The following is a 115,343-nucleotide window of genomic DNA, read 5'->3' on the forward strand; positions in this document are numbered from 1 at the left end:
GCAGTTGTTCAACGTGGTCGAGGAGTGCGCCATCGCCGCGGGCCTGCCGGTGCCGCGCGTGTACCTCATCAACGACACGGCGCTGAACGCATTCGCGACGGGCCGGGACCCGCAGCACGCCTCGGTGGCGATCACGACCGGGCTGCGGAACGTGCTCAACCGCGACGAACTCCAGGGGGTCATCGCGCACGAGGTGGCCCATATCCGGCACTACGACGTCCGTTTCGCCATGCTGATGGCGACGATGGTGGGGCTGATCGTCTTCGCGAGCGATGCGTTCCGGCGGATCCTCTGGTACGCCCCTCGCGGGGGGCGGGGCGGGTCCCGCGGCGGCGGCAAGGAGGGGGGCGGGGCGGCGGTGGCGATCCTGTTCATCGCGGCGATCCTGCTGTCGATCCTTGCCCCGATCTTCGCGTTCCTGATCCAGATGGCGTACTCGCGCCAGAGGGAGTTTCTGGCCGATGCCGGGGCGGTGGAGATCACCCGGAATCCGGAGGGGCTGGCTTCGGCGCTGCTCAAGCTTGCCGACGACCCGGAGCCGCTGGTGGACACCGCGAACCGGGGGACCGCTCACCTGTTCATCGTGAATCCGCTGAAGCGGATGCACGATGCCCACCAGTCCCTGGATTCGATGTTCCTGTCCCACCCGCCGATCCAGAAGCGGGTGGCGCGCCTCATGGCGCTCACCCGGTGATGCCGATGCCCCGTGTACTGCGTTGTCCGCTGAGTGCATGGTCCCGCCCCCCGTTCCACCCCATTTCCCTGTGCCGCCGTGGTCCGCACCGTCACACCGATCATGGCATGCTTCGGATGATCCGTCCAGGGTCGTGTGTGCAGTGACGCGATTTGGCGCACAGATCCGATCAGCCGCTACCATCGACCCATGTCCAAGTCGCTTCAACGGTGGATCCTGCCGCTCCTTGCCCTCCTTGTGCTGGGTCCGTTGGCGGGCTGGATGACGGTGTCGCTGCGGTCCTCCAACGGGGGCGAGGGCACGTCGATCCTGGTCTGCAGTTCGTGGGTCCGCGGCCTGGGGGCATGCCTGGGGGCGTTCGCGCTCGCCGCGGTCGCCGGGTGCCTCTCGGGGCGGATGCTGACGAGGAGTTGGGGGTTCTTCTGCGCGGGGCTGGTGTTGGCGTGGGCGGCGTGGGGGACGGGGACGATCGCGGAGGTCCTGCGAACAACGAACTCGTCGGGCACGTTCCTGATTCTCTCGGTGGAGGGCCTGATCGTCGGCGGTCTGGGTGTCGTGCTGGCGGCGCTGATCGCACGGGCGTCTCCCCGGGAGCATCCTGTCGCCGAGTCCTGGACGGACGATGACCACTCGGCGGTTCCGACGCTCGCCCTTGCCGTGGTGCTATCGCTGGTGGCGGGCGGAGTGGGGGCGTGGCTGATTGCTCAGAACTCGTTGAAGGGGCAGACAGTCGCCGCAGCGGTTGCGGCGGCGATCCTTGCGGCGGGGTTCGGCCGGCTGAGCGCTCAGCGGGCGCCGGCGCTGCTGTTCTTCGTCGTCATGGCCTGCCTGGCCGTGCTGGGGCCGGCGATGGCCATGGTGCTCAACTTCTCGCCCGGGGCGTCGGGGGCGTCGCGGCTGCAGGTGTTCCCGGCGAGTGCCGACGTAATCGCGGGGGTTCGGGCGGGCCTGCTGTTGCCGCTGGCCAGGCCGCTGCCGCTGGACTGGATTGCCGGGGCGTTCATCGGTATTCCGCTCGGGCTGAACTGGGCGGGATCGATGCTCGACCGCCATGCCCACGCTCCGGCCGCGGGGTGAGTTCGAGGCCTGGCTGCCAGCGGGTTCGCGACTTGGACGTTCCGGCTTGGCAGGTCAGGGTGTTTCCCGGGCCTCTTGGCAGCATCTGACACCGCGTGGGACCCGCATACGATCCCAAGCCCAACGTTGGAGGGTCGGGTGGCGGGGCAACGGAGGGGAGGGGGCGGAGAACGACATTGCCGATCCCTTCTGAGGCCAACTCGTCGCCATCGCCGGCCCAGGCCGCCGGCATGCCGGATGTTCAGGGAACCAGTGATACGCGGCGGGTCCCGATTGACAAGGTGGGCGTCAAGAACGTGACGTATCCGATGACGCTGGTCGTGCCCGCATCCTGCACGGGAGACGGGTCGAGCGGCGGTGAGAGCGGGGAGCAGTCGACGGTCGCGACGATCAATATGTATGTGTCGCTGCCGCACTACCAGAAGGGCACGCACATGAGCCGGTTCCTGGAGGTGCTCAATGAGTACTCCGGGCCGATCACGCCGGGGCAGATCCCGGAGATCACCGAGGCGATCCGGCGGCGGTTGGGCGCGGCCGATGCGCACTTCGAGGCGTGGTTCACGTACTTCATCCGCAAGTTTGCCCCGGTGACGAAGATGCCTGGGATGATGGACTACCGGGTCGGCTTCGAGTGCCGCGCGGGGCCCAAGAGCGATTTCATGATGACGGTGCGGGCCCCGGCGACCAGCCTGTGCCCGTGCTCGAAGGAGATCTCGCAGTTCGGGGCGCACAACCAGCGGTGCGAGATCGAGGCCAAGGTGCGGCTGAAGGCGGACGGGTCGTGCGGGACGCTGTGGATCGAGGAGCTGGTGCGGATCATGGAGCGATCGGCGTCCATGGAGTTGTTCGCGGTGCTCAAGCGGCCGGACGAGAAGTTCGTGACCGAGGCCGCGTACGAGAACCCGAAGTTCGTCGAGGACATCATCCGGGACTTGGCCCTGGAACTGGATCGGGAGGACCGGATTACCTGGTACTCGATCACGAGCGAGAACTTCGAGTCGATCCACAACCACAACGCCTACGCCGAGATCACGCGGGACAAGCTGGCCTGACGCGGTCGAGGCGGCGCGAGAAACGACCCGGCCGTATCGCGCGGCCGGGTCGGTCGTGGCAGAGTTGAAGGGTGGGCGACGGGCTCAGCAGCCGTTATTCAGGGCGGAGAACCACGCCTGGACGTAGGCGGCGATGTCGACCGGTTCGACGACGCCGTTGTGATCGAAGTCGCCGGCCAGGCCGCCGACGGAGATCGAGACGAACCAGGAGTTGATGAACGCCGCGATGTCTGCGGGCTCGATCACGCCGTTGCAGTCGGCGTCGGCGGGGCAGGTCGGGTCGTCGGTCCAGCGAGCGATGAAGGCCGAGACGGTGGTGCCGGCGTGCTGGAATGTGCCGCCGGCGATCACGTCGCCGTTTCCGAGAGTCGTAACGGTGTTGACGGTGTTGTCCAGCCCCGGGCCCATCTCGCTCCACACCACGCCGTCCCACCTTGCTGCGCGGATTGCGCTGACACCGCCGGCGGTGGTGAAGGCTCCGGCCGCGACGAGATCGCCATTGGGGAGAACGGTGAGGGAGTTCACGGTGTTGTTCATCCCGGTCGGCTCGAGGGCGATCCACGCGGATCCGGTCCAGCGGGCCATGCGGTTGGCGATCACGCCGTCCGCGGTGGTGAACGCCCCGCCGGCGATGAGCGTGCCGTTGGGGAGCAGGGCGAGGGCGTTGACGGCGTTGTTCATCCCGGCGCCCATGGCGGACCAGGTCGTGCCGTTCCAGCGGGCGACGCGGTTCGCGGCGGAGCCGCCGGCGGTGGTGAACGCGCCGCAGACGACGATATCGCCGTTGGGCATGACCACGATGTCATTCACAGTGCTGTTGAGGCCGGTGCCAAAGGCGGACCACGCGATGCCGTTCCAGCGAGCGAGACGAGCGGCCGCATTGCCGCCGGCGGTGGTGAACGCTCCGCCGGCGAGGAGGTCGCCGTTGGCGAGTGAACGAAGGGTCGTGACGGTGCTGTTCATGCCCGTTCCCAGGAGCGACCAAGAAGTGCCGTTCCAGCGGGCGATGCGGTTGGCGCCGACCACGCCGCCGGCGGTCAGGAAGGCTCCGCCGGCGACGATATCGCCGTTGGGCATCGCGACTGCGGCATTGACCGCGCCGTCCACGCCGGTTGAGAGCGTCGACCATGCCGAGCCGTCGTAACGGGCGATGTTGTTCGCGGTGAGACCGCCGGCGGTGGAGAAGGTTCCGCCAAGAACGAACCCCGCGCCGCTTCCACCCCCGACGCCGGGCGCCGGGGCCGCGATGTTGACAGCCGCGTCGATTCCGCTGCCCACCTGTGCCCAGGCGCTTCCGGTCCATCGCGCGATCCGGTTCGCGGTGACGAGTCCGGCGGCGGTGAATCGGCCGCCGGCGGCGAGATCGCCGTTGGCGCGGGTCGCCAGGGCGAAGATGTCCCAGTTCATGCCGGTGCTCATGGCGGACCATGAGGCGCCGGTCCAGCGGGCGGCGTAGGCGGCCGAGTTGCCGCCAGCGGTGGTGAAGGAGCCGCCGGCCACGATGTTGCCGTTGGGGAGGGTGGCGAGGGCGTAGACGGTGTTGTTCATGCCGGTCCCGATCGCGGCCCAGGTCGAGCCGTTCCACCTGGCGGTCCGGTTGGCGCTGATCCCGCCGGCGGTGGTGAAGGAGCCGCCGGCGACCAGGTCGCCATTGGGCAGCGTGATGGTGGACGTCACGGTGCTGTTCATGCCGCTGCCGAAGGGGGACCATGCGGCGCCGTCCCAGCGGGCGATCCGCAGGGCGGCGACACCGCCGGCCGTGGTGAACTCACCGCCGGCGACCAGATCGCCGTTGTCGAGCGTGCCGAGGGACCAGACCCAGTTGTTGAGGCCAGCTCCGAGGGCGGTCCAGGCGCTGCCGGACCAGCGGGCGATGTTGACCACCGGGACGCCGCCAGCCACGCCGAACCCGCCCGCGGCGATGAGGTCGCCGTTGGGCATCACCTTCAGGGCGAGGATTGTGCCGCTCACGCCGGTCCCCAGGGGGGCCCAGGTCGAGCCGTTCCAGCGGGCGATCCGGATCGCGGCGACGCCGCCGATTTCGGTGAACGTCCCGGCCGCGACGAGGTCGTTGTTGGGGAGGACGGCGAGGGCCCGGATTTCGTTGTTCGCGCCGGTTCCAAAGGGTACCCAGGCGGTTCCGTTCCACATCGCGATGTGGGAGGCGGCGGCGCTCCCGGCGATGGTGAAGTTGCCGGCGGCGACCAGCCGCGGAGCGATCGGGCCGGCGCCGTCGGGATCCCATTCGGTGACGGCGTAGACGGTGCCGTTGATGCCCTGCAGGCCGTTGCCCGTGAGCCAGCGGTAGTCGCACTGGGCCCGGGCGGCGAGCGTCGGCAGCAGCACTGAGAGCAGGGCTACGGCGAGGTGAGCGGGGTTCAACGAACGACGGGGCCAGCAGAGGCGGCCTGTGGGGGCGTGACGGGTCATGGGAGTCTCCTCGTGGGCGTTGCTGCGATGGCGCGGCGGCCGCGCTCCGGGCAACACGCAGTGCGCCGGACGCCGCGCGGCAGGGGCCCGCGCAGTGGATGCGCGAGAGCGGGGAAATTCCGCAGTTAATCCGGCGCGAAGCAGGCAGCGAGCAGGCCCGGCCGCGAGAGGGTCGCGACCGGGCCTGGCCGGGTGTTCTTGGTTCTGGGAGGAGAGGCCGGCTTAGCAGCCGTTGGTGACGCCGATGAACCACGCCTGGATGAACGTGGCGATGTCCACCGGGTCGACGACACCGTTGTTGTCGAAGTCGCCGGCCAGTCCTCCGCCGGTGACGGAGGCGAACCAGGCGTTGATGAACGCGCCGATGTCGGCGGGCTCGACGACGCCGTTGCCGTCGAAGTCTGCGGGGCAGGAGCCGACCTCGATCTTGATGACCGCGTCCGCTTCGCCGGTATCCGAGTTGAGGATCACCCTGGCCATGATGTACCGACCGTTGCGGGACATACTGAAGGCTTCGGAGATCCACCGGACATTCTTGATGACCCCGCCCTGGACGACAGTGACGCCGTCCTCGAGGACGAGCTGGTCATTCCAGAACAGGCCGCCGACCCGGGGGCCCGATGTGCTCCAGCGGCCATACCAGACAACGTTTCCGTCATCGTCGATAAGGACCGGGGCGCCGGTGCCGAACTCGACGATGGTCCGGCCCGCGACGGTCGAGCCCTCCTGCATAAAGACCTGCCCGTTCTTGATGATCACGTCATCGGAGTTGGTGTCCCCGTCAAGCCTGGCCCGGAACACCATCCCGCCGGTGTTGTTGAGCGCGCGGGCGCCGGTGAAGGAGAGGTAGTTGCGGCCGGCGATCGGCGAGGGCTGGCCGGCGAGCGCGACCGGGGTCGAGTTCTTGTAGATTCCCGCGATCCCGCCGGCGGTGAACGTGGGCCGGTAGAAGAAGTCGCCGGCGTTGTTGAAGTCGTACTCGTTGGCTGTCGTGGTGAAGTCGGCGACGGTGACGCCGCCGGGCTGGCCGGGGAGGACGTCGCCCTCCTTTGCAACGAGCGTCTGCGTGAACGTGTCCGCTACGGGGTTGTAGTCGAGCCTGATGACCACCCGATCGACGCTCGACGTGATCGCGGGATCGTCGACGGTCCCGATGAACAGGATCTGGTTGTTGTCGTTCAGGCGGGAGCCAAAGAAGCCAATGTAGACGATGCCCGGCGTGAGCCCCGGGGCGTCCGCGACGGAGAGGTTCTTCTGGAGCAGCACCCGGTCGGTATTCCAGAACAGCCCCGAGTCGTTCGCGGCGGGGACGGCGTCGAGGTTGAAGAACCACGCCGAGTCGCCGTTGTTGTTGATGCTCGTGTTGAAGATCCCGAGGCGGGAGAACACCGCACCGGGGGGAGCCGTCAGCGGCTGACCGCCTTGGAGGAGGACGGCGCCGTTGCGCACCGTCACCACATTCGGGGTGATGATCGCGTTTCGAAGGTCAAACGTCGAAAGGTAGGTCCCGGCGTTGTTGACCGCCGTGGGGCTGGCGAAAGAGACGTTCCCAAGCCCGCCGATCGAATCGTCCTCGGCGAACAGGGTGGTCAGGCCGAAGGTCTGAGCGCGAACTCCGGCCGCCAGGAAGGCAGCGGCGGCGACGCCCGACACCACTTGAATCCATCGAATGCTCAGCATGGGTTGCACTCCTGGCGGCCCGAGATCGCCGACCCGCGGTTGGATACCTGGGAACCCCCTCAGTCCCGACGGTCCGGCTTGGCTTCGGCCAGATCAGGTCGCCGATGTCGATGGGCCGGGCTCGCTGTGTGTAGCCTACCGATGATCCCGGGGCTGGCAAGCGTGCTGGTGTCTTTTGCCCGGGCGGGCGGGCCGGTCCGATGCTATAGATGACGTTCGGCGGTGGGCTTGGGGGAACCCTTGGGACGGGCAGCCTGGGGTATTGGGTGAAGCGGGCGGGGGGGTGCCGGGTCGGAGACCCGACAGTTGTCGCCTGTGCTTGGACGCCGCCGATGCTCGCTCGACTGATACCCAGCATGTTCCTACGCAGGCTCCTCCTGCTGGGGGTGATGCTGGTGGCCGCGGTCGTCGTTCCGGGTGTCCAACTGGCGCGATGGACGATCGGTGAGAGCGAGGAGTTGCGCCGGCGGGCCGAGCGCCGGATGATCGACGAGCGGCTGGTTCCCACGCGACGGGGGTCGATCCTGGACCGGCGCGGGCGGGTGCTCGCGATGGATCGGCCGAGTTACGACATCGCCGTGGACTACCAGGTCATCACAGGCCGGTGGGCGCTTACCCAGGCGGCCCGCAAGGCCCGACGCGAGAACCGGGGCAACTGGTCGAGTCTCAGCACCGAGCAGCGGCAGGCGCTGGTGGACGAGTACCTCCCCGAGTTCGAGCAGCGTCTGGAGGCGATGTGGGCCCAGTTCGCGTTCGTCGCCGGGATTTCGAGGGAGCACCTCGAGCGACGCCGCAACGAGGTGCGGCTGCAGGTACAGACGCTGGCCTCCAAGGTCTGGAGCAAGCAGGACGAGGAGCAGGAACTCAGGCTCGCCAAGGGGAGCGAGACCGAGGGCGACGGCGAGGGGGGCGGCGAGGTGGCGGGCGCAGCCCGGACGCCGCGGATCCGCGCCCCCATCCGCGAGCAGGTCATCCCGCACGTGCTTCTGCACGATGTCGACGACCAGACGGCGTTCGCGTTCCAGCGTCTGGTGGCGTCCGAGGCTGCGCAGGGCGCCCGGAGCCTGACCGGCCTGGGTTCGCTGCCGGGACTCAAGGTGATCGATGCGTCCAGCCGCGAGTACCCGCTCGAGACGATCGAGGTGCTGGTGGACCGCTCGACGTTTCCGATGCCGCTGCGAGACGCCCAGCCGGCTTCGGTGAGCGTGGGGGGGGTGGCGACGCACGTCATCGGATGGATGCGAAGCGGCGTGCAGGAACGGGACATCGAGGCGCGCAAGAGAATCCTTGCCGGCTCGGACGGCGGCGCTGAGGCGCGCGAGGACCTTGGGGCATACCAGCCCGGGGACTCGGTCGGCGCCTTCGGGATCGAGGCGGGGCTCGAGTACGAACTGCGGGGCATCCGGGGGCTGATCCGTGAGCACCTGGATACTGGGGAGCGGACCACGGTCGCTCCGGTGCCGGGGCACGATGTCCGGCTCACCATCGACGCGATGCTGCAGGCGAGGATCCAGGCCCTCTTTGATCCGTCACTGGGTCTGGCGGTGGTGCAGTCGTGGCAGAGCAACCCACCGCCGATCAACCTCGGCGAGCGGCTGGACGGTGCAGCGGTCGTGATCGACGTGGACAGCGGCGACATCCTCGCCATGGCCACCACGCCCACCTTCACCCGGGAGCAGTACAAGCGCCAGATCGGCGAGATGCTGAAGGACACCCGGCACCAGCCCCTGCTCAACCGTGCGATCCAGAAGGCGTACATGCCGGGATCGATCGTCAAGCCGCTGGTGTTGTGCGCCGCGGCGACCAACGGGAACTACCGAACCGACCAGCGGATCGCCTGCACCGGGCACCTGCTTCCCAACGACCCCAATATCTTCCGCTGCTGGATCTACAAGCAGTACAAGACCACCCACTCCGAGAAACTGGGCCATGATCTTGACGGCGCCGACGCGATCATGGGCTCGTGCAACATCTTCTTCTTTGAACTGGGCCGGCGGATGGGTCCCGCGGCTGTCGTCGACTGGTTCGGCAAGTTCGGGGTCGGCGCCGATGCCGTTCACCCGGACCTTGGCCTGTACAGCCAGCGAGCCGACGGCAGTCTTGCTCCGCTCCAGTTCCCCGGTCTGTCGGCGAGGATCGGCCAAACCGCCCCGACGATCAGCGAGGCGATCCTGATGGGCATCGGGCAAGGGCCGATCGCCTGGACGCCCCTGCACGCGGCCGAGGCGTACGCCACGCTCGCCCGCGCCGGGCTTCGTGTGCCGGCCCGCCTGTTGGCCGATGCGCCGGGTTCGCCGCCGATCGATCTGCACCTGGATCCGCGCGCGGTTGCCCAGGCGCTCGAAGGGCTTCGGCGCGCGACCTCGGAGGCCGACGGCACCGCCAACCACCTCACAATCTCCATCGGTGGTACGCAGTCGTCCGAGCCGATCTTCAACGCCCCTGGCGTGCTGGTCCGCGCCAAGTCGGGCACCGCCACCGCACGCATCGAGATGGCCGACATCGATGGAGACGGCCTGAACGAGACCAAGGTCTACATCGATCATGCCTGGTGCGTGGCGCTCGTCGGTGATGCAAGGGACGGCCGGCCGCAGTACGCGATCGCCGTCGTCGCCGACGAAGCAGGCAGCGGCGGCAAGGCGGCGGGCCCGATCGCAAACCAGGTCGTTCACGCGCTCATCGCCGAGGGATACCTGAACGCCCCGCTGGAAGCGGACGCCGCGGAGCACCCCTAGCCGGAGCCGCACCGGACCGCTCCGAGGCGGTCCAACGTCGAGATGGACCGCTACACGCTTCGAACGCTGATCGGCTGGGACCTGACGCTCGGGCACTTCGCCTGGCTGACCGTCGGCGCCTCGGTGGCGCTCTCGCTGATCGGCGTGTACGCCATCGACGTCGGCACCCGCCTGCCCGATTCGGGCGAGGCCATGTCCGGCCTGGTGGTCCGGCAACTGGTCTTCCTCGCGGTCGGGCTGCTCGCTGCAGGGCTGGTTGCGTTCCCGCACTACCGGCTGATCCGCATGGTGGCCTGGCCGGTGATGTGGGTCACCCTCGGCCTGCTGCTGTTCCTGCTGATCCCGGTGGTTCCCTCCTGGCTGGTGACGCCTCGGAACGGCGCGCGTGCGTGGATCAATCTCGGGCCGGTCGACTTCCAGCCGTCTGAGGTGTGCAAGATCGCGTTTGTCCTGGTCGTGTCGGACTACCTTCGCTACCGCAGTTCCCACCGCACACTGACGGGGCTGCTGCCGATCGCCCTGATCACGTTCGTCCCCGTCGGCCTGATCATGCTCCAGCCGGACTTCGGCACCGCGGCGATCTTCATCCCGACGCTGTTCGCCATCCTGCTCGCCGCGGGCGCCAAGATCAAGCACTTGGTCGCGGTGGTCCTGATTGGTGCGGCGGCGGTTCCCGCCGCGTACCCGCTGCTCAAGCCCTACCAGAAGCAGCGGATCCTGGGGCTGGTGATGGTCATGAAGGGGGACCGCGAGGCAGCGAACGACACGACGTACCAGAGTTTCACCGCGATTACCCTGACTGGCGCGGGCGGGGTCTCGGGCCTGGAAGACGAGCAGTCCCGCGCGATGGTCCGCTTCAACCGTCTACCCGAGCGGCACAACGACATGGTCTTTGCCGTCGTTGTCAACCGCTTCGGGCTCCTGGGCGGTGTCGCGGTCCTGGGGCTGTACCTGGTCTGGTTTGCCGGCGCGCTCGCCACGGCGGCGATCAGCCGCGACCCGTTCGGCCGGCTCGTGGTGGTCGGCTGCACCGCGGCGGTGGCGGCGCAGATGTTCATCAACGTCGGGATGAACATCGGGCTGGTGCCGATCGTCGGGCTCACACTGCCCTACGTGAGTTACGGCGGGTCGAGCATGCTGACGGTCTGGATCATGACCGGCCTGATCTTCAGCGTCGCTACGCGCCGGCCCGCTCGGATGAGCCGGCCGACGTTCGAGTGGGACCGCGTCGAGCGGGATTGACGGCTACGGCTTCGCGGCGGGCTCTTTGGTCTCGTACTCGCGGATCTGCCGGGCGACATCCTCGAGTAGGTCGTTTGGAATGGGCACCGAGAGGTTGTACTGCGCGATCTTCCACGCTCCGTCGATCTGTACGAGCACGCCCGAGCCTCGGCAGGCTCCGTACTTAGCGTTTTCGAGAGCCTCGTCGAACCAGGCCGTGGCGCCGTCCTTCGACAGGGAGAGGTGACGGTCGTGGGAGGTGTATGTCCAGCCCTGCCCCTTCGAAAAGTAGGGGTGGGCGAAGGCGCGGAATTGTTCGATGTTCCATCGCTCTGTCGCATCAGTTCCCAGGAAGACGGCATCGGGCGTGAAGAGCGCGAAGTACGCTTCCCCATCCGCCTTGGACGCCAGGTGATGCAGCGAGTCGAGCACGGCGTTGACTTCGGCCTTCGCGCCATCGGCCGGCACCCTGAGCGTGCCTGTCGTCCGCGCCTCTTCCATGAGGGAGGATGGGTCGGGTTTGGCCGACGTGCCCGGCTGGGCCGCGAGTGCTACGCAGCCGACAAGGACCAACGCGGTTCCCGGGGCCGCCTTCGAGCGAATGTCCATGGAAACTCTCCGGTAGACCCGCCGCCGCCCCGGGCCATCCTAAACTCGCGGCACGAATGACGCTTGAACCACCGCCCGGATTCATCGCCGCCGCCGAGGAGTTGGGGGTCGCCTTCGACCCCGGAGACGTCGATCGCCTCGGCCGCTTCCTCGCCTTGATGCTCGAGGTCAACAAGACCCACAACCTCACCGCGATCACCGATCCGGCAGAGGCGTGGACGCGGCACATTCTCGACGCGATCTCCGTCGTCCCGCTGATTGCCAGTGTTGAGCCCGCTGAAGCGGGTTCGCCCGTCCGGGTCTGTGACATCGGGGCCGGCGGCGGCGTTCCGGGAATCCCGCTGGCGATCCTGCTGCCCGAGGTCAGGTTCACGCTGGTCGAGGCGACGGGCAAGAAAGTCGAGTTCCTTCGGTCGGCGGTGGCAGAGCTCGGGCTCGAGAACGTCGCGGTGGTCGGCGAGCGGGCGGAAAGGGTCGGCCAGGACCACCGCGCCCACCGCGAGAAGTACGATGTCGCTCTGGCCCGGGCGGTCGGTCACCTGGCGATCGTCGTCGAGCTGTGCGCCCCGCTGGTCCGTCCCGGCGGTGTGGTCCTGGCAATCAAGGGGGCGAAGGCGGAGCAGGAGATCGAGCAGGCGGGCAAGGCGATGGGCCTGCTTGGGGTGCGGCTCTTCCAGACCGTGCCCACGCCGACCGGCCGGATCGTCGTGCTGGAAAAGACCACCCGGACGCCCCGTGATTATCCGCGGCGGGACGGAGAACCCAAGCGCAGGCCGCTCGGGATGCCGGCGCCGGAGCGCACCTGACTCCGCGGCGGTGTATCGTGGGGGTTCCATGCTCGTCTACGCGATGCTCGCGGTGTCCGCCCTCGTCATCGCGGTCATCGTGTACCGCTACGACCTGTACGACCGCGAGCCGTGGTGGCTGCTGGTTGTTGCCACGGCTCTGGGCGCCGCGGGCATGTGGGTCGCGGGCCGGGTGCAGGTGATGTTGATCAGCGCCGCGGGCAGCCTTGCCGCGGAGCACTTCGATACCGCCATGGCGCTGGTCGCCGCGACGACCGAGGAGGCAAACAAGATCCTCGGCGTGGCCGTTGTCGCCGTGTGCTTCAGGCGGTGGTTCAACGACCCGCTCGATGGGCTGGTGTACGGCTCGTTTGCCGGGCTGGGCGCGGCGATCCTGGAATCGGTCGGAGTCGTGTCGGAGGCCGCTCACGAGGGCGTGCTCCCCGCCCACGAGGTCGTCCGCCTTGCAGGGCACCTGGTGATGGGTGGAATCGCGGGGTTCGGCCTGGGGTTGTGGCCGTTCCGGCGTCGGGGATGGAACGGCCGGCACGGTCCGCTCCCGTGGGTGTGGGCGGCGGCGGGCTGTTTTCTCGCCGCGTGGACCCTGCATTTCCTGTGGGACCTGGTCGCCTTCGCCGCGGAACGCCGAGGCCGGATGACGCCGATGCTGACGGCCTGCGCCATGACGATGATGCTCGGAGGGCTGCTCCTGTTCCGCGGCCTTGTGGGGATCGGCGCGGCGAGGTCACGGGCCGTATTCGCGGTGAAGTGAGATCGGCCGCTTACACTTGGCCGTGCCCAGCCCGGTCACCGAAGTGCTGCGTCCCGGCGGTCCCATCGCGTCAGCACTGACCGACATGGGCCTCGCCTACGAGCCCCGCCCCCAGCAGTTGGCGATGGCCGAAGCGGTGGCCCGCGCGATGGCCGCCCGCCCGGGCGTGGACCCCCGGACCGGGGAAATGCTCGGCGATGGCCGCGGCCGTCACCTCATGGCCGAGGCGGGCACGGGTGTGGGCAAGTCCTTCGCCTATCTCGTTCCAGCGATGCTCCGGTGCATCCTGCATGGAGAGCGGGTGGTCGTCGCGACGAACACGATCGCGCTCCAGGAGCAACTCATCTCGCGGGACATCCCGCTGCTGGTGTCGAGCCTCGACCGCTGGCAGTTCGATGAGCAGGCCGCCCGCGCCGACCTCCACCCCGTGCTCGTGAAGGGCCGGGGGAACTACATGTCCATCCGCCGTCTGCAACTCGCCAGCAAGCGGGAACTCTCGATGTTCCCGGATGCCGCCTCGCGCCAGACGCTGAAGGTCATCGAGGACTGGGCCTACACGACCACGGACGGCTCCCTTGCGACCCTGCCGTCTCTGGACCGACCAGCCGTGTGGGATCGGGTGCAGAGCGACGCGGGAAACTGCATGGGCCGCAAGTGCCCGCACTATCGGAAGTGCTTCTACCAGCGCGCCCGCCGGGACATGGAGCGGGGCAACCTGCTGGTGTGCAACCACGCGCTGTTCTTCAGCGATCTGGCCCTGCGGGCGGCGACCGGCGGGGACGCGGGGTTCCTTCCCGACTACGACCACATCGTCTTCGACGAAGCCCACAGCCTTGAGGATGTCGCCTGCGATCACTTCGGCCTCTCGCTGACCGAGTCGCGGGTCACCCATCTGCTCAACCTGCTGTACCACCACCGCAGCGGCCGAGGCTACCTCGCCAACGCCCAGCTCGGCGCCGCCGGCACCGAGACCCTTGATGCCGCCCATCACGCGGTTCTGAACGCCCACGATGCGACCCGCGCGTTCTTTGATGGGCTCGCCTCGGTCCGCAGGCGGGAGACGACAGCGGGGGGGCGGCTCCACGCCGGCGCCGTGATCGAGGATCCCCTCAGCCCGGCGATGCGATCGCTGGCCACGCGCCTCAAGTCGCTCCGCGAGACGCTCGGTTCCGCCACGGACGATTCGCGCGAAGAGGACCGCTTCGAGCTTGGCTCCTACATCCTCCGGGCGACCGCGATCGCGGATGAGGCGCACGCGCTGGTCACGCAGAGCGTCCCGGGGTGTGTCTACTGGATCGAGGGGAGCGACGAGTCGATGGATGACTCATCGCCCCGCGGAGGGCGGGGGCGCGCCGGCAGTGGGGGGTCGCGTCCGGCCCGACTCCGGCTCGCCTGTTCCCCGATCGAAGTGGGGCCGATCCTGAAGAAGGAACTCTTCTCCCGCCCCTGCTCGATCGTGCTGACCAGTGCGACGCTCTCGACCCGCCGTCCCGCGGCCGATGAGCCCGCCGAGCGGGCCGAAACCGCGTTCGCCCACTTTTCTTCCAGCATCGGCTGCGACGACGCTCACACGCTGCACCTGGACAGCCCGTTCGATTTCGCCCGCCAGGTCCGGCTGTACATCGACCCCACCATGCCCGAGCCTTTCCGTGGCGGGCGTCGGGCCGCCCGGGCCGGGCATCGGTCGGACGATGGGCACGACAGCGACGCGTCCCAAGACCCGTATGTTGCCGCCCTCGTGGATCGTGTCCTTTCGCATGTCACAGCCACCGACGGCGGGGCCTTCGTGCTCTTCACCTCCTTCAGCATGCTCTACGCGTGCGCGGACCAGATCGAGCGCCCGATGCGGATTCAAGACCGTCCGCTCCTGGTTCAGGGGCGAGACGGTTCTCGCACCGCCCTCCTCGACGCGTTCAAGCAAGACCCCCGCAGCGTCCTCTTCGGCGCCGCTTCGTTCTGGCAGGGTGTCGACGTCCGGGGCCGCTCGCTCCGCAATGTGATCATCACCCGGCTCCCGTTCGATCCGCCGGAGCGGCCCCTTACCGAGGCCCGTCTTGATCGCATCAAGTCCCGCGGCGGCAACTCGTTCATGGAGGAGTCCCTTCCCCGGGCGATCATCCGCTTCAAACAGGGGTTCGGTCGCCTCATCCGTTCTCAGACTGATTCCGGGCGGGTTGTGGTGCTCGATCCACGGATTATGACCGCGAGGTACGGCAGACTGTTTCTCGAGGCCCTGCCCGAGGGGGTCGCGATTGAGACGGTCGGCGAACCCGGCGATCACTAGCCATACATTATACGAACGAATCTGACTCGGTCCTCGTTGCGACCTAAGGTTGGCCCACCTCGCCGGCTCAGGTTTCCGGGGGGCTACCCAAGGAAGGCGACACATGCTGGGAAAGGTCTTCAAGGCATACGACGTTCGCGGAACCTACCCCGATCCGCTCAACGAGCAGATGGCGTGGCAGATCGGCTACGGCTGCTCCAAGTTCCTGCTCCAGGACGCGATCGCGGCGGGCGACTCCAGCCCCATGATGCGCAACATCCTCGTCGGCCGCGACATGCGAAAGAGCTCTCCGAGCCTGACCAAGTCGCTGATCCAGGGCATCAACGACCACGGCGGGCACGTCATCGATGTTGGGATGGTCGACACCTCCTTTATCTACTTCGCCATCAATCACCTTGACTGCGCGGGCGGAGTCATGACCACCGCCAGCCACAACCCGCCCCAGTACAACGGCTTCAAGGTCTCCAAGCGCAAGGCCAAGCCCGTGGGCGAGACGACGGGGCTCGGTGATATCCGCAAGTACGCGGCGACGGTCGACAAACTCACCCTCGTCCCCGCAGGCGGTCGCTCCGAGGCCCGCGACCTGTGGGAACCCTACAGCCGGCACGTCCGCTCGTTCCTGAACCTGGGCTCCCGCAAGAAGATGCGGATCGTGGTCGATGCGAGCAACGGCATGGCCGGGACCATGGTGCCCCGGCTGTTCGGTCCCAAGGCCGTCGGCGGTGCGCCGGCCGGTCTCGAGATCATCGAACTGAACTTCGACAACTCCAAGGGCGAGTTCGCGCACGAGCCAAACCCGCTCGTCGCCGCGAACCTCAAGCAGCTTCAGGATGCGGTCCTTGCAGAGAAGGCGGACCTGGGCGTCTGCTTCGACGGCGATGCCGATCGGTGCGTGATCGTTGATGAGAAGGGCCGCATCGTCGGTTGCGACCACCTCACCGCCCTGCTGGCCCAGTACTTCCTCAAGGACAACCCCGGCTCCGCGATCGCCTACGACCTGCGATCGACCAAGGCCGTCCCGGAGGAGATCGCGAAGGCCGGCGGGAAGCCGATCCGCGGGCGGGTCGGGCACGTCTTCATGAAGAGCGCCCTCGCCGAGAGCCAGGGTGTCTTCGGCGGCGAACTCTCCGGCCACTTCTACTTCCGCGACAACTTCAATGCAGATTCCGGCGCCATCGCCATGGCCACCGTGCTGACCCTCCTCGCCCACTCCAGCAAGAAGATGAGCGAGCTGATCAAGCCCATCGCCCGCTACGTGCAGTCCGGCGAGATCAACTTCAACATCGAGGACAAGAACGCCGCGCTGGCCGAACTCAAGAAGGAGTACGCCGGCGTCGGGCAGATCGATGAACTCGACGGCGTCACGATCGATTGCTTCGACAAGCACGGCTGGTGGTGCAACGTCCGCAAGAGCAACACCGAGCCGCTGCTCCGCCTGAACCTCGAGGCCCGTGACAAGGCCACGCTTGAGAAGATGCTCGCCAAGCTCTCCCCGATGCTGGGCGTCAGGGTGGACCACTGATCGTCGTTCACGGCCGGGTTCGGGTATGCTCATCCACGGGCCTTCGCCGCCCGGGCTGACACATGAACCTCAACACCTTCTTCGAGCACTGGGGCATCACGGAGAACCCGTTCCGCGGCGAAGAGGCCCGGCACGACGCGGTCTTTCTCCGCCTGGGCAAGACCGGCCCTCGATCGGCCGGGGACGCCCCGCCGGCAAGCCAGCCCGCCCCGGTGTCCGCCGGCCCGACGCACCCCGATTTCGAGAAAATCGCGGGCGATTTCTCCAGCCCCTCCACCGGCATCGTCTTCGGTGAGAAAGGGAGCGGCAAGACCGCGATCCGGCTCCAGCTCGCCGCCAGGATCGCCGCGTACAACACGGCCAATCCCGACCGCCGCTGCCTCCTCCTGGCCTACGACGATCTCAACCCGATGCTGGACCGGTTCCACTCCCGGTTCGCCGATGACCGCAAGCGTCCGACCACCACCGAGATCTTCAAGCGGATCCGCCTCGTGGATCACGTCGATGCGATCCTCGGAATGGTGGTTCCGGGAGTCGTTGATGGCGTGCTCGGCGATGCGACCACCGGCGAACCCGAGCGGGGCGTGCCGGGGCTTACGCTCGGAGCGGATCCCCGGAAGGTCGCGCGGAAGCTGGATGTCGGTCTTCGCCGCGACCTGCTTGTGCTCCAGGCCGTTTACGACCGCGGCGGCGGAGGGGGCGGCGGCTCCGCCGAGGATCGATCCGGCAGGCTTCGGCGTGCGCTCCGGCTCCCGCTTCCGACCGGGTACCGCGTCTGGACGGCCCTGGCCTACCTCGGCTGGATTCCCCCCGTCGCCATCGCCTCGGCGCTCCTGTACGAGCGGCGATTCGAATGGCCCACCCAGTGGCAGCTGGTCGTCGCCGCGCTGCTGGCGCTCTGGCTCCTGGTGCTGCTCAAGCGAAGCGGCTTCGACCGCCTCGCGTTTCTCCGCCTGGGCCGCCGGCTCCGCCGGCAGAACCGCGTCTCGGGGCGATCCGACTCCTCGTACGCCAGGAGCCTCCGCCAGCTCGAATCGTCCTCTCTCGAGCCCGGCGTTCTCCCGACGAGCGACTCCGACGAGCAGCGCTACGAGATGTTCGACCGCATGCTCCGCGTCCTGCAGGAGTTCGGCTACGCCACGGTCGTGATCGTCATCGACCGCGTCGATGAGCCCACGCTGATCAGCGGGGAGCCCGAGCGGATGCAGGCGGTGGTGTGGCCGCTGCTGAACAACAAGTTTCTCACCCAGCCCGGGGTAGGCGTCAAGATGCTGCTCCCGATGGAACTGCGGCACGCCCTGTTCCGGGAGTCCGCCGCGTTCTTCCAGGAGGCCCGGCTTGACAAGCAGAACCTGATCGAGCGGCTCAACTGGTCCGGCGCGATGCTCTACGACCTCTGCTCCGCGAGGCTCACCGCCTGCCGGCAGGCGGGCGCCGATCCCGTCGCCCTGATCGAACTGTTTGGAGAGGACGTGACGCGCCAGGAACTCGTCGACGCCCTCGACCAGATGCACCAGCCGCGCGATGCGTTCAAGATGCTCTACCAGTGCCTCACCGAGCACTGCTCGATGGTGACCGAGGATGCCCCGCAGTGGCGAATCCCCCGTCTCGTGCTCCAGACCGTGCTCAAGGAGCAGAGCGAGCGTGTCCGCCAGCTCTACCGGGGCGTCCGCCCGGCCTAGCGCCGCCGCTTCCCCAGCCGGAATAAACCGAACTCCGACGCTCAGTTTCCATCCGCGCTCCCTTGCCGCCATCAAGGCGCGATAACCGCGCGCCGATGCCCTCCCCGGTCGTTCAAACCGGAGATCGATGCCATGAGGGCTCTGGCGAAATCCTGCATCGCGTTCGTGCTCGTCCTGGGGCTCCCAACCGGAGCCGGTGCGGTGGTCGTTTCACCGCCATCCACCGACAGCGGGACCGGAACCAAGCTCGGCGAGTCGTTCTACGTCGGATCGTGGAACGGCGCCTCCGCGGTCGCGGTCGGCGATCGCTGGGTCCTCACCGCCCGCCACGTCGGCGGATCCGTCGGCGACTCGCTGGTCATGAACGGTACCAAATACTCCGCCGACCGGGTCGTCTTCAATCGGTCCGAGGACCTGATGCTCATCCGGCTCACGGAACAACTTCCAGGCTGGCACACGCTGGTTGATCGCGGCGTCAGCGTTGGCGATCGTGTTCTCCTCGCCGGCGCCGGATACCGATCCTCGGACCAACTGCAGGACGGCGTCACCTGGAGCCAGACCACCGGCCCCGCCATCGGAGCCAACCGGATCGATCAGGTCGGCGACCGACTCTCCGTTACATTTGACCCGCCCGGCGCCGAACTGGCTGAACCGGATGAGGCGATCTTCGCGCTCGGAGATTCCGGCAGCGGTCTGTTCGTCAATGCCGGCGGCTCATGGCGCCTCGCCGGCCTCGCCGTCACGATCAGCAGCACGTTCGGCGTTTCTCGCTATGGGGACTATGCGAGCGCCGTGAACCTCGACGGCTGGCAGTGGTGGGTTGAATCGCTTGTGGCGCCGGGCGTTCCGGTCGCGTCCAGCGTTCCGCCCCCGCCCCAGGGCGCCTGGTTTCCACCGCGAGTCCCCGCGCCCGCCGCCGGATTCGCCCTGTTCGGCCTTGCCCTGCTCTCGCGCCGTCGCTCTGCGGCCTGAGCCGGACAGCGCCTACAGCCCGAGCGCCGCACGCCCCATCGGCATGTCGAAGCGATCGCGCGTGCGGCAGTAGGTGATCCCGCCCATGCGGCCGATCGCCGCGAGCACCGCCGGATCGGAGTGGAATCGATCGTTCAGCACGCCCTCGCGGACATGCACGTGCACCACCCGTCCGATCACGATGTTGCCGCCCCCCGGCACGCCCGGGGCGAGCCGCACGACCTGCATCGTCCTGCACTCGAAGCTGACCCGGGACTCAGCGACCCGCGCCGGCCGCACCTCGCGGCTGGGAACGCCCGTCAGGCCTGAGAGGTCAAACTCGCTCTCGCCGTGCGCCAGCGGCTCGGCGCACGCCGCCATCTGCCGCTCGAAGTCCTCAGAAACGATGTTCACGACGAACTCGCCTGTCCCCCCCTCGCTCTCGGGCAGGACGTTCCTGGTGGTGTCTTTCTCCGTGCCGTCGGCCTTGTTGGCCGGGCAGAACAGCAGCGACATCGGCTCGCTCGCGATCGCATTGAAGAACGAGAACGGCGCCAGGTTCGGCTTTCCCCCCGGGGACAGCGAAGAAACAAGGGCGATCGGTCGCGGCACAACGCACCCGATCAGCAGCTTGTAACGGTCCGCCTGGGCGAGGCTGGCAGGGTCGAGTTCCATGGCCGAGTGTACGGGGCGGGCCCGGCCGATCCCGGCCTTGGATAGGCTTCCGCGTGCTCTCCTCGACCGTCCGGCGGCCAACCACGATCGACGAACTGATCTCGTCGGAGTTGTGCGCGCGCCTCGACCGCCTCGACGTCTACTCGCGGAAACTCTTCGCCGGGAAGCTGCAGGGCGAGCGGCGGTCCAAGAAGCGAGGCCAGTCCATCGAGTTCGAGGACTACCGCAACTACGTCCCCGGCGATGACCTGCGCCGGATTGATTGGAACGTCTTCGCCCGCCTCGACCGGTTCTTCGTTCGCGTCTTCCAGGAGGAGGAAGACCTGGCGCTGCACATCGTGCTCGATGCGTCGCCGTCGATGGACGCCGGCTCGGGCTCGTCCGGCGTCGATGCCAGCAAGCTGCTCTTCGCCCAGCGTCTGGCCATGGCGCTGGGCTACATCGGCCTGGTCAACAACAACCGCGTCAGCGCCTGGGTCTTTGACAACCAATCGCTCCGCCGGATGCCCGCCGTACGCAGCCGCCGGAGCACCTCCCGTCTCGCCGCGTTCCTCCTGGCATCCCTCCAGCCGATCGGTGATGAGACCACCGACGCCGCTGCCCCGGCCGTCAGTAACGCGACCGGGGACTTCACCTCCGCCCTGCGGACAATCGCGATGTCCCGCACCGGTAAGGGGGTGCTCGTCCTGCTCTCGGACTTTCTGATCCCTGGCGGCTACCAGGACGGCCTTCGCTACCTCGCGGGCGGAAAGGGGTTCGATACCTTCTGCCTGCAGGTCCTCTCGCCCGGAGAGGTCGACCCGACTCGCCTGAACAGCTCCGGACTCGTCGGAGATCTTCGCCTCACCGACGCCGAAACCGGCCGCACCAGCGAGGTCACGGTCACGCCGGACCTTGTCCAGCGCTACAGGAACTCACTTGCCGCCTATGTCTCCGGCCTCAAGGCGTTCTGCACCGCCCGGGGAATGATGCACCTGCAGATCGAGTCCGACGCCGATCTTCCGACGCTTCTGCTCGACCACCTCCGCAAGCGGGGGCTTCTTCGCTAGCGTCGTCCGCCGCCTACCGCGATGGGGCCTTCGACTGAATCTCTTCAAGCAGGGCCTCGTCGATCCCGAGGTACTCCCGCATGTGCTGGTCGTAGGTCTCGGCGTCCTGCTCACGCGACAGGTCCAGCCGCAACTCGTTGATGACCTTCGTCCCCTGGCCGATCCACGTCTCCCACGTCTCCTTGGCGATGTTCTCGCCGATCCACGCACCCACCGGCCCCTTGAACGGCGGGCGGCTCATCTTCGTTCCCGGCCGCCCGGTGCGCCGGCAGACGAACGAGCCCGGCGGGATCGGGCCCGTCGGTCCACCCCCCAGCGGAAGACTCACCGGCTTGGCTGTCTTGCCGGCCACCTCGGGCACTTGCTTCCCCAGCGACTTGAGCACCTCTGCAAGGGCCGAGGCGGGCATCCGGTCACCCTTCTCCGTCGCGATCGTGTACCCCCGTATCGCCACCTCCGCCGCCCGGTCCTTATTCCCGGCCTTCACCAGGCTCTCCGCGGCGAGTTGATACGCCTTCGACATCCCCGGCACGATGTCGGCGCACCGCAGGTACGACGCCGCCGCATCCGCAAACCGGCCCGCCTGCGCGTACGCACCCGCGAGCGAGAAGTGAGCCATCTCATTCTCGGGGTCCGATTGGCACATATTCTCGAACTGAGCGATTCTCGCGTTGATGTCCATACCGGATGATAGGGAGCAGCCGCCGGATGCTCATCGAAGCAGCACACGACGCCGCTTCCTCTCCCGCCCCCGGCCCCGTATTCTCTCCGGCGTGCCACGCGACGATCACACCCTGGCGATCACTCTTGCGGGGATCCCCCTGCGCAACCCGGTCCTTCTCGCGGCTGGCACCGCCGGCACGCTCGACGAGTACGCCGGCGTCCTTCCGCTCGATCGCCTCGGCGGGATCGTCACCAAGTCCCTCACGCCCGAGCCCCGCGAGGGCAACAACACCTGGCGCATCATCGAGAGCCGCGCCGGGATGCTCAACGCCATAGGCCTGACCAACCCCGGCGTTGACCGCTTCGACGCCAACCTCGCCGCACGCGCGGCGACGTTGCCGACCACCATCTTCGCTTCCGCCGCCGGCTTCTCGATTCCGGACTATGAGCGGGTTGTTTCGACCCTTGACCCCTGGGCCGACCCCAGTAAGCCCGACGGCGGTGGGGGGGGAATCCCCGCCATCGAAGTCAACATCTCCTGCCCGAATGTCAAGACCGGCACCGAGTTCGGCCATTCGCCGGCGCTCACGCGAGATCTCCTGACCGCCGTTCGGCCTCTCGCCCAGCACGCCAGGCTGTTCGTCAAGCTCAGTCCCGTTACCCCTGACCTGGTAGCCGTCGCCCGCGCCGCGATCGACGCCGGCGCCGATGGCCTGACGATCAGCAACACCATTCCCGCGATGGCCATCGACGTCGAGACGCGCCGGCCCCGCCTCGCCAACGTCACCGGCGGACTCTCCGGCCCGGCGCTGCACCCCGTCTCCGTCCGCCTCGTGCACGAGGTCTACCGGAAACTGGCCCGCGACCGCGGCATACCGATCATCGGCGCCGGCGGGGTCATGACGTGGGCCGACGCCGCGGAGTTCATCCTCGCCGGGGCGACCGCCGTCCAGATGGGCACGGCCCTGTTCGCCGACCCGCGCTCGCCCCTCAAGGTGATAGACGGCCTCGCACGGTGGGCCCGCCGTCAACGCGTCTCCAGCATCTCGGAACTCGTCGGCGCCCTCGCCGAGTAAAGGAGTCCACATGAACCGCCCCATTCTCGCGGCATTCGCGGCTGCGATCCTCGCGGTCGCCGGCGGGTTCGGTCAGCCCTCCGCGCAGCCTCCCGACGCATCCCGTCCGGCCGTGGGCATGGAACCCCTCGACCTTGCCACGACGCTCGAGGCCATCCGCGAGAAGCACAAACTCCCCGCTCTCGGCGCCGCCATCGTGCGCGCCAATGGGACAATCGACGCGATCGGCGTCACCGGGGTCCGCGAGGCGGGCGCTCAAACGGCGGTCACGCGTACCGACCAGTGGCACATTGGTTCGTGCACCAAGTCGATGACCGCCACGCTCGCGGCCATGTACGTCCAGGAGGGCAAACTCGCCTGGACAACGACCATCGCCGACATCTTCCCAGACCTCGCCGCAGACATGGACCCCGCATGGCGCACGGTCACCCTGGAGCAACTGCTGACCAACCGCAGCGGCGCTCCAACGGGCCTTGATGCGGGCGGCCTCTGGGGGCAACTCTGGGCCTTCAACGGCACTCCGACGGACGCCCGCCGCGCACTGCTGATTGGCGTTACCTCCCGCCCGCCGGAGGCGACGCCGGGTTCGAAGTTCATCTACTCGAACGCCGGATTCTCCATTGCGGGCCTCATGATCGAGACCGTCGCCGGCAAGCCGTATGAGGAGGTCATTGCCGAGCGGCTCTTCACGCCCCTCGGCATGACGTCCGCGGGCTTTGGTGCGCCGGGATCGAAGGACTCCATCGACCAGCCCAGGGGCCACACCCAGGATGGCACGCCCGTGGTCCCGTACGCCCGCCAGGGCGCCGGCGAGGGGGGCGCCGACAATCCCCCGGCCATCGCTCCGGCAGGCCGCGTCCACCTGAGCCTCGATGACTGGGCCCGCTACATCGCCCTGCACCTCCGGGAAACACCCGCAGCCGATCAGGCGACCCCGCACCCTCTCTCCGCCGAGTCCCTGGCGATGCTCCACGCGCCGGCACGCGGCGGCGACAGCGGCCCAAATGGCTACGCCATGGGTTGGGCCACGATGACGCGCCCGTGGGCAAAGGGAAGCCAAGCGGGCGACACCGGCCGCGTGCTGACCCACAACGGCTCCAACTCCAGTTGGTTTGCGGTCTGCTGGCTGGCGCCCGAGAAGGGCATCGCCGCGGTTGCAGTCACCAACTCTGGTTCGCCCTCGGCCCGAGTGGCATGCGATGAAGCCGTCGCCGCGGCCTTCGCCCAGTCCCGCGAGCGCCCGCCGGCTACACCTCAGCCAGCCGCCGATTGATCCCCGCTCGGCGCGGGGTCCTCGGTGGCTCCGGCGTGGCCATCCTCGCGCATCGCCGCGAGCGCCTGCCGGAGCATCCCGCTGGGCCGCTTCCGCTTAGCCGGTGGAGCCTCCTCGGGCTCCGGCTCAGCCGCGATCGAACGGGCGTGCCCGTTCTCACTCAGGTGATCGATCGGGGCCTCGGTCGGCGCGGTCGCGCCGCGTGGCTTGACCTCGGTGATCGCGCCGTCCTTTCCAACCTGGTCCAGTTTCACCGACACCCGCTTCGAAACACCCCGCTCCTGCATCGTCACGCCGAACATCTGGTCTGCCGACTGCATCGTCCGCTTGTGGTGGGTGATCACGATGAAGTGGCTCTGATCCAGGAACAGCCGCAGCACGCCGCTGAACCGCTCCACGTTCGCGTCATCTAGCGCCGCATCCACCTCGTCCAGCACGCAGAAGCACGACGGCTTGCTCCGGAAAATGGACAGCAGCAGCGCCACGGCGGTCATCGTCTTCTCGCCGCCGGAGAGCTGATTGATGCTCCGCGGCTCCTTGCCCGGCGGCTTCGCGATGACCTCGACGCCCGACTCCAGCCAGTCGATCCGCCCGGTCTCCACCTTCTCGCCGTTGATCTCCTCGACCACCGGCATCAGTTTCACCTCGGCCTTGCCCCCGCCGAAGAGCTGCCGGAACATCCCGTCCGGCGAGGAGAAGTGCCCCTGGATCGCCTCGAAGGTGTCCTTGAACCGTTTCTCGCTCGCCACGTTCAGCGTCTGGATCAGTTCCGTCAGTTTCTCGCACGCCGAGTCGATGTCCGCCACCTGGCGGATCAGGTCCTCGTTGCGAGATTCCAGTTGCGTCTCTTCTTCGATCGCGTCCAGGTTCACGTTCCCCAGCCGCCGGATCTCGTCCTTGAGCGCATCGATCGTCGCTTGCCCCTCGGCCTGATCGATGCGGGCCACGCCCCCGTCGTCCATCATCCGCCGGTACTCGACGTATTCCCAGCCGAGGTCGAACGCCAGTTCCTCCGTCGCCCGTTGCTCGAGGTTCTCCCGCTTGATCTCGACCTCGCGCCGCGCCACCTCGAGGCTGTGCCAGTCCCGCTCGATCGCCGAAGCGTGCCCGCGTGCACTCAGCACGTGCTCGCCAAGCTCGCTCGCCCGCTGCGTCGCCTCCTCAAGCCGCTGCGACACCTCGGCCAGGGACCCGGTCGCCGCGGCCGCCGCGGCCCTCGCCTCCTCGATCGCCGTCCCGGCCCCGGCGATGTCCCGCTCCTGGTCCGTCAGCGTCGCCCGGCGCTGTTCGAGCGTCTGCACCACGTGCCGCCGCTCCCTCGCCGACTGGTCCGACGCCACCTCCAGCCTCGACCGCTCCCGGCGAGCCGACGACAACTGCTCGCCCATCCGCCCGGCCTCGACCCGCCGAGCCGTCAGCGCCTCCATCGCCGCATCGGCCTCGCCCTGGGCACCGCGCAGGTCCTCGTCCAGCGCCGCCGCCGCCTCGACCTGCTCCTGGTGCAGCCTGGCCAGCCGATCGGCCCGCTCCCGCAGATCGGTCTGCTCGCGGTCCACCGCCTCGCATCGCTGCGTGAGCTGCGCAACCTCTTCCGACAGCGACCCGCGTTCCCGCTCCAGCCGCGCCAGTTCCGAGGCCGTCCGCTCCAGCGCGGCTTCTTCGTTCACCAACTGCCGCTGCGCCGCCGCGAGCGACGCCCGGAGCGACCGCATGGCGTCCGCCGACTTCGCCGCCTCCTCGTCGATCGCCTTGAGCGAACCCCGCTCCACCTCCAGCGTGCCCGACAGGCCTGCCAGCGTGCCCCGCAACTCGCTGAGTTCGCTCCGACGCTGCAGCACGCCCGCACCCTCGCTCGCGGCCGACAGCGGCCCGGCGATCACGCTCCCATCTCGTTCGACTACCACCCCGTCCCGCGTCACCAGCCGTCGTCCGGCCAGCGGCCCCGCGCTCAGGAGCATCGCCGCTTCAAGGTCGGTGACCAGGTAGGTCTCTCCCAGCAGCCGATCCAGCAGCACCGAGTGCTCGCCCCGCTCGCGAACCACGGTCCGCAGCGGCACGATCCGCGACGCCGCCGCGGCCAGCAGCTCGGCCTCGCCCTCAGCATGCCCCGACCCCGCGGCCTCACCGGTCCTGCGAATCAGCGTCACCCGTCCCGGCAGCGACCGCAGTTCCTCCATGCTCGGCAGCGGCGCCCCCGCCGCGAGCACCAGCGCCTGCAGGTTCGTCCCGAGCGCCGCCTCGATCGCCGCCGCGTGCTCGGCGTCCGCGTCGATCAGGTCCGCGAGCACGCCCTCGACCCCCGCGAACTTCCCATCGGACTGCCGCGCCTCGAGCACAAACCGAACCGCCTCGCCGAGCCCGGCGTGGCTCTCGACCATCTCCTGGAGCGTGGCCCGCCGGCTGTCGAGCCGCACGAACTGCTGCTCCAGTTCGCTCAGCCGCTCCGCCAGGCCGCGTCGATCGGCGGAGAGACGCTGCGACTGTGATTCCGCTTCTTCCAGGTCCTGCTCGTTCTGCGTGATCGTTGCCCGCGTTGTCTCCACGTGACCCAGGGCCTCGGACCGCCACGTCTCGATCGTCTCCCGCTCGGTCTTGTTGGATGCGGCCTTCCCCGCCACGCGAGAAAGCTGCTCGCGCAAGCCGGCCGCGCGCCGGCGATCGCTCTCCAGCGCCGCCAGCAGCCCGGCCCGCTCCCGGTCGATGTTGCTCGCCGCGGCCCGCTTTTCGTGCTGCACCGACCGCAGGTCATTCACCCGCTGCTGCGCCGCCGACCGCGCCTGCGTCAACTCCCCCAGCGACGCCTCGGCCCGCGAGACCAGCTCGGCCAACTCCGCCAGTTCCGCGTCCTGCCTGGCCAGCAGCCCGGTGAGTTCCTCGATGCGGGCGTCGGTCTCTGTCAGCCGCTTCTCATCCGCGGCCAGCTGCGCCGCCGACTCGGCGATCGCCCGCTGCGTCAGTTCCCGCCTCTGCTCCGCCGCGCGTTCCGCGTGCTGCGCCGCCTGCACCGCGTTCTCGATCTTCCGCTGCTCGGAGCCCAGTTCCGACCGGTCCAGTTCTGCTTCCTGCTTCGATTGCTCCAGCCCCGCGAGCAGTTCGGAGGCCTCCTTCCGCGTCCCCTCCAGCGAGGCGAGCTGGCTCGTCAGCCCCTCCAGCCGCTGCCGGAGGTCGTCGTACTGATCCAGGGCCAGCGCCATCCGCCACGCCTTCAGGTCGCCGTCCAGTTTCTGGAACTGCCGGGCCTTCGCAGCTTGGCCCTTCACCATCTTCAGCCGCCGCTCGGTCGAGGCGAGCTGCTCGCGCAGCCCCACCAGGTTCGCCTCTGCCCGCTCCAGCTTGCGTTGCGCCTCGATCCGCCGCTGCTTGTACTTCGCGACCCCTGCGGCCTCCTCGAAGATGGTCCGCCGCTCGGTCGGCGATGCCAGCAGCATCGCATCCACCTTCCCCTGCTCGATGATCGAGTACGCATCCGCCCCGATCCCCGTGTCCATGAACAACTCGCGGATGTCCTTCAGCCGGCACCGCTTCGAGTTGATCAGGTACTGGCTCGTCCCGTCCCGGTACAGCCGCCGCTCGACTTCCACAGTGTCCGTGTCGATGGGCAGCCCGCGGCGCCGCCCGGCCCGCGCCGCCGCCTCACGATCCACCACGATCTCCGTGTCGCCGCCCGCATCCGCCGGTCCCGGCCTCGCTTCGCCCGCCGATTCCTCCACCCCGATCACCGCCACCTCGGTCGACACGTCCGCACCCTCGGCGCCCTCGCCGGCCCCGTTCACCACCTCGACCACCGGGTTGTCGAACGTCAGCGTCACACTCGCGAGCCCGAGCGGCTGCCGCCCCGCGGACCCGGCGAAGATCACGTCGATCATCTCCGTGCCGCGCAGGCTCTTGCTCGACCGCTCGCCGAGCACCCACTTGATGGCGTCAACGACATTGCTCTTGCCGCACCCGTTCGGCCCGACGATCGCCGTGATCGGCTCGTCGAACGTGAACTCGGTCGTGTCGGCAAAGCTCTTGAACCCGCTTAGCGTCAACTTGGCCAGCCGCATCCCTGGACAACCTCCGTGTCGCCCCCCACAGACTCCGCGGCCGTGCAGCGGGGCGTTCCCGCATCGCAGTCGCGCTTCGCTCAAGACGGGCGGATCCTCGCCCGCAGCAGGTCAACTCCCGTCACACCCGGCAGAACCTGCGCGAAACAGCGCAGTATCGACCCGCCGGCGCGATGGGCCGCAGAATGTAGCAGATCCGCTCCACCATGTCTCCCGGGAGCCCCCGGAAGCGTGACCGTCCTACTCCTTGGCCTTGCTCTTAGACGGTGTCAGCGGGACCACCAGCGAGGGCTTCGGCCCGGCCGCCTCTTCCCGCTTGGCCGCCTCGGTTGTCGCCGGATCGAAGATCTGCACCGGTGATTCCTTGACCTCCGCCCCGGTCGTCTCGGGACGGTCTTCTACGGTCGTGACCTTCGCGGCCTTCAGCACCGTGGCCAGCAACTTGTCCCGTTCGGTCGCAAAGCCCCCCGACATTCCCCCCTGGCGATTGATTTCGTACACCGCACCCACGACCTCCGAGTACGGCAGGCCCAGCCCCGGAGCCGGTGATTCCGGCGTCGTCCGGTGGCCAAGGAAATCGATCACGTCCACCACGTAGTCCGAAACAGTCTGGTTCGTGACATTCCCTCCGCGATAGTCCATGTACCGCAGTCGCACGGGCGAGGTCGGCGTCTCCGCGGCCATCATCAGTCGGTCCTGCCATGCCATCACCAGCAGCGGCTTTTCCAGCTTTGGTCCCATCGGCGTCGGCTTTCCCGGTGAGGTTGCTGTCGCTCCGCTGACGCCACCGCCGAACAGGACGATCCGGGGTTCCCCCTGCTGTGTCACATACACAAGCCCCTCTTTCGAGGGGACGATGTCCACTACGAACCGGTCGTCCACCGGGATCTGAACAATCCCCGGGTCCCCGCGGTCCCTGAGCGCCTCGTACGCCGCAACGCGCACATCGAGTTCCGGTTCATCGATCATCGCCCACAGCGCCGAGTTGATCCGCGGGTTGATCGGCAAGCGGGCCAGCAGGCCGATCGCCTCGATCCGGTCCGTCGGCGGTCCGCTCTCGGCCATCTGGATCAGCGAGGCCGCCGTCCGCGGGTCGCCCAGAGCCGCCCCGGCTCGCAGGGCCGCCATGCGCGGCGCCGCCTCGGGGTAGTCGTAGAGCGGCGGTAGAAACGCCGTGGCGGCCTTCCCGGTCGCCTGCAGGCACCACGAGAGGTCGTCCGACAGGAACGGCATGGCCTTCAGGTCCTCGACATACCGCCGGGCAAACTCCTGCGGGAACGTCTGGTCCAGTTGGAGGCAGCGCACCATCTCCACAAACTCCCCCGGCCGGTCCGCGTACGCACGGGGCACCCTCAGCGCGACGCTGTCGCCGTTGCGGCCGCGCGCGGTCGGCCCCTCGTCCAGCGGGCCCTCGGGGAACCGCGAGTTAATCGCCGATGCGATCGCACGGGCCGTCGCGTGCGATGGGTTGTCCAGCACGAGTTCCATCTGCAACGGCTCGGTCAGCGTGCCCCCGGCAAGCACCCGGCCCACGGTCCGGCTCACCGCATCAGCACCCGGCGTGCCCGGCTCCGCGAACGGGTTGATGAAGATCGGTCCCCGCGCTTCCGCGATCACGCGGGTCCGCACCGCGCCAACCGTGCTCGCCGGCCCGATGCGAAGTTCTGTCGTCCACAGTGTCCCCCCTTCAAGGCTCGACACGCTCGATGTTCCCGGGAGCGTCCGCACCCGCACGTCGAACGTGTAGTCCTTCGGCCACCCCGGCGAGATCGCCGCCTCGACAACCACCACCGCCACGTTCGGATCGCGCAGCACGTCTCGCGGCGACCTCCCCTGCAATGGTCCGTTGTCGAGCAGCCCGCCCTTGCCCAGGCCCCCCTTCGCCAGTTCCCGCTCCATCGTCGCCTGCACTTGCGGCGAGAGTTCGCCCCCTCCGGTGCCGTTGAGGCCGACCACAAAGCCAAGCCCCGCCACGAGTTGCGGATCGACGCCGCGGATCGTTGCCAAGGACCCGATGGTTCCACGCAGCGGCTCGGGTACCTCGCGGATCACCGTCGCCGCCTGCACCGGCTTCTGCTTCGGCTGGTTGTCGCACGATGCAGCCCCCGCCGCGCCGATCAGCGCCGCCAGCGACGCACCCACGTTGACCCAAGCCCGCACGCGGGCCCCAATCGCCTGCATCATCGTCGCGCTCCGTCCCCCGCCGCCCTTGCTCCCGCCCGCCTGCGCACTTCACCCCAATTCCACTGCATCCACGCTACCCGCCCGGCCCATCCGCATCAACACGCGGGGCCGGATCCGCACCGCATCAGCGCCATATCGCAGCAGAATTCGAGCCGTGAGCGGGTGGATTCGTGACCGGCCCTCTGAGGGTCGCCAGAGAAGCGGTTTTTCATGGTCGCTTAGCCGACAGGTTGTCCGCAGCGGCTCGCGGCGTCTGTGCCCGATCGGGTAACCTGCGGTGCTGCTGAGGCTTGGAAGCAATCCACAGCCTCCCTGGACCCCTCCTACGACTGTTTGTGCTCGCTGCTGTTGCACCCACAACCGATAGTGGGTATCCTCCACTGTCGACCCGGCTCCCCCGGACGGGTCGGTAGTCGGTGGGAACCGGGGTTGCACGACACCAATTACTTCGCCGCCACGGCAGCGGTGGAGGGTCCGCCATGCCCGTCCTCTGCGATTCGCAGATCCGTGAACTCATCAAGATCGAGCCCTTCGCTGAGAGCCAGAAGCGTCCCGGCAAGGTTTCGTACGGTGTTTCGTCGTACGGCTACGACATTCGTGTCGGTACCCGGTTCAAGATTTTCACCCCGACGCCCCGCTCTGGAGGCATCACGGTCGTCGATCCCAAGGCCTTCCACGACGACCTGTTTGTCGAGGTCGACTGCGCTCGACCCTTCAATGGAGGGAACAGCAGGGCCGACCCCGGTGAGAGAGAGGGAGCCGTGGGGGGGCATGCTCATCGTGATGCGGGCGATGCCCGTGATCACGTGATCATCCCCCCCAACTCCTTTGCCCTCTGCGAGACCGTCGAGACCGTCTCCGTGCCGCGCAACATCCTCGTCATCTGCGTCGGCAAGTCCACGTACGCCCGCTGCGGGCTGATCGTGAACGTCACGCCCCTCGAGCCCGAGTGGCGCGGCAAGATCACGCTCGAGATCTCCAACACCACGCCGCTGCCCGCCAAGGTCTACGCCGGCGAGGGGATCGCACAGTTGATTTTCCTGAAGGCCGACCAGGTGTGCGAGACGTCCTACGCGGACAAGGCTGGGAAGTACCAGGATCAGGTGGGTCTCACGCTGCCGATGGTCGACTGATCGATTCAAGCCGGGCAGTCGCGCCGATTGCCCCGTTGCAGGAGATCACGCATGGACACGCCCTCCAACCGGCCCAGTGGCTTCTCCGCTCTCCTGGACTTCTCCTTCACCCACTTCATCACCATCAGTTTCATCAAGGTCATCTACCTGATCGCGATCGTCGCCATCCTCATCGGCTGGCTCGCGATGATCGTGGCGGGGTTCGCCTCCGGCGGGTTCCTCGGCGGGATCGGCGCCATTATCGTCGGCGCGATCGTCGCGCTGTTCAACCTGATCATGGCCCGCGTGTGGCTGGAGTTGATCGTCGTCATCTTCCGCATCGGCGACAACACCAGCACGCTCGTGGAGATGTCCAGGGGCCGCCCGCCCGCCGCGCCGATGCCGTAGTCGATTTTGCCCGCACCGTCCTCTCACGCCGACCACCGTCCGACCCACTGCCGCAACTCTCTTGAAGCGACTGCACCGATGAAGATCACACGCAAGTTCACCACCGCCGGTTCCGATCCCTACGACTCCGTCAAGTGGGTCAACCGCTCCAGCAAGATCACCAACCCCGACGGGTCCACCGTCTTCCAGATGGACGATGCGCAGGTCCCCGAGACCTGGTCGCAGCTCGCCACCGACATCATGGTGAGCAAGTACTTCCGCAAGGCCGGCGTCCCGCAGGTCGACGACCAGGGCAACGCTGTTCTGGGCGACGACGGCAAGACCGTCACCGGCCCCGAGAAGTCCGCCCGCCAGGTCATCCACCGCCTCGCCGGCTGCTGGAAGCACTGGGGCGAGAAGCACGGCTACTTCGATACCCCGGCCGACGCCCAGGCGTTCTACGACGAGCTGGCGTACATGATGGTCCACCAGATGGCCGCGCCCAACAGCCCCCAGTGGTTCAACACCGGGCTGCACTGGGCCTACGGCCTCACCGGCCCCGCCCAGGGCCACTTTGTCCCTGATCCCAAGACCGGCAAGGTCGGCCTCGCCAAAGACGCCTACACCCACCCGCAGCCCCACGCCTGCTTCATCCAGAGTGTCACCGATGACCTGGTCAACGAGGGCGGCATCATGGATCTCTGGGTCCGCGAGGCCCGCCTCTTCAAGTACGGCTCGGGCACCGGCACCAACTTCTCCCAGCTCCGCGCCGAGAACGAGTCGCTCTCCGGCGGCGGCAAGTCCAGCGGCCTGATGTCCTGGCTCAAGATCGGCGACCGCGCCGCGGGCGCCATCAAGTCCGGCGGCACCACCCGGCGGGCCGCCAAGATGGTCTGCCTCGACATGGACCACCCGGACATCGAGCGGTTCATCAACTGGAAGGTCCGCGAGGAGATCAAGGTCGCCGCGCTGGTCGAGGGGATGAAGCACCTCCCCGAGGACCTCCGCGAGGACGCGGCCAAGCTCGGCCTCAAGCTCGACTACGACTTCAACGGCGAGGCCTACGCCACCGTCTCGGGCCAGAACTCCAACAACTCCGTCCGCATCCCCGACGAGTTCTTCGAGGCCGTCGATGCCGATGCCGACTGGAAGACCCGCTTCCGCACCAGCGGCAAGGAGGCCCGCACGTTCAAGGCCCAGAAACTCTGGGACGAGATCTGCTACGCCGCCTGGCGGTGCGCCGACCCCGGCGTCCAGTTCGATTCCACCATCAACGCCTGGCACACCTGCCCCAACGGCGGCCGCATCAACGCCAGCAACCCGTGCAGCGAGTACATGTTCCTCGACAACACGGCGTGCAACCTCGCGTCCATCAACGTGCTGAAGTTCTACGACTCCAAACAGCGCACCTTCGACGTCGCCGCTTACGAGCACGCGATCGATCTCTGGACGATCGTCCTCGAGATCAGCGTTCTCATGGCCTCCTACCCGTCTTCCGAGGTCGCCCGCCTTTCCTACCGCTACCGCACGCTCGGCCTGGGCTACGCCAACCTCGGCGCCATGCTCATGCAGGCCGGCATCGCCTACGACTCCGAGGAGGCCCGCGCCGTCTGCGCCTGCATGAGCGCGATCCTCACCGGGCGCTCCTACCGGCAGTCCGCCGAGATGGCCCGTCAGCTCGGTCCCTTCGCCGGCTTCCAGGAGGACCGCGAGCAGATGCTCCGCGTCATCCGCAACCACCGCCGCGCCGCCCACGGCAGCGCCCGCGACAGCGGCCAGTACGAGCGACTCACGATCACCCCCGTCGCCATCGACCACGAGGTCGTCCGCTCGGGCCGCATCAGCATCGCCAACAGCGCCGAACTGCTCAAGCGGGCCACCACCGCCTGGGACGAGGCCCAGGCCCTCGGCGAGCGCCACGGCTTCCGCAACGCCCAGGTCACCGTCATCGCCCCCACCGGCACCATCGGTCTGCTGATGGACTGCGACACCACCGGCATCGAGCCGGACTTCGCCCTCGTCAAGTTCAAGAAGCTCGCCGGCGGCGGCTACTTCAAGATCGCCAACGCCTCCGTCAAGCCCGCCCTCGAAGCCCTGGGGTACACCCCCCTCCAGATCCGCGACATCCTCATCTCGCTCTTGGGCACCCTCAGCGTCGATGTCCCCCTCCCTGAGACCGACGGCTCGGTCGCCAAGACCGGCGCCAAGGTCACCTTCGGCGACTTCCTCCGGGAGAAGGGCCTCATCGATGAGGACCTTGAGAAGATCTCCGACGCCCTCCCCTCGGTCTTCGATGTCACCTTCGCGTTCAACGCCTGGACCCTCGGCGATGATGCCATGGCCCGCCTGGGCATCGACCCCGCCGCGGCGAAGGCCAATCCCAAGTTCAACCTCCTGCGAGCCCTGGGTCTCACCCGCAAGCAGATCGCCACGCTCAACGACGTCATCTGCGGCACCCAGACCGTCGAGGGCGCCCCGCACCTGCGTCACGAGCACCTCCCCGTCTTCGATTGCGCCAACACCTGCGGCCGATACGGCGTCCGCTACATCCATCCCCACGGCCACATCCGCATGATGGCGGCCGCCCAGCCCTTCATCTCGGGCGCCATCTCCAAGACCATCAACCTCCCCAACGATGCGGACGTCGACGATATCGCAGCGGCCTACCGCCTCTCCTGGGAACTGGGCCTCAAGGCCAACGCCCTGTACCGCGACGGCTGCAAACTCAGCCAGCCCCTCTCCTCCAAGTCCGATGCGGACACCGAGGACTCCGACGACGCCCCTGCTGCGGGTGACATCGAAAAAAAGCCTGCGGCTACCGCCCGTCCGACCACGGCACCGGCTGCGGGTGCTCCTGGCTCGACTGAGCCCCCTCTGGCCCCCTCAGTCCCGGCCCTTGCCCACGCATCCGCCCCCGTGCACACCTCGATCCCCACGACGGAGGTCAAGGTGGTCAATCGGCCGATGCGCCGCCGGCTCCCCGACACCCGTGCCTCGATCACCCACAAGTTCAACATCGCCAGCCACGAGGGGTACCTCACCGTCGGCCTCTACGAGGACGGCATGCCCGGCGAACTGTTCATCACCATGGCCAAGGAAGGCTCGACCATCGGCGGCCTGATGGACTCGCTCGGGACCGCCGTCTCTGTGGCTCTGCAGTACGGAGTGCCGATCCAGAGTCTGGTGAACAAGTTCACGCACCAGCGGTTCGAGCCCGCGGGGATGACGGCGAACAGGGACATCCCCTTCGCCAAGAGCCTCGTTGACTACATCTTCCGCTGGATGGGCATGGAGTTCATTCCCGGCTACCGGGAGGCCAACGCCCCGAAGCGTCCATCCCCCACGCTCCCGTCGGAACCCGCGGAGGACCAGGCCGGTCCTCACGCGCCCGCCGACCATTCGATCACGGCCTCGACCGTCGTTGCCCCTGTTGAGGGCGCCAATGTCATGGAGGACAGCGAAACGTGGAACACCCGACTCCCATCCGAGGGCCCCGCCGACCGGGTCGCTCCCCATCCGCACGCCCACTCACCTTCGGAAGGCGGCCGCTCGACCGCCCCGACCTCGCGAAGCGCCCCGGCGATGACGCACGCGGTCCACGCCGAGATCGATCTCGGTCCGGACGACTCCCTGCACGTCTCGGCGACCAGCGTGTCGGGCGTCAACGCCCTGTCGATGGCCATGTCGAACAACATGGGCGACGCCCCCGCGTGTGACGGCTGCGGCGCCATCACCGTCCGCAACGGCACCTGCTACAAGTGCCTCAACTGCGGCAACTCGATGGGCTGCTCCTGATTCCTCCAAAGGCCCGAGCCGAGCCCGCCCTGACGCGGGCCCGGCCGCGGGAGTCGTCGACCCGAACGTCGATCAGCTAGCTCGAACTGCACCCGTTACAAGGAGACACAGCACAAGCGGTCGTGAGGGCCGGCGGCAAAGCACGGCGCGTGGATGGATTCCCGCCCCCGGGTGCGACGATGGATCGTCGCTCCGGTTACAGGCACGCAGACCGGGAGCCTCCAGGGCCACGGAAGAGTCTGCACAAGCCGAAGCCCCCGGCCCCCGACCGCCCTTTCTTTTCCCCGCCGCCCACCAGCAGGCGGGCCTCAACCTGTTCCTCCCTCCCTTCGCCCCCGGGTGCCCTCCCACCGTGCCCGGGGGTCTTTCTTTGGATTTGCATCGCACATCCGCGCGTTGCCGCGGGGGGGGGCGCCCGCGCCGGTCGCGCGTCGGCACGACTTCCGTAGCTCAGCACCCGTTGTTCAGCGAATCAAACCACATCGCGATCAGCCGCGAGATGTCCGTCACATCCACCACCCCGCTGTGGTCCACATCAGTCCGCAGCCCGCCCGTTGCAATGTCGTTCAGCCAGTCCGTCGTGAACACCGCGATGTCCGATGCGTCCACCCGGCCGTCGTTGGTCCAGTCCGCCGGGCACCGCGAGAGGTTGAGCGCGGCCCGGACCGCCCGCATCGCGTTGATCCGCCCGAACCCGAACGATGGATCCCACCCCGGGGTGCCCCGGTCGTCCGCTGTCGTCTCGATGATCTGCCGGATCCTCGCCCCGGACAGCGTCGGGTTCGCCGACTTGACCAGCGCCGCCAATCCCGCCACGTGCGGCACGGCGAAGCTCGTCCCCGAGGCGTAGCCGAACGTGTTGTACCCGCCGGCGACGCACTCAGGCGAAGCCGTCGAGTCCCAGGTTGACCAGATCCGGAACCCAGGCGCGGAAACGTCTACCTGCGACCCGGTCGTGGAGAACGTTGCCAGTTGGTCCGTGTTGTCCGTCGCGCCGACGCAGATCACCGACGGCCATCTCGCCGGGTACTGGACGGACGTCCCCGCCAGGTTGCCCGACGAAGCACACAGGACGACCCCGCGGTTGTACGCGTATTTCACGGCTTGCGAGAAGAAGGTAGTGCCCGTCGGCGTGCTGAAACTCATCGACGCGACGTGCACCCCCTGGTCCGCCGCCCAGATCAGCCCGGATGCCGCCCAGCTCTCATCCAGAAACGCGGCATTTCCGACCACCACCGGCATGAGCCGGCAGCCGAACGCCACCCCGAGGAAACTGTTGGTCTTCACCCTCGCCCCGGCCGCGATCCCCGCGCACACCGTTCCGTGAGGAAAACCCGTCGCGGTGTCGTCCGTCAAGTCCGGCTGTGATCCCGGCACAAAGTTCCGCCCCGGCACCAGCGACGGCGCCAGATTCGGGTGGCTCTGGCTGATACCCGTATCAAGGATCGCGACCGTCACGCCCGGCGACCCGGTCGCGAGCGCCCACGCGTCGACCACCTGGATATCGGCCCCGGTAACGCCCGGCGCCGAACAGATGACCTGCCCGATGTTCAGCATGCTCCACTGCTGGTTCGCGGGCAGCACGGCATCCCAGGACCCGATCCCATCTACCTCAGCAGTCTCAATGAACTCGGTATGGCCGGACAACTCCGCCGCCAAAGCGATCGTGTTCGTGCCGACCGGGACATGCAGCGTGTAGTACCGATCGAGTCCGAGTCCCTTTGCCAGAGCCTTGTCCGCCGGTGGGGGGCTCATGCTCAGATCGACACGTGACACCGCAAACTTCGTCAGCGTCGCCGCGACCGGTTCCGGCATCGCCCGGCCGGATGCCTCGGCGGACAACGTGGTCGATCCAAGCGGGAGTACAATCCCCGGTTTGACCTGCACAATGACGTGATCGCTGGCATACCCGCCCGCCCGATCCGGCCCGGTCAAGGGCAACGTCGGCCCCGTGGCGCCAGCCGCGGCGGACAGCGGCGCACAGACTGACAGCGCGACAAAGAACCTGCCCATGGGTCGTGGGCGCAGAACGTTCATTTGAGGGCCTCTCTCTCTCAATCCTGCGAGGCACACAACACGGCTTCGCGTGGGCGCCCGCCGTGCACCAGCACTATACGAGATGCCGCGGGCCCTCCACAAGACCCCAGATGCGGGTGCACTCAGATCGGCATGCGATACGGCATTTGATCGGATTGGCAGCGAGAAGTGTGATAATCACATGATCTCGGCGTCTTGCGACTTGACAGATCGACCGAGAACTGTCACACTCCTTGCGAGTGCAGGCTCCGGAAGGGGCCAGCGGAGTTGAGAGAGAGAGAGAACTTCCCGAGAACAAACGCGACTCTTCGTTCTGTTTGGAGCGAATGACGCGATCGTCAGTGGACCTTTTCCGGGCCCACGAAGCGAGTGTGAATCGGGATCACGCGTGGAGAGAGAACCATGTTCCAGCGTCCGTTCCGAGCGTTTGGTCTGATCGTTGCCGCCGGTCTGCTTGCGTCCGCCTCCACGGCTGTCGCGGACTTGAACGGCGATCTCTTCCGCATCACCGCACGCTCCGCCGCCAATCCGAGCGACTGGGCCTCGCTGATCATCAACTCGTCCGAGGGCTCGTGGAACGGCGACGTCTTCACCGTCAGCGTCACGAACCGCATGTTCCGCGATGCGGGCGGCGCGGTAGATACCCGGTTCGGCCGGTTGAACTCGCTCGACGCCGAGATCCACGAGGATCCGTCGGTCGCCGCGAACTTCAACGTGCAGGGCGGTGTCTTCAACACGATCTACTCCGTTGAGTCCGTCCTCCTGTCCTTCCCCGCCATCGCGTCCGCCCAGGGCTTCGCATCCGCCCAGATCGGTGTGACCGACCAGGACGGCGACGGTGCGACGATTGCCCCGACCAACGGCGGGCACCTCTACCGCGCGTACTACAACAGCCTCCCGGGCACCCACCCCTATGACGGCACGCTCTTCAGCGGCTCCCCGCTGCTCCCGGGGAGCGTCGTTGCCGGCCCCAACGGCTCCAACATTCTCTTCGGCGACTCCGGCTCGTTTATCGCAATCGGTGTTCCCGTGAGCGACATCTCCGCCTTGTTCGAGTTCAGCGTCAGCGCGTTCGACCTCGCCGCCGGCACCAGCACGTTCACCGTCGTTCCCGCCCCGGGTGCCGTTGGTCTGCTCGGCCTCGCCGGCCTCGCGATGGCCCGTCGCCGCCGCTGATTTGCCCGCATGTGTTGTGTCTGTGAGTTGGATCGTTGATCGCGAAGTACAAGCACGACTCGGCGCCAAGGCGCCGGAATGAGAGAGAGACCACTAATGGCCCATCAGACCCGCGGTGACGGATCACCCGGCCGAGCGCTGGCGCTCGGCACGGTGGCAATCGTGATGTGCACGGGCACGGCTCTCGCCCAGTTCAACCCTTCGGACCCGATCCTCACGATCACCGGCTCAACCGGTTCGCTGACCGGGTCCGCCACGATCAACATCGCCAACATGATGCCGATCGCCAACGGGTGGGTCTACACCCCAGCGGTGCCCGGCTACAACGATGTCCTCCTCAGCGACAACGGCAACCCCATCGGTCAGGTCTCCGAGTTGTCGATCTTCGTCATCGGCCAGTCCTCCAACCAGCCCCGCCTCGGCCTCAGCTTCGCCATCACCAACGGCCCGGCCGACGCCAGCTTCACGTTCAGCTCCACCCTACTCGGCTTCCCGGTGATCCCGTTCGCCGAAGGCGTCGCCAGCGCCACCATGGGCGTTACGGACAGCAACGGCGACGGCGTCGTCAACACCGGCAAGTTCGGCGGCGGCTTCCGCTTCGTGGCCCAGTACAACGGCACCTCGACGTTCGCGTCACTCCTCGCCGGACCGCTGGTCGCCGGGGCCAACGGCTCCAACGCCATCAGCGATGCCAGCGCCCTGCCCGTCATCGCCCCGCCGTACACACCGATTGCCGGCGCGGTGTCCTCCATCCACTCGGAGTTCAGCTTCGCGCTGACCGCCGGCGACCAGGCCAGCGCGACCAGCACGTGGACCGTCCGTGCCATCCCCGCTCCCGGCGCCTTCGCCCTGATCGGCGCTGGAGCCGTCGTCGGCCTCCGTCGCCGCCGCCGCTGATCCGGTGCACAGCACCCCTTGTGACTACCCGCCCCGGCCACCTCGGCCGGGGTTTTTTGTTACACCATCCGCTTGACCATCTGGCCGACTCCTCGCGACAGTTCCGCACTTCATCCATCGGAGCCCCGCATGCGATCCACCACCCGCCCGTTCATCCTCGCCTCCCTCGGCGCCCTGATCCTGCTCGCCCCCGTCTCCTGCGCCTCCAAAGCCTCGACCGAGAAGGTCGCCGCGGCACCGGCCGCGACAGCTTCGAAGACCGTGAACACAGTTTGCGTGATCGAGAACGAAGATGAGGTTCACCCGAGCGTTCCCGCCGTGACGTGGAGGGGTCAGCAGGTCGGCTTCTGCTGCCCTGGCTGCGTCAAGCAATGGAATGCCATGACCGACGCCCAGAAGGACGAGGCCGTCAAGACCGCCGTCGCTCTCTCGAAGTAACCCACGCGGCTCGTGCGCTACGCCGCGGCCCGCGCCATGACCTCCACCGCCCACCCCGGTGTCCGTGATCGATACTCGGCCACCGTGCGCCGGCGGGAGAGGTAGTACATTGCCAGCAGCCCCTGCGAGAGCGCGGTCAGCACGGCCACAGCCCCGTACACGATCAGCGATATCGCCGACGCGATCCCCGCGTACGGTCGCAGGAGTTCATCGGCCTGCGCATCGCCGGTCGCAAACATCGCCTCCGGCGCCCGCAGAATCGGCGCTGCGCTCGCCACGCAATAGAACGCGATCGCCCCGATGATCAGCGCCTGGTTCCATGCCAGGTGCGACGGTGCCCTGACATCGGCCCGCCGCATCATCGCCGCGCCCCGCAACTCCCGCCACGCAGCGACGCACAGGCCCAGCCCCAGCACCATCGCCGGCCACGAGAACACCCCGCCGATCACCGCCGTGACACCGAAGACCCCTGCCGTCCACCCATTCACCTTGGCGACCGCGCCCGCCCGGAACAGCTTCTTCGCCCTCGCCCGGGCCTCGTCCAGAACCATCGCCTGCTCCGCCGAGATCGATGGCGGCGTCGCGCGCCCTGGGGCAGATGATTCTGTTGCCATGTGGGGCATGACCTCCATATCGACCGATCGCCATCTGCCCCGGGGGCTTATTTCGAAGCCCCGGTGAAGCCGTCGTTGCACAAGGGTCGTCCCGGGGTCTTGGGGTCCGAAAACCATAGTGCCCCCGTCTTGGCGAAGTAGACTCCCCTGATGCCTCGCTCCGCAGCCCCGAACCGCCGTCCCCGGATCGTCGTCGCCGCACTGATCATCGCGGCCATTTCGGCAGCCGCGATCGCGGTCCTGCTGTCGACGGTGCTCCGGCACGCCCCCGTCCGCACCCGCCCCGCGCCGCCCGCCGAGCGAGCCGCCGGCATGAACCTAGAAGACTTCCAGTACGCCCCCCGGCAATGGCCCTTCACGGACGCCATGCGCCACGCCCAGCCGTGGGCGACGATCGATGTCGATGGCGGTCCCCCTCGCCGTTCCGGCCCCGATCGCGCGGCGATCACGAAGATCCCCTGCGACGCCGACGGCTATCCCCTCGCACTGCCCGCGACGGTCGAGGGCCTCGCCCCGCAGGTTGTCCGCACGACGATGTTTTATGACACCGCCGGCCACTATCCCGCCGGGCGCTACACCGTCCTCTACGAGGGGTCGGGCGATCTGGAGTTCTACGGCGATGCAAGCGTTGCCGCCGCCGAGCCCGGCCGCGTGCTGCTCGATGTCGCGCCCGCTGCCGAGGGGATCACCCTCGTGATCGCCCGGTCCCAGGCAGGCAACTACATCCGGAACATCCGCGTCCTCCTCCCCGGTTCCGAACCAGCCGCCGCGGGCCAGCAGTTCCATCCGCTGTTCCTCGAACGCCTGAAGCCCTTCAAGGTGCTCCGGTTCATGGAGTGGCAGCGCACCAATGGGTCGACAGTCAAGTCGTGGGGCGACCTGCTCCCCGACACCTATTACACCTGCAACCGTCCGTGCGGCGCCCCGCCCTCGATGATGATCGACCTGTGCAACGCCCTCGGCGCCTCGCCGTGGCTCTGCGTTCCACACCTTGCCGATGACGACTACGCGGCCCATCTCGCGGCTCTCGTTCGCGACCGCCTGGAGCCCGGCCGCGCCGTCTACCTCGAGTACTCCAACGAGACATGGAACACCGCGCTCTCTCAGGCGCAGCACCTCCAGCGGCAGGGCCGCGCCAGGGCGCTCGCCGGCGACGACCGCACCGCGGGGGCTCGCGCCATGGTCGATCGCGCTACCGCAGTCTTCGCCATCTTCAGACGGGTCCTCGGCGACACCCACCCCCTCGTCTGCGTCCTCGCCGGCCAGGCCGCCGACCCCTCGCTGACCCGCGAGATCCTCGCCTACGCCACCGACCGGTACGGTCCAGACGCCTTCGATGCCTTCGCGATCGGCCCCTACGTCGGCCTCGACCTCGAGCAGGCAAGTCAGCGTTCCGCCGTCGCCGTGATGTCGCCCGCCCAGATCTTCGCCGCGCTGGAGGAGGAATCCTCGCGGGTCATCGAGCGCACCCAGCAGCACCTCGACATCGCGAAGCGCTACGGCGTCCCGCTCCTTGCCTACGAGGGCGGCCAGCACCTCGCCGGTCAGTACGGCGCCGAGAACGACGATCGCATCACCTCGCTCTTCACCGCCGCCAACCGCGACGAACGCATGGGCGTGCTGCTCGGCGCGTACCACCGGTCGTGGTGGGCCGTCGGCGGCGGGCTTTTCTGCGCGTTCAACTTCACCTCTCCCTACAACAAGTGGGGCTCCTTCGGCTACCTGGAGTACCAGGACCAGCGCCCCGACGAAGCGCCCAAGTATCGAGCCCTCCTCGACGCGATCTCGCCGCGGTAACCACCGGGTAACTCGAGGAATCTCCGTGCGCCAAGCGGAATCTCAACGGTGCGCAAGTCGTTTGTCGCAAGGCAGATGAACCCGACGGAGACACCTGCAACCGCTTTCGCCGTCTGCCGCTCCGGCAAGAAACCGTGAAACCACGAACATGTGGTGTGCGAAGACGGTAGTGACATCTGCCGCGACCCACCGCGGCCACGAACCAGAAAGGGGTGTCCGATGGCACGTCCTCGCAAGAACCTCGATCCGAAGCGTCTGTGCGACGCAGCCGAGGCCGCCCTGCTCGCGGCCGTCCAAACCGCCGATCAGACCGGCTCCGGCTGGAAATACCCGCCCGATCTCATTGGCACCAACGCCGAGCCTCGCTGCCTTGCCGGCTTTACACGCGGCGAGATCGAACAGGCCAGCCGCTTCCTCATCCGTCTCGGCATGCTGGAGTACCCCCGCTCGCGCGGCGCGGCCTGATTCAACACCAAGTGAATCCGTTCGACCAACCAGCCTCGCCCCTCTTGCCGTACACCACCGGCCAGCGAGGGGCGAGGTTTTTTACGGTTCTCCCGCTGTGGACAACGATCGTCGTACCACCCGCCGGCGCACCGCCATGTTCAGCATCTCGACCCCGAGCGAGAACGCCATACCGAAGTACACATACCCCTTGGCGATGTGCTGCCCGATCCCGTCGGCGACCAGCACCACGCCGATCAGCACCAGGAACGACAGCGCCAGCATCTTGAACGTCGGGTGCCGCTCGATGAACGAGGCGATCACGCCCGAGAACGCCAACATCAGACCCACGGAGATGACTACCGCGGTCACCATCACCCACAGCGCCTGCGCCATCCCTACCGCGGTCACGATCGAGTCCACCGAGAACACCAGGTCGATCAGCAGGATCTGAACAACCGTGGCGCGGAACGTCGCCCCCACCCTCCCCGCGTTGCCCAGGTCCGCGTGGTTCTCCATCATCCCGTGGATCTCGTGCGTCGCCTTCCCGATCAGGAACATTCCGCCCGCGATCAGGATCAGGTCTCGCCCCGTTACCGCGTGCTCCAGCAGCGGGAGCGTGAACAACGGATGCACTGCGAGCCGCATCATCCATGTCAGCACCCCCAGCAGCGCGATCCGCATCACCAGCGCCAGCAGCAGCCCGATCCGGCGAGCGCTCGCTCGCTGGTGCTCCGGCAGCCTCCCCGAGAGCACGGCGATGAACACGATGTTGTCGATCCCCAGCACGACCTCCATCGCGGTGAGCGTCAGCAGAGCGATCAGGTTCTCCACCGAAACCAGCGGCGACCCGCTCACCGCGGCGGCGGCATCAACGGCAAGACTCAGCAGCACGGTTCTTCCTCCGGCGCCGCCCCGGGAACCCCCGTGGCATTGGGCCAGAGCCTACCCGGAGAGTCCTTCCTGTGTGCACGCACATAAACCATTGCAGCCGCACAACATGCATCATGGCCAGTGCCAGAGGCGACCGCGCTGCAGGCGTGGCGATGAAACCCGGCCGACGAAATCCCGTACAACATGGTTGTGGCGGGGCTCGGGGGACCTTGCACACGGAGGCCTCGATCATGGTGCCCACTCTCGGCAGGACGGCCACCGCGGCCGGGCTCGTGCTGGCCCTCAGCACGCTCGCCGGCTGCGTCGTCGTCGTCGGCAACACCACGCGCAGCTACCGCGATGCCGACGGCAACTCGGTCATGGTGATCGAGGACGGCAAGCCGCTCATCGGTGTCAACACGGAACGAGTCAGCCCGGCCCTCGCCTCACAACTCGGCGTCAACGCGGACCGGTCCACGCTCGTCGCCTACGTCTTCGAGGGCTGGCCCGCGGCCCGCGCCGGCGTCAAGCAGTACGACGTCATCGTCAAGGTCGACGGCGACGACTACGTGCCGCCCGACGCCATCCGCAAAGCCATCCGCGCCAAGAAGCCCGGCGACACCATCACCCTGACCGTCATCCGCGGCGGTCAGCCCGTCGATCTCCAGGTCGACATCGCCAGCAAGCCGACGTCAAACAGCTCCGACTGAGCCGCGAAACTCCGGCGCAACAAGACCATCAGCCGATCCGCCGCGTGGCGCCCCGGGCGCTGCCGCGGCGGTTTGCGCGCACCGCAACCGCTGGCCCGCGAGAGTTTGCATCACATGCCACACTCAACCTCAGGCCGGCCGCGGCATCGCGCCGGGCGGCAACTCCGGCGTTGAATCCGCTGGCCGCCCCGCCGCGCCGCGATCCTCGCTCTTTCGGCGGGATTCCGCCGCGAGAAGGTCGCTCACCGTCGGCTTGTTCAGCGTCTGCCCCGACATCAGGCGCGTCACATCATCGCTGGTCAGCGTCTCGTGCTTCAGCAGCGCCTCGGCCACGGCGACGACCTTGTCCCAGTGCGCCTCCAGCAGCCGCCGGCCCTCCGCGAACGCCTCATCGACGATCCGCCGGATCTCCTCGTCGATGATCCGCGCCGTTTCATCCGAGAAATCCTTCTCGGGCAGCAGCATCTCCCGGTTGTCCACCGGTGCATACCGCACGAAGCCGAGCTTGGGGCTCATGCCCCACTCCAGCACCATCGCCCGCGCGATGCTCGTCACCTGGGAGATATCGCCCACGGCGCCGCTGGAGATATCGCCCATCGCCTTCTCTTCCGCGATGCGCCCGCCGCACGCCAGGCACAGCGTCGCCTTGAGCCACTTCAGCCCGTAGCCCATGCGGTCCTTGGTCGGCAGCGAGAACGTCGCCCCGCCCGTGTCCCCGCGCGGGATGATCGTCACCTTGTGCAGCGGGTCCGCGTCGGGCAGGAGCGACTGCAGCACCGCGTGCCCCGCCTCGTGGTACGCCGCGAGCCGGTTCTGGTCCGCCTCTCGCACCCGAGACTTGCGGGCCCGGCCGAACTTGACCTTGTCGCGGGCCTCCTCGAGGTCCTCCTGCTCCACAAAGTCCTTGTTGTGCAGCGTCGCCGCGATCGCCCCCTCGTTGATCAGCGCGGCTAGGTCGGCGCCCGAGAAACCCGGCGTCGCGCGCGCCACCCGCTCGAGATCGACGTTCGGCCCCAGCTTCACCTTCTTCGCATGCACCCGCAGGATTTCCATCCGTCCCTGCACGTCCGGCCGCGGCACGATGATCTGCCGGTCAAACCGGCCCGGGCGGGTGAGCGCCGGATCGAGCACGTCGGAGCGGTTGGTCGCCGCGATCACGATCACGCCGTCGGCCGAGTTGAAGCCGTCCATCTCAACCAGGATCGCGTTGAGCGTCTGCTCCCGCTCGTCGTGCCCGCCGGTCGTGAAGCCGCCGCCGCGCCGGCGCCCGACCGCGTCGATCTCGTCCAGGAAGATGATGCACGGCGACGAGTCCTTCGCCTGCTTGAACAGGTCGCGGACGCGGCTGGCGCCCACGCCCACGAACATCTCCACGAAGTCCGATCCGCTGATCGAGAAGAACGGCACGTCCGCCTCGCCCGCGATCGCCTTGGCCAGCAGCGTCTTGCCGCAGCCCGGCTCGCCGATGAGCAGCACGCCGCGGGGGATCCGCCCGCCCAGCCGCATGAACCTCTTAGGGTTCTTCAGGAACTCGATGATCTCGCGGACCTCGTCCTTCGCCTCCTCGATCCCCGCCACGTCGGCGAAGGTCACCGACGGGTTCTCCTTGTTGAGCACCCGGTGCCGCGACTTGCCGAACGTCCCGAGGAACCCGCCCGCGCCGCCCGCCGCGCTCCGCAGTCCGCGCGCCACGACGAACCACAGGATCACCAGCAGCACCACGAACGGGATCAGCGTCACCAGCACCTGCGTCCACAGCGACGTCGGCAGCGACAGGTAGTTCCCGCGGGTCAACTCGTCCAGCTTCTTCTCGTAGTACTCGCGGACCCGGGGGTCGAACCGCACGACCACGTCCGGCCCCGGCTGCCCGTTGGCGTCCGCCCGCTCCGTGGCGGTGATCGTCGTATCGCGGATCACGATCGACTTGGGCTCCAGCAGGTTCGAACTGTACTTGTTCGCGAAATCCTGCCACGGGCTCGGCCGCCGCTCCGTCAGGCTGCTCATCACCAGGAACAGCATCAGCGTGATCGCGATGACCGAGACCACGCCGAACAGCCCGCGGTTGGGCTTCATCCCGCCCGCGGCCGTCTTGCCCCCTGGCCCCGCCTGGTCGCCGTTGGGTCCCTCTGGCGCGCGTCCGGGCTCATCGCCCTTCGCGGCAAGGCGCGTGCGCACGTCGTCGGCGACGCTCCCGTGTCCGGCTCCGTTGGGACTGTTCCGCATGCCCGTCATGCCCCTTGTTTCGACGCTCCGTGCCCGATCCATCCGTGTACCGGCAAACACCCCCTAAGGAGGCGGGGTTATCGGTCATCGAACCCTAGGCGGTGTACCGGTTCGCCGGAGTTCGCCCGGCGCCGGTGCTCCGCTCCCCGCGAGATACCAACGGGTACGAAATGGTCCCGGATCGGGTTCGAACACCCCCTTGGCGGCGGCTACCAGTTCTCCCGCAGCTCCGCCACGATCGACTTGGCCAGGGCCTGCGCCGCCCCGTACCGCCCCGTATCGATCTTCTCACGAACATTCTGCGCCGGCACGAACGTGCCCGAGCCGCTGAAGTTCCGGCGGGCCACCAGCACCTTCCCGGTCCGGTTGTCCTTGAACTCGAACTGCACGGTCGCCTGCACCGCCTCTTCCTGCACCAGGCCCGTGATGTCCGCCGTGGAGAGCTTCACCAGCCTTGCCGAAGTGATCACGCCCGACAGCGTCGCGCTCGCGTTCTCCCCCGCCGCCACGCGCCACGGCGTCGTCGTCTGGATCTCGTGGATCAGGGCCGCGGCGAGGTCCCGCTCGATCGACTGGTACTGCGTGTTGTTCTTGAACACCGGCACCGAAACGGTCTTGATCGTGTCGTCATACGTGCTCCCCCAGGTGTACCCCTTGCTCGGGTCGCTCGAGCACCCGCCCGACAGGACAGCGCCCACGACCGCTACCGCCAATAACACGCCCCGAAGTAGAGTCCCGACCATCATGGCGCTACTCCCGGCGTAGCCCCGGCCGCGGCGGTGCCCGTCCCGCGGGAGTTCCCACCCAGGGGCCGCCCCGGCAGGAACGGCTTGGCCGCGGGCGATCCCGTGGCGGAGGCCGGCGAGGCGGCAGGCGTGGGGGAGGAAGGGGGGGGTGGGGGGGCGTCCGGCCCGGGTGCCGTGGGCTCGATCGGCTCCACCGCGGGGCCGACGGACGGCGGGGTCTTGAGTTCCATCCATCCCTTCTCTGTCATGATCCGCATCGCATCGCTCGCCGCGCTCGTGCGCGGGTAGGCGAACAGCAACCGCTTGAGGATGTACCGCGCCGAGACCGGGTCGTCGGTCGACAGGTACCACTTCGCCGTGACGAGCACCGCCTGGGCCTGCGACTCCTCCAGCCGGGCGAGCAGCGCATCATCCAGCCCCGCCTGCTGCGCCGCGGCCGGGTAGCGCACCATGAACGTCCGGATCAGCACGCCCGCGTTGAGCAGCGGCGTGCTGTCGTACTTCGGCCCGTGGTACTGCGAGATCGTCGCGTACACCTGACGCTGCATCGCCTTCTCGGCGTACTCGCTCTTGGGGTAGTTCTGCAGGAACAGCCGGTACGCCGTCGCCGCGTTCGACATGTCTCGGACGCGGAAGTAGTAATCGGCAAGCTCAATGCCCGCCCGCTCGGCCAGGCGGCTCCCCGGCAGCCGCTCCTGCACGCGCAGCAGCAGCTCCTGTCCGATGTCGTCCGCATCGAGGATCCGCATGCCGAGGAACTTGCGCTTGAAGCCGTTGACGTACCGAACCCCGATGTCCAGCTCCCGCTCCACCGCCTTGACGTACTCGATGGAATCGGGGAACTGCTTGCAGATCGCCTCGTAGTCGTACAGCGCCTCGAACTCGTTGCCGTCGCCGGTCTTGGCGTCGCCGAGCAGGAGATACGCCTGGGGCAGCAGCGGGCTCTTCCCCCTCTTGTTCTCCTCGACCCACTCTTCGAGGATCTTCTTCGCCTCGCCGAACTTCTCATCGGCGATCAGGCGCCGCGCCTGGTTGACGGTGTCCAGCGCCGCGCTCGGCGGCTCCTTCATCGCCACTTCGACCCACTGGCCGGATTCGTCCTGCACGTACTCGGTGGCCTGCGCCATCGCTTGGGCCGCGAACCCGACCACACCCAGCAGGAGCGCCACCGCCACGCGCACCCGACCCCGGGTTCGGGCGACCTTCGGTGCCGTGGGTACTGCAGCGGGGGCGGCGACGGATGGGTTCACGGTCGCAGGATACCCGTTCCGGGCGCCGACGTCACGACTTGGGGCTCTCCATCACGGTCTTGAGCACCTCCGCCTCGCGCTCCCGCGAGATTCCCGCCCGCAGGTTCGACGGGTTGGCCATCCGGGGCGGCTCCTTCCCCTCGGACTTGGCCTGCTCGATCATCTCATTCGTGATCCGCGTCCGCCGGGCCACCTCGCCGGGCCACCACGCGAGGATGTCGCGGCAGGTCTCCTCGGCCGGCCGGAAGGTCAGCCCCGCGCCGACCGCCCGCGCGTTCTGTCGCATGTGGAAGCCGGCGTTCTCGCCCTGCGCCCGCAGCAGGATCGGCAGCACGCCCTCCTCGACCCCGGCCCTCTCGAGATCCTCAAAGCCGACCCACGTCAGCGTGCTCTCCTTGCCCGCCGCCTTCTGGCAGGCCTTGAGGAGCTGGCCCGAGGTGTACGGCGCCGCCGGGCCCATGGCGTTGAACACGCCGGTCGTCCGGTTCTCGATGCACAGCACGATCCACGCGGCCAGGTCGCGGACGTCGATGAACATGACCGGGTCGTTGGGCGTCCCCGGGCAGAGCACAACGCCCCCCTCGCTCACGCGCACCGGCCAGTAGGTGAAGCGGTCCGTCGGATCGCCCGGGCCGACGATGTACCCGGCGCGGATGCTGGTCGTGCGCCCCGGCATCGCCTGCTCCGCGGCCTGCTCGCACAGGGCCTTGAGGGCGCCGTAGTTCTGGTATGCCTGGCCCATCTCCTCGACCGCCGGATCGGCGATGGTCGCGACCTCCGCCGACTCATCATCGCCCGGCGTCGAGTTGTCCTTGTACGCCGAGAGCGAGGAGATGAACACGTACTGCCCGACCCGCGGCGCCAGCAGCGTGGCCGACGCCTTGACGATGCGCGGGTAATACCCGGATGTGTCGATCACCGCGTCCCACGTCCCCTCCTCCAGCGCCTTGAGGCCGTCGCCCTTCTCCGGATCGCGATCCCCCAGCAGTTTCTCGACGCCGTCGACCGGGATCTGCTTGCGCTTCTCGGTGATGCCGCGGTTGAACAGCGTCACGGTGTGCCCGCGGGCCCTCGCCGCGTCCACGATGTGAGGGCCGAGGAAGCCCGTGCCCCCGAGGATCAGGATCGTCCGGGGCTTGGGCGGCTCCGTCGTCGGTCGAGCGGTCGCCGTGATCGACCGGGCGACGCCCGCGAGGGGGAAGGCCATCCCGGCCACGAAGGCACACTGGAGAAATCGGCGTCGGTCGGCGCGCATGACATGGTCCTCCCGCGCAGCGGCCCGTCCCCTGACTCGGCTCGCCGGATCACCCGGCGGGCCCGCCGCGATGGTTGCGAGGTTCTTACAACCGCGCTCGAATCCCGGTTGCAGGCGGAAACGCGTCGCGCCGAAGGCAGTACGATCCGCCGCGTGAGAGTGCTCCTGCTCAATGACAACGGAAACATCCCCCACGTCGGGTGCCTGGGCGTTGCGGATGCGCACGCGCGGATGCTGGCCCGCGCCGGCCACACCGTGGCGGCCCGCCGGTTCTGCGGCTGGAGCGCGCCGGTCGATCCCTCCGACGAGGAGGGCTCGATCCGCCGTCTCGCGGAGGACGCGCCGCTGCGAGAGGCCATCGAAGCCGCGGACGCCGTCGTGCTCAACGCCGAGGGGACCATCCACCACGGCGCGGGCCTGCACTGGCTCGCGGCGGTCGGCGCCGCGCAGCGCCTGGGCAAGACCACGCTCGTCGTCAACGCGGTCTTCGAGGAGTCCGCCGGCTTCCTCGGCGTGCTGCACGCCGCGGCGGACGTGGGCGTGCGCGACGCCCGCTCGCTCCGATACCTCGCCTCGCTGGGCGTGAAGGCCCGTCTCGTTCCCGACTCGATCGTCGAGGCCCGCTTTGATCAGCGGCCCGCCATCGATCTCTCCGGCCGGATCGTCGTCACCGACTGGCACCACCAGCGAAAGGGCGACGTCGGGGCCGCGGCCGCCTCGCTGCTCCGAGATCGCCCGGCGGAGACCTTCTACTTCCCGCTCCTCCACGGGAGCCACCGGTGGCTCTGGCGCAGCGCGGTCCCGACGCTGCGGACGGCGCGGGCCGTCGTCACCGGCCGGCACCACGGGGTCTACCTCGCCGCGCTGGCGGGCGTCCCGTTTGTCGCGATGCCGTCGAACACGCACAAGGTGGAAGGGATCTTCGAGGGTGTCGGTGTCGACGTGCCGATCTGCACCACCCGTGGTCAGGTGGACCGCGCACTCGAAGCCGTCCTCGCCGATGCCGGGGCGTGCCGGCGCGTCTCCGACCACCTGACGGACAGCCGCCCGCTCGACACCTTCCGGGCCCTCGGGGTCGTGCCCGTCGCCGATCCCGACGCGGCGGAACGCCGGGAACTGGAGAGGCTTGAAGTCGAGGCGACGGAGGCCGCCGCGTGGACCAGGGTCCCCATGTTCTGGCCCTTCGCAATGCTCGATAACATCAAGCCGTAGCAGCACTTGCGGGCGGTGTGGTGCCGTGCTCACGCGTCCCTGTGCCGCTGCGTATGGTTGCAGTACGCACCGTTTTGAGGAGTTCCCATGCCGCGCAAGGCCGACCCGTTCAACGCACGAGCCACACTCAAGACCCCGCACGGCGACTACGCCTACTACGACCTGGGCGCGCTGGCTCGTCAGGGCGTCGGCAAGGTCGATCGGCTGCCGTTCTCGATCCGGGTCCTGCTGGAGGCGATGCTGCGCCACGTCGACGGGTTCGTGGTGAACCCGGACGACGTCTCGGGCCTGGCGAACTGGAACGCGAAGGCGCCGGCGAAGGTTGAACTCCCGTTCATGCCCGGTCGCGTGGTCCTGCAGGACTTCACCGGCGTGCCGTGCGTGGTCGACCTGGCGGCGATGCGCGATGCGATGAAGAAGCTCGGCGGCAACCCCGAGGCGATCAACCCGCTGGTGCCGTGCGACCTCGTAATCGACCACTCCGTGCAGGTGGACTCCTACGGATCCGCGACGGCGCTCACGATCAACTCGGAGAAGGAGTTCGAGCGCAACCGCGAGCGGTACGAGTTCCTCAAGTGGGGCCAGCAGAGCCTGCGCAACTTCCGCTGCGTCCCGCCCGCGACCGGCATCGTGCACCAGGTGAACCTGGAGTACCTGTCGCCGGGCGTGCTGACGCGGGAGATCGACGGCGAAACCGTCGTGTACCCGGATTCGTGCGTCGGCACCGACTCGCACACGACGATGATCAACGGCCTGGGCGTCGTCGGCTGGGGCGTGGGCGGCATCGAGGCCGAGGCGGTGATGCTCGGCCAGCCGTACTACATGCTCACGCCGGAGGTGATCGGCTTCAAGCTCGTCGGCAAACTGCCCGAGGGGGCGACGGCGACCGACCTCGTGCTGACCGTGACGGAGATGCTCCGCAAGCGGGGCGTGGTCGACAAGTTCGTCGAGTTCTTCGGTCCCGGCATGGCCGCGCTCAGCGTCCCCGATCGCGCGACCATCGCGAACATGGCCCCCGAGTACGGCGCGACGATGGGGTTCTTCCCGGTCGACGCGGCGACCCTGGACTACCTGAGGTTCACCGGGCGCGATGAGAAGACCGTTGAACTCGTCGAGGCGTACGCCAAGGCCAACGGCCTGTTCTGGACCCCTGCGACCCCGCAGCCGGAGTTCACGGACGTGCTCTCGCTGGACCTGGGAACCGTCGAGCCGTCCATGGCCGGCCCCAAACGGCCGCAGGACCGCGTGCAGCTCGGCGGCGTCCAGGCCTCCTGGCAGAAGGAACTCGCCGACTCGTTCGCCAAGAAGGTGCCCGGCGAGGCGATCAACCTCAACCGCTGGGTGGACGAGGGGGGCAACGCCCAGGGCTCGCAGGTGAACGCGGACCCGGCGACCTGCCAGGGCGACCCGGGGTGCGAGGGCGTCCCGGTGACGATGAACGGCAAGTCCTTCCGGATGCACCACGGCGACGTGGTCATCGCCGCGATCACCTCCTGCACCAACACGAGCAACCCGGATGTGATGATCGCCGCGGGACTGGTGGCCCGCAAGGCCCGGGCCCTGGGGCTCAAGCCCAAGCCGTGGGTGAAGACCTCGCTCGCGCCGGGTTCGAAGGTCGTGACCGAGTACTACGACAAGGCGGGGCTCACGGCGGACCTGGAGGCCCTGGGCTTCAACACCGTCGGGTACGGCTGCACCACGTGCATCGGGAACTCCGGGCCGCTGCCGGCGGAGATCGACGTCGCGATCAAGAAGGGCGACCTGGTGGTGGCGAGCGTGCTCTCGGGGAACCGCAACTTCGAGGGGCGTGTGCACCCGTCGGTGAAGGCCAACTACCTCGCGTCGCCGCCGCTGTGCGTGGCGTACGCCATCGCGGGAACGATGGACCTGGACCTGAAGACCGACCCGATCGGGGCCGACAAGTCTGGCAAGCCGGTGCACCTCAAAGACATCTGGCCCACGCACGCCGAGGTGCAGGCGGTGAAGGCCAAGGCGGTGACGCCCGAGCAGTTCCGCTCGCAGTACGGCAACGTCTTCACGGGCAACCCGACGTGGAACGCGGTGCCCGTGAGCAAGTCGGAGTTGTTCCCCTGGAACGACTCGAGCACCTACATCCAGAACCCGCCGTACTTCGTCGGGCTCACGGAGAAGCCGGCGGAAGTGTCGGCGATCCGCAACGCGCGATGCCTCGTGTTCGTCGGGGACTCGGTGACGACCGACCACATCTCGCCCGCCGGCGACATCGCCGAGGCCTCGCCCGCGGGGCAGTACCTCGTCGCCAAGGGCGTGCCCAAGAGCCAGTTCAACTCCTACGGCTCGCGCCGCGGCAACGACCGGGTGATGACCCGCGGGACGTTCGCGAACATCCGCGTGAAGAACAAGATCGCGGAGGAGAACGGCAAGATCCGCGAGGGGTGGTGGACGCGGGACTTCTCCGCCAACGGCGGCGGCAAGATCGCGCCCATCTTCGACACCAGCGAGCGCTACCGGGCCGAAGGGACGCCGCTGGTGGTGCTGGCCGGGAAGGACTACGGCATGGGCTCGTCGCGCGACTGGGCGGCGAAGGGCGCGATGCTGCTGGGCGTCCGGGCGGTGATCAGCGAGTCCTTCGAGCGGATCCACCGGAGCAACCTGGTCGGCATGGGCGTGCTGCCGCTCAACTTCGTGCCCGGGCAGACCGCGGCATCGCTGGGGCTGGACGGGACGGAGCAGTTCACGATCGACCTGCCCAAGTCGATCGAGCCGCGCGGGCGCGTGAAGGTCAGCGCGACTCGGACGCAGGGCCCCGACAAGGGCAAGGCCGTGGCCTTCGAGGCCGTGTGCCGCCTCGACTCCGCGGTGGAGATCAGTTACTACCGCAACGGCGGGATCCTGCAGACAGTGCTGCGGAAACTGCTGAACGAGAGCCGGCAGGCGGCGCAGGTCTGATCGGATTCGGCTCGGATTCAATCTGTCCCCCCTTTCGTGTGTTCCCGTGCGTGCTGGTTGTACGCTACCCGACGTCGCCAAGGCCGAGCCACTTGCCGTGGGCCTTGAGGAGTCTGCGGCGCAGCAGGGCCTCGGCCTCGTGGGCAAGGGCGGGTGAACGGGCGATCCATGCGGTGGCGTCGCGCCGGGCCATGGCGAGCAGGTCGAGGTCGCGGGCGAGGTCGGCGACCCTGAAGGGCGGGGCGCCGGCCTGGCGGATGCCGAAGACCTCGCCCGGACCGCGGATCTCCATGTCCTTCTCGGCGAGGACGAAGCCATCGGAGGACTCGGCGATGGCGCGGAGGCGGGCCGCCGCGTCCTCGGTGACGGGCTCGCCGATGAGAACGGCGACGGAGCGCTTGGCTCCGCGACCCACGCGGCCGCGGAGCTGGTGGAGCTGGGCGAGGCCGAACCGCTCGGCGTGCTCGACGACCATGACGGTGGCGTTGGCGACGTCGACGCCGACCTCGATGACAGTGGTGGCGACGAGGGCGTCGATGAGGCCCTCCCGGAAGCGGCCCATGATGTGCTCGCGGGTGTCGCGCTTGAGGCGGCCGTGGACGGCGGCGAGGCGTTTGCCGGCGAGTTCGTGGGCCTCGAGGCGGGCGTGGACGGTGCGGAGGTCGTTGACGTCGCCGTCGCCGGTGTCGATGGCGGGGACGACGATGTAGGCCTGGTCACCCTGGTCGAGGCGTTCGTGGACGAAAGAGTAGACCTCGGCGGAGCGGTCGGGGGTGACAACGCGGGTGGTGATCGACTGGCGGCCGGGGGGCATCTCGCGGATGGTGGAGACGTCGAGATCGCCGAAGAGGGTGAGGGCGAGGGTGCGGGGGATCGGGGTAGCGGTCATCACCAGGACATGGGGGGTGATGTTGCTCTCGGTGTCGCCGGTTCCCTTGGAGCGCATGGTGGCGCGCTGGTGGACGCCGAAGCGGTGCTGCTCGTCGATGATGGCGACGGCGAGGGAGGCGAAGCGGACGGTTTCGGTGAGGATCGCGTGGGTGCCGACGACCAGGTCGGCGGCGCCCGACTCGATGCGGGCGAGGGCGGCGGATCGCTCGGAGCCGGTCATCGCGCCGGTCAGCAGTTCGATGCGGACGCTGGAGCCGGCGAGGATGCGGGAGATCGAAGCGTAGTGCTGCTCGGCGAGGAGTTCGGTGGGGGCGAGCAGGGCGGCCTGGTGGTCCGAGGCGGCGGCGAGGAGCATGGCGTAGAGCGCGACGATGGTCTTGCCGGAGCCGACGTCGCCCTGGACGAGCCGGTTGGTAGGGGTCTCGCGGGTGAGGTCGGAGACGATGTCCTCGACGACCTGATCCTGGGAGGGGGTGAGGGGGAAGGGGAAGCGTTCGCGGATGTGGCGGTCGATGGCCTCGGACCAGCGGAGGACCGGGGAGCGGAGGGTCTCGCGCAGGTGGGCCCGCTTCATCTGGACGCCGAGTTGGAGGAGGAGCAGTTCGTCGTAGGCGAGGCGGCGGCGGGCGGCGGCGACGTCGTCTTGCGACTCGGGCTGGTGCATGAGGCGGTAGGCGTCGCTCAGGGAGGGCATGGCCCGCTCGCGCCGGTAGGCCTCGGGGAGGTGGTCCTCGATGAGCGGGAGGGTCTGGGCCAGGGCGTCGCGGACGATCGCATCGATCTGGGCGGAGGTGATGTCCTCGCTGGCGGGGTAGACGGGGCGGAGGCGGGAGTCGGTGGCGGCGGGTTCGGCCTCGTCCTTGAGGTGCTCGATCTTGGGGTTGGCGATCTGGAGGCCGGGGCCGAAGGCGCGGGCCGGGCCGGTGACGCGGAGTCGCAGGCCGGGGTGGATGCGCTGGCGCATGAAGGGCTGGTTGAACCAGACGAGGTCGAGGCGGCCGGTGTCGTCCATGAGGACGGCCTCGAAGCGCGGGCGGCGGCCCTTCATGACGGTGCGGGTGGCGGTGATCTCGCCGCGGGCAGTGACGATGCGTCCGGGTTCGAGGCGGTCGATGGTGGCCTCGGCCTCGACGAGTTCGTGGCGCATGGGGAGGTGGGCGATGAGTTGGGCGGCATTGGCGACGCCCAGGGCGCGCAGGGCGGGGGCGTGCCGGCGCGCGGCGGGGGAGACCTCCTCGATGGGTGTGGTGAGCAGGATGGGCACGGGTACACGCTACACCGGATTCGCCAGTCGCGGCGGGCGCGGGTATGCTGGCGCGCCATGGCCATGCACAGCGAACAGTGGGAGAGTTACCCGGTCGAGTTTGAAGACGGGCCGGCCGCGGTGATCGTGGACATGGGGTGGTATGAGGAGATGCCTCAGCCGGGGCGGACCGAGTCGGTGTGCCTGGTGCTGCCGCTGAAAGAGCCTGGGGAGGACGGGTTGGGGACGGATGACGAGGTGGGGCGGGTCAATGACATGGATGACGCGCTGGTCGCCGAGGTGGTGCGGCTGGCGGATGCGGTGATGGTGGGGCGGGTGCGCGGCGGGGGGAGGATCGAGTGGTTCTTCTACGCCCCGAAGGGGGCCGATTTGGATGGGGCGGTGCGGGCGGTGCGGGCCAAGGCGGCGGGGTATGCGCCGGAGATCTACAGCCAGGCGGACCCGGATTGGGAGGTGTATCGCGAGGCGCTGTACCCGGATGAGAGCACGCAGCGGTGGATCGGGGACCGGAGCGTGGTGATGAAACTGGAGGAGGAGGGGGACCCGCTGACCGAGGCGCGGGAGGTGGACCACTACGCGTACTTCGGCGAGCCGCACCAGGCGGAGGCGTTCGCGCAGTGGGCGACGGAACAGGGGTTTGGCGCGGAGAGCCACGAGCCCACGGATGAGACGCAGGGGCAGACGGTGGTCCACCTGACGCACGAATCGGGCGTTGACCTGCCGACGATCAACGAGGTGACGGAGATGCTGCGGCGGCAGGCGGAGTTGGCGGGTGGGGTGTATGACGGGTGGGAGACGGTGGTGGTGAGAACGGAGGCGGATGGGGATGACGCGGCGGAGGAGGATGATGAGGGTGAGGAGGAGGATCGAGACTGAGGCCAACGGCTGAAGGGAGGGCGGGCGCGGGGAGTGGCGGAAGGGCGCCGGCGCGGGCGAGGAGCCTGGAGGCGGGGGTGGCGGGAGGGGGACCGGAAGGGGCCGGGGCGCGGTCAACAGGCGGGCTTGGGGTGAGTGGGGTCAACGCAGGCGCCGGATGAGCGGGTGACGCGGCGAGGGCCCGGCGCGGCGGGTTTGCGTGCGGGGCGCGGTCGAGGCGGTGGGATAGGGAAGGATTTGGAAGGGGCGGATCGGCGTCGTCGTTCGGTATCGCGATCCTGAGATCATGCGGATCGTGGGCGAGGCGGAGGAGGGCGATGGAGGCCATGCGGGCCTCGGCGACGTCGGCGCGGGGGACGGGGCAGCCGCGGTCATCGAGGATCGGGGCGTCGAGGGAGCGGGCGATGCGATGGAGCGTGAGGATGGCGTTGGTGCGGATGTCGGCGAGCGCGGTCATGTGGTTCCCCCCGGGTGCGTGTGAGTCGACTGCGGGAGAATGGCATGGGAGCGGGCGGGATGCAAGAGGGAAGTGTGGAGTGACGCGATTTGGCGCACAAGAGTGATCGTGCGCCCCAGTTTGGGTGGGATGCGCGCGTGCGGCTGGGTTTCTGGCTCGTTGCGAATCGTCAAACTGCCAGATAGGCTGGCAAGCGGGGTCTTCTGACAACGGAGGTTTCTCGATGAACGCACTGGGCCGGATCAGCACGTTGATCCTTGCGGTTGGCTGTGTGGGGACGTCGGCGCTTGCGCAGGGGGACGCGGCGGGCAAGCCGGGCGCGACGACCACGGTCGACGGTCGCTACCTGCCCAATCCGCCGGCGCCGTTCGGTGGTGAGATCAGCCCGAATGCCGTGGACTCGACGCCGTACTGGCCGGCGCTCATCGCGCCGCCCAAGGGGGCGCCCAACGTGCTGCTCATCATGACTGATGATGTCGGCTTCTCCGCGCCGTCGACTTTTGGCGGCGTGATCCCGACGCCGGCGCTGGACCGTGTTGCCAACATGGGCCTGCGATACACGCGGTTCCACACCACCGCGCTCTGCTCGCCGACGCGGGCCGCGCTGCTCACCGGGCACAACCACCATTCGGTTGCGACGGGCGTCGTCGTCGACCAGGCGACGGGCTACCCGGGCTACAACAGCATCATCCCGCGCGACGCTGTCTGCATCGGCGAGATCCTTCGCCAGAACGGCTACGACACCTCATGGTTCGGCAAGGACCACAACGTGCCCAAGTGGGCGGGAAGCCAGGCCGGGCCGTTCACCGACTGGCCGACGGGGCCGGTCAAGGGATTCGATTACTACTACGGGTTCATCGGCGACGACACGAACCAATGGCAGCCCAACAACCTCTTCCGCAACACCACGCCGATCGAGCCGTACCTGGGCCATCCCGGCTGGAATCTGATCACCGCCATGGCCGATGAGGCGATCGATCGTGTCCGCATGGTCAGCGAGGTCCAGCCGGATCGGCCGTTCATGATCTACTACGCGCCGGGGGGCACGCATGCGCCGCACCACCCCACGAAGGAATGGGTCGACAAGATCGCCGCGATGCACCTGTTCGACGGGGGCTGGAACAAGCTGCGAGAGACGATCTTCGCGAATCAAAAGAAGCTCGGCGTGATCCCGCAGAACGCGACGCTCACCGCGTGGTCGAAGGATCTGCCCGAATGGGACACGCTGCCGGCCGAGGCCAAGAAGCTCTATATCCACCAGGCGGAGGTGTACGCGGCGTACCTCGCGTACACCGATCACGAGATCGGGCGTGTCATCCAGGCCGTCGAGGACGCGGGGAAACTCGACAACACCCTCATCATCTATATCAGCGGTGACAACGGCGCCAGCCCCGAGGGCACGCTCAACGGCCTGTACAGTGAGTTCGCCGTCGCCAATGGCCTCCACCCGACGGTCGAAGAGAACATGAAGTTCTACGACCAGTGGGGGACCGACCAGACCTACCCGCACTTCGCGGTGGGCTGGGCGTGGTGTTGGGCGACGCCGTACCAGTGGACGAAGGAAGTGGCGTCGCACTTCGGCGGGACGCGCAACGGCATGGCGATGTGCTGGCCGGCGCGGATCAAGGACAAGGGCGGGATCCGGCACCAGTTCCATCACTGCATCGACATCGTGCCGACGATCCTCGATGCGGCGGGCCTGCCGCAGCCGGTGATGGTCAACGGCATCACCCAACGACCGATCGAGGGTGTGAGCATGGCGTACACCTGGGATAAAGCCGACGCTCCTGGTCATCGGAAGACCCAGTACTTCGAGATGTTCGGTTCCCGCGCGATCTACCACGACGGCTGGATCGCGTCGGCGCCACCTGTCCACTCGCCGTGGGATCTCTCGCTGGCCAAGCCGCTCTCGGATGTCATGAACGGCTTCACGTGGGAGCTGTACAACATCGATGAGGATTGGACGCAGTCCGATGATCTTGCCGCGAAAATGCCGGACAAGCTGCGCGACATGAAGCAGCGGTTCACGATGGAGGCGGAGAAGTACCGCGTCTTCCCGCTCGACGACAGCGTTCTTGTCCGGTTTGTCTCGCAGGAGAAGCCCAACTACGCCTTCGGCCGCACCGACTTTACGTACACCGGCGAGATCGCCAATGTGCCGTACCCGGGCATCGGCGGCGCGCCCAGCCTGCTCGATCGCGACTACACCATCACGGCCGAGATCGAGGTTCCGGAGGGCGGCGGGGAGGGGATGCTGATCACCGACGGCGGTCGATTCGGCGGGTACGGCTTCTACCTGCTCAAGGGTAAGCCGGTGTTTACGTGGAACCTTCTGCAACTGGCGATCGTCAAGTGGCAGGGGAAGGAGGCGCTCTCGCCCGGCAAGCACACGCTGGAGTTCGACTGGAAGTACGACGGCCCGGGCTTTGGCAAAGGGGGCACCGGTTCGCTCAAGGTCGACGGCACGGTGGTGGACCGCCATGCCATGCCGCACAGCGTGCCGGTCATCCTGCCCTGGTGCGAGACCTTCTGCGTCGGGGTTGACACCGGCACGCCGGTTGATGAGAGCGACTACCAGGTTCCGTTCCGCTTCACGGGCAAGAGCATCAAGGTGAAGGTGAAGCTTGGGCCGGCGGCGCAGTTGCCGTGATGCGGCCGGCGATGCGGAGTTGTGAAGGGGCTATCACCTGCGCGGATCGGCGAGGTGCGGCCTGAGGCGGCGGCGCATGGTGCGGATGGCGGTGGCGCTGGAATCGATGAGGACGAAGTGGCGGGCGTGCTTGGCGGCGGCCTCGCCGGTGGTACCCGAGCCGGCGAAGAAGTCGAGGACGGTGTCGCCGGGGTTGGTGTGGACGTTGATGATGCGTTCGAGGATGGGGAGGGGCTTCTGGGTGGGGTAGCCGGTTTTCTCGCGGCTGTTGGTGGGGACGATGGTGTTCCACCAGACGTCGGTGGGGGTCTTGCCGCGGGCGGCTTTCTCGGGTGTGACGAGGCGAGGGGCCATGTAGGGGACGCGGTCGATGGCATTGAAGTTGAAGACGTAGCGGCGGGGGCGCGGGTCCATGGCGTACCAGAGGATGGTGTCGTGCTTGCGGGGCCAGCGGGTCTTGGGGCGGCCGCCGTAGTCGTAGGCCCAGATGATCTCGTTCATGAAGCGGTCGCGACCGAGGAGGCGGTCGAGGGCGACCTTGGCGTAGTGGACCTCGCGGTCGTCGAGGTGGAGGAAGAGGGAGCCGTCGGGGGTGAGGCAGTGGAGGGAGGCGGCGATGCGGGGCATGAGGAAGTCGAGGTAGGCATCGCCGAAGTCGTCGGCGTAGCCGCGGGTGGTGGAGACGGTCTGGGAGTAGCGGCGGCCGTGGAAGCCCGTGCGAGTGCCGTTGTCGGGGTCGGAGGTGGCGCGGACGCGGCGGCGGGACTGGGCGCGGCCGGTGTTGAAGGGGGGATCGATGTAGATGAGGCGTGCGAAGGCGTCGGGGAGGGACGGGAGGGCGGCGAGGCAGTCGGCGTGGAGGATGGAGTTCATGGGGCGGGCGGTGCGTCGGGGGCTGGCAGGGGTTGCAGCATCTGCTGCAACCTCTGATGCTGTTGGACCGACTCCTTCCATTTCCTGTGCAGGGACCGAGGTGCACCAAGGAGCAGTGTCAGCATTCCTGTTCGGTCGGCTTCGATGCGGATGTCCGCCGTGCGAAAGAGATCGTCGGAGTTGTCGGCATCCCAGTTCGATTCGAGTTCGGCTCCGAGGACCGATGCGGCGTCCACACGGTCGAGGAGTTCGATGACGGACATTCCGGAGAGTTTGCGAGCGGCATCGGAGAGTTGCTGTCGGGTCTTGGGTGAGCGAAGACTGATCGCCTCCTGGACAGGTTCGATTGGAGGCTTTCCCTCGTTCATCGCTTCGTGCAGGGGCTCAAATACGCGTGCGATGACGATGCGCTGGGCGGTGACCTGCGCCAAGGCAATGGCCAGGTCAGTCCCGGGGTTTTCGTCGCTGAGTTGGGCTTCAGCAAACTCCAAGATGCCGCGGCGGTACTCAAACCAGGAGTCCCTGATGCCGCCTGGATCATCGGCGTTGACGCGGCCGATGGCCTCTCGCGCCGGATCGAAGATGGCCAGGTCCAGTGATTGTGCCGCCGCTGCGGCGTGCATTTCCTGGAGGAGTCTTGTGCCGTGTGCAATCGTCGCCTCGGCAACCAGTGCATCTGTGATGTCTGCGTGACGAGGCCTGAGCTGGATACCGAGGCGGACGATTGCGGACGCACGCTCGATGGCGCCGGCATAGTCGCCCGAGCACCAGAGCCGGATCGCATCATCGCCGAGCACTCTCTGGCACCGCCGTGCCTTGGTGAGGAATCCCCGGCGCGGGTCGCCTTCTCGGGGAGGGGCGGCGTTCAGCAGGGCGCTCTTGTGCAGGTTGAACGATTCGATCCGGGTTGCTTCAATCGCGGTGAGGATCCACGCCTGGTTGTCTTCGAGCAACTTCTGCATCTCGTCGGTCGTCACCGCGGACAGGTATTCGCTCACACGGAGCCCGCTGAGGTTCAGTTCAAACGACCCGGCGGCGCTCGAGAGCCTCGGGTCAAGTCGCTCGAAAAGCCACAGGTATCGCCCCGCCGCATTCGGGGAATCCGCAGCGATTGCATCATCAAACCGTGGTTGCTGAGGCAGGTGTGCCTGTCGCAGTTCGAGGAGCTTCTTTCCCGCCCATACGGCCGCCTGATCCCATTGTGCGGTGGCCGGCGCGGCAGCGAGGAACGTGCATGCTAAAGCGGCGATGAGGCTAGCAGTCGACGCAGGTGAGCGATAGGCGATGCGTGCTCGGCGCGCCTTGCCGGAAGTCGTCGGCTGTGTCATCGCTTGAGCCATGCGTGCAGTTTCCTGGCGGGCCAGGTGTTGATGCAGAGGTCGGGGGTGAGCCAGCCGCGGCGGGCGGTGGAGATGCCGAAGCGGAGGTTGTCGTAGTCGTCGGCCTCGTGGACGTCGCAGTCGACGGCGATGAGGCATCCGGCGTCGACGGCGGCCCTGACGTGGATGTCGCGGAGGTCGAGGCGCATCCAGTGGGCGTTGATCTCCAGGGCGACATCGTGCTCCTTCGCGGCGGCGATGAGGGCGGCGATGTCGGGGCTGAGGCCGGGGCGGCGGTTGATGAGGCGGCCGGTGGGGTGGCCGAGGATGTGGACGAAGGGGTTCTTGATCGCGGAGAGGAGCCGCTTGGTGGCTGTGGCGGGGTCCTGGCTGAGTGATGAGTGGGGGGAGGCGACGACGACGTCGAGTTGTTTGAGGACGCGGTCGGGGTAGTCGAGGGAGCCGTCGGCGAGGATGTCGACCTCGGAGCCGGCGAGGATGGTGATGCCCTTGGCTTTGGCGGCGGCGGCGTGGACGGCGTCGATGTGCTCGAGGAGGCGCTCGACGCTGAGGCCGTTGGCGATGGCGGAGGAGCGGGAGTGGTCTGTGACGGCGATAGTGTGGAAGCCGCGCTTCTTCGCGTGTTCGGCGAGTTCCTCGATGGACATGCGGCCGTCGGAGGCGGTGGTGTGGGCGTGGAGTTCGGCCTTGATGTCCTCGATGGTGACGAGGGTGGGCTCGGCAGGGGCTCGCTTGGAGGGCTTGCGGGCGAAGGCGTCGAGTTCGCCGCGGTCTTCGCGGAGTTCGGGGGGGATGAAGTCGAAGCCGAGCGCGGCGTAGATGTCCTCCTCGGTCCTGGAGGCGACGGGTTTGACGCCGCGGGACTGTGGCGGGGAGTCCTGGTCGTCCTCGGGGAAGAGGCCGTACTCGTTGAGGGTGAGGTTCTGCTTGAGGGCGAGTTCGCGGAGGCGGACGTTGTGCTCCTTGGAGCCGGTGAAGTACATGAGGGCGGCGCCCCACGCGGCGGTGGGGACGACGCGGAGATCGACCTGCACGGAGGGGCCGGAGCGCTCTGGCTTGGTGGACGAGGGGGCGGGGACTTCGTCGCCTTCCTTGCCTTCAAGGGTCCAGCGGCCGAGGTCGGGGTTGATCAGGGCGCGGACGGAGGACTTGCTCTCGCCCGCGGCGAGGACCTGGACGACCTCGGGCATGGAGCGGAAGGCCTCGCTCGCGGCGGCGGGGCTGGTGGTGGCGATAAGGATGTCGATGTCGCCGATGGTGTCCTTGCCACGGCGGAGGGAGCCGGCGAAGGCGATCTGCTTGATGCCCTTGATGTCCTTGAGGCGTGCGACGAAGCGTTCGGCGACGGGCGCGGCGAGGCCGAGGGGGAGGCGGGCGGAGCCCTGCTCGGCGAGGGCGATGGACTCCTTGAGTTTGTCGACGGACTTGGCGCCCATGCGGGGGAGCTTGAGGATCGAGCCGTCGTCGATGATCTTCTTGAGGCTGGCAAGGTCGGTGACGCCGCCTTCCTTCCAGAGGACCGATACGGTCTTGGGGCCCAGGCCGGGGATGTTCATGAGGCCGAGGATGCCCGGGGGGACGCTCGCGGCGAGTTCGTCGAGTTCGGTGATGCTGCCGGTGCGGCAGTACTCGATGATCTTGTCGGCGATCTTCTCGCCGATGCCGTCGATCTCCATGAGCCGTTTGCGGGCGTTGTCGCCGTCGGCGGCGATGGGGGCGAGGTCGTAGGAGAGGCCCTCGATGGCGCGGGCGGCGCGATCGTGGGCGATGGCCTTGAAGCGGTTCTCGCCGAGGAGGTCCATCATCTTGGCGATCATGGAGAATCGCTCGGCGAGGGCGGCGTTGACGCTCATGAGGGAGATGGTACGGCCGGGCGGGCGGGGGCCCGCTAGCGGGGCGCGGCGGCGCGCCGGGGTGGTGGCGTGGCGGGGGTGTCGTCGAGGTCGAGGCCGAGGCGGCGGCTCTGCTCGGCGATGCGTTCCAGGAAGCGTTCGCCGAACTGGGCGAGTTTGGCCTGACCGATGCCCTTGATGGCGAGGAGGCCGTCGGGGGTGGACGGGCGGGACCTGGCGAGGGCCTCCAGCGTGGCGTCGGAGAAGACGACGTAGGGCGGGACAGCGAGGGAATCGGCGAGGTGGCGGCGGAGTTCGCGGAGGCTCTCGAAGAGCGCCTGCTCGGTCTCGGCGAGGGGACGGGACTGGCCGTCGGACTTGCCGGCGCGGCGGCGGCCGGGGGCGAGCTTGGGTTCGAGCAGCACGACGTGGCGCTGACCCTTGAGGACGGAGGCGGAGTCGGCGGTGAGGGTGATGACGGGGTACTCGACGCCGTCTCGCCCCAGGACGCCCTGGTCGGTGAGCTGGTTGACGTAGGAGGCGAGGGCCTCCTTGCTCATCTCGCGGAGGAGGCCGAAGGTGGTCATGTCGTCGTGCCGGCGTTCGAGGACCTTGGGGGTGGCGCGGCCTCGGAGGACGTCGATGAGGTGGGCGGCGCCGTAGGCCTGCCCGGTCATGGCGAAGCGGGCGACGCACGAGATGATCTTGCGGGCGATGTCGGCGGCGTCGGGGCGGGCGCTGAGTTCGCCGAGGCAGATATCGCAGGCGCCGCAGCCGCCGGCGGGGTCGGCGGGGGAGTAGGACTGGCCGAAGTACTCGGAGAGGGAGGCGTGGCGGCAGCGGGCGCCGGAGCAGAGGCGCTGCATGTGGGACAGGAGTTCGAACTGGACGGCGAGGGCCTCCGCGGAGGAGGCGGTGATGGACTCGTCGGCGTCGAGATCCTCCATGGCGCTGCGCTGCATGAGCTGCTTCCAGCGGACGGCGTCGGCCGCGGAGTAGAACATGACGCACTCGGCGGGGAGGCCGTCGCGACCGGCGCGGCCGGTCTCCTGCTGGAAGTGCTCGACGGTCTTGGGCATGGCGCCGTGGATGACGCATCGGACATCGGAGCGATCGATGCCCATACCGAAGGCGACGGTGGCGACGACGACGTTGAGGCGTTCGGTGCGGAAGTCGTGCTGGACGCGGGTGCGCTTCGCGGCGTCCATGCCGGCGTGGTAGGCGCGGGCGTTGATGCCGTGGGACTTGAGGCCGTCGGCGACGGACTCGGTGTCCTTGCGGCTGATGCAGTAGACAATGGCGGCGCCGCGTCCCTCGCCGGCGCACCGGCCGATGACCTCGGCGGCCTGATCGACCAGGCGGACGCGGGGCATGATTCGGTAGGTGAGGTTGGGGCGGTCGAACCGGCCGACAAGGACGGCGGGGCTCTTGAGATCGAGCTGGGTGACGATGTCCTCGCGGACGCGCGGGGTGGCGGTGGCGGTGTAGGCGTGGAGCGGGAGGCCGGGGAGATGGCGGCGGAGTTCGGCAAGTCGGCGGTATTCGGGGCGGAAGTCGTGGCCCCACTGGCTGATGCAGTGGGCTTCGTCGATGGCGAAGGACTCGAGCTGGCCGCGGGAGGCGAGGCGCTTGAGCCAGGAGATGAATGAGTCGGTGAGAAGGCGTTCGGGAGAGACGAGCAGGAGGCGGGTGGCGCCGGATTCGGCGTCGCGCCGGGCTGCGGCCGCGTCGTCGGTGGACATGGCGCTGTTGATGGCCGCGGCCGGATAGCCGGCGAGGGCGAGGCCGGCGACCTGGTCCTGCATGAGTGCGATGAGGGGCGAGACAACGAGGCTCATCTTTCCCGAGAGCAGCGGCGGGACCTGGTAGCAGAGGGACTTGCCACCGCCCGTGGGCATGACGACGAGAGAATCATGCTTGGCGAGGCCGGCATCGATGGCTTCGGCCTGGAGGGGGCGGAGAGAATCGAAGCCCCAGTACTGCTTGACGACGTCGTGGACCGCTGAACTGGCCGAGGAGCCGGGCATGGGCCGTTACTGTACCGCGGCGGCGTCGGGCCGTCGGCTACCGCAGGATGGCAACAGTCGCGGCGGCCGGTGCGGGGGCCGAGTGGGAGGCCTGTCGCACGGACTCGAGAGCGGCGCCGAGGAGCACCAGCGTCATCAGCGCGAGGACGGCGGTGCGACGCGCGGCGATGAGGGTGAGGAGGAGCGCTACGAGGCCGGCGCTGATGGAGGCGGCCCAGACGTGGTTGGCCGTGAGGAGCGCAAAGCCGGGGTTTGGGGTGGCCCCGAGCCCGGCGAGCGGGGCGCCGGTTGTCGGCTGGATCGGGCCGAGGAAGCCGAGCACTGCGGGGATCGCGGCGGCGCCGACGACGGCGATGGCGGCGAGGGTCGCGCGGCTCAGGGAGTGAATCAGGCCGGGGTTGGAGTTGGGGGAGCGGGTGGTGGACGGCAGCTTGTGGGCGGGCATGATGTCCATGCACGGTGATTGGGAGACCACGCCGCGGGTTTTGAAGCCGCCCGATCAGGTGGGCCAAAAAGTGAAACGGCACCGTGCGGGACGGTGCCGGATCAAAGTGACCCCGACGAGATTCGAACTCGTGTTTTCAGGATGAGAACCTGACGTCCTAGACCGGGCTAGACGACGGGGCCAGCGGATGGCAGTTTAGACAGGGGCGGGACGGGCCTCAAGCGTCGGCGGGCGGTCCCGGAGGGGATCAGACCGTGGCGGAGAGCGTCTGGCGGCGCATCTGGGCCAGGGCGTACACGGCGGCATCGGCCTCGCTGTGGCCGACGACCCCGCCGCTGACGCGGCCTGATGAGTCCGACCACTCGGCCCGCCAGCAGTTGAACTTGTCGATGCGGCGGAGCGTGAGGGAGAGGCCCGCGCCGGCGAACTCGGCCTTGACGCGGTCGAGGCTGGGGAAGGTACGGCCGTCGGTGTTGTAGTTGCAGTCCGCGGTGTCGAGGGAGGACCAGCCGGTGGCGTACAGCTCGTCGAGGGCGAAATCGATTCCCATCGCGGATCTCCTGGCGCGGGCGGCCGGGAGGTCCGGCGGCACCAAAATCGAGCACGTTCGGAGCCGAGGCGGGCGAATCGAGGGCCGCGGCGGCGGACCAGTCTAGTCGGTCCGTCGAGGCTGAATCCAGTATGTAGTGGAGGCTGAGACCGCCGGGCAGCGTCTCGGGACGGGTTATCTGACGTGCAGGTCAAACGTCGGCTCGGGGCCATGCGAACAATACCTGATTCCTCCCGGCCATTGGCAGCCGCTCGCGCTGCGCATGAATCGCGCGATCCGGGCGAACCTGGCACGGGAACTGCACGAATGTCCCGGCGAGGCCATGACACACGTGCAGAGCCGCCCCATGTTGCGTTTGGTCACCGATGCCGCCGCGCCCGCGGCACGTCTGTTGCATTCGGGCATCCCTGCGGCTCCGCCGAGCCCACAGGCGTCGTCAGCCGCTGCGAGCTCGGCCGCCCGGATCCGCTCTGAGAACCGGGCTGCGGCATGGCTGTCCCCGCTGGACGCCCGCTGGATCGTCGCGCTCCGCGCCTCGCAGTACCTGGAGGGGGGCCGGGCGGCCATCCTGACGCCTGAGCACCGGCAGCGGGTCGTCCGTCTCGCCACCTCGCTGGGTCTGCGGCCCTTTGACGCCCACCTGGTCATCGCCATCATCCAGGATTCGGCCCGTACGGGCGACGGACCGCTTGCCCCAGCGGCGGTCGATCGGCTGACACTGGTCCGCGGCGCAACCGACAACGTTGTTCGAGCGCCGATGCGGGCCTGGGTGCCTGCGATGATCGCGGCCGTCGGCGCGATCGGGCTTTTTTCACTGCTTGTCAACTGGGTTGCCGGCCGCTGATTGGCGACGTGGGAGGTCATTTCTCCCATCGGCCGCCTCTCTCACGCCGCCGCGGTCCCCCGGCCGATAGCCTTGGGCGATATGGCCCTACCCCGAACTGAGTTGCCACCCGGCGCCCCGGGCGCCTCCGCGTCGCCCTCGCGGGATCCGGCGCCCTTCTCCGCCGCCGCGCCCGGCGGTGCGCTCACGACTCCGCCCGTCGATTTTCGGGGCAAGCACGCGTACCTCATCGGTATCGGCGGCTGCGGCATGTGCGGCCTGGCGAGGATGCTCCGCTCCCGCGGCGCCAACATCTCCGGGTCGGACATGTACCCTTCCGAGTTCACGCAGGCGCTGATCGCGGACGGGGTCGACGTCGGATTCGACCAGTCCAGGCAGTGGCTCCCCGATGACGCCGACCTCGTCATCGCTTCCGCGGCGATCAAGCCGGACCATCCCCAACTGCTGGAGGCCGAACGGCGCGGCATCCCGCACCTGTCGTACGCCGAGGCCCTCGGGCGCTGCATGACCGGCATGTCCGGTATTGCGGTTGCCGGGACCCACGGCAAGTCGACGACGACGGCCATGCTCGGCTGCGCCCTTCGCGACGCGGGGCTGGACCCGACCGTCATCGTTGGGGCAACGTGCCCGCAACTGGACAAGGCCGGCGGCTTCCGCCTGGGAGCGGGGGAGATCCCGACCGGTCCTCTCGCGGGCCGGCCGGGCCTGCTCGTGGTCGAGGCGTGCGAGTTCAACCGCTCGTTTCACAACTATCACCCGGTCATCGCGGCGATTACCGCTATCGAGGCGGACCACCTCGATATTTACGGCTCGCTGGATGCCGTGGTGGAGGCGTTCCGCCAGTTCGCCCGCCACCTCCCGCACGCGCGGCACGGGGGCGTGCTGCTCATTGCCGACAAGGGGGCGCACCGGCGCGAGATCGCCGCGGGGTTGGAGTGCGATGTTCAGACGATCGGCTACTCCCCATCCGCCGACTGGTCGGTGCGGTGGGATCCGATCTCGCGGCAGACCGCTCTTATTCGACGCGACTATGGGCTCGTGGCCGCGTGGATCACGGCCCTTCCGGGCGAGCACAACGCGATGAACGCCGCGACGGCGTGCGCGCTGGCCATCCTCGCCGGGGGAGACCCCGACGCCGTGGCCCGCTCGCTCGGCTCGTTCCGGGGCCTGCGGCGTCGCTGCGAGTTCCTCGGCGAGCGGGTGGGCGTCCGCGTGTATGACGACTACGGCCACCATCCCACCGAGGTGGACGCGACCCTGAGGGCTCTTCGCGAGTTCGAGCGCCCCGAGCAGCGATCGGGCCGCCTGATCTGCGTCTTCCAGCCCCATCAGCACTCACGCACCCGGCACCTCCTCGACGAGTTCGCCACGGCCTTCGACGCGGCCGACATCGTGATCGTTCCACACATCTACTTCGTCCGTGATTCGATCGCGGAGAAGCAGAAGGTGTCGGCGACGGACCTCGTGGACCGCCTCCGCACTCGAGGCAAGCACGCCATGCACCTGTACCCGTTCGAGGCGATCATCGAGCAGCTGGAGGTCATCTGCCGTCCCGGCGACCTCCTGGTGGTCATGGGGGCCGGGCCGGTCGACAATGTCGCACGCGGCTACCTCACCGCCGGATCCAACGCCTAGCCGCGCGGCGCTCGGAGGCGCCGCCCGCACCCGACTGGCCGCAACGGAGTCATGGTCTCGATGCCCCTCATCGCCGAGCTCCAGGCTCAACCCAACGCCCCGATCCCGACGTGGTTCGGAGTCGGAGGCGGCGCCGATCACCTTGCCCGACCGGTGAACACCGGTGAGCTCCGCCGCTGCCTCGAGGCCGACCGCTCCCTTCGCATCCTGGGCGACGGCGCCAACCTCCTGGTCGCCGACGAGGGCGTCGGCAACCTGGTCGTGTCGCTGGCGCAGGGCGAGTTTGCGGCCTCGTCGATCGATCCCGCGGCGGGCCGGATTACCGCGGGGGCGGGCGTGAACCTCCCCAGGCTCATTCTTGAGGCCGCCAAGGCGGGGCTGGCCGGGCTTGAGGGCCTTGGCGGGATCCCTGCCACCATCGGCGGCGCGATCGTCATGAACGCGGGCGGCACGTTCGCGCAGATCTGCGATGTCGTCGCGCGAGTGCACGGCCTGGACCGCTCCGGCTCGCCCGTGACGCTCGAGCGCGGCGACATCGATTTCTCCTACCGCCACTCCGGGTTGAATGACCTGGTCGTCACGTCGGTCGACCTCAGGCTCAAGCGAGACGATCCCTCGCGTGTCCGTGCCCGCCTCAAGGAGGTCATGGCCTACAAGAAGAAGTCGCAGCCGCTGGGCGATCGCTCCGCGGGCTGCGTCTTCAAGAACCCCACGCTCAGGATCGAGATTCCGAACATCGGTGTCCCGGGCGCCCGAGTGTCCGCCGGCATGCTGCTGGACAAGGCCGGTTGCAAGGGGATGACGGTCGGCGGCGCGGCGGTCTCGTCCCACCACGCCAACTTTTTCACAGCCCGCAAGGGCTGCACGGCCGGCGACATGATCCTGCTCATTGAGCAGGCGAGGGCCAGGGTCGCCGATCGCTTCGGGGTCACGCTCGATACCGAGGTAGTCATCTGGAAGCGAGCCTGAGGCTGAACGCATGACCACACCACCCTCGAATGATCCCGTCTCGGTCCTGGTTCTGGGCGGCGGCCCTGATGCCGAGCGGGAGGTGTCGATCAAGTCCGCGACCGCCATCGCCGAGGCGTTGCGTGCCTCAGGCGCCTACACCGTCCGGCTCGAGATCATCTCCACGCTCTCCCTGGACCAGCTCCGCGCCCTGCCGGCGGACGTCGTCTTCCCGTACCTCCACGGTCCGTGGGGCGAGGGGGGGCCGCTGCAGGACATACTCGAACTCGACGGACGCCCGTACGTGGGCTCGGGCCCGCGCTCGGCGCGGGAGGCGATGGACAAGATCGCGACGAAGGCCGCCGCGCTCGCCCTGGGAATCGATACGCCCCCGGTGTGGATCCTCAATCCGAATGATCCTGTGTGTCCCACGGCGCTCCCGGTCGTCATCAAGCCCGTCCATGAGGGATCGACGATCGGCCTGCACGTGTGCACCAGCCGCGCGCACTACGCGGCGGCCCTCGCGGCGGTGAGGGCGGAGCGGGACTCCGGAGTCATTCGGACGTACATGATCGAACCGAAGGTTGGCGGCCAGGCCCGGGCGCGTGAACTCACGGTCGGACTGCTTGACCGTCAGGCCCTTCCGGTCATCGAGATCTGCCCCCAGGACGGCCTCTACGACTACGCCGCCAAGTACACCCGCGACGACACGCGGTACATCCTCGATCCGGATGTTCCCGAATCGGTGCTGAAGAAGATCTCGAAGGCCACTTCGCGGCTGGCCAGGGCCATGGGATTGCGCCACATCGCCCGCGCCGACTTCATGCTCGACTCGTCCAACACGCCGTGGTTCCTCGAGATCAACACCACGCCGGGGTTTACGGATCACTCGCTGGTTCCCAAGGCCGCGCGTCACGCGGGCATCGCCATGCCCGAGTTGTGTGCGCGCATGGTCGAACTCGCGCTGCGAGATCACGCCGATTCCGCACATTCCCCGACCCCGGCCCACGCCGTTCCCGGGGCTTCCGTTCCAGCCCCGTAGACCATCTGGCCGATCGCACGGACAGCGAGACCACCATGGCCCGAAAGAAGAAGTCGCGTACCCAAGCATCCACGTCGCCGGGACCCCTATCCAGGTGGTTCTCTTCTCTATTCTCCGACTGGTCGCGGACTACCCGCTCGTTTACGACGATTGCCACGGCGGTCATCGTCGTTGGCCTGATTGCGGGGCTGGCCGTGGGCCGGTCGCCGCTCAAGGCCAAGGCCGAGGAGATCCGCAGCGATCGCCTGACAGTCGTCTTCAACTGGCCGCCAGCGATTAGCGCCGATCCGCGAGCGGCATCGTCGAGCACGACGCCCAACACATGGGTCGATTCGGAGACCCGCACGCGGCTGGAGCAACTGGCGTTGAGTTGCCTCACGGCCAATACATTCGATGGAGAATCGCTCCAGCGGGCGCAGTCCGCTCTGCAGGCGACCGGCTGGTTCGCCAACGAGGTCCGCGTCCGGCGCGACAAGGCCGGCGTCGTTCGGGTGGATGGTCAGTGGCGGGTGCCCTTCGCGTGCGTCCGCACAAACCGCGGCGACCAGTGGGTCACCTTCCGCGGCGAGGCCCTCGACAAGATCTTCGCCCCTGATACGTCTGGTCTGTGCGTCGTCCACGGGGTGCGGACCCCTCCGCCGAGCCTCGGATCAGTATGGGAGGGGGGCGAGGTTCAGCCGTCGCTCGCGCTCCTGCAGTACATCCGTCCCTGCCCCGGGTTCGAACAGGTGGTCGGCATCGATGCCTCGGACTACCTCTCCAAGAACAGGCGGCTTCTCTCGATCCTGACGCGTCACAACACCCGCATTCTCTGGGGCGGGCCGGTCGACCAGCCTCTGCCGGGGGAGATGCCGTCGGGAGTCAAGTTGAAGAATCTCTCGGACATCGTCATGCGAACCGGCCGCGTCGATGCGGGCCGTCCGTTTATTGACATCCGAGGCCGGGATATCCTGGTGGAAACCGGCGTGGAGCCGGCGCACACTCAAGGGCGGTGAACCTGCAGCCCGGCGATCCCGACGGTATTCCAGGATCGGACCACTCCTCGTTCTCGCCGGGTCCCGAGGGTGATTCCCCCTTCCTCGGTGGTCCGGGGGACTCCCGCGATCACGACCGAGAAGCCCCCAGCGAGGTCCCCGCTGCCGATCCGTGGGCCCACCGGCGCGGCGAGCCACGTGTCTTCGCGCTCCTGTGGTCGACCTACGTCCTGCTTGCGGTTGCCGGGGGCATCCTCTGGCTGATGCAACTTCCGCCCGAAACGCCGGGGGCGTACAGCCCGGCGGCCCGCACGCTGCTCGTGGTGCTCGCGGCTGGGCTGTCGATTCTCTGGCCGATGACCCGGCTCAGCCAGCTTCCGCCCGATGAGCCGAGTGTGCACGCCGCGCTCGCCGACACCCTTTTGATGCTGATCCCGATCCAGATGGTCATCTGGCCGCTCTGGAGTCTGGCTGGCTGGCCGATTGCCGTGGTGGCGGCGGTCGCGAGCCTCTTTCTTGCGTGGGGACTCTTGATCGGAGCTGTGCAGGCCATTGCATTTGCCCGCGGGGAGGCGGGCGCCGCCTCCCGCGCCGTGTGGATGGGAACCTGCATCGTGCTCGTGGTCGCGGCTCCGTGCTGCGCCACGCTCCTTACATGGGCGGTGGGGGCGTCGCCCAAGTGGCTGGAGATGGGGTCTCCGTTCACCTCCATCTTCGCCCTCAGCGGGTCGGGGTACTCGGGCCCGACCACTGCGGTGACGGGGATCCAGTGGTCGATCATCGCCGGAACGGGCGTGGCCGCGGTGCTCGCGTGGACGCTCGCGGCGGCCCGCGCGCAGGCTGGTTCCCGGAGGGTTTCTGGCCTACATTGAGCCATTGGGGGATACCTCGGGACCCGTCCTTTCTGCGAGAGGCCCTATGACCGGCCACCCGGCCGGGGCACAGCGTTTTGATCTTTGATCCAAGGAGACGCCCATGGAGATGATTACCCGCGACGAGAAGCAGCAGATCGAGGCCCGCCTCGAATCCCTGCTTGCCAACCGCCCGGTCATCTCTGAGCGCATCGCCGAGGCGAGAGCCATGGGGGACCTGAAGGAGAACGCCGACTACCACGCCGCCCGCGAGGAGCAGGGGATGCAGGAGGCGGAGATCCGCCGCATTCAGGAGCGGCTCGCCCGTGCCAGTGTCGTCGACGAGGCCGCCCACAAGAACACCGGGGTGGTCTTCCTGGGCGCCACGGTGAAGATGCGGGAGGTGGGGTCGGACGAGGTCGAGGTGTTCCGGCTCGTCGGCGAGGCGTCCGGCTCGGTCTCGGCGGAGATCGTCGAGGTGACGGCCAGCAGCCCCATGGGCGAGGCCCTCATGAAGGCCCGCGTCGGCGAGGTCATCTCCGTCCGCGGCCCACGCGGGACCACGAAGTTCGAGATCCTCGAACTGGTCTGACGCCGGGCCACGGCTCGATTTGCCAACCCGTCCGGTCGATAAACACCCTACGGAGCAGCCCGGGCTCTCGGTAGACTCCGCCGACGGTCGGTACGCAACGCGGTTGAGAGGTGGACCGGGATGCACAGTGGCGGCCAGCAGATCACAGAACCCCAAGCGGCGCCCGCGGCTTCGGCGGCCGCGCCTGTGACCCCGGCGCCCGCGAAAGGGCCGGAGGGGTGGCGGATTCGTACGCGGGCGGATGCGTCGGGCGCGGTTGCCCTGCTCGATGCGATGGCCCGCAGGGGGAAGCTGGCCGGGTTCGAGGCGGGCGGGGGCGATGGCGTGTTTCGGGTGCGGGACTTTGGTCACCCGTTCGAGTCCGAACTGGTAGCGCGGGCCGAGAGGGTCGACGGGTGGACCGAGTTCACGCTCCGCCGCAGGCTGAGGCCCGCCATGCCGTGGGTGTTTGGTCTGATGCTGGTGGCGACCATCTGGCCGGGGGTGTGGCTGACGGACTCGATGCTGGCGACCTATTTCGGCTGGTACCGCGGCATCGAGACGTGGTGGTGGTACCTGCCGCTGACGGTCCCGGCGGCGCCGTGGGCGATGTGGTCGGCGATCCGGAAGTCGTGTGCTGCGGGGGACAACGAGGCGGCGATCGTGGTGGGGAAGATCGAAGCGGCGCTGGGGAGTAGCGGCGAGAGGACCAGGGAACCCGAGCCGGGTCAGGCGACGCCGAGGTAGGCCTTGCGGACCTCATCGTCGGCCTCGAGTCTGGCCGCGGTGTCGCGCATCTTGATGGCGCCGACCTCGAGGACATATCCGAAGTTGGCCACGGAGAGGGCCATGTGGGCGTTCTGCTCGACAAGCAGGATGGTGGTGCCGGCCTTGTTGATCTCGCGGATGATCTGGAAGATCGTTTGAACGACCTGGGGCGCGAGGCCAAGGGAGGGCTCATCGAGCAGGAGCAGGCGGGGCCGGGCGAGGAGGGCGCGGGCGATGGCGAGCATCTGCTGCTCGCCGCCCGAGAGCGTGCCGGCGCTCTGTTTGAGGCGCTCGCGGAGGCGGGGGAAGAGGTCGAGGGCCTTGTCGCGATCGCGCGCGATCGCGGCGCGGTCGGTTCGCTGGAAGGCGCCGAGTTCGAGGTTTTCTGAGACCGAGAGGTTGGAGAAGACGCCGCGGCCCTCGGGGGCCTGGGAGATGCCCAGCCGGACGATCTGGTGCGGCGGGAGCCCGGTGATCGGCTTGCCGTCGAAGGTGATCGAGCCGGCGGACGGGCGGAGCAGGCCGGAGATGGTCTGGAGCGTGGTCGATTTGCCGGCGCCGTTGCAGCCGATGAGGGTGACGATCTGGCCTTGGTCGACGTGGAGGTCGACGCCGTGCAGTGCGTGAATGGCGCCGTAGTGAACATGGAGACCCGTGACTTCCAGCAACGCCATGATCAGGTTCCTCCGGCGGGCGCGGCGTGGGTGTCGGCGCCGAGGTAGGCCTCGATCACCTTCGGGTTCTTCTGGATCTCCGACGGGCGTCCTTCGGCGATCGTGACGCCGTGGTCGAGGACGGTGATGCGCTCGCAGATGTCCATCACGAGTCCCATGTCGTGCTCGATGACCAGGAGGGTGACATCGAACTTGGAGATGAGGGAGCGGATGAGAGCGCGAAGGGCGACTTTCTCCTGGGGGTTCATACCCGCCGCGGGCTCGTCCAGGAGCAGGACCTTGGGCTCGGTCGCGAGGGCGCGGGCGATCTCGAGGCGTCGCTGGTCGCCGTAGGGGAGGTTGCGTGCGAGACTGTTGGCGCGGTGGGCGAGGCCGAGGGTGCCGAGAAGGTTCATCGACTGGCGGGTGATCGCCCGCTCCTGGCCGATGTGCCGGCCGGTGCGCAGCATCGTGGCGAAGATGGAGTGGTTGCCGCGGACGTGGCAGCCCAGGCGGACGTTGTCGAGGACCGTGAGGTCGCCGAAGAGGCGGATGTTCTGGAAGGTGCGGGAGAGGCCGGCGCTGGCGATCTGATGCGGCTTGAGGCCCAGCAGGCTCTTGCCGTCGAGGCTGATGGCGCCCGAGTCGGGCTGGTAGACGCCGGTGAGCAGGTTGAAGCAGGTGGTCTTTCCGGCGCCGTTGGGGCCGATGAGGCCGTAGAGGGCGTGGCGTGGGATCTTGAGGCGGAAGTCCTGCACGGCCTTGAGGCCGCCGAAGGCGATTCCGATGTCGTCGATATCAAGGGCGATATCGGGCGCGGATGCGGCGGCGGCGGAGATGGTCATTCGTCGGCCCCCGCGGTTTGGGGGCGACGCCGGGGGATCATCTCCCAGATCTCGTGGATGCCGAAGAGCCCTTGTGGACGGGCGAGCATCATGGTGATGAGCAGGGAGGCGTAGAGCACGAGGCGGTAGTCCGCGAGGTTGATGCCGTTGGCGATCGCCACGCGGCGGCCGATCTCGAGGGCGGCAGTCACGACGGCGATGACGATGAGTGACCGGGGCCGCCACCGGCCGCGGGCGCTCTGCACCGCCGCGACGATGATCAGGAGAGCCAAGCCGGCGGGCCAGACCATCGGGGGAGAACGCAGGAGTTCGGGGAGGATCGTGAGGATGATCGCCGCGAGCGCGGCTCCGGAGATCGAGCCCATGCCGCCGAGGACGACCATGATGATGATGTCGAAGGACTTCTGGAACCCCAGGTCGCCGGCGTTGAGGGCGCCGATGTCCATCGCATAGAGGCCGCCGGCGACGCCGGCGAAGAACGCGGAGAGCACGAATGCGCGGACCTTGTACCGGGTGATATCGACGCCCATGGCCTGGGCGGCGATCTCGTCCTCGCGGATGGCCAGCAGAGCGCGGCCGGAGGAACTGACCTTGAGGCGGTAGCAGAAGATGAGTGTCAAGGTGGCGAAGAGGTAGACCCAGAAGAGGGTCGTGTAGGTGGGGAGGAGGTTCATGCCCTTGGGGCCGCCGAGGCGGAGCATCAGGTCGTACCACGGGATGTCCCGCACGGTCTCGGCTTGCCACGGCGGGATCTGGTCCTTAGTACCCTGGAAGAGCACGCGGACGATCTCGCCGAAGCCGAGGGTGACGATCGCGAGGTAGTCGCCCTTGAGGCGGAGGCTGGGGAGACCGACGATGTACCCCGCGCCGGCCGCGGCAAGGCCGCCCACCAGGCACGAGCCGACAAAGAGGGCGTCGCCCCAGGTGAGAACGGGGCCTTCGAACTGGCCGATCCCGGTCCATGAGAGCAGGCCGCCGATGAAGAGGCCGTTGGAGAGTTGAGCGGGGTCGACCAGGCGCATCGTGCCGTAATAGGTGATGCCCGCGGCGACATAACCGCCCACGGCCATGAATCCGGCGTGGCCCATGGAGAACTGGCCGGCAAAGCCGTTCACAACTGTGAGGCTCACGGCGAGGATGACGTTGATGCCGGCAACGCGGGCGATCTGGGCGTGGTAGCCGCCCAGTTCCGGGCCCGCGTAGAAGTAGGCAAACAGGCCGACGGCGATGCCGAGCAGGAAGGGCCAGAGAGCGCGGAGCACGACGGTCCAGGTCGTCGGTGCGAGGGCGCGGGATTGGGCGAGGAGGTTGGACATCGGGCGATGGTCAGACCTTTTCCACGGTTGCTCGCCCCAGCACGCCCTCGGGCTTGAGCAGGAGAACGAGGATGAGGATCGCGAAGACGTAGGCGTCGCGGTACTGGCTGGAGAGGTAGGCGACACCGAAGAACTCGATGAGGCCGATGAGGAGCCCGCCGAGCACCGCGCCGCGGACGTTGCCGATGCCGCCGACCACGGCGGCGACGAAGGCCTTGAGGCCGAGCATCACCCACATGGCGTCGGCGGTCTGCTTGGCCTGGCCCTCGTACTTGACGCCGTAGAGGAAGCCCGCTGCCGCGGCGAGCATCGCCCCGACGACGAACGTAAAACTGATCACCAGGTCGACGTTGACGCCCATCAGGCTGGCGTTGCGGGGGCTGAAGCTTACGGCGCGCATGGCCGTGCCGAACTTGGTGCGGTAAATGAGGAACTGGAGGGCGGCCATCAGCGCGAGGGCGGTCCCGATGACGGCGAGGTCGGGGAGGCGGACGGCGACACCGGCGACCGCGAACAGGGCGGTGTTGTCGATGAGGCGGGGAAATGGCCGCGGGTAGGCTCCGAAGGCGAACCGGAGTTGGCCGAAGTTCTGCATGAAGAGGGAGACGCCGATGGCGGTGATGAGGACGTTGATGCGCGGCGCGTTGCGGAGCGGGCGGTAGGCAACCCGCTCGATCACAAACCCGACGACACCGCACACGCCCATCGCCCCGAGCAGGACGAGCACGCCCATGTACCACGGGGGCGTGGGCTGCCCGGTCAGTCCCAAGCCGATCCAGCCGGCGATGGTGATCGACATCCAGGCGCCCAGGGCGAAGACGTCGGAGTGGGCGAAGTTGATGAACTTCAGGATGCCGTACACCATCGTGTAGCCCAGCGCTATGAGCGCGTAGAGGCACCCGACAGTGATCCCGTCAAAAAGCGTTTGCAGGAACTGGGTCATGCGGCCATCGAGGCTCCCGTCCTCGCGTACCTCTGCTGCGGCGGCGGGGGCCTAGTCCGGCTTGATGGTCGCCTTGTACTTCGGGACGCCGTCGACGACCTCGAGGACGACGGCGTCCTTGGTCGCGTTGCGCTTGGCATCGATCGTGATGGTCCCGGTGACGCCCTTGAATCCCTTCGTCGAGTTGATCGCGCGTGCGAGGTCCGCGCCCGAGAGCGACTGGGCGCGGGCGGCGGCATCGAAGAGCAGCCGCACCGAGTCGTACCCGAGGGCGGCGAGGCCGTCGGGGACCTTGCCGTACTCGGCCTGGTATCGCTTGACAAACTCCTGGACCTCCGGGCGGGTGTCCTCCTGCGAGTAGTGATTGGAGAAGTAGCAGCCGTTGAGCGAGGAGCCGGCGTTGCGGAGTTCCTCGGAGTCCCAGCCGTCGCCGCCGATAAGGGGGACATCGAGGCCGAGCTTGCGTGCCTGCTTGGCGATGTTCACGACCTCGGTGTAGTAGCCGGGGACGTAGATGAACTCGGCGCCCATCTGGCGGATGGCGGTGAGCTGGGCCGAGAAGTCGTTGTCGCCGTCGGAGTAGGCCTGCTCCGAAACGACCTCGCCGCCGAGTTTCTTGAACGAATCGATGAAGTTGGAGTTGAGGCCTGAGGAATAGGCCTGGGCGCGGTTGTAGAGCGTGGCGGCCTTGGAGAGTTTGAGGTTCTCGCGGGCGAACTTGGCGCCCACGTAGCCCTGGAACGGATCGATGAAACACACCCGGGAGATCATGTTGCCGACGGCGGTGACATCGGGGTTGGTGCTCGACGGGGTGATCATCGGCACGCCCTTGCGCTGGCAGACAGGGGCGCCGGCGAGGCTGCGGGAGCTCGCGACCTCGCCGAGCACCGCGACGACATGGTCCTGATCGATCAAACGGGTGACTGCGGTGACCGATTCCTGAGGCTTGCCCTGGTTGTCATAGGTGATCAGGGTGATCTGGCGGCCGTTCACGCCGCCGGCGGCGTTCTGCTCGCTGACGGCAAGGCGGATGCCGTTGTCGGTCGAGACGCCGAAGGTGGCCTCAGACCCGGTCATGGAGGCGTAGTGACCGACGAGGAACGTGTCGGCGCTGGCACCCGCGGCCGTCGAGCCAGCGGCGGGGGAGTTAGTGGCCGGGGACTTCTCGCAGCCTCCAAGGGCGGCCGAAAGGGCCGCCAGCAGCGTGGCAGCGAGGGTTGGACGGGTCAATCGAGACATGCCAAGGGTCCTTTCCGACAGGGCGGGCCGCATGAGGGAGACCTGGGAGGCCGCTCCCCGGGATGGCGGGGGTCGGCGTTGTGGAATGCTACGGCGTTATACCTTCCACGTCCCGGCCTTGCAAAGATCACGAGACGATGTGGCTGATCGACGAACTGGTCCGCGCCGCGGCTGAAGCGCTACAGGCGTGCGAGGAAGGGGTGCGGAGTGAGCAGGCCGTGCGGGGTCTGGACGCACTCGACGAGGTGGCGCTGCATCCGATTCTGGCCGCGGCGTTCGGTGGGGCGGGGTACGGGGTGCTGCGGGAGCAGCCGTTTCCGTCGGACCTGCGTCCCCGGCGGGGTCGGCGCGGGGCTGAGGCGCTTGCCCATGACAGCGAGAGACGCCGCTGCGACCTGGTCCTGACCGAGCGACCGGGGATGGTGCTGGCAGACCCGCTCGTCCCCGAGCGCCGGGCGAGAGCGCGGCGGGAACAGGCAAGGGGCACCCTCTTCGAGCCGCTTGCGGGTGACGCGGTGGAGGAGGCGCCCGCGGGGGATGTCAGTAGCGTGGTCCCGGCGACGGATGCGTTCTGGCTGGAGGTCAAGGCCGTCGGGCAATGGAGCTACGAGTGCGGAGTCCCCGGCCCGAACAGGACGTACACCTCGCAGCTCTTGCGTGGGCCCGTGGCCGACCTTGCCAAGCTGCGCGACGACCCGCTGATCGAATCCGGCGGGGTCCTGCTCGTGCACTTCACCGCTGACCTGGAGACGGCGCAGCACGACCAGATTGTCCTGGCGCATCGGTGCCTGGACCGGGGCGCGACGGACTCGCCGCCTGTGGCCCAACACTTCCCGATCGTCGATCGGATCGGCAACGCGGTGTGCTCGGTCTGCCTGCTGCGGGCGGGGCGAGGGGATTGACCGGGGTCGGGCGCCTATCGGCGCGTCGGACGGGAGGGGAGGAGGCCGGCAACCTCCTCGATCGCGTCCGCCGCCGCCTCGGAGGCGCTGCGGCCGTCGAAGTGTCGGGCGACCTTGGCCAGTTCGGCGCGCTGGTCGTCGGCGTAGCCGGTCTGGCGCATCAGCCGGATGATCCCGAGGGCAAGGTCTTCGCCATCGCCCCAGTGGGGAATGAGTTCGGGGACGATCCGTTTCCCGGCGATGAGGTTCGGGAGCGTGTAGTAGGGGGTTGAGACCAGCAGGCGGACAAGGGTGCTGAAGACAATCCGGTTGGGGCGGTAGAACGTCACCATGGGCTTGTGCTGCTTCGCGACCTGCAGGGTGACGGTGCCGGAGGTGACCAGGGCGTAGTCGCACCAGCGGACCACCGCGTCGGTCTCGCCGGCGGTGATATGGAGCCCATCGGGCCAGCCGCCGAGCTGGGATGCTCGGGCACGAAGCTGGTCCGCGACGTCTTCGCGGACGGCCGCGACACAACCGGCGAGGCTGGGGAAATCGGCCCGGAGTCGGCGGAAGGCATCGAGCAGGACCGGGAACGCGGCGAGTTCGGCGGGGCGGGAGCCGGGCATGAAGGCGATCTTGGGAGATCCGCCGCCGAAGGTGAGGGCGCGGCGATCGAGGGCGGCGAAGTCGGTTTGGGCGTCGAAGAGCGGGTGGCCGATGAACCGAGCCTTGACGCCGCGGGCGAGGAACCACGGCTCTTCGAACGGCAGGACGCAGAGCACCAGATCGGTGAGGCGTCGCAGTTTGCGGACGCGCCACTCGCCCCACGCCCACATCTGAGGGGCGACGAGGTGGACGATGTGGATCTTGCGCTGGCGCGTGATCTTGCAGATGGGGAAGTTGGCGCCGGGCGAATCGACGGGAATATGAACCGCGATGTCATGCGATTGGAGCCAGGCGCGGACCCGGGAGTTGATGCGGTGGTGCTCGACGATCTTGCCGATGCCCGGGACGCCCATGATCGCGGCGTCGCCGGTGCGTTCGACAATGGTCGCGCCGGCGCGTTCCATGCGTGGGCCGCCCCAGGCGTAGATCGGGAGCGTGGGGTGGCGTCTGCGCAGGGCGGCGATCACGGTGGAGGCGTGGTCATCGCCGCTGGGTTCGAACGCCGTGAACAAGAGCGCAGGCTGGCGACCCTGGGCGGCGGGGGCGGGTGGGGGCGCGGTCGTGGAGGCGGCGACGCTCATCGGCGCGAACGATAGGCGGTGAGGGTTTTGGCGGGCTTAGAAGCCCGCGGCGGCGAGCCAGGCGGAAGGGAGGCGGTCGAGGGCCGAGGCGACGGCGAGCAGGCTCTCCAGGCTGGGGAGGTGGGAACCGCGCTCGATCGAGGAGAGCTGGCTGACGGAGATCCCGCAGGCTTCGGAGAGGTCCTTGAGCGTCCATCCCTTCTCGGTGCGGGCGAGGCGGATCTGGCGACCGAGTTCCTGCCTGAGCCGATCTTGGGGGCGACGGCCGAGGCCGAGACTGGCGACCGCCTGGCCAAGGGTCTTGTTCAGTTCCTGGAGGGAGAAGGGCTTGGCGAGGTAGTCGAAGGCATCCTGCTTGAAGGTCTGGCGCATCGAGTCGAGGGAGGGGTACCCCGTGACGACGACCACGCACTGGCGGGGCCACCGGCGACGGATCTCCTGGAGCACCGCTTCGCCGTTGTGGCGGCCCATCTTGATGTCGAGCAGAACGACGTCGGGCAGGTGAGCCTCGCAGGCCGAGAAGAACTCGTCGGGCGTCGCGGCGGTCCGGACGTCGTGCCCCGAGGGCTCAAGGACGGCGCGGATGTACTGGCGGAAGTCGGCATCGTCATCCAGCGCGACAATCGACAGGGGTGGAAGGTCCTGGTCGGGCGAGGACGGTGATTCGCCGGCGTGCGGGGCGCCTGGTGTCACGGGGTGCTCCGGGTGGGGGCGAGTGTACCTGGATCGGCGGCGGCCGCGCTGGTGTCGGGCGTGTAGACCCGGGCGGCGGACTTGGGGAGCAGCACCTCGAAGACGGCGCCGCGGCCGTTCTGTCGGTTGCGGACGACGATCAGGCCGCCGTGTTCCTTAACGATGCCCTCAGCCACGGCCAGGCCCAGCCCGGTGCCGTGCGCGTCGAGCCGGGTCGACGCAAAGGGCTCGAAGAGTCGGCCGAGGACCTCGGGGTCGATCCCGGGGCCGTCATCGGCGACCGAGAGGGAGATCCACTCCCGGCCATCGCGCTCGGCGTCTTCGGCGGCGACGACGATCGTGCCGGCGCCGTCCATGGCGTCGACCGCGTTGCGCAGGAGATTGACCAGGACCTGGACAATGCGGTCTGCATCGCACTCCACAATGGTGCCCTCGGCGACGGAGTCGGCGAACTCGACGGCCCGGGCGTCGCGGTCGAGGCGGACCAGGGTCCATGCTTCCTCGACGAGGCCCCGGATGTCAGCGGGCGCCGACTTTGGCGGGCGGACGCGGGCAAAGTCGAGCAGGCTCTCGCTGAGACGCTCCAGTCGACCGACGACGCGGAGCATCAACTCCAGTTCCTCCTGCGACACACCGGCGCCGCGGCCGTGGACGAGTTTCTCCGCCAGGCCCTTGAGGACCGCCAACGGCGTGTTCATCTCGTGGGACAACCCGGCGGAGAGAAGCCCGAGGGAGGCGAGGCGATCGGCGTCGGCGAGGTTCTGGCGGGCGGTCTCGAGCAGGTGGTTCTTGCGCTTGAGGTCCGCGGCGGCCTCGGCGAGCTGGCGGGCGGACTCGGCGAGGTCGCGCTCGTGCCGACGGATGGTCAGGATGGAGTGGTTGCGCGACCGCATGATCTCGCCGAGTTCGTCCGCGGGGATGGCGGATTCGTCGATCAGCTCGGCGGTGCGGCGGCCCTGCTGCACGGCCAGATCGGCCTCGCGCATGAGCCGGATCGGCTCGTAGACCTGCTTGGGCAGGATGAACAGTTCGAGCGTGGCCGCCACGAGCGCGTACACCGCCAGAAGAGCGAGGGTCATCAGGAGGTACAGGCGGAGCACGGCGCCGCGCGCCGCGGCCAGGCGGGAGGAGACTGCGATAAACGATCGCTCGGGCGCCGCGTCGGGATCAAACGCGACGACCATGGGCCCGGCGGAGGCATCGACCACGACCGGCTCCCGCGGCGTGGCGCGGGCTTGAGCGGCGACCTCCGGAGAGAGCTGGAGCGATTCGGGCGTCCCACGGCTGACGTCAACACCCTCGGTGTCCGGTGCGCCACGGAGGTGGGTCCCCAGAACGATCAGTGCTTCGTGGGCCTCGGCGCGGCGGACGACCTCATTGATCGCAGGGCGGAGCGAGAGCGCCAGCACGCCAGCAAGCACCAGCGAGAAGCACGTGTGCAGGACGATCAGCTTCTTGCGGATGCGCATGCCCGCGAGGATGCCCGACGGGCGCGCCGGGTCCATCGCATCAGGAGGCCGACGAGGCTCGGGGGGGGCGGTGGTCACGCTACAGTCGCCGGTGAGGCCGCAGAACCATGGACAACGTGTCGCACTACAGAGGGTATCAGCCGCGCCGGCGCCGCCGCTGGGGGACGCCGCCCGCGATCGGGTGATCCGCGCAATCGCGGAACAGGTGCCACGGTTCCCGGACCTGGAACTGTCCGGAGTGGATACGACGGCCCTTCGGTCGATCGACGGTGCGTTCGCCCACGCGCTCTACGACGCCGTGATCCGCAGGTGGCTGACGCTGACGTTCATCCTGAACCGGTACGCGCGCCAGCCGATGGACCGGATGGAGCCGGCCATGCAGGCGGTGCTGCTCGCCGGCGCCGCGCAGTTGATGCTCATGGACCGCGTTCCGGCTCACGGGGCCATCAACCAGGCGGTGGAATGGGCCAAGCGTTCGATCCGCCCCGGCTCGGCCGGGCTGGTGAACGCGGTCCTGCGACGGGTCGCGGCCTTGCGTGGGGATGCCGCCGCGCGCCGGGATCGGTGGACCAACCTGCGGGACGAGATCCCGGCGTCCGACGGTTCGGCTCGGGTATTGACCGAAGCGGTGCTGCCCGAACCGGCGATGGAGCGGGCGAGCGCGGCGACGGGGCTGCCGATGCCGGTGCTCGCATCATGGATCGCGGCGATGGGGCCGGAGGCGGCCGTGGGCGCGGCGCTCCACACCGTCGGTGCGGCCCCGGTCATCCTGAATGTGGCCCATGCTCGGGCGCCACTGGGGCCCGCCGCGCGGGTAACGCCGCACTCCATGGCCGGGGCCGCGATCTGGGACGGCGATCACGCCGACCTGACCGAGATGCTGTCCGTGCGAACCGATGTGTGGGTTCAGGACCCGGCCTCGGCGCTCGCGGTGGCCGGGGTGGCGGGTGCCGCTCCGAAGGTCGCAATGGACCTGTGTGCCGGGCAGGGGACCAAGACGAGGCAGTTGGCGGCAACGTTTCCCGAGGCGAGGGTGATTGCGACGGATGTGGACGACGCTCGCCGTGCGACCCTCCGGCGGGGGTTCGAGGGTCATGCCCGGGTCACCGTGGTTGAGCCGGGGGAGGTCGGTGGGGATGCCCTGCGGGGGGCGGTCGATCTGATCCTGCTCGATGTGCCGTGCTCGAATACCGGGGTGCTGTCCCGGCGGCTGGAGGCGAAGTACCGCTTCGAACCGGCGAGGCAGCGCTCGATGCAGACGGTTCAGCGGTCGATCGTCGAGGCGGCGGTGCCGATGCTCCGGCCGCGTACGGGGATGATCCTGTATTCCACGTGCTCGCTGGAGCGGGAGGAGAACGAAGCCGTGTGCGAGTGGGCCGTCGGGCGATTCGGGCTCACCGTCCGATCGGTGCGGAGGACGCTCCCGGCCGGCGGACCGGGGCACCCGGACTCGCGGTACCATGACGGCTCGTTTTCGGCGTGGCTTGTCGGAGATTCCGCCTAGATTCCGGTCTGGAGACGCGCTGCACAGCACTGGTTTGTGTCGGCTACACTCAACGCCAACTGTCGCGCCAAACTCGCCGCGGCCTTGGGGCCCATCGTTCATGAATCTCCTCGACATTCTCACTCTGGACTGCATCAAGGCCCCGCTGACGTCAACGGACAAGCGAGGCGCTATTTGCGAACTCGTGGACGTGCTCGCGGCGGCGGGGCGCTGCCGCGACCCGGGGGCGCTCAAGGATGCCGTGTGGACCCGCGAGCAGACGCGGACGACCGGCATCGGTCACGGCCTGGCGATACCCCACGGCAAGTCGGCCGGCGTGACCTCGCTGGCGATGGCGATCGGCCGGCCGGCGCAGCCGATGGATTTCCAGGCGATCGACAACAAGCCGGTGCGGCTGGTTGTCCTGCTCGCGAGCCCGCCCGACAAGATCAGCGACCACATCCAGGTGCTCGCGCGGATCAGCCGCCTGATGAATATCGATGAGTTCCGCGACCGGATCTACTCCGCGGCGACGCCCCAGGACATCTACGACCTGCTCAAGAGCCAGGAGCAGCCGGCCTGAGCGGCGTCGGGCGGATCGCCGAAACTCGAAGCGACTCGTTCAGGGCTTGGTCCTGCCACGCACGCGACGCGGCTTGCGATGGGTGGCGCCCGCGGGCGACTTGGAGAGCGAGACTCTCGCGGCCGGTTCTTTGCCGCGTGCGGCACGCCCTGGGGGGGCTCGATGCGACGTCCCATTCCGCGTAGCACCGGGCGCGGGCTCGATACCGAGGAGGTGCTTGACGGCCGCGAGCACGGCGGGAACGTGCCCCGCCACCTTCACGTGGTCCCACCTGTGGCGGACGATCCCGTTCTTGTCGATCAGGTACGTCGTTCGGACGACTCCCTTGTAGCGACGGCCGAACATCACCTTGTTCTGCCAGACGCCATAGGCGTCGCAGACGATGGGGGCTCCTTCGGATGTCCGCCCGGTATCGGCAAGCAATGTGAAGCCGAGGGCGTGCGTCCGGTCGAACTTCTTGTGAGACTCTGAGTCGTCGGGGCTGATCCCGAGGATCGTGGCTTTGACCTTCGAGAAATCGGGGTGGTGGTCCCGGAAGTTGCAGGCTTCCACCGTGCACGTCGGGGTATCGTCCTTGGGGTAGAACATCAGGACGACAATCCGACCCGCATAGTCCTTCAGCGATCGGGCCTTGCCGTTCTGGTCGGGCAGGTCGAAACGAGGGGCCTTGTCTCCGGGGTCGATCAGCGGCATGTTGGGTCCCCTTTTCTGTGTGTGAGCCAACGGTCCACCGCCTGATCCTTGGGCCGTTCGCCCGCGGTGAACAGGCCCACGTGGACGGGCGTGGTCTATCCTGACTCCGCATGAGCACGACCGATCAGCCGCCGCTTCCGTACAAGATTGCCTGCCTCTGCGACCTTCGCGACCGTGACGGGCGGATCCTGCTGCTCCGCCGCAAGAAGGCGCCGAACCTCGGTCTCTGCTCGCCGATCGGCGGCAAGCTCGACATGGCGACGGGGGAGTCGCCCGCGCAGTGCGCCCAGCGGGAGATCCTGGAGGAGGCCGGTATCGAGGTGCCGATCGAGCGGCTGCACCTTGCAGGCCTGATCTCGGAGGCGTCGTACGAGGGGGCAGGCCACTGGCTTTTGTTCTACTACCGGGTTGTGGGCCCGGTCTGGGTCGAGCCGGTCGATATGCGCGAAGGGCGTCTGGACTGGTTTCGGCCCGACGAGATCGACTCGCTGCCGCTGCCCGAGACGGATCGCAAGATCATCTGGCCGCTCGTGCGGGAGGGAGAGCAAGCGGGTGCGGCGGGACGCCCGGCGTTCTTTGCGGTGCACATCGATTGCACGGAGCAGGGCGGCGCGGCTGCGATGCGATGGGCGGTGGAGCAGCGCGGCTAGGGAACGTATCCAGGCTACCGCCGGACAACCCGTACCTTCTCGATCGTGATCAGGCTCCCCTCACCGACCGCCGCGAGGCTCGGCAGGAAGGCCTCGATCTTTTCGGGCGTATCGACCATTTCGACCACCATGGGAAGATCCTCCGACAGGCGGAGGATCTTGGAGGTGTGGATGCGCGAGTGAACGCCGAAGCCGGCGACGCCCCTCAGGACCGTGGCGCCCGCCAGGCCCTGGCTTCTGGCCGCGTGCAGGACGGCCTCCCACACGGGCTGACCCTTGTGCGAGTCGCTCTCGTCAACGACGACGCGGAGCAGGTCCATCTCGACGGTTGTCACAGGATCCTCCGGGCTAGAGCCAGCGTCCGAGAGCGAGACCGGCAAGGAACAGGGCGATTCCGAGGATGTTGTTGGCGGCGACGTTGGCCCACGCCAGCGCCCACTGCGAATCGCGCATCAGTTGGGCGGTCTCGAACCCGAACGCGGAGAACGTGGTAAACCCGCCCAGGAAGCCGGACAGGATCAACACCCTCGTCGTGGGGGAGAGGGCCATGCGGTCGCTCTCACCTGCGAGGGCCCACACGATGCCGAACAGGAAGCACCCCAGGACGTTGACCGACAACGTGCCCCAGGGAAACGACTCGGAGCGGGCCTGGACCACCCCGGCAAGCCCATATCGGGCAAGGGTTCCGGCGGCCCCCGAGAGGCCGAGCAGGGTGAGCATCGTCGCCTTTTCCACGTGTTCCTCCGGGCCGGTCGACCGCCTGCCGCGTCCACTCATGGGGTATAGGCAGAGAATAGTGGCGAAAGTGCGGTGATGCGCTGCGGAAAGAACCTGCCGTTGGGGGCAGGCCCGCCTGTCATCTATACTTTGGTGTCGCACACTCGGAGTCGGACCTTGAAGAGTCGACAGGGAACGGGGACCGGGATTCAGATCAGGCGGGCGCTTGCCGCGGCCGTGGCGCTGTGGTTCTCGCTGCTGCCGGGGGGGGCGATCTCGTGGGGCCAGCAGGGAGGGACGACCCCGACCCCCGCGGCCGTGCCCGCCGCGAGGTTTGCGAAGCGTGTCGTGGTCATCCCCATCACCCGCGAGATCGACGGGATCATGGCTCGCAGCGTGGAACGGCGCATCCGGGAGGCCGAGGAGAGCGGCGCTGACGGGATGGTCTTTGACCTGAACACCCCCGGCGGCGACATCAAGGCGATGCTGGCGATCTGCTCCGCGATCAAGCGGTCGAAGATCCAGAACTCCGTGGCGTGGGTGAACCCCGCGGCGTACTCGGCGGGTGCGATCATCGCGATGTCGTGCCGCGAGATCGTCATCTCGGATTCCGCCGCCATGGGCGACGCGGCTCCGATCCAGTCGATCTTGTTCTTTCTCAACGAACTCCGCGAGACCGAGCGGCAGAAGATGCTGGGCCCGATCCTGATCGAGGTGATCGACTCGGCCCGCAGGAGGGGGTACGACGAACGCCTGGTCCAGGGGTTTGTCAGCCGCGGCGTGGATCTGTGGCTGGTTGAGAACATCAAGACCGGAAAACGGCTCTTCGTGGGGCACGACGAGTACAAGCTCATCATGGGACAGGATCCGCCGACCTCGTCGCCGCGTGTTCCGGCGGCGTCGGGTGCGGTGCCCTACCGCGACCAGCTTGCCCAGGAGAACGAAGGGGTCGACCAGGAGGCCCCCGGCCCGCTCCCCGGGCTCCAGGACGAGCGGGCGTACAAGCCTGCGATCCCGGGCCTTCCTCGCCAGGTGGTGAAGGAAGTGACCGACATGCAGCAGGCCGAGTCACAGCGACCAGTGCTGAGCGAGACCGACCGCGGCGAGTGGAGGCTCGTGGAGTTCGTTTCCGACGGCAACGGCCTGCTCACGCTGCGCAACAGCGAGCTGCTCCGATATGGCCTTGCTTCTCAGGAGGTCAAGGGAGAAGAGGATCTCCGCGCGTTCTTCGGCTCTCCCGAGCTGGTGCGGCTGGATGAGTCATGGTCCGAGCAGCTCGTGGTGCCGCTGAACAACATCGTCGTCAAGGGCATCCTGCTGGTCATTTTCCTGGTGGCACTCTTCATCGAGATGACCCACCCCGGCGCGATCCTCCCCGGCGCCATCGCCGCGTGCGCCCTGGCTGGGATCGTCGCCCCGGCATTGTTTGCCGACATGGCAACGTGGTGGACCGTCGCGGCGGTGCTGGTGGGAATCCTGCTGATCGGGCTGGAGATGTTCGTGATCCCCGGCTTTGGAGTGGCGGGGGTGGTCGGACTCCTAATGCTCTTCGCCGGTCTGCTCGGCACGTTCACGGCGAGCGAGGGGCTGTTCCCGGATACCGCCCGGGGACAGTCGCAGCTGCTCCATGGGGCGACGACGCTCATCGTGTCGCTGGTGACAGCGGGCATCATCATGTTCTTCCTGGGGAAGCACCTGCCGAGCCTGCCGATCATCCGCCACCTCGTACTGAGCGAGCGGTTCTCGTCGCAGCCGGATGACGGCGCTATTTCCGACGGGTTGCTGGCGGCGATGGGCCCGGAAGGGGGGATCGCCATCGGAACCGAGGGTACCGCCGTGACGCCGCTGCGACCGGCCGGGCGGGTGCAGATCGGAGACCAGATCCTGGACGTCGTGGCCGACATCGGCTTCATCCCGTCTGGAGCCAAGGTGCGCATCACCTCGACCGGACCCTTCCGAACGACCGTCGAATGGATGGACCAGCGAACGGCCGGAAGGACCGAGCCCAGGGGCGGGGCGGGTGAGAGCGGAGGCACGCCGGCATGAACGAGGCGATGCTGCTGTGGGGGATCGGGCTGATCGCCGCGGCGCTGCTGCTGGTGTTTGTCGAGGTGTTCGTCCCCTCGGGCGGTCTCATCGCGGTGGTCGCGGCGATCCTGGCGATCGCGGGCGTGGTGTGCCTCTTCCGCGTCAGCATGGCGCTCGGGGCGGTGGGCTCGCTCGCGGTGTTGATCCTCGCGCCAACTGCGGGGTTCTTTGCGCTGAGTGTCCTGCCGAGCACGCCCCTTGGGCGAAAGTTGATCTACGGCGACTCGCCGCCGCACGACGAGCCGCAGGAACCGGTCGAGGATCCGCTGGCGGCACTGGTCGGGCAGGAAGGGGTAGCCCTGACCGACATGCGACCGATCGGAGCGATCCGCGTCGGAAGCGAGCGGCACCAGGCGCTCTCCGAGGTCTCGTATGTGCGGGCGGGCACCAGGATCAGGGTGACGACAGTGGAGGGGTCGCAGATCAAGGTTCGGCCGCTCGCGTGAGGCGCGTTTGAGCCGCGGTGGGGATGCGGGGCTGCGATCGGGTATAGTTCGATACACACCGGGGCGGCCGCGAATGGGCCGGCCTATTTCGACCGGCATCGCAGACCGGTCGCGGAGGCGCTTGCGTGACGATTCTCAACGGAATGCTCCCAGCGGCGACGACGTTGGCCCAGGCCGGCGGCGGCAGCACGTCGAAGTGGGTGCTGTTCGTAATCATGGCTGTGGTGGCGCTGTTCGCGCTGATCATGGTGTTCGTGATCGGTCAGTTTTTCAAGCTCTACATCCAGGCCTTCCTGTCGGGGGCGAAGGTCTCGTTTGTTGAGCTTGTCGGGATGCGGCTGCGAAACGTCGACCTGCGGACCATTGTTCTTTCGCGTATCCGCGCCGCCAAGGCCGGGCTGGACATCTCGACCAACAAGCTCGAGACCCACTATCTGGCCGGCGGCAACGTGCCGAAGGTGATCAGTTCGATGATCGCCGCCAAGGGCGCCAGCATCCCGCTGGACTGGGGCACGGCCACGGCGATCGACCTGGCCGGCCGGGACATCTTCGATGCGGTGAACACGTCGGTGAACCCGAAGGTGATCGATTGCCCGTCGCTCTCCGGGCCGCGGGCGACGATCGATGCGGTTGCGCGCGACGGGATCCAGCTCAAGGTCAAGGCCCGGGTGACGGTGAGGACGAACATCAAGCAGCTCGTCGGCGGCGCCACGGAGGAGACGGTGATCGCCCGCGTCGGGCAGGGCATCGTCTCCACGATCGGCTCGGCGCACGACCACAAGTCGGTGCTCGAGAACCCCGACGACATCACCAAGCGGGTGATGGAGCAGGGGCTCGACGCGGGGACGGCGTTCGAGATTCTCTCGATCGACATCGCGGACATCGACGTCGGAGACAACATCGGCGCGAAGCTCCAGACCGCTCAGGCCGAGGCCAACAAGCAGATGGCCCAGGCCGAAGCGGAGAAGCGCCGCGCGCTCGCCGTCGCGACGGAGCAGGAGTTCAAGGCTGAGGAGCAGAAGAACCGGGCAACCGTCGTGCTGGCAGAGGCCGAGATTCCCAAGGCGATGGCCGAGGCATTCCGCGTCGGCAACATGGGCATCCTGGACTACTACCGCATGAGAAACGTCCAGGCGGATACCGCGATGCGGTCCTCCATCGCGGGCGATTCGGCCGGCCCGGGCAGCCGCTAGCTAGTTCTGATCTTGCTTGCCCGGCGTGCCTGCCGCCCGCGCAAGCAGGTGCTGTACGCGATCGTCGCAGTACTGAGAATCCGTGAGCACGCACAGCGTCCTGCTGCGTTCGGTTTCGGCTGGCTGCGGCTTGTCGGCGGTCGATGCCGCGGCAACCGGCACCGAGGAGGGGGCACGCATGTCGGCAAGGGTGGTCTGGGCGAGCGTTGCATCAGTGGGTACCCGAGTATCCGGGCCCGGGGCGACGACTGGGCGCGCGGATCCGAATGGGGACATCGAGGGGAGACCTCCGATATAGAACACCGTACCCGGCGGGACCTCGGTCATGATGCCGTCCTTCGTCGGCCGGTAGACCGACCGCGGGAACACGGCGAACAGGCCGCCGGAGATCCGGGCGAAACTCCCGCCGTTCCGGTCGCCGTTCACTGCATAGACGGAGTCAAACCCAAACGGCCGTCGCAGGTCCACTCCGAGACTGCGGGTGCTGAGCGAGAGTGGTCCCACGTCCGCAACACCCTGTTCCACGCGCTGGATCTGCGGGTTGTTGGATTGGGACACAGCGGGATTGCCCGGCTGGACCGGCGTAATCGCAGGCTGACCGCCGGTCTGCGCGGGCGCAGGCCCGGCGGCAGCCGGGACGAGCAGAGTGAGCGCGAGAACGTGGGGCGGGTATCGCATCGGCTACGTCTCATATCGGCCGGTTCGTACGGCTTATCTCAGCAGAATCCGCACCGTGATGGTGACCCCGGCCTTGGGATCCGAGGCGGGCAGGGCGGAAATGGCCTTTCCTTTGGCCGTCCACATATAGACCGCGTTGAGCACCGGTTCATCTACACCCTGAACTCCAGACGCCTCAATAAACTCGGCCTTGGAGACCTCGCCGCGGCGGTTGAAGGTCATACGCACGAGCGGATTCTTGGGCGACGCCGTAAGCTGTGTATAGCGGGAGAAGACAGGCCGGCGAGTCTGGATCTCCAGCCCTTCGCCCGCCGCGGGCCGGCCCGGCCGGATCTCCATGTGCTTGACAAGGCTGGTTGCGTCCGACTCCTTGTTGCTCTTCTCGGCTTCCTTCGTCGGAATCTCTCGGGGCATATCAGGGGCTGGTGCGGCGACGATGGGTGTCGTTCCATCCTTGCCTGCCGTGGCGGTTGGTGGCGACGGTGGTGTTGGGTCGGCGGGCGGCGGAGGGCCGACGAACGGCTTCGCATCGGCTTCGGGCTTCTCCCCGGGGCCGTCGGTCGTCTTGTCCGCTTCGACTGGCTTCGCTTCTTCAGCATTCGATTCCGGATTCACCGGCGAATCTGGCTGCGGCTTCGTGGGGTCGTCGGCCGACTTTCCCGGTTGAGTTCCGTCCTCGGACGGCGGGGCCTTTGGATCTTCGGGTGTGCCGCTTGGCGCCGGCCTGGGACCGGCGTTTGCCTCGGGCGGGGCGTGGGGTCTATCCGGAACCGGTGCTGACTCCGCCGGCTTGGACTCAGCCGGATCCGGCGGTTTGGCGGCATGCTCCGGGACGCTGGGCTGCGCCTGCGGCAATGGTGACGGCGGCTGGTCGCTTGCAGGGGTCGCGGCGGCGGGGGGGGCGGCCGGTGAACCGGCGGCTGGCTGTGCCGTGAGGGCAAGGGATGGCTGCTCGACATCGCTCTGGGGAGCCAGATTGGGCGTCGGCTTGGCGAACCCGAGCCATGTCTCGGTCTTCTCGGTTGAGGACTCGATGCCGAGTCGAACATCGTCAGGCTTGGGCTGCGGCGGGGGATCTTGCGGATCCGGCTTCGGGAGCGGCGGCGGTGGCGTTGGTGGGGCGGCCGGATCGTCCCAGGTGAGGGCGATCGGCGGCTTTTCCGCACGAGCCCCGTACCACGAGGGCGTCGTGTGGGAGACCGTCATCACGATCGCGGTCGCCGCGGCGGCGGCGTGGATGATCGGGCTGACGACGACGGCAGCCAGAACATGGGATTTCCTCGTCGCGTACACCATGACCGTCCACTCATACTAGGGGGCCGCACTCCGTTGCCCAAGCCAGTCTACCCCGGCGGCTGGTATGGCTGGTATCGTCCTGTGGCTGTCGATTGGCGGACCTTTACGGCGGACACCCGCGAGGAACCCTGATGCTCCACTGGCTCCTGGCCACGCTGTCACTCTTAGTCGCGACCATTCCGCAGTCCGCTCCGCCAGCGGCCGAAACCGAGCGTCCGAGGTTGTCGGTAGGCGACAAAGCGCCCCCGCTGACCGTGGGAGCCTGGGCAAAGGGAGACCCGTTGAAGTCTTTGGAGCCGGGCCGCGTGTATCTCGTGGACTTTTGGGCCACCTGGTGTGTGCCGTGTGTCCAGCAGATTCCGCACCTGACGGAGGTGCAGCGCCGACACGCGGACCAGGGTTTGACGGTCGTCGGAGTGTCGAGCACCGACGCCAAGGGGATCGAAGATGTGGCGCCATTCGTCGAGATGATGGGGGAGAAGATGGGGTACACGGTGGCCGTTGACCGTGATCGAGCGACCCACGACGCCTGGATGACGGCCGCTGGCCAGATCTCCATTCCGATGGCGTTCCTGGTTGACCGTGAGGGCCTGATCGCCTGGATGGGGAACCCTGGCTACCCACAGAAGGACTTCGAACGGACGCTCGAATCCGTTCTCGCCGGCACCTTCGACACGCGAGGAGCCGCGGAGAAGGCGAAGCGAGTCGAGGCGTTGTTCCGGCAGGCCAGCGAGGCGTGGCGGGAGGAACGGCACGACGAGGCCCTCGGGCTGCTGGACCAGATCGTCGGCATCGACCCGCCGCGGCACTCCGCGGTCGCGATGCTGAAGTTCAACAGCCTGCTGACCCAGCTCGGCGATTCGGAGCGGGCGTACGCCTATGCCGCGGTGCTGGTGGACACGACCTACCTCAATGACCCGGACACGCTGGCCACGATTGCTCGGGCCATTCTGGACCGGCCGGATGCATCGCCTCGTGGGTGCGAGATCGCCCTTCGTGCCGCGAGCCGCTCCAACGAACTCTCGGGCAACATGGTCTCGAAGACCCTGGACCTCCTGGCGGCGGCGCAGTTTCAAGCGGGGGACGTGGAGTCGGCTGTCGCGACCCAGACTCGGGCGCTCGCTTCGGCTTCGGAGAGCGACCAACTCACGTTCTACCAGCGGCTCGAGAGGTACCGGCTTCGGCTGCAGAAGTAGACCATCCGGGGCCTACCGCGCTTCGCGGACGTACTCCCGCCCGGCCCAGATCACGGGCTTGCGATTCTCGAGATCCTCGGCTGTCTGCCGGAGGATCGAGCCGGTCATCCACGCTGCAAACGGGAAGGTGACCGCCAGCCAGAGCGGGGCGCCGCTGGCCGCGTATACCCGCGAAAGGGTGAACATGATCGCGATGAGCGCGGCGGCGCTGGTGACCAGGGCGGTCAGGACAAGAGCGGATCGTTCACCGTTCGAGAACAGCGCCGCCGCCAGCGCGAGCGTGGCCACCGCCATCACCGGGCCGATCGCGCCAATGACGCGGGACCGCATGGCGGAGGTCCGCAGGCGCGCGGGCTTGCGGTTGCACGACTCCGAGAAGATCCGGTTCCAGCCGCGCTGGAACTCCGCCCAGTCGGCGTACATCCGGCAGCGGAGCATGCCGTCGGCGAGGAACACCCCGGCGCTGAGCCCCTCGCGGGCGATGTGCTGCGCGAGCCGGACGTCCTCGAACATCTCGAACTTCACGGCCTCATGCCCGCGGATCCGCAGGTACGGCTCGCGGCGGCACAGGATGAACTGACCGTTCGCAAACGCCCGGCGCGATTCGGCGGGTCGATTGGCCTTGTGCATCGGGTACTGCCGGACGAGTTCGAGCGCGGTCGCCGGCTGCACGAACCGCTCGAACCAGCGGTCCGCCGAGAGCGTGCTCAGGAGCGTCAGCATGTCGAGACGGCGGTTCTCAAGGAGCGCCGCGGTCGCCCGCACGCATCCCGGGTCAAACGTCGTGTCGGCGTCGGCGAAGAGCAGCAGGTCCGCATCGCGCGCGAGCCGGGACTGGTTCACGGCGGTCCACATGGCGTTCACCTTGCCGGCCCAGTCGGGCGGGCACGAGGTGATGTCCAGCAGTTCCCACTCGATGGGCGGGCTCCGAGCCGGGATGCTGGAGATGCCCGCTTCGACCTCCCCCTTCGTATCGTCGGTGCACCGATCGAGGGCGAAGACCACGCGGAGGGCCGGGTAGTCCTGGCGGGCCAACGAGCGGGCCAGATCGCCGACAATCTCCTGCTCGTTGTGGGCCGGGACGATCACGCAGACGGTGGGCGAGTCGGCGCCCGCCGCGGCCTCGGGGAGACTCAGGCCGTCGCGAGCGGTGGGGATGCGGGACCGCCCGGGGATCATGTGGTACTTCAGGGCGTAGAACGCCACCACAGCCCAGTACAAGAACACCAGTCCTGACGGAACGATGAGCACGACGAGCAGGGCTTGGATCGGCGTGGGCATGCCCGGAATCGGTTCCTGTCCCCCCTGGGCAGTAGACTACCCCCATGGCTCGGACGGAGGATAGCGCCGATAGCCCGCGCCGCCGCGGCATGCCCGGTCGGATGCGGCGTTCGGATTCACAGCCATTCCCAACCAGGGTGTACTCGCGCAGCGAACTCCGCGAGATCGATTTGGCGTGTGTGCGTGACTACGAGATTCCGTCTGTCCTGCTCATGGAGAATGCCGCGATCGGCCTTGCCGGTGTCGCGCAGCTTGCGGCCCGCAGCGCGGACGGGTTTCTCGTGGTGTGCGGCAGGGGCAACAACGGGGGGGACGGGCTGGCGGCGGCCCGCCACCTTCACAACGCCGGCCGGGAGGTGGCAGTACTGCTTCTCGCCCCCCATGAGGAGTACCGCGGCGACGCGGCCATTCAGCTTCGAGTTGCGAGCCGCATGGGCCTGGACATGGTGAGGGGCGATGCCGGCCCCCTTGCTGAGGCGTTTGGTCGCTTCTTGAACCGACTGCCACGCTCAGGACTCGTTGTGATCGACGCCGTGCTGGGGACCGGTCTTGATCGCCCGGTCTCGGGGCGTCTGGCGGAGGCAATCGCGTGCGTCAATGCGTTGAAGCGAGGCGGCGCGATCATCGTTGCGGCGGACGTCCCATCCGGTCTCGATGCGGACACCGGGAGGCCACTCGCCGAGGGAGAGCGATCAGACCGGGCGGTGCAGGCCGACATCACAGTCACGTTCGTGGGTTGGAAACGGGGCTTCCTGACCCCGGAAGCGCAGGAGTTCCTGGGCACCGTGGTCGTGTGCGGTATAGGGGCTCCGCGTGAGTTGACGGAGAGGCTTGGCGAGCCCCTCGATTCCCCGGATCGCCCGGGCGACGAGGCGAACCCGGGACGAGGCTCCGGGAACAGCCGCGACGGTCCGCGGCGTTGACTGGTTGGATGTCCGGGCGAAGCATCAGGTGACCGCCGGAGGGACCGCCGATGGCCGTACGTATGGAGCTCTCGAGGATCCTCATCAAGGAACTGGCGGACTATCAACTGATCGAGCTGCGAGAGGTTGCGCCGTCCGAGGACGGGGACGGCAAGCCCACGTTCTCGCAGGTTGAGGGGGGGCGGAGTTTCCCGATCGTGATCGGTCTGCCGGAGGCCCAGGCGATCGAGCGGCGGCTCAAGGGAGTGCCAATCAAGCGTCCGCAGACCCACGACTTGCTCATGGGCATCATCGAGCAACTCGGGGCCAAGCTCGAATCGATCACCATCAACGACCTGACCGACCACACATTCTTTGCGATCCTGACGGTCCGAGACAAGTCGGGCAAGGTGCTCCAGATCGACTCTCGCCCGAGCGACGCGATCGCCCTGGGTATTGCCAGCAACGTGCCGATCTTTGTCGAGGAGCACGTTCTCGACGCGGCGCAGAACGATGAAGAGTGACCCCCGCGGGTTTCCGGGAGTCCCGGCCTTGTACCGGCCGCGATGCCCCCGGGGCCTATGCTCCGCGCCGTGACCCTCCCCGAGTTCAGCCCGAGTGCCCAGGCGAAGGTTTACCTGACGGCCGAAGTGCCGCCGGTCGGTGGCGTGCTCCGCGCGCGCCCGGAGGACTTCGTCGTCGACGAGTTGCCGGCGTACGAGCCCACCGGTTCGGGCGAGCACATCATGCTCCTGGTTGAGAAACGGGGCCTTGCGACCTCCGACCTGATCGGCGCTCTCGCAAAGCACTTTGGCGTGCGGCGCGAGTCCATCGGGTACGCCGGGCTCAAGGACAAGCAGGCGGTCACGCGCCAGCATGTCACCGTGCACGTTCCCGGGAAGTCGGCGGCGGACTTTCCCGCGTTCGAGCACCCGTCCATCACCGTGTTGTGGGCGGAGATGCACGCCAACAAGATCCGGAGGGGGCACCTCGCGGGCAACCACTTCGTGATTCGAGTTCGCGGTGTCGACCCGGGCTTGGTCGTGCGGGCGTTCGCATCGATGAGGCTGCTCGCCGCGCAGGGCGTGCCCAACCGGACCGGTATCCAGCGGTTCGGCGCCCTGGCCAACAACCACCTCGTCGGACGCGCGGCGATCCTCGGCGAGTACCGGCACGCGCTGGACGTGATGCTTGGTCCGGATGACGCGGCGGTGCGGCTGGCGCTCGAGGCGAGGCAGCTGTACGCACAGCGGCGGTACGACGAGGCCCGCCATGCCTGGCCGCGCCGTTACGGCGCGGAGCGGCGTGCCCTGGCCTCGCTCGCGAAGGGGACCGGACCCAAGCGGGCGTTCGAGTCCATCGAGACCCTGCAGCGGACGTTCTTCTTCACCGCGTTCCAGTCGGCCGTCTTCAACTCGGTGCTCGACCGCCGCATCGCCGATGGGACACTCGGCAGGCTGGTGCCGGGAGACATCGCGTTCAAGCACGATAATGGCGCGGCCTTCGCTGTCGACGCCGCTGTCGCCGCGGATCCTGAGACGGTTCGCCGTGTCGCGCGGCTGGAGATCTCTCCATCCGGGCCGATGTGGGGACCGGGTTTGATGCGCGCGACAGGGGAGGTCGGCGCGGTGGAGGAGCGTGCGCTGGGCGATGCGGGTGTTTCGCCCGAAGCGATCGATGCCTATGCAGAGGGAGACGAGCACCTGGAGGGATCTCGGCGCCCCCTGCGGGTGCCGCTGCGGCACCCCGACATCGAGAGCGGCGTCGACGACCACGGGTCGTACATCAAGTGCGTCTTTGAACTGCCGCGCGGCGCCTTTGCTACCGTGGTCATGGACGAGATCATGAAGCCGAAACCGGCCCAGGCGGGCTCGGACCACGCGGTCGACGAGGATATGGAGAACGAGGAATGAGCGGAGCGAGGCCGCGCGTCGGGCTGGTGGTGTTCGATCTGGGCGGTGTCATCGTCAGGATCTGTCGGTCATGGGCCGAGGCGTGCCAGGCCGCGGGGGTTCCGGTTCGCGGCACAGAGGACTTTGGAACTCCCGAGATGGTTGCCGCCCGGCGGGAGCTGGCTGGGGCGTACCAGATGGGGAGGATCCAGACGGACGAGTTCTTTCCGCGGATCGCCGCGGCGACCGGCGGTCACTACACGGCCGAGGAGGTCCGGCGCGTGCACGATGCGTGGACGCTTGACGAGTACCCCGGGGTGGGCGAACTGATCATCGCCCTGAAGCGGGCCGGGGTGCCGACCGGGGTGCTGTCCAACACGAACCACGCCCACTGGGTGCGGCTCGCCCCGCCCGCGCACGAGCCCGCGACGGAGTATCCGACACCTCGGATGGTTGATCACCTGCACGCAAGCCACCTGCTCGGCCTCGCCAAGCCGGACCGGATCATTTACGAGGAGTTCGAGCGGAGAGTACGGGCGGCCGGCTGGACCGGACGCACCGACCAGATCGTGTTCTTTGACGATCTCGTCGAGAACATCGATGCAGCCAGGCAGTCGGGGTGGGACGGGGAGGTGATCGATCACCTGGGCGACACAGCCGCGCAGATGGTCGGGCACCTGGCGCGGCGGGGCGTTGTCCTGTAGCGATCAGCCACGATCTACGCGACCATCACCTCGGCGTCGACGCCGAGCGAGCGGAGTTGCGACGCGATTTCGTCGCGGTAGGCCGGGTTCATGATGACAACTACAGCGGGCCGGATCTCGCGCAGGGCTTCCGGCGCCACGATCTGCTGCCCGGTGCCGGCGACGAAGCAGCCGTGCTTGCGGGGGTTGATGTCGACGATGTGCTGGAACGGGTTGTCCTGGTCGGCCGGACCCGCGGCGACGTTCAGGAACGTCACGCCCTTGGAGCCCGCGCCCCACAGCACGCCGCGACGGGAGGACCGGCGGAGGTTGTCCAGGACGCCGACCCATTGCGTGAGCTTCTCGCGGTAGCGTTCGCTGAACCGGTCGACGAGCCCCTCGATTCGGCGCTGCTCGTGATCCAGGCCCGCGGCAAATCCGGCTGGGACATCGCCCGGGCGGGCCTCGATCGTGAGGAACTGGCCCGAGTAGACGGTATCGGTCCGGAGCGGGATCAGCCCCGCGTTGCTGAATGCCCTCGAGAGAGACGGGGGCGTGAAGTAGAGCACATGCTCGTAGATGATGTCCCAGATGCCCATCTGCTCGATGGTCCAGAGCGCGTTGGGGACCTCGAAGAAAACAACAGTGTCGCGCTGATCGCCGATCGTCCGCCGGATGCTCCGCAGGAACTCGTCCGGGCGTGGGATATGCTCGAGCACGTGACGGCAGGCGATGAAGTCGGCCGTGTGGTGGGCGTGGGCCGGGCCGTAATACTCACTGATGATGTCGATCGAGCCGGGCGAGGCATCGACCTGTTCCCGGGAGCGAGAGGGGTCGTGCGCCGGGTCGAATCCCAGGCCGGAGTTGGACCCCAGCCGGCAGAGCATGGCGAGAAACTGGCCATCGCCGCAGCCAAGTTCGATGATCCTCCGGCCGCGGAGCGAGTGGCGTTCGACGAGCGATCGGGCAAGGTCATCGGCGTACTTCTGGAACGTCGCCGAGAAGTGCAGCGCGTTCTCATACTGCCCGGTGTAGCGCATCAACTCGGGCTTGAACGCGTCGTTGAATACCAGGCCACATCCGCCGGAAGACGGGCGGCAGAACGAGAGCGAGATCTCGGCCGTCGGCGCCGAGATCGCTTCGTCGCGGGCGTGCAGGAGCACGTTGCACAGCACAGGAACGCGCGGCATCCCGAGGAACTCGCCGGCATCAAGATGGCCGCAGGAGGGGCACGCCATGCGGAGGACTCAGACCGCCCAGACGCGGGGCTTCAGCCCCATCTTGTCCAGGTCCTGCGTGATCTCTTTCACGTAGATGGGGTTCATCACGATCACGTGGTCGGGCTTGTAGTCCTTGAGGAAGCCCGGCGGGACCGTTTCCTGGCCGGAGCCCGGGAGGAACTTGCCGTGCTTGTGGGGGTTGATGTCGACGGCGTAGTCCACGCCCTGGCCCAGCCCGATGCCGAGGGTCGTGAGGAACGAGACGCCCTTCGAGCCGCCGCCCCAGATGACGACGCGCTCGCCCCTGGCGTGGCTGCCGCGGATCACCTGCTGCCAGGTGTCGACAACCTTCGAGGTGATCGCGCCGAACCGGTCGACACGGATGGCAAGTTCCTCGAGGTCGTGCTCGAGGGCCATCCAGGGCGTGGTGGGTGGGGAGCCGGGCTCGGTGGGGACGGCGTCAAGGATGATGTACTGCCCCTCGAACTCCAGCGTGACCTCGGTCACATCGAAGCCCGTTGACCGGAAGAGGCGTGACAGGGAGCCGGCGGAGAAATAGGTGCAGTGCTCGTAGTACAGGTCCCAGAACGCCCCCTCGCGCAGCTCCCGCATCACGTCGGGGAGCTCGAAAAAGATCGACACGCCGCGCCGGGAGCCGATCGTCGTGCGCAGGTCGCGCATGAATCGGAGCGTCGGGGCGATGTGCTCCAGCGTGTGGCGGCAGACGATGAAGTCGGCCTGGAGGTGCGAGTACTTGGGGCCGTAGAAGTCAACGATGTACTCGAGCCGTCCCTCTTTCTCCGCTGCGGACTGGAGCCGGCCGGGGACGTAGCCCGGGTCGATCCCCAGGCCCCGCGCCTTCGGGCCGGCGAGCTCGATGAGCAGCGCGAGGAACTCCCCCTTGCCGCAGCCGATCTCGAGCGTCGTCTTGGAGTGGAGCTCGTACCGGTCCACGTACCGCTGCGCGAGCTGGCGGGCGAAGGCGTTGAACGTCGGCGAGAAGCCCTGGGTCTCCTCGTACCGCTGCGAGTACAGGTGCACACTGGGATCGAACAGGATGTTGCAGACAAACCCGCACACGGAACAGAACCCCAGCTTCAGGTCGCGCTTCGGGAAGTCCATCGCCTCCTGCCGGCTCGGCATGAGGAGCACGCTGTGGACCGGGATCTGCGGCACCGAGTAGAAGGCCCTCATCCCGGCGGAGTCGCAGTTTGGGCAGCGCGCCGAGGGCACGTTTTCGGAGTGGAACGATGGACCCGGCCTGGCTCGTGCGGTCGTCATGCGTGCGTGCTCAGACGACGGTAGGCGTCGGGATCGGGATGATGAACTTGCCGCCCGCCTTGCGGTACGCATCCTGCTGGCGCAGGATCTCGTCCTTGAAGTTCCACGGCAGCAGCACGAGGTAGTCGGGCCGGCGCTTCATGATTTCGTCGGGCGAGACGATCGGCACGTGCACGCCGGGCATGAACTTGCCCTGCTTGTGCACGTTGCGGTCGGCGACGAAGTCGATGAGATCGGTCCCGGCGCCGACGTAGTTGAGCATGATGGCGCCCTTCGCCGCGGCGCCATACCCCGCGATGCTCCGGCCTTCCTTCTTGAATCCCTTGAGCATGGTGCGCATCGTGTCGCCGATCGCCCGCACCCGGGCCCCGAAGTCCCGGTAGTACGCCGGCTTGTCCATGCTCAGCGACCGCTCCTCAGCGAGCAGGGAGATCACGGAGCCCTGCACGTTCTCCTTTCGCCCGGCGTACAGACGGAGCGATCCGCCGTGGATCGGGATCCGCTCCACGTGGTTGAGGAACAGCCCGTTCCGGCGGAAGAGCGAGTCGAGCGCGAGCGCCGAGAAGTAGCACAGGTGCTCGTGGTAGATGGTGTCGAACTCGCAGTGCTCGATCAGGTCGCGCAGGTAGGGCACCTCGATCGAGGTCGTCCCCTCGTCCTTGAGCAGCATCGCGACACCCTGGACGAACCCGTTCGTGTCCGCCACGTGCGCCAGGACGTTGTTGCCAATGACGACGTCGGCCCTCTTTCCCTCGGCCACCAGTTGGGCGGCGAGGTCCTTCGTGAAGAAGGTGTTGCGGGTCGGGACGCCGATCTTCTCCGCGGCCTTCGCCGGGCCCGGGGCGGGATCGATGCCCAGCACCGGCACGCCGTGCTCGACGAAGTTCTTCAGCAGATACCCGTCGTTGCTCGCCAGTTCCACGGCGAGGCTCGTCGGCCCGAGGCCGCGGGTCTTGATCAGGTTCAGCGCGTTGTCGCGAGAGTGCTTGAGCAGGTGATCGGAGAACGAGGAGAAATAGGGGTAATCGTGCCCGAACAGCACTTCCGGTGGCACGGTCTCCAGGATCTGCACCAGCGTGCAGGCGCGGCAGAAGCCGACGTCCAGCGGGTATTTCCCCTCGGGCGCGCTCAACTGCTCCCGCGTCAACAGCCCGTCCGAGAGGGGCATGCTCCCAAGGTCGAGCACGGGCTCGAGGCCCTTGTGCCCGCACGAACGGCACGACGCCGCCCGGCACCGGGACTCAAACATCGAAGAGTGTTCGGCCATGTTGCTCATGCCCTCTCAGCCGTGTCCGAGTTGCCCTTGAAACGGAAGTCTGCGGTCAGCGTCCCTTCCTTCAGCAGCGACTGGATGTGCGTGATGCGCTTGTACTTCTCGCCCTCGAAATCGCCGGGCGTGAGGTTCGTCTTGCGGAACGTCTCGTACAGGTTCTGCGCCGCCTTCCGCGCCGTCCACCGCGGGAGGTGGTCCGGGAACGCCGCAGCGTACTTGTCCCCGCTGACGCGGTAGTTCCGCTTGTCAGGAGAGGCGCCCGCCGCGAACTCAACTTTGGAGTTCGGCACTGTGTCGCGGACGATCTCCGCCAGTTCACGGATCCGGTAGTTCTCGCTCGTCCCGCAGACATTGAACGCCTGGCCGTGCACCGCCTCTCGCGGCGCCTCCATCGTCGCGACGAACGCGCGCGAGATGTCCTCGATGTGGATGATCGGCCGCCACGGCGTGCCGTCGCTCTTAAGAAGCACCTGCCCGGTCGTGTACGCCCAGGCCGTGAGGTTGTTGAGCACCAGGTCGAACCGCAGGCGCGGCGAGACGCCGTACGCCGTCGCGTTCCTCAGGAACACCGGGCTGAACTCGCCCGAGGCCATCGGCGCCACGTCCCGTTCCACCATCACCTTGCTCTCGCCGTAGGGCGTCACAGGGTTGAACGCGGCGCTCTCGGTCAGCAGGCCGTCGCCCCCGGCCCCGTAGTTCGAGCACGACGACGAGAAGATGAACCTCTTGACCCCCGCCTTCTTGCACAGGTCCGCCAGCCGCACCGAGGCGCGGTGGTTGATGTCGTAGGTCAGTTCCGGGTTGAAGTCGCCCAGCGGGTCGTTCGAGAGCCCCGCGAGGTGCAGGCATGCATCGAACCCCTGCACGTCCTTCGCCTCAACATCCCGGATGTCCTTGCGGATGTTCGGAACGCTGGCGATCGCCGCGGGGTCGCCGAAGGTGCAGCGCCGGAACAGGTCCGAGTCGAGGCCGACCACCTGGTGCCCGCGCCCCAAGAGCATCGGCGTGAGGATGGTCCCGATATATCCAAGATGTCCGGTTACCAGGACGCGCACGCTCTACCTCCGGTCTCTGATCCCCTCTCCATATTCATCCATCGGCGATTCTGGGGTTACTCCCAAGTCCGCCACGGCGGGCTGCCCGAGTCCCAGAGATCCTGCAGCAGCTTGCGGTCGCGCAGCGTGTCCATGCACTGCCAGAACCCGGTGTGCTTATAGGCCATCAACTGCCCGTCGCGCGCCAGCCCCTCCATGGGCTCCTTTTCCCACTGCGTGCCGTCCCCCTCGATGTAGTCGAACACCTGGGGTTCGAGCACGAAGAACGCGCCGTTAATCCACCCCTCCGCCGTCTGGGGCTTCTCGCTGAAACTCGCCACCCGGTCGCCATCGAACTCGATGTGGCCGAACCGCGCCGTCGGTCGCACCGTGGTCACCGTCGCCAGCTTGCCGTGGCTCTTGTGAAAAGCGACCAGCCTGTCCAGATCGACGTCGGACACCCCGTCGCCCCAGGTCAGCATGAACGTCTTCTCCCCCAGGTGCGGCCGCAGCCGCTTGATCCGGCCCCCGGTCAGCGTCGAGTTCCCCGTCTCGATCAGGTCGACGTTCCAGTCCGGAACGTTCGAATCGATGTTCTGCACCTTGCCGGACTTGAGGTTGATCTTCATGCTTCCGGCGAGCGAGGCGTAGTCGGTGAAGTACTTCTTGATGTAGTCGCCCTTGTAGCCCAGCGCGATCGCGAAGTCCTTATGCCCGTGCTTCGCGTAGTGCATCATGATGTGCCACAGGATCGGCCTGCCGCCGATGTCCACCATCGGCTTGGGCTTGATCTCGGTCTCCTCGGCCAACCGGGATCCCACGCCGCCCGCCAGTATCGCCACCTTCATGAACGCGTCTCCGCAGCGCCCGCGGCCGAAGCAGCCGGCGCACCCGCCGACGGCTCAACCGGGGCGGACCTCCCGCCGAGCTGAAACTTCCGAACGACCTTCCCGCCCGTCCTCCCCGCCAGATGCGCAAGGCACGACGCCCGCTCGCGCGCCGGCATCGGGTGCCGGAAGATCGCCGAGGCAAAGCACCACGCCGACTCGGCCGCCGAGAGCAGCGGTCGCCGGCGCGATGGATCGAACCAGGCCAGCCGCGTCTGCTTCGACGTCGCCTGGAACCCGAACGAGAACCCGGTCTCGTGGTTCCGAACGCTGAACAGGTACTCGGGCACCAGGGTCACCCGCCCGAGCAGCGACATCTCACCCAGGAAGTTCCAGTCGCTCCCGAGGTACGAGCCGTAAAGCCTGGTCTTTGCCACCGCGTCCCGCCGCATCACGCCCCACACGGGGCAGGGGTAGATGAGCCCGAACGAGGAGCCCAGCCGCTCGCTGGGACGCGCCGCCTGCAGGCCGATCATCGCGTCGTGCTGCTCTTCGTAACGGCCGATCTGTCGCCCACTGCCGTCGATCTCGTTGGTGTAGCTGTGCGCGATGACCGCATCCGCTTCGCCCCGCAGGCGCTCGATGCATTTCGAGAGAAACTCCGGTGCAAACAGGTCGTCGTGCGCCAACCACTTGAACAGCGGCGATGCGGCCTGGTCGAAGCAGAAGTTGAAGTTCCCGGCCGCCCCGACGTTCGCCTCCTGCCGGCGGTAGGTGATCCGACCGTCCCGCGCGGCGTACTCGCGGCAGATGTCCTCAGTCGAGTCGTCCGAGGCGTTGTCGGAGATGAGCAGGCTCCAGTCGCCGAATGTCTGCTCAAGCAGGCAATCCAGCGCCCCCTGGATGTACCGTTGGCCGTTTCGGACCGGCATGCCAAGCGTGAGTGGGGGTGTCGTGGGCATCGGCTCTGCACGCCTGGAGGCAACCGCGGAGGTCGGGCTTCTGCGGCCCGGACAATTCCTGGTCAGAGCGGTTATTTATATGGACGGGGCGGCCTCGATTCTCGTGTAGGTCTGGCGAATTCGACTGAACCTATCGTCCTGTTCACCGCTCGCCGTCGCGCGGTGCGCCAGGTCGGGAGCCCGGCTGTGCGCTCTTTTCCGTCCGTCGACCGATAAGCCTTCCGCGGTTTGGTTCGCGAACGGTCAACGACGGCCCTGAGCCCGCCGATGCATGGCTGTCTGAAGGAGGTTGATTCTCAGTGCAGGGCAACCCGCTCCTCTTCGGCATCCGAACCGCCGGCCACATGGTCCGTCGCCCGCGGCACACGGTGCATTGGATCTCAGACCGACTCCGGCGCGGGGCGACTCCCCTGTCCGTCGGGCTTGCTTCGATTTCCTGGCCCTGCATCGATTTCGTCCGTCGCACTGTCAAGCCCGGAGACCGGGTCTTTGAGTGGGGGGGTGGCGGCTCGACGACGTTCTTCGCCGCTCTTGGCTGCCGCGTGACCACGGTCGAGAGCAACGAGTACTGGCGTGACGAGATCGTCAAGCACGTCGAGAGCGAACTGCCCGCAGACAATCGGCCCGAACTCCGCTTCATTGCCGCAGAAAACGGCGACCGCGCCGCGGAACAGCAGTATGTCACGTCAGTCGACGACGGTGCTCCGTGGGACATGATCCTCGTGGACGGCCTGGAGACCCCGAGCGTCTCCCGCGTTGACTGCGTCAAGCACGCCGTCGGCAAGGTTCGCCCCGGCGGCATCATCCTGCTCGACGACTCCTGGCGCCCGGAGTACGACGGCGTGCCGGCCCTCCTGCCGGGCTACCGCCGCATCGAGTTCTCGGGCCTCGGACCGGCTCGCCTTGGCCTGACGAAGACCGACGCCTACATCCGACCTTCCTAGGTCGACCCCTAGGCGGGGATACACTGGCTGAGCGCCTTCGCCTGGTCAGCGGCGGTCGTGTTTGTGCGCCAATTCGGCGAAGTGCTTTGCGCGTTCCCGGACCCTGGGTACTCTGACGATTGCGTCGTCGAGTCGGGTTGTGGTGCCTGGGTACCACCGGAAAAGGTGGGTAAAGGGGGAAGACATGCTCAGTCCAAGGGGGTCCGAGACCGAAACTCATCGATGCGGGGGCTGTCTACCCGCCAATGAGGGCAACGCAATGACTAATCGTCAGCACGTCGGTGGTGTGGGGTGTCTTCGGGTGACAGCGGCCGTTCTGGTCGCCGTGTGCGGCTCGATGACCTCGTTTGGCTACGGTTCGCAAGGGAGGGTTTCCAGTGTGCCGCCGCTTGTTGGCGAAAGCCCAAGCACCAGCATCGTTCGGTTCGAGCGTGTGGTAACCACATTGGCAGATGGTCGCCAGGTCGTCCGGCTGGCGCCGGTTTCGATCCAGAGTGGTGCGCCCGTTCTTCCGCAGGTGGATGGCTCAGTTGTGGTTCCCGGAACCGGCCCCGCAGCATTCGACAGCCAGATCGCGGCGATCCCCGTCGAGCCGGCGGGCGCGACGGCTGGCTCGACCGGCTCTCGGCCCTCGCGGTTGGTGATCCGGTCCACCCGTCCTGCCCTGTTGGCGACCGACTCGCAGGCCCTCGCCACGGACGCCGCTCCGACCGCCCCCGAATCCGCCCCCCGCCAACGAGCGATTCTCTCGGACTCGCCCGAATCTCAGGGAGCGGTGCTCGGAAGCGGCTGGGTTGCCGAGGAATCGGGCCAGGGTTCCGACTTCGACGCGCAGGCCCGCAGTCGCGTCGTCGCGCCGCGTGCCCCGTCATCCGCCCGCGTGACCGCCGGCGATGGCTCGCAGGTAATCATCAGTTGGAGCGATCGCTCCAGCGTTGAAACGGGCTACACCGTCGCCCGTGAACAGCGAGTTAACGGTACTTGGAGGAACGGCACCACCTTCGATCTCCCCGCCAACAGCACGTCGTATCGCGACAACCCCGGCGCCGGTGAGTTCCGGTACCGCATCCGCGCGTACAACTCCGGCGGCTCCTCGTCTTATACCTCCTGGGTGCGGATCGTGGTCGCCGGTCAGGATGGCGGAGGCGGTGGAGGTGGTGGCGGCGGCGATTCCGCTTCCCCGCCGGCAGCCCCAACGGGTGCCCGGATTCTCGACAACGGAAACGGCAAGGTCACCATTTCGTGGACCGACGCTTCGAACAACGAGTCTGGATTTGAGGTTGTCCGCCAGCGAGTCGTCGGAACTGTGAACGGCTGGCCGGATTACGGCGACTGGACCCAGTTCCCCCAGCCTGCCAACGCGACCGCCTACAGCGACACGCCCGGCACCGGCACCTTCCGGTACCAGGTTCGTGCGGTGAACGGCGCCGGCGCCTCGGCCTACACGCCGTGGGTCGAGATCACCCCGGCCGCGGCCGTCAGCATCCCTACACCACCCGCTTCGATCGCCGTGACAAACGGCTCTGATTCGATGCAGGCCCGCGTCACCTGGGAGGACCGTTCCAACAACGAGACCGGCTTCAACATCGTCCGCGAGAAGCTCTCGGGGTCGAACTGGATCGAGCCTGTACCGATGAACGTCGACGCCAACGTCACGTCGTACACCGATGCGCCGGGCGCCGGCACGTTCCGGTACAAGGTCGCGGCCCGCAACAGCGCCGGCTTCTCGGTGTTCACGCCCTCGGCGTCGATCACCCTGACCGCCCCGCCGCCGCCCTCGGCCATCCCGTCGGTCCCGACCGCTCTCCAGCCCGTCGCTCAGCCGGACGGCCGGTCGATCCGCGTCACCTGGACGGACACCTCCAACAATGAGACGGGCTTCGAACTTATCCGTCAGACTCGCGTCGAGGTCAACGGCATCGAGGACTTCAACGCGTGGATCCAGTTCCCGCAGGCGGCCAACGTCACCCAGTTCTACGACGAGCCCGGCCCGGGTACCTACCGGTACATGATCCGGGCCAATGGCCAGAGCGGCAACTCCGCCTGGTCGCCGTGGGTTCTTGTCAACGTCGGCACGACCGGCGGCTCCGGCGGCTCTGGCGGCGGCGGCACAACCAACCCGACGCCCCCGGCGGCGCCGACCAGTATGACGGTTCAGGATCTCGGCAACGGCCGCGTCCTCGCCTCGTGGACCGACAACTCCAACAACGAGACCTCCTTCGAGCTCGAGCGCAACCCGGCGTTCTCAGGCGGCAGCGTCGTGTTGGGCGCCGACCAGACCGCGTACATCAACGACGTCAGCGCCGGGACTTACGGCTACCGCGTCCGCGCGTCGAACGCCGCGGGCTCCTCGGCCTACACCGCCTACGCCAATATCACCATCTCCGGCAGCACGCCTCCCCCGCCCCCGCCTCCGACCGGCGGTGGTGGCGGTGTCGGCTGGACCGACCTCACGCCCGCCTCGGACGCCCGGGTCGTCTACGTCAGCTCATCACTGGGCAACAACGCCAACTCCGGCCTCGACTCGGCCCACCCCGTCCGCACCCTCGCGGCCGGGTATGCCCTCCTTCGCACCAACACCGCGGATCAGATGCTCCTGCAGTGCGGCGACGTCTGGACCGAGGAGTTCCCCGGCTGGGGCAAGAACGGTCGTTCGGCCAGCGAGCGCATGATCGTCGGTTCGTACGGAAACGGCGCTCGCCCGAAGATCCAGCCCACCTCCAGGACTCGTGACGGCATCTTCGAGCGGAGCAACTCCAACGGCAACCTCATCATCACCGGCCTCGAGATCTCCGGCTACACCAGCAGGCACACCGCCGGCTTCCAGTGGCAGCTCGGCGGTGGTGCGAACGTCCTGATCGAGGACTGCCATATCCACCACTGCACGCTCAACATTGTGCTGCAGGACATGAACGGCGGGTTCGTGATCCGTCGCTCGATCATCGACATGGGCGGCCCGGGCAACAACGGCGACAACGAGGCCAACTCCGGCTTCTACATCGCCCTCACCCACGCCCCCGTCACGATCGAGGAGTGCGTGATCGACCGCTGCGGCGACCACCCGGATATCCGTCCCGGCTCGACGCCCGGCATCCGCAGCCAGTCGGTGTACTGCCAGGACACGGCCCCGGGCGTGATCTTCCGCAAGAACCTCGTCTCCAACGGCGGGTGCATGGGCCCGGACCTCCGCGCCGGCGGAACGATCGAGGACTGCATCATCACCCGGTGCGCCATCGGCCCCCGCATGGGCTCGGCGACCGGCACCGATACTCCCGGTGGCTACCCCGGCGGTGTCACGGGCACCGTCCGCAACGTCTTCGTGCTCGACGGCACCAACATCCGGGACAACAACCCGGACTACTACCGCGGCGTCGGCTTCTGGCTTGAGAATGTCCGCAACTGCACCGTCGACGGCCTGGTCATCGCCCGCAAGGGTGCGAATCGCAACCCCGATTCGTGCGCCATCGAGATGCACACGGACCCGGGTTCGGGCGTCAACGGTGTGACCTTCACCAACACGCGCATCTACCAGTGGACCGGCAACGGCGGCACCTTCGCGAAGGCCGGCAACCGTCAGCCCAGCTACACCCAGACCGGCACCGTCACCTCCGGCTTCCCCAATCCCAGCGTCGCCGTCACGGAAGCCGACATCAGCCTGGCCAAGACCATGCGTCGCGGCTTCCAGGACCCGCTGATCGACACGCTTCTCACCAACCTCCGCGCGGGCTTCTACGCCTCCTCCGGCCAGTAAGCCTATCGAGGTCAGCTAGTTCCCCAAAGGGGGCTCTTCGGAGCCCCCTTTTTCGTCCTACGATTCCTGTCCGTTCCTCACCCCGTGGCCCGCTCCACCCGATAACTCCAGAGCACCATGAACGGCAAGTACACCTCCTCGACAAAGTACGTGGCGGCCCGGGCGAAGCGTGCGGTCCTGCGCACGATGCTCCGCCGTCTCGTGTCGTGGACGCCGCTCGAGGCCCCGCAGCCCGGCTACACGGTGCTCATCGCCTGCAAGTGCGAGATCCAGGGGATGCTCGGCATCAACCTGCGGTTCCTCGCTTCGCAGAATGCCCCCAACCTGCGCGAGGTTCTGATCGTCCTGGACCGCACCAGGGAGGCGGCCGGCCCGGAACTCGAGTCGTCGATCCGGGCCCAGTTCCCGAGCCTCCCGCTGCGATTCCTGTACTACTCCGACCGTCAGGCCAGGGTCGCCGACCGGATCGCGTGGGGCTGGGTGTACTCCTGGCTGTCATGGTCCAAGGGCATCGCCGCCGCCCGGACGCGCTACGTGCTCCTCCAGGACTTCGACGCCCTGCTCCTGGGACCGAACATCCTCGAGGACCGGTTCGCCGAGATCCAGCGCCGGGGCCACCAGTTCCTTGGCGTCTCGTTCTACCAGGGCAACGGGGTGGAACCGACCGACCGCCTCGCGACCACGTTCGAACTCATGTTCGACGCCCAGTTCGTTCGCCGGCAGTTCAAGCCGATCGACCTGTTCAACCACATCACGGTGCACAACGGTCGCAGCGTGGACTTCGACACGCTCCTGTACGCCCAGTCTCGCCACGGCACCTCCTCGGTCCTGCCCATCGACGAGGAGCACATGGTCCACCCGAGCCAGATGATCTGCCAGTACACCGACCTTCACCACCGGCGCGGCTACGTCCCGCCCCTGGCCAACAACCTCCTGCTGATCCCCTATTACATCTACGTTTCCGGCGAGGACACACTCTTCAACCAGCACGCCGCCGCGCTCCGCGACAGCCGCGGCAAGAGCGTCGAGATCTTCGGTCGACCGACCGACTGCTCCCGCCTCACCCCGGTCCACGCGCAGTGGATCACCAAGCAGGCCGGCCGGGTGGAGCGGGCGGTGCACGGGCAGGTCCGGCCCGAGGTGCGCGAGTACTTCGAGATGATCGAGCGGCTCGCCGCGAGTGATCCCGCCGACGCCCCGGCGCGCGGGGACTTCGCGGCTGTTGCGTCGTAACGCCCAGATCGACGCATGACGACGCAAACCCAGAACATCCCGCCGGCCGACGCCATCGGGCCCGAGCCGGACGCACCGCCCCGGGAGCCGCCCGCCCAGAGCGAGCCGCGAAAGTCGCTGCGCCACCACCTGTTCCGCGGGTCGGTCTGGACCTTCGTGGGCTTCGGCGCCGGCAACATCCTCCGCCTCGGCTCCACGCTGGTGCTGACCCGGTTGCTCAACCAGGAAATCTACGGCGAGATGGTCATCCTGTACGTCGTGATGTACGGGCTGGCGATGTTCTCCGACATCGGCTCGGGCCCGGCGATCATCCGCGACAAGCGGGGGGATGACCCGGTCTTTCTCAACACGGCGTGGACGATCCAGGTGGTCCGCGGCTTTCTGCTCTGGATCGTCGGCAGCGCTCTCGCTCTCCCGCTCGGCCTGTTCTACAACCGGCCGGACTTGTACGTGCTGCTCCCGGCGATGTCGTTCACCGCGGCTATCGCGGGGTTTAACTCCACCAAGATGTTCACCTGTGAGCGACACCTCGCCCTCGGGCGTCTGGTGATCGTGGAACTTGGCCAGCACATCGCCGCGATCATCGTCATGATTGCGCTGGCGATCACCTGGAAGAGCCCGTGGGTGTTCGTCTTCGGTGCGATCGCCCAGAACATCCTGAGGAGCATCCTGTCGCACCTCGCGCTCCCAGGCGTCCCCAACCGGTTTATGTTCAACCGCGAGGCGTACCTCCAGCTCTTTCACTTCGGCAAGTGGATCTTCATGGGCAGCGCCCTGTTCTTCATCGCGAAGCAGTCGGACCGGATCCTCATGACGAAGTACGTTGCGGAGACGACGCTGGGGATCTACGGCATTGCCGTGCAGCTCGCCGACACGGGCATCTCGCTTGTCATTCAACTGGCACGGGGAGTTCTCCTCCCGGGGCTTGGCAGGGTGCACCGGGAGAACGAGGAGCGCGTCGCCCAGGCGTTCTACCGGGCCCGGTTGCGGATCAACGCGGTCTTCCTCCCGGCGGCCGGCATGGTCATCACGGCCGGCAACGTGCCGATCGAGTTGCTCTTCAGCAAGGGATGGTGGCAGGCCGGCTGGATGCTCCAACTGCTGGGGATCCAGGCTGCTACGAGGATTCTCTTCGAGCCATGCGAGCAGTGCGTGGTCGCGCTGGGTCACACTCGGTATGTCTTCATCACCCACCTCACCCGCGCCGCCTGGATCGTCTGCGCCATCCCCTTGGGGTGGCACTTCTGCGGCGTCATGGGCGTCATCCTGGCGGTGGCGACCTCGGAGGTCACCGTCGGAGCCATCCTGTACTGGGCCCTCTGGCGGCACCGCGTCCTGAGACCGATGCAGGAGGTCTACTCGCTGCTGCTGATCGCCGCGGGCATGCTCGCCGGTCTCGGGATCGAGTGGCTCTGGCAACGGTACGGACTCGACTTCCGCGAGCAACTCCACGACTTCTTCAGGGGCCTCGTGGCGCGGTGGCGTTGATCTCCGATGTAATCGCCCACCGATGAAACGGGGGCCGTTCGACGTTCGTCCACCTCTCGAATCTGGAGGCCGCGAAGTGCCCCGCCCCTCGAACGACCCGACCAAGCCGCCCAGCGTCGCCCTGTTCTCCCCCGGCTGGCCCGCGGGCAGCGTGCCCAACGGCATCGTGTCCTACACCGCGGCGATCGTTCCGGCGCTTCGTGAGGTCGGCAGCGAGCCGTTTGTCATCACCCCGCGGATCGCTGACGGCTGCCGCGATTCATTCGCATTTGCCGTGGAGGCGGCCTTGCGGCCGCTGGGTTTCCGCGACAAGGTCGCCCGCAAGATCGCCGACCGGTTCGATCCCGGTGCGTGGGACGAGCGTCGCACCGGCCGCGGGGTGGTGGACGTGGTGCGGGGGCTCGCCGACCGGCACGGGGTGCGGATCGTCGAGATGGAGGAGTCGTTCGGCTGGGTCGGACTGGTGGCCCGCGAATCGGGCGTTCCCGCGGTCGCCCGCCTGCACGGACCGTGGTTCCTCAACGGCGCGACGATCGAGCGGGAGGACACACCGCAGTTCCGTCGGCGGGTCCGGCTCGAGGGTGAGGCCATCGCCGCGGCTCCAGGGGTGACGGCGCCGTGCCGGGACGTTCTCGAGCAGACGCGGCGGAAGTACCGGCTGGCTCTGCCGCACGCCGAGGTGATCCCGTATCCCAAGACGCTCGCCCCGGATGAGCACCGCTGGTCGCCCGACGTCAGCGAGCCGGACACGATCCTGTTCGTTGGTCGGTTCGACAACCACAAGGCGGGTGATGTGGTCATCGACGCATTCAATTTGGTCCGCGGGCAGCGGCCTGGCGCGAGGCTCACGTTTGTCGGGCCCGACCGAGGCGTGACCGATGAGAAAGGGCGCCGCTGGTCCATCCAGGAGTTCCTCGCCGACCGATTCCCAGGCGGCGCCGAGGAGTCCGGTGTCTCGATCCTGGGCCTGCAGCCCCCCGCGGCAATTGCTCCGTTGCGGCGCCGGCATGCGGTCACGGTCATCGCCTCCCGGTACGAGAACTTCGCCTACACCGCTCTGGAGGCGAT

General features: G+C 67.9%; 94 protein-coding genes and 1 tRNA gene (2 of these 95 only partly in view). 53 read left to right on the forward strand and 42 right to left on the reverse strand.

Annotation, left to right across the window (positions count from 1 at the left end):
• The 3 genes from KF745_01030 to KF745_01040 all read left to right on the forward strand — a co-directional run.
• Nucleotides 1–694 carry the 3' portion of a M48 family metallopeptidase gene (locus tag KF745_01030; protein MBX3356987.1) on the forward strand. Its footprint begins 371 nt before the window's first position, so 694 of the gene's 1,065 nt are visible here — the last part of the coding sequence; its start codon lies beyond the left edge, outside the window; the stop codon is at nucleotides 692–694.
• A gap of 189 nt (nucleotides 695–883) precedes the next feature.
• Nucleotides 884–1,771 carry a hypothetical protein gene (locus KF745_01035; protein ID MBX3356988.1) on the forward strand — a complete coding sequence of 296 codons (888 nt, stop codon included), beginning with the start codon at nucleotides 884–886 and terminating at the stop codon, nucleotides 1,769–1,771.
• Nucleotides 1,772–2,001: 230 nt separating this feature from the next.
• A complete protein-coding gene (locus KF745_01040; GenBank protein MBX3356989.1) occupies nucleotides 2,002–2,823 on the forward strand; it encodes a GTP cyclohydrolase I FolE2 in 822 nt (273 codons plus the stop codon).
• Between the two features lie 84 nt (nucleotides 2,824–2,907).
• Here KF745_01040 and KF745_01045 read toward each other — a convergent pair whose 3' ends face one another.
• Nucleotides 2,908–5,253, reverse strand: coding sequence for a hypothetical protein (locus tag KF745_01045; GenBank protein MBX3356990.1), 2,346 nt, complete (start codon nucleotides 5,251–5,253; stop codon nucleotides 2,908–2,910).
• Between the two features lie 222 nt (nucleotides 5,254–5,475).
• Nucleotides 5,476–6,933 (reverse strand): hypothetical protein, encoded by a 1,458-nt coding sequence (locus KF745_01050; GenBank protein MBX3356991.1) that lies wholly within the window; start codon nucleotides 6,931–6,933, stop codon nucleotides 5,476–5,478.
• Between the two features lie 356 nt (nucleotides 6,934–7,289).
• On the opposite strand from KF745_01050, the gene KF745_01055 reads away from it, so the two are divergent.
• Both KF745_01055 and KF745_01060 read left to right on the forward strand, forming a co-directional pair.
• Nucleotides 7,290–9,668, forward strand: a complete 2,379-nt coding sequence (locus KF745_01055; protein ID MBX3356992.1) for a hypothetical protein — start codon at nucleotides 7,290–7,292, stop codon at nucleotides 9,666–9,668.
• A 42-nt stretch (nucleotides 9,669–9,710) separates the two neighbouring features.
• A complete protein-coding gene (locus KF745_01060) occupies nucleotides 9,711–10,910 on the forward strand; it encodes a rod shape-determining protein RodA (protein MBX3356993.1) in 1,200 nt (399 codons plus the stop codon).
• Between the two features lie 3 nt (nucleotides 10,911–10,913).
• On the opposite strand, the gene KF745_01065 is transcribed toward KF745_01060, so the two are convergent.
• Nucleotides 10,914–11,498, reverse strand: coding sequence for a nuclear transport factor 2 family protein (locus KF745_01065; GenBank protein MBX3356994.1), 585 nt, complete (start codon nucleotides 11,496–11,498; stop codon nucleotides 10,914–10,916).
• Nucleotides 11,499–11,554: 56 nt separating this feature from the next.
• Here KF745_01065 and rsmG point away from each other — a divergent pair, with 56 nt between their 5' ends.
• The 6 genes from rsmG (at nucleotide 11,555) to KF745_01095 (ending at nucleotide 19,515) form a co-directional block, all read left to right on the forward strand.
• The gene (gene rsmG, locus KF745_01070; GenBank protein ID MBX3356995.1) at nucleotides 11,555–12,304 is read left to right on the forward strand and encodes a 16S rRNA (guanine(527)-N(7))-methyltransferase RsmG; all 750 of its coding nucleotides are present in this window, start codon (nucleotides 11,555–11,557) and stop codon (nucleotides 12,302–12,304) included.
• 28 nt (nucleotides 12,305–12,332) lie between these two features.
• Nucleotides 12,333–13,055, forward strand: coding sequence for a PrsW family intramembrane metalloprotease (locus KF745_01075; protein ID MBX3356996.1), 723 nt, complete (start codon nucleotides 12,333–12,335; stop codon nucleotides 13,053–13,055).
• A 22-nt stretch (nucleotides 13,056–13,077) separates the two neighbouring features.
• Nucleotides 13,078–15,339 (forward strand): hypothetical protein, encoded by a 2,262-nt coding sequence (locus KF745_01080; GenBank protein ID MBX3356997.1) that lies wholly within the window; start codon nucleotides 13,078–13,080, stop codon nucleotides 15,337–15,339.
• Nucleotides 15,340–15,442: 103 nt separating this feature from the next.
• A complete protein-coding gene (locus KF745_01085; GenBank protein ID MBX3356998.1) occupies nucleotides 15,443–16,861 on the forward strand; it encodes a phosphomannomutase/phosphoglucomutase in 1,419 nt (472 codons plus the stop codon).
• A 62-nt stretch (nucleotides 16,862–16,923) separates the two neighbouring features.
• Entirely contained in the window at nucleotides 16,924–18,543 is a 1,620-nt protein-coding gene (locus tag KF745_01090; GenBank protein ID MBX3356999.1) for a hypothetical protein, read from the forward strand.
• A gap of 132 nt (nucleotides 18,544–18,675) precedes the next feature.
• The gene (locus KF745_01095; GenBank protein ID MBX3357000.1) at nucleotides 18,676–19,515 is read left to right on the forward strand and encodes a trypsin-like serine protease; all 840 of its coding nucleotides are present in this window, start codon (nucleotides 18,676–18,678) and stop codon (nucleotides 19,513–19,515) included.
• A gap of 12 nt (nucleotides 19,516–19,527) precedes the next feature.
• Here the strand turns inward: KF745_01095 and KF745_01100 are convergent, their stop codons facing one another.
• Nucleotides 19,528–20,169: a flavin reductase family protein gene (locus tag KF745_01100; GenBank protein ID MBX3357001.1), complete on the reverse strand. Its 642-nt coding sequence runs from the start codon at nucleotides 20,167–20,169 to the stop codon at nucleotides 19,528–19,530.
• Nucleotides 20,170–20,222: 53 nt separating this feature from the next.
• On the opposite strand from KF745_01100, the gene KF745_01105 reads away from it, so the two are divergent.
• Nucleotides 20,223–21,218 carry a DUF58 domain-containing protein gene (locus KF745_01105; protein ID MBX3357002.1) on the forward strand — a complete coding sequence of 332 codons (996 nt, stop codon included), beginning with the start codon at nucleotides 20,223–20,225 and terminating at the stop codon, nucleotides 21,216–21,218.
• Nucleotides 21,219–21,231: 13 nt separating this feature from the next.
• Here KF745_01105 and KF745_01110 read toward each other — a convergent pair whose 3' ends face one another.
• Nucleotides 21,232–21,900, reverse strand: coding sequence for a Fe(2+)-trafficking protein (locus KF745_01110; GenBank protein ID MBX3357003.1), 669 nt, complete (start codon nucleotides 21,898–21,900; stop codon nucleotides 21,232–21,234).
• Nucleotides 21,901–21,991: 91 nt separating this feature from the next.
• Between KF745_01110 and KF745_01115 the strand changes: the two genes are divergently transcribed.
• The gene (locus KF745_01115) at nucleotides 21,992–22,957 is read left to right on the forward strand and encodes a dihydroorotate dehydrogenase (GenBank protein ID MBX3357004.1); all 966 of its coding nucleotides are present in this window, start codon (nucleotides 21,992–21,994) and stop codon (nucleotides 22,955–22,957) included.
• 10 nt (nucleotides 22,958–22,967) lie between these two features.
• Nucleotides 22,968–24,230, forward strand: coding sequence for a beta-lactamase family protein (locus KF745_01120; GenBank protein ID MBX3357005.1), 1,263 nt, complete (start codon nucleotides 22,968–22,970; stop codon nucleotides 24,228–24,230).
• On the opposite strand, the gene smc is transcribed toward KF745_01120, so the two are convergent.
• Together smc and KF745_01130 are read right to left on the reverse strand one after the other, a co-directional pair.
• Nucleotides 24,212–28,276 (reverse strand): chromosome segregation protein SMC, encoded by a 4,065-nt coding sequence (gene smc, locus KF745_01125; GenBank protein MBX3357006.1) that lies wholly within the window; start codon nucleotides 28,274–28,276, stop codon nucleotides 24,212–24,214. The genes KF745_01120 and smc overlap by 19 nt on opposite strands.
• Nucleotides 28,277–28,516: 240 nt before the next feature.
• Nucleotides 28,517–30,460, reverse strand: coding sequence for a flagellar basal body P-ring protein FlgI (locus tag KF745_01130; protein MBX3357007.1), 1,944 nt, complete (start codon nucleotides 30,458–30,460; stop codon nucleotides 28,517–28,519).
• Nucleotides 30,461–30,939: 479 nt separating this feature from the next.
• On the opposite strand from KF745_01130, the gene KF745_01135 reads away from it, so the two are divergent.
• The 3 genes from KF745_01135 (at nucleotide 30,940) to KF745_01145 (ending at nucleotide 35,754) form a co-directional block, all read left to right on the forward strand.
• Entirely contained in the window at nucleotides 30,940–31,593 is a 654-nt protein-coding gene (locus KF745_01135) for a dCTP deaminase (GenBank protein ID MBX3357008.1), read from the forward strand.
• Between the two features lie 51 nt (nucleotides 31,594–31,644).
• The gene (locus tag KF745_01140) at nucleotides 31,645–31,980 is read left to right on the forward strand and encodes a DUF4282 domain-containing protein (GenBank protein ID MBX3357009.1); all 336 of its coding nucleotides are present in this window, start codon (nucleotides 31,645–31,647) and stop codon (nucleotides 31,978–31,980) included.
• 78 nt (nucleotides 31,981–32,058) lie between these two features.
• Nucleotides 32,059–35,754 carry an adenosylcobalamin-dependent ribonucleoside-diphosphate reductase gene (locus KF745_01145; GenBank protein MBX3357010.1) on the forward strand — a complete coding sequence of 1,232 codons (3,696 nt, stop codon included), beginning with the start codon at nucleotides 32,059–32,061 and terminating at the stop codon, nucleotides 35,752–35,754.
• A 450-nt stretch (nucleotides 35,755–36,204) separates the two neighbouring features.
• On the opposite strand, the gene KF745_01150 is transcribed toward KF745_01145, so the two are convergent.
• A complete protein-coding gene (locus tag KF745_01150; GenBank protein ID MBX3357011.1) occupies nucleotides 36,205–37,791 on the reverse strand; it encodes a S8 family serine peptidase in 1,587 nt (528 codons plus the stop codon).
• Between the two features lie 402 nt (nucleotides 37,792–38,193).
• On the opposite strand from KF745_01150, the gene KF745_01155 reads away from it, so the two are divergent.
• The 3 genes from KF745_01155 (at nucleotide 38,194) to KF745_01165 (ending at nucleotide 40,302) form a co-directional block, all read left to right on the forward strand.
• Nucleotides 38,194–38,967 (forward strand): PEP-CTERM sorting domain-containing protein, encoded by a 774-nt coding sequence (locus KF745_01155; GenBank protein ID MBX3357012.1) that lies wholly within the window; start codon nucleotides 38,194–38,196, stop codon nucleotides 38,965–38,967.
• A 96-nt stretch (nucleotides 38,968–39,063) separates the two neighbouring features.
• A complete protein-coding gene (locus KF745_01160; protein ID MBX3357013.1) occupies nucleotides 39,064–39,864 on the forward strand; it encodes a hypothetical protein in 801 nt (266 codons plus the stop codon).
• Nucleotides 39,865–39,993: 129 nt separating this feature from the next.
• Nucleotides 39,994–40,302 carry a hypothetical protein gene (locus KF745_01165; protein MBX3357014.1) on the forward strand — a complete coding sequence of 103 codons (309 nt, stop codon included), beginning with the start codon at nucleotides 39,994–39,996 and terminating at the stop codon, nucleotides 40,300–40,302.
• A 17-nt stretch (nucleotides 40,303–40,319) separates the two neighbouring features.
• Here KF745_01165 and KF745_01170 read toward each other — a convergent pair whose 3' ends face one another.
• Nucleotides 40,320–40,916, reverse strand: a complete 597-nt coding sequence (locus KF745_01170) for a hypothetical protein (protein MBX3357015.1) — start codon at nucleotides 40,914–40,916, stop codon at nucleotides 40,320–40,322.
• Nucleotides 40,917–41,066: 150 nt separating this feature from the next.
• Between KF745_01170 and KF745_01175 the strand changes: the two genes are divergently transcribed.
• Complete coding sequence (locus tag KF745_01175) at nucleotides 41,067–42,713, forward strand: hypothetical protein (protein ID MBX3357016.1); 1,647 nt, start codon at nucleotides 41,067–41,069, stop codon at nucleotides 42,711–42,713.
• 219 nt (nucleotides 42,714–42,932) lie between these two features.
• On the forward strand, nucleotides 42,933–43,178 hold the full coding sequence (locus KF745_01180) for a hypothetical protein (protein MBX3357017.1): 246 nt from the start codon (nucleotides 42,933–42,935) through the stop codon (nucleotides 43,176–43,178).
• A gap of 81 nt (nucleotides 43,179–43,259) precedes the next feature.
• Here KF745_01180 and KF745_01185 read toward each other — a convergent pair whose 3' ends face one another.
• Nucleotides 43,260–44,051, reverse strand: a complete 792-nt coding sequence (locus KF745_01185; GenBank protein ID MBX3357018.1) for a TerC family protein — start codon at nucleotides 44,049–44,051, stop codon at nucleotides 43,260–43,262.
• Between the two features lie 230 nt (nucleotides 44,052–44,281).
• Between KF745_01185 and KF745_01190 the strand changes: the two genes are divergently transcribed.
• Nucleotides 44,282–44,740, forward strand: coding sequence for a PDZ domain-containing protein (locus tag KF745_01190; protein MBX3357019.1), 459 nt, complete (start codon nucleotides 44,282–44,284; stop codon nucleotides 44,738–44,740).
• 129 nt (nucleotides 44,741–44,869) lie between these two features.
• On the opposite strand, the gene ftsH is transcribed toward KF745_01190, so the two are convergent.
• The 4 genes from ftsH to KF745_01210 form a co-directional block, all read right to left on the reverse strand.
• Entirely contained in the window at nucleotides 44,870–46,963 is a 2,094-nt protein-coding gene (gene ftsH, locus KF745_01195; protein ID MBX3357020.1) for an ATP-dependent zinc metalloprotease FtsH, read from the reverse strand.
• A gap of 209 nt (nucleotides 46,964–47,172) precedes the next feature.
• On the reverse strand, nucleotides 47,173–47,709 hold the full coding sequence (locus tag KF745_01200) for a hypothetical protein (GenBank protein MBX3357021.1): 537 nt from the start codon (nucleotides 47,707–47,709) through the stop codon (nucleotides 47,173–47,175).
• Nucleotides 47,706–48,959 (reverse strand): outer membrane protein assembly factor BamD, encoded by a 1,254-nt coding sequence (bamD, locus tag KF745_01205; GenBank protein MBX3357022.1) that lies wholly within the window; start codon nucleotides 48,957–48,959, stop codon nucleotides 47,706–47,708. The genes KF745_01200 and bamD overlap by 4 nt, the downstream gene beginning before the upstream one ends.
• Before the next feature lie 31 nt (nucleotides 48,960–48,990).
• Nucleotides 48,991–50,214, reverse strand: coding sequence for an NAD-dependent epimerase/dehydratase family protein (locus KF745_01210; GenBank protein ID MBX3357023.1), 1,224 nt, complete (start codon nucleotides 50,212–50,214; stop codon nucleotides 48,991–48,993).
• 153 nt (nucleotides 50,215–50,367) lie between these two features.
• On the opposite strand from KF745_01210, the gene KF745_01215 reads away from it, so the two are divergent.
• Together KF745_01215 and acnA are read left to right on the forward strand one after the other, a co-directional pair.
• Nucleotides 50,368–51,426: a polysaccharide pyruvyl transferase family protein gene (locus KF745_01215; GenBank protein MBX3357024.1), complete on the forward strand. Its 1,059-nt coding sequence runs from the start codon at nucleotides 50,368–50,370 to the stop codon at nucleotides 51,424–51,426.
• Nucleotides 51,427–51,513: 87 nt separating this feature from the next.
• Nucleotides 51,514–54,354, forward strand: a complete 2,841-nt coding sequence (gene acnA / locus KF745_01220) for an aconitate hydratase AcnA (protein MBX3357025.1) — start codon at nucleotides 51,514–51,516, stop codon at nucleotides 54,352–54,354.
• A gap of 64 nt (nucleotides 54,355–54,418) precedes the next feature.
• Here the strand turns inward: acnA and recG are convergent, their stop codons facing one another.
• Nucleotides 54,419–56,509, reverse strand: a complete 2,091-nt coding sequence (gene recG / locus KF745_01225; protein ID MBX3357026.1) for an ATP-dependent DNA helicase RecG — start codon at nucleotides 56,507–56,509, stop codon at nucleotides 54,419–54,421.
• A 57-nt stretch (nucleotides 56,510–56,566) separates the two neighbouring features.
• Between recG and KF745_01230 the strand changes: the two genes are divergently transcribed.
• The 3 genes from KF745_01230 to KF745_01240 all read left to right on the forward strand — a co-directional run bounded on the left by KF745_01230 (nucleotide 56,567) and on the right by KF745_01240 (nucleotide 60,492).
• Nucleotides 56,567–57,385, forward strand: a complete 819-nt coding sequence (locus KF745_01230; GenBank protein ID MBX3357027.1) for a DUF695 domain-containing protein — start codon at nucleotides 56,567–56,569, stop codon at nucleotides 57,383–57,385.
• A 286-nt stretch (nucleotides 57,386–57,671) separates the two neighbouring features.
• Entirely contained in the window at nucleotides 57,672–57,866 is a 195-nt protein-coding gene (locus KF745_01235) for a hypothetical protein (GenBank protein MBX3357028.1), read from the forward strand.
• Between the two features lie 199 nt (nucleotides 57,867–58,065).
• On the forward strand, nucleotides 58,066–60,492 hold the full coding sequence (locus tag KF745_01240; GenBank protein ID MBX3357029.1) for an arylsulfatase: 2,427 nt from the start codon (nucleotides 58,066–58,068) through the stop codon (nucleotides 60,490–60,492).
• Nucleotides 60,493–60,525: 33 nt separating this feature from the next.
• Here KF745_01240 and KF745_01245 read toward each other — a convergent pair whose 3' ends face one another.
• The 7 genes from KF745_01245 to KF745_01275 form a co-directional block, all read right to left on the reverse strand.
• Complete coding sequence (locus KF745_01245) at nucleotides 60,526–61,365, reverse strand: site-specific DNA-methyltransferase (GenBank protein ID MBX3357030.1); 840 nt, start codon at nucleotides 61,363–61,365, stop codon at nucleotides 60,526–60,528.
• Nucleotides 61,362–62,705, reverse strand: a complete 1,344-nt coding sequence (locus KF745_01250; GenBank protein ID MBX3357031.1) for a hypothetical protein — start codon at nucleotides 62,703–62,705, stop codon at nucleotides 61,362–61,364. Before KF745_01250 ends, KF745_01245 begins: the two co-directional genes overlap by 4 nt.
• A complete protein-coding gene (locus KF745_01255; GenBank protein ID MBX3357032.1) occupies nucleotides 62,690–64,558 on the reverse strand; it encodes a PHP domain-containing protein in 1,869 nt (622 codons plus the stop codon). The genes KF745_01250 and KF745_01255 overlap by 16 nt, the downstream gene beginning before the upstream one ends.
• A gap of 35 nt (nucleotides 64,559–64,593) precedes the next feature.
• Nucleotides 64,594–66,564: a RecQ family ATP-dependent DNA helicase gene (locus KF745_01260; protein ID MBX3357033.1), complete on the reverse strand. Its 1,971-nt coding sequence runs from the start codon at nucleotides 66,562–66,564 to the stop codon at nucleotides 64,594–64,596.
• 37 nt (nucleotides 66,565–66,601) lie between these two features.
• On the reverse strand, nucleotides 66,602–67,018 hold the full coding sequence (locus tag KF745_01265) for a hypothetical protein (protein ID MBX3357034.1): 417 nt from the start codon (nucleotides 67,016–67,018) through the stop codon (nucleotides 66,602–66,604).
• Between the two features lie 98 nt (nucleotides 67,019–67,116).
• A tRNA-Glu gene (locus KF745_01270) sits at nucleotides 67,117–67,191 on the reverse strand.
• Nucleotides 67,192–67,256: 65 nt separating this feature from the next.
• Nucleotides 67,257–67,559, reverse strand: a complete 303-nt coding sequence (locus tag KF745_01275; GenBank protein ID MBX3357035.1) for a hypothetical protein — start codon at nucleotides 67,557–67,559, stop codon at nucleotides 67,257–67,259.
• A gap of 262 nt (nucleotides 67,560–67,821) precedes the next feature.
• On the opposite strand from KF745_01275, the gene KF745_01280 reads away from it, so the two are divergent.
• The 8 genes from KF745_01280 (at nucleotide 67,822) to KF745_01315 (ending at nucleotide 75,171) form a co-directional block, all read left to right on the forward strand.
• On the forward strand, nucleotides 67,822–68,403 hold the full coding sequence (locus KF745_01280; GenBank protein MBX3357036.1) for a hypothetical protein: 582 nt from the start codon (nucleotides 67,822–67,824) through the stop codon (nucleotides 68,401–68,403).
• A gap of 81 nt (nucleotides 68,404–68,484) precedes the next feature.
• Nucleotides 68,485–70,038 carry a UDP-N-acetylmuramate--L-alanine ligase gene (gene murC, locus KF745_01285; protein ID MBX3357037.1) on the forward strand — a complete coding sequence of 518 codons (1,554 nt, stop codon included), beginning with the start codon at nucleotides 68,485–68,487 and terminating at the stop codon, nucleotides 70,036–70,038.
• Between the two features lie 60 nt (nucleotides 70,039–70,098).
• Nucleotides 70,099–71,007, forward strand: a complete 909-nt coding sequence (gene murB, locus KF745_01290) for a UDP-N-acetylmuramate dehydrogenase (GenBank protein ID MBX3357038.1) — start codon at nucleotides 70,099–70,101, stop codon at nucleotides 71,005–71,007.
• A gap of 10 nt (nucleotides 71,008–71,017) precedes the next feature.
• Nucleotides 71,018–72,028 carry a D-alanine--D-alanine ligase gene (locus tag KF745_01295; GenBank protein ID MBX3357039.1) on the forward strand — a complete coding sequence of 337 codons (1,011 nt, stop codon included), beginning with the start codon at nucleotides 71,018–71,020 and terminating at the stop codon, nucleotides 72,026–72,028.
• Between the two features lie 35 nt (nucleotides 72,029–72,063).
• The gene (locus KF745_01300; protein ID MBX3357040.1) at nucleotides 72,064–73,023 is read left to right on the forward strand and encodes a hypothetical protein; all 960 of its coding nucleotides are present in this window, start codon (nucleotides 72,064–72,066) and stop codon (nucleotides 73,021–73,023) included.
• Complete coding sequence (locus KF745_01305) at nucleotides 73,020–73,874, forward strand: hypothetical protein (GenBank protein ID MBX3357041.1); 855 nt, start codon at nucleotides 73,020–73,022, stop codon at nucleotides 73,872–73,874. Before KF745_01300 ends, KF745_01305 begins: the two co-directional genes overlap by 4 nt.
• A 103-nt stretch (nucleotides 73,875–73,977) precedes the next feature.
• On the forward strand, nucleotides 73,978–74,445 hold the full coding sequence (locus KF745_01310; GenBank protein MBX3357042.1) for a transcription elongation factor GreA: 468 nt from the start codon (nucleotides 73,978–73,980) through the stop codon (nucleotides 74,443–74,445).
• Nucleotides 74,446–74,565: 120 nt separating this feature from the next.
• Nucleotides 74,566–75,171: a hypothetical protein gene (locus KF745_01315; GenBank protein ID MBX3357043.1), complete on the forward strand. Its 606-nt coding sequence runs from the start codon at nucleotides 74,566–74,568 to the stop codon at nucleotides 75,169–75,171.
• On the opposite strand, the gene KF745_01320 is transcribed toward KF745_01315, so the two are convergent.
• From KF745_01320 to KF745_01340, 5 genes are read right to left on the reverse strand one after another with little or no spacing between them, the layout of a single operon-like run.
• On the reverse strand, nucleotides 75,153–75,869 hold the full coding sequence (locus KF745_01320) for an ABC transporter ATP-binding protein (GenBank protein ID MBX3357044.1): 717 nt from the start codon (nucleotides 75,867–75,869) through the stop codon (nucleotides 75,153–75,155). The genes KF745_01315 and KF745_01320 overlap by 19 nt on opposite strands.
• Nucleotides 75,869–76,690 carry an ABC transporter ATP-binding protein gene (locus KF745_01325; protein ID MBX3357045.1) on the reverse strand — a complete coding sequence of 274 codons (822 nt, stop codon included), beginning with the start codon at nucleotides 76,688–76,690 and terminating at the stop codon, nucleotides 75,869–75,871. Before KF745_01325 ends, KF745_01320 begins: the two co-directional genes overlap by 1 nt.
• Complete coding sequence (locus tag KF745_01330; GenBank protein MBX3357046.1) at nucleotides 76,687–78,006, reverse strand: branched-chain amino acid ABC transporter permease; 1,320 nt, start codon at nucleotides 78,004–78,006, stop codon at nucleotides 76,687–76,689. The genes KF745_01325 and KF745_01330 overlap by 4 nt, the downstream gene beginning before the upstream one ends.
• 10 nt (nucleotides 78,007–78,016) lie before the next feature.
• A complete protein-coding gene (locus KF745_01335; GenBank protein MBX3357047.1) occupies nucleotides 78,017–78,949 on the reverse strand; it encodes a branched-chain amino acid ABC transporter permease in 933 nt (310 codons plus the stop codon).
• 51 nt (nucleotides 78,950–79,000) lie between these two features.
• Complete coding sequence (locus tag KF745_01340; protein ID MBX3357048.1) at nucleotides 79,001–80,188, reverse strand: ABC transporter substrate-binding protein; 1,188 nt, start codon at nucleotides 80,186–80,188, stop codon at nucleotides 79,001–79,003.
• A 137-nt stretch (nucleotides 80,189–80,325) separates the two neighbouring features.
• Here KF745_01340 and KF745_01345 point away from each other — a divergent pair, with 137 nt between their 5' ends.
• A complete protein-coding gene (locus KF745_01345) occupies nucleotides 80,326–81,090 on the forward strand; it encodes a hypothetical protein (protein MBX3357049.1) in 765 nt (254 codons plus the stop codon).
• A 14-nt stretch (nucleotides 81,091–81,104) separates the two neighbouring features.
• Here KF745_01345 and KF745_01350 read toward each other — a convergent pair whose 3' ends face one another.
• From KF745_01350 to KF745_01360, 3 genes are read right to left on the reverse strand one after another with little or no spacing between them, the layout of a single operon-like run.
• The gene (locus tag KF745_01350; protein ID MBX3357050.1) at nucleotides 81,105–82,319 is read right to left on the reverse strand and encodes a hypothetical protein; all 1,215 of its coding nucleotides are present in this window, start codon (nucleotides 82,317–82,319) and stop codon (nucleotides 81,105–81,107) included.
• Between the two features lie 36 nt (nucleotides 82,320–82,355).
• Nucleotides 82,356–83,012, reverse strand: coding sequence for a response regulator (locus KF745_01355; GenBank protein ID MBX3357051.1), 657 nt, complete (start codon nucleotides 83,010–83,012; stop codon nucleotides 82,356–82,358).
• Complete coding sequence (locus tag KF745_01360; protein ID MBX3357052.1) at nucleotides 83,009–84,559, reverse strand: HAMP domain-containing histidine kinase; 1,551 nt, start codon at nucleotides 84,557–84,559, stop codon at nucleotides 83,009–83,011. The genes KF745_01355 and KF745_01360 overlap by 4 nt, the downstream gene beginning before the upstream one ends.
• Nucleotides 84,560–84,719: 160 nt before the next feature.
• Between KF745_01360 and KF745_01365 the strand changes: the two genes are divergently transcribed.
• Nucleotides 84,720–85,985 (forward strand): hypothetical protein, encoded by a 1,266-nt coding sequence (locus KF745_01365; GenBank protein MBX3357053.1) that lies wholly within the window; start codon nucleotides 84,720–84,722, stop codon nucleotides 85,983–85,985.
• 100 nt (nucleotides 85,986–86,085) lie between these two features.
• Nucleotides 86,086–86,547 (forward strand): PTS sugar transporter subunit IIA, encoded by a 462-nt coding sequence (locus KF745_01370; protein MBX3357054.1) that lies wholly within the window; start codon nucleotides 86,086–86,088, stop codon nucleotides 86,545–86,547.
• Nucleotides 86,548–86,586: 39 nt separating this feature from the next.
• Here KF745_01370 and KF745_01375 read toward each other — a convergent pair whose 3' ends face one another.
• Nucleotides 86,587–87,240: a peroxiredoxin gene (locus KF745_01375; GenBank protein ID MBX3357055.1), complete on the reverse strand. Its 654-nt coding sequence runs from the start codon at nucleotides 87,238–87,240 to the stop codon at nucleotides 86,587–86,589.
• A 110-nt stretch (nucleotides 87,241–87,350) separates the two neighbouring features.
• Here KF745_01375 and KF745_01380 point away from each other — a divergent pair, with 110 nt between their 5' ends.
• The gene (locus KF745_01380; protein ID MBX3357056.1) at nucleotides 87,351–87,890 is read left to right on the forward strand and encodes an NUDIX domain-containing protein; all 540 of its coding nucleotides are present in this window, start codon (nucleotides 87,351–87,353) and stop codon (nucleotides 87,888–87,890) included.
• Nucleotides 87,891–87,904: 14 nt separating this feature from the next.
• On the opposite strand, the gene KF745_01385 is transcribed toward KF745_01380, so the two are convergent.
• Entirely contained in the window at nucleotides 87,905–88,225 is a 321-nt protein-coding gene (locus KF745_01385; GenBank protein MBX3357057.1) for a DUF190 domain-containing protein, read from the reverse strand.
• 13 nt (nucleotides 88,226–88,238) lie between these two features.
• Nucleotides 88,239–88,625, reverse strand: coding sequence for a fluoride efflux transporter CrcB (gene crcB / locus KF745_01390; GenBank protein MBX3357058.1), 387 nt, complete (start codon nucleotides 88,623–88,625; stop codon nucleotides 88,239–88,241).
• 159 nt (nucleotides 88,626–88,784) lie between these two features.
• Between crcB and KF745_01395 the strand changes: the two genes are divergently transcribed.
• The 3 genes from KF745_01395 (at nucleotide 88,785) to floA (ending at nucleotide 92,334) form a co-directional block, all read left to right on the forward strand.
• Nucleotides 88,785–90,653, forward strand: coding sequence for an ATP-dependent Clp protease proteolytic subunit (locus KF745_01395; protein ID MBX3357059.1), 1,869 nt, complete (start codon nucleotides 88,785–88,787; stop codon nucleotides 90,651–90,653).
• Entirely contained in the window at nucleotides 90,650–91,141 is a 492-nt protein-coding gene (locus tag KF745_01400) for a hypothetical protein (protein ID MBX3357060.1), read from the forward strand. The genes KF745_01395 and KF745_01400 overlap by 4 nt, the downstream gene beginning before the upstream one ends.
• A gap of 143 nt (nucleotides 91,142–91,284) precedes the next feature.
• Nucleotides 91,285–92,334, forward strand: a complete 1,050-nt coding sequence (gene floA / locus KF745_01405; protein MBX3357061.1) for a flotillin-like protein FloA — start codon at nucleotides 91,285–91,287, stop codon at nucleotides 92,332–92,334.
• On the opposite strand, the gene KF745_01410 is transcribed toward floA, so the two are convergent.
• Nucleotides 92,335–93,012 (reverse strand): hypothetical protein, encoded by a 678-nt coding sequence (locus KF745_01410; protein ID MBX3357062.1) that lies wholly within the window; start codon nucleotides 93,010–93,012, stop codon nucleotides 92,335–92,337. It lies immediately after the preceding gene.
• Between the two features lie 33 nt (nucleotides 93,013–93,045).
• Nucleotides 93,046–94,308 (reverse strand): hypothetical protein, encoded by a 1,263-nt coding sequence (locus KF745_01415; protein MBX3357063.1) that lies wholly within the window; start codon nucleotides 94,306–94,308, stop codon nucleotides 93,046–93,048.
• 131 nt (nucleotides 94,309–94,439) lie between these two features.
• On the opposite strand from KF745_01415, the gene KF745_01420 reads away from it, so the two are divergent.
• Complete coding sequence (locus tag KF745_01420) at nucleotides 94,440–95,504, forward strand: redoxin family protein (protein ID MBX3357064.1); 1,065 nt, start codon at nucleotides 94,440–94,442, stop codon at nucleotides 95,502–95,504.
• Between the two features lie 12 nt (nucleotides 95,505–95,516).
• On the opposite strand, the gene KF745_01425 is transcribed toward KF745_01420, so the two are convergent.
• Nucleotides 95,517–96,785, reverse strand: a complete 1,269-nt coding sequence (locus KF745_01425) for a glycosyltransferase (GenBank protein MBX3357065.1) — start codon at nucleotides 96,783–96,785, stop codon at nucleotides 95,517–95,519.
• A gap of 44 nt (nucleotides 96,786–96,829) precedes the next feature.
• Between KF745_01425 and KF745_01430 the strand changes: the two genes are divergently transcribed.
• The 4 genes from KF745_01430 (at nucleotide 96,830) to KF745_01445 (ending at nucleotide 100,283) form a co-directional block, all read left to right on the forward strand.
• Nucleotides 96,830–97,708, forward strand: coding sequence for an NAD(P)H-hydrate epimerase (locus KF745_01430; GenBank protein ID MBX3357066.1), 879 nt, complete (start codon nucleotides 96,830–96,832; stop codon nucleotides 97,706–97,708).
• 50 nt (nucleotides 97,709–97,758) lie between these two features.
• Entirely contained in the window at nucleotides 97,759–98,211 is a 453-nt protein-coding gene (locus tag KF745_01435; protein MBX3357067.1) for a bifunctional nuclease family protein, read from the forward strand.
• Between the two features lie 69 nt (nucleotides 98,212–98,280).
• Complete coding sequence (gene truD / locus KF745_01440) at nucleotides 98,281–99,600, forward strand: tRNA pseudouridine(13) synthase TruD (GenBank protein ID MBX3357068.1); 1,320 nt, start codon at nucleotides 98,281–98,283, stop codon at nucleotides 99,598–99,600.
• Nucleotides 99,597–100,283, forward strand: coding sequence for an HAD family hydrolase (locus KF745_01445; GenBank protein MBX3357069.1), 687 nt, complete (start codon nucleotides 99,597–99,599; stop codon nucleotides 100,281–100,283). The genes truD and KF745_01445 overlap by 4 nt, the downstream gene beginning before the upstream one ends.
• A 14-nt stretch (nucleotides 100,284–100,297) precedes the next feature.
• On the opposite strand, the gene KF745_01450 is transcribed toward KF745_01445, so the two are convergent.
• The 6 genes from KF745_01450 to KF745_01475 are packed head-to-tail and all read right to left on the reverse strand — an operon-like array spanning nucleotide 100,298 to nucleotide 106,859.
• Nucleotides 100,298–101,500, reverse strand: coding sequence for a methyltransferase domain-containing protein (locus KF745_01450; GenBank protein MBX3357070.1), 1,203 nt, complete (start codon nucleotides 101,498–101,500; stop codon nucleotides 100,298–100,300).
• A 9-nt stretch (nucleotides 101,501–101,509) separates the two neighbouring features.
• Complete coding sequence (locus KF745_01455) at nucleotides 101,510–102,763, reverse strand: methyltransferase domain-containing protein (GenBank protein MBX3357071.1); 1,254 nt, start codon at nucleotides 102,761–102,763, stop codon at nucleotides 101,510–101,512.
• Nucleotides 102,764–102,773: 10 nt separating this feature from the next.
• Nucleotides 102,774–104,012, reverse strand: coding sequence for a class I SAM-dependent methyltransferase (locus KF745_01460; GenBank protein MBX3357072.1), 1,239 nt, complete (start codon nucleotides 104,010–104,012; stop codon nucleotides 102,774–102,776).
• Nucleotides 104,013–104,035: 23 nt separating this feature from the next.
• A complete protein-coding gene (locus KF745_01465) occupies nucleotides 104,036–105,091 on the reverse strand; it encodes an SDR family oxidoreductase (GenBank protein ID MBX3357073.1) in 1,056 nt (351 codons plus the stop codon).
• 56 nt (nucleotides 105,092–105,147) lie between these two features.
• The gene (gene rfbF / locus KF745_01470; protein MBX3357074.1) at nucleotides 105,148–105,918 is read right to left on the reverse strand and encodes a glucose-1-phosphate cytidylyltransferase; all 771 of its coding nucleotides are present in this window, start codon (nucleotides 105,916–105,918) and stop codon (nucleotides 105,148–105,150) included.
• Entirely contained in the window at nucleotides 105,915–106,859 is a 945-nt protein-coding gene (locus KF745_01475) for a glycosyltransferase family 2 protein (protein ID MBX3357075.1), read from the reverse strand. Before KF745_01475 ends, rfbF begins: the two co-directional genes overlap by 4 nt.
• Nucleotides 106,860–107,158: 299 nt before the next feature.
• On the opposite strand from KF745_01475, the gene KF745_01480 reads away from it, so the two are divergent.
• From KF745_01480 to KF745_01500, 5 genes are all read left to right on the forward strand, one after another.
• Entirely contained in the window at nucleotides 107,159–107,803 is a 645-nt protein-coding gene (locus KF745_01480; GenBank protein MBX3357076.1) for a hypothetical protein, read from the forward strand.
• A gap of 259 nt (nucleotides 107,804–108,062) precedes the next feature.
• The gene (locus KF745_01485) at nucleotides 108,063–111,554 is read left to right on the forward strand and encodes a right-handed parallel beta-helix repeat-containing protein (GenBank protein MBX3357077.1); all 3,492 of its coding nucleotides are present in this window, start codon (nucleotides 108,063–108,065) and stop codon (nucleotides 111,552–111,554) included.
• Nucleotides 111,555–111,671: 117 nt separating this feature from the next.
• A complete protein-coding gene (locus KF745_01490; GenBank protein ID MBX3357078.1) occupies nucleotides 111,672–112,787 on the forward strand; it encodes a hypothetical protein in 1,116 nt (371 codons plus the stop codon).
• A 15-nt stretch (nucleotides 112,788–112,802) separates the two neighbouring features.
• A complete protein-coding gene (locus KF745_01495) occupies nucleotides 112,803–114,275 on the forward strand; it encodes an oligosaccharide flippase family protein (protein MBX3357079.1) in 1,473 nt (490 codons plus the stop codon).
• Nucleotides 114,276–114,351: 76 nt separating this feature from the next.
• A protein-coding gene (locus tag KF745_01500) for a glycosyltransferase family 4 protein (protein ID MBX3357080.1) crosses the window boundary here: on the forward strand, nucleotides 114,352–115,343 show its 5' portion. The gene runs 277 nt beyond the window's last position; only the first 992 of its 1,269 coding nucleotides appear in the window; the start codon lies at nucleotides 114,352–114,354; the stop codon falls past the right edge of the window.

The organism is Phycisphaeraceae bacterium, from assembly GCA_019636655.1.
Lineage (GTDB): Bacteria > Planctomycetota > Phycisphaerae > Phycisphaerales > UBA1924 > JAHBXB01.

Coding starts and splice junctions, on each gene's coding strand:
- KF745_01275 (MBX3357035.1), bottom strand. CDS start 67,559: ATGGGAATCGATTTCGCCCTCGACGAGCTGTACGCCACCGGCTGGTCC.
- ftsH (MBX3357020.1), bottom strand. CDS start 46,963: ATGCGGAACAGTCCCAACGGAGCCGGACACGGGAGCGTCGCCGACGAC.
- KF745_01370 (MBX3357054.1), top strand. CDS start 86,086: ATGAATCTCCTCGACATTCTCACTCTGGACTGCATCAAGGCCCCGCTG.
- KF745_01350 (MBX3357050.1), bottom strand. CDS start 82,319: ATGAGCGTCGCCGCCTCCACGACCGCGCCCCCACCCGCCCCCGCCGCC.
- smc (MBX3357006.1), bottom strand. CDS start 28,276: ATGCGGCTGGCCAAGTTGACGCTAAGCGGGTTCAAGAGCTTTGCCGAC.
- KF745_01410 (MBX3357062.1), bottom strand. CDS start 93,012: ATGCGATACCCGCCCCACGTTCTCGCGCTCACTCTGCTCGTCCCGGCT.
- KF745_01450 (MBX3357070.1), bottom strand. CDS start 101,500: ATGGCGTGCCCCTCCTGCGGCCATCTTGATGCCGGCGAGTTCCTCGGG.
- KF745_01485 (MBX3357077.1), top strand. CDS start 108,063: ATGACTAATCGTCAGCACGTCGGTGGTGTGGGGTGTCTTCGGGTGACA.
- KF745_01045 (MBX3356990.1), bottom strand. CDS start 5,253: ATGACCCGTCACGCCCCCACAGGCCGCCTCTGCTGGCCCCGTCGTTCG.
- KF745_01295 (MBX3357039.1), top strand. CDS start 71,018: ATGACCACACCACCCTCGAATGATCCCGTCTCGGTCCTGGTTCTGGGC.
- KF745_01190 (MBX3357019.1), top strand. CDS start 44,282: ATGGTGCCCACTCTCGGCAGGACGGCCACCGCGGCCGGGCTCGTGCTG.
- KF745_01430 (MBX3357066.1), top strand. CDS start 96,830: ATGGCTCGGACGGAGGATAGCGCCGATAGCCCGCGCCGCCGCGGCATG.
- KF745_01055 (MBX3356992.1), top strand. CDS start 7,290: ATGTTCCTACGCAGGCTCCTCCTGCTGGGGGTGATGCTGGTGGCCGCG.
- KF745_01110 (MBX3357003.1), bottom strand. CDS start 21,900: ATGGACATCAACGCGAGAATCGCTCAGTTCGAGAATATGTGCCAATCG.
- KF745_01150 (MBX3357011.1), bottom strand. CDS start 37,791: ATGAACGTTCTGCGCCCACGACCCATGGGCAGGTTCTTTGTCGCGCTG.
- murC (MBX3357037.1), top strand. CDS start 68,485: ATGGCCCTACCCCGAACTGAGTTGCCACCCGGCGCCCCGGGCGCCTCC.
- KF745_01230 (MBX3357027.1), top strand. CDS start 56,567: ATGGCCATGCACAGCGAACAGTGGGAGAGTTACCCGGTCGAGTTTGAA.
- KF745_01165 (MBX3357014.1), top strand. CDS start 39,994: ATGCGATCCACCACCCGCCCGTTCATCCTCGCCTCCCTCGGCGCCCTG.
- KF745_01250 (MBX3357031.1), bottom strand. CDS start 62,705: ATGGCTCAAGCGATGACACAGCCGACGACTTCCGGCAAGGCGCGCCGA.
- KF745_01475 (MBX3357075.1), bottom strand. CDS start 106,859: ATGCCCACGACACCCCCACTCACGCTTGGCATGCCGGTCCGAAACGGC.
- KF745_01265 (MBX3357034.1), bottom strand. CDS start 67,018: ATGGACATCATGCCCGCCCACAAGCTGCCGTCCACCACCCGCTCCCCC.
- KF745_01495 (MBX3357079.1), top strand. CDS start 112,803: ATGACGACGCAAACCCAGAACATCCCGCCGGCCGACGCCATCGGGCCC.
- KF745_01040 (MBX3356989.1), top strand. CDS start 2,002: ATGCCGGATGTTCAGGGAACCAGTGATACGCGGCGGGTCCCGATTGAC.
- KF745_01100 (MBX3357001.1), bottom strand. CDS start 20,169: ATGGAACTCGACCCTGCCAGCCTCGCCCAGGCGGACCGTTACAAGCTG.
- KF745_01135 (MBX3357008.1), top strand. CDS start 30,940: ATGCCCGTCCTCTGCGATTCGCAGATCCGTGAACTCATCAAGATCGAG.
- KF745_01380 (MBX3357056.1), top strand. CDS start 87,351: ATGAGCACGACCGATCAGCCGCCGCTTCCGTACAAGATTGCCTGCCTC.
- KF745_01140 (MBX3357009.1), top strand. CDS start 31,645: ATGGACACGCCCTCCAACCGGCCCAGTGGCTTCTCCGCTCTCCTGGAC.
- KF745_01075 (MBX3356996.1), top strand. CDS start 12,333: ATGCTCGTCTACGCGATGCTCGCGGTGTCCGCCCTCGTCATCGCGGTC.
- KF745_01445 (MBX3357069.1), top strand. CDS start 99,597: ATGAGCGGAGCGAGGCCGCGCGTCGGGCTGGTGGTGTTCGATCTGGGC.
- KF745_01330 (MBX3357046.1), bottom strand. CDS start 78,006: ATGTCCAACCTCCTCGCCCAATCCCGCGCCCTCGCACCGACGACCTGG.
- KF745_01300 (MBX3357040.1), top strand. CDS start 72,064: ATGGCCCGAAAGAAGAAGTCGCGTACCCAAGCATCCACGTCGCCGGGA.
- KF745_01420 (MBX3357064.1), top strand. CDS start 94,440: ATGCTCCACTGGCTCCTGGCCACGCTGTCACTCTTAGTCGCGACCATT.
- KF745_01255 (MBX3357032.1), bottom strand. CDS start 64,558: ATGAGCGTCAACGCCGCCCTCGCCGAGCGATTCTCCATGATCGCCAAG.
- KF745_01280 (MBX3357036.1), top strand. CDS start 67,822: ATGAATCGCGCGATCCGGGCGAACCTGGCACGGGAACTGCACGAATGT.
- KF745_01425 (MBX3357065.1), bottom strand. CDS start 96,785: ATGCCCACGCCGATCCAAGCCCTGCTCGTCGTGCTCATCGTTCCGTCA.
- KF745_01315 (MBX3357043.1), top strand. CDS start 74,566: ATGCACAGTGGCGGCCAGCAGATCACAGAACCCCAAGCGGCGCCCGCG.
- KF745_01210 (MBX3357023.1), bottom strand. CDS start 50,214: ATGCGCGCCGACCGACGCCGATTTCTCCAGTGTGCCTTCGTGGCCGGG.
- KF745_01490 (MBX3357078.1), top strand. CDS start 111,672: ATGAACGGCAAGTACACCTCCTCGACAAAGTACGTGGCGGCCCGGGCG.
- KF745_01455 (MBX3357071.1), bottom strand. CDS start 102,763: ATGACGACCGCACGAGCCAGGCCGGGTCCATCGTTCCACTCCGAAAAC.
- KF745_01170 (MBX3357015.1), bottom strand. CDS start 40,916: ATGGCAACAGAATCATCTGCCCCAGGGCGCGCGACGCCGCCATCGATC.
- KF745_01260 (MBX3357033.1), bottom strand. CDS start 66,564: ATGCCCGGCTCCTCGGCCAGTTCAGCGGTCCACGACGTCGTCAAGCAG.
- KF745_01095 (MBX3357000.1), top strand. CDS start 18,676: ATGAGGGCTCTGGCGAAATCCTGCATCGCGTTCGTGCTCGTCCTGGGG.
- KF745_01175 (MBX3357016.1), top strand. CDS start 41,067: ATGCCTCGCTCCGCAGCCCCGAACCGCCGTCCCCGGATCGTCGTCGCC.
- KF745_01200 (MBX3357021.1), bottom strand. CDS start 47,709: ATGATGGTCGGGACTCTACTTCGGGGCGTGTTATTGGCGGTAGCGGTC.
- KF745_01415 (MBX3357063.1), bottom strand. CDS start 94,308: ATGGTGTACGCGACGAGGAAATCCCATGTTCTGGCTGCCGTCGTCGTC.
- KF745_01160 (MBX3357013.1), top strand. CDS start 39,064: ATGGCCCATCAGACCCGCGGTGACGGATCACCCGGCCGAGCGCTGGCG.
- KF745_01460 (MBX3357072.1), bottom strand. CDS start 104,012: ATGTTTGAGTCCCGGTGCCGGGCGGCGTCGTGCCGTTCGTGCGGGCAC.
- KF745_01145 (MBX3357010.1), top strand. CDS start 32,059: ATGAAGATCACACGCAAGTTCACCACCGCCGGTTCCGATCCCTACGAC.
- KF745_01345 (MBX3357049.1), top strand. CDS start 80,326: ATGTGGCTGATCGACGAACTGGTCCGCGCCGCGGCTGAAGCGCTACAG.
- KF745_01400 (MBX3357060.1), top strand. CDS start 90,650: ATGAACGAGGCGATGCTGCTGTGGGGGATCGGGCTGATCGCCGCGGCG.
- KF745_01065 (MBX3356994.1), bottom strand. CDS start 11,498: ATGGACATTCGCTCGAAGGCGGCCCCGGGAACCGCGTTGGTCCTTGTC.
- floA (MBX3357061.1), top strand. CDS start 91,285: ATGCTCCCAGCGGCGACGACGTTGGCCCAGGCCGGCGGCGGCAGCACG.
- KF745_01090 (MBX3356999.1), top strand. CDS start 16,924: ATGAACCTCAACACCTTCTTCGAGCACTGGGGCATCACGGAGAACCCG.
- KF745_01120 (MBX3357005.1), top strand. CDS start 22,968: ATGAACCGCCCCATTCTCGCGGCATTCGCGGCTGCGATCCTCGCGGTC.
- KF745_01335 (MBX3357047.1), bottom strand. CDS start 78,949: ATGACCCAGTTCCTGCAAACGCTTTTTGACGGGATCACTGTCGGGTGC.
- KF745_01050 (MBX3356991.1), bottom strand. CDS start 6,933: ATGCTGAGCATTCGATGGATTCAAGTGGTGTCGGGCGTCGCCGCCGCT.
- rfbF (MBX3357074.1), bottom strand. CDS start 105,918: ATGAAGGTGGCGATACTGGCGGGCGGCGTGGGATCCCGGTTGGCCGAG.
- KF745_01085 (MBX3356998.1), top strand. CDS start 15,443: ATGCTGGGAAAGGTCTTCAAGGCATACGACGTTCGCGGAACCTACCCC.
- KF745_01325 (MBX3357045.1), bottom strand. CDS start 76,690: ATGACCATCTCCGCCGCCGCCGCATCCGCGCCCGATATCGCCCTTGAT.
- KF745_01245 (MBX3357030.1), bottom strand. CDS start 61,365: ATGAACTCCATCCTCCACGCCGACTGCCTCGCCGCCCTCCCGTCCCTC.
- KF745_01180 (MBX3357017.1), top strand. CDS start 42,933: ATGGCACGTCCTCGCAAGAACCTCGATCCGAAGCGTCTGTGCGACGCA.
- KF745_01235 (MBX3357028.1), top strand. CDS start 57,672: ATGCGGATCGTGGGCGAGGCGGAGGAGGGCGATGGAGGCCATGCGGGC.
- KF745_01035 (MBX3356988.1), top strand. CDS start 884: ATGTCCAAGTCGCTTCAACGGTGGATCCTGCCGCTCCTTGCCCTCCTT.
- KF745_01240 (MBX3357029.1), top strand. CDS start 58,066: ATGAACGCACTGGGCCGGATCAGCACGTTGATCCTTGCGGTTGGCTGT.
- KF745_01130 (MBX3357007.1), bottom strand. CDS start 30,460: ATGATGCAGGCGATTGGGGCCCGCGTGCGGGCTTGGGTCAACGTGGGT.
- rsmG (MBX3356995.1), top strand. CDS start 11,555: ATGACGCTTGAACCACCGCCCGGATTCATCGCCGCCGCCGAGGAGTTG.
- murB (MBX3357038.1), top strand. CDS start 70,099: ATGCCCCTCATCGCCGAGCTCCAGGCTCAACCCAACGCCCCGATCCCG.
- acnA (MBX3357025.1), top strand. CDS start 51,514: ATGCCGCGCAAGGCCGACCCGTTCAACGCACGAGCCACACTCAAGACC.
- KF745_01060 (MBX3356993.1), top strand. CDS start 9,711: ATGGACCGCTACACGCTTCGAACGCTGATCGGCTGGGACCTGACGCTC.
- KF745_01340 (MBX3357048.1), bottom strand. CDS start 80,188: ATGTCTCGATTGACCCGTCCAACCCTCGCTGCCACGCTGCTGGCGGCC.
- KF745_01310 (MBX3357042.1), top strand. CDS start 73,978: ATGGAGATGATTACCCGCGACGAGAAGCAGCAGATCGAGGCCCGCCTC.
- KF745_01435 (MBX3357067.1), top strand. CDS start 97,759: ATGGCCGTACGTATGGAGCTCTCGAGGATCCTCATCAAGGAACTGGCG.
- KF745_01155 (MBX3357012.1), top strand. CDS start 38,194: ATGTTCCAGCGTCCGTTCCGAGCGTTTGGTCTGATCGTTGCCGCCGGT.
- KF745_01375 (MBX3357055.1), bottom strand. CDS start 87,240: ATGCCGCTGATCGACCCCGGAGACAAGGCCCCTCGTTTCGACCTGCCC.